Origin of the sequence: Archangium violaceum, assembly GCF_016887565.1 — a bacterium.
GTDB lineage: Bacteria > Myxococcota > Myxococcia > Myxococcales > Myxococcaceae > Archangium > Archangium violaceum_B.
In genome coordinates, this window is the sequence record NZ_CP069396.1 from 397,962 (window position 1) to 510,917 (window position 112,956).

Annotated in this window: 99 protein-coding genes and 2 pseudogenes (2 of these 101 running past the window's edge); 58 read left to right on the forward strand and 43 right to left on the reverse strand. The window is 69.5% G+C overall.

Annotated elements, in window-relative coordinates:
* The 3 genes from JRI60_RS01715 to JRI60_RS01725 all read left to right on the forward strand — a co-directional run.
* Window positions 1–254, forward strand: partial view of a cytochrome P450 gene (locus tag JRI60_RS01715; RefSeq protein ID WP_204224055.1) — the final stretch only. It extends 1,051 nt beyond the left edge of the window; 254 of the gene's 1,305 nt are visible here — the last part of the coding sequence; its start codon lies beyond the left edge, outside the window; its stop codon occupies window positions 252–254.
* 178 nt (window positions 255–432) lie between these two features.
* Entirely contained in the window at window positions 433–1,056 is a 624-nt protein-coding gene (locus tag JRI60_RS01720) for a DUF3304 domain-containing protein (protein WP_204224056.1), read from the forward strand.
* The gene (locus JRI60_RS01725) at window positions 1,046–2,932 is read left to right on the forward strand and encodes a T6SS phospholipase effector Tle1-like catalytic domain-containing protein (RefSeq protein WP_204224057.1); all 1,887 of its coding nucleotides are present in this window, start codon (window positions 1,046–1,048) and stop codon (window positions 2,930–2,932) included. The genes JRI60_RS01720 and JRI60_RS01725 overlap by 11 nt, the downstream gene beginning before the upstream one ends.
* Before the next feature lie 46 nt (window positions 2,933–2,978).
* Here the strand turns inward: JRI60_RS01725 and fdhD are convergent, their stop codons facing one another.
* From fdhD to JRI60_RS01740, 3 genes are all read right to left on the reverse strand, one after another.
* Window positions 2,979–3,863 carry a formate dehydrogenase accessory sulfurtransferase FdhD gene (gene fdhD / locus JRI60_RS01730; RefSeq protein WP_204224058.1) on the reverse strand — a complete coding sequence of 295 codons (885 nt, stop codon included), beginning with the start codon at window positions 3,861–3,863 and terminating at the stop codon, window positions 2,979–2,981.
* A gap of 64 nt (window positions 3,864–3,927) precedes the next feature.
* Window positions 3,928–4,437 carry a molybdopterin-guanine dinucleotide biosynthesis protein B gene (mobB, locus tag JRI60_RS01735; RefSeq protein WP_239470289.1) on the reverse strand — a complete coding sequence of 170 codons (510 nt, stop codon included), beginning with the start codon at window positions 4,435–4,437 and terminating at the stop codon, window positions 3,928–3,930.
* Window positions 4,437–5,678, reverse strand: a complete 1,242-nt coding sequence (locus tag JRI60_RS01740) for a molybdopterin molybdotransferase MoeA (RefSeq protein ID WP_204224060.1) — start codon at window positions 5,676–5,678, stop codon at window positions 4,437–4,439. Before JRI60_RS01740 ends, mobB begins: the two co-directional genes overlap by 1 nt.
* An 80-nt stretch (window positions 5,679–5,758) precedes the next feature.
* Here JRI60_RS01740 and mobA point away from each other — a divergent pair, with 80 nt between their 5' ends.
* From mobA to JRI60_RS01765, 5 genes are all read left to right on the forward strand, one after another.
* On the forward strand, window positions 5,759–6,385 hold the full coding sequence (gene mobA / locus JRI60_RS01745; protein ID WP_204224061.1) for a molybdenum cofactor guanylyltransferase: 627 nt from the start codon (window positions 5,759–5,761) through the stop codon (window positions 6,383–6,385).
* Between the two features lie 91 nt (window positions 6,386–6,476).
* The gene (locus JRI60_RS01750) at window positions 6,477–8,873 is read left to right on the forward strand and encodes a hypothetical protein (protein ID WP_204224062.1); all 2,397 of its coding nucleotides are present in this window, start codon (window positions 6,477–6,479) and stop codon (window positions 8,871–8,873) included.
* Between the two features lie 4 nt (window positions 8,874–8,877).
* On the forward strand, window positions 8,878–11,973 hold the full coding sequence (locus JRI60_RS01755; RefSeq protein WP_204224063.1) for a CHAT domain-containing protein: 3,096 nt from the start codon (window positions 8,878–8,880) through the stop codon (window positions 11,971–11,973).
* 242 nt (window positions 11,974–12,215) lie between these two features.
* Window positions 12,216–12,785 (forward strand): hypothetical protein, encoded by a 570-nt coding sequence (locus JRI60_RS01760; RefSeq protein WP_204224064.1) that lies wholly within the window; start codon window positions 12,216–12,218, stop codon window positions 12,783–12,785.
* Between the two features lie 123 nt (window positions 12,786–12,908).
* A complete protein-coding gene (locus JRI60_RS01765) occupies window positions 12,909–13,691 on the forward strand; it encodes an SDR family NAD(P)-dependent oxidoreductase (RefSeq protein WP_204224065.1) in 783 nt (260 codons plus the stop codon).
* Between the two features lie 100 nt (window positions 13,692–13,791).
* On the opposite strand, the gene JRI60_RS01770 is transcribed toward JRI60_RS01765, so the two are convergent.
* Window positions 13,792–14,859 (reverse strand): hypothetical protein, encoded by a 1,068-nt coding sequence (locus JRI60_RS01770; RefSeq protein WP_204224066.1) that lies wholly within the window; start codon window positions 14,857–14,859, stop codon window positions 13,792–13,794.
* Between the two features lie 98 nt (window positions 14,860–14,957).
* Window positions 14,958–16,067: an esterase/lipase family protein gene (locus JRI60_RS01775; protein ID WP_204224067.1), complete on the reverse strand. Its 1,110-nt coding sequence runs from the start codon at window positions 16,065–16,067 to the stop codon at window positions 14,958–14,960.
* A gap of 471 nt (window positions 16,068–16,538) precedes the next feature.
* Here JRI60_RS01775 and JRI60_RS01780 point away from each other — a divergent pair, with 471 nt between their 5' ends.
* Entirely contained in the window at window positions 16,539–17,054 is a 516-nt protein-coding gene (locus JRI60_RS01780; RefSeq protein ID WP_204224068.1) for a hypothetical protein, read from the forward strand.
* A gap of 1 nt (window position 17,055) precedes the next feature.
* Here the strand turns inward: JRI60_RS01780 and JRI60_RS01785 are convergent, their stop codons facing one another.
* Window positions 17,056–17,901: an ankyrin repeat domain-containing protein gene (locus tag JRI60_RS01785; RefSeq protein WP_204224069.1), complete on the reverse strand. Its 846-nt coding sequence runs from the start codon at window positions 17,899–17,901 to the stop codon at window positions 17,056–17,058.
* A 71-nt stretch (window positions 17,902–17,972) separates the two neighbouring features.
* Window positions 17,973–18,653, reverse strand: coding sequence for a hypothetical protein (locus tag JRI60_RS01790; RefSeq protein WP_239470290.1), 681 nt, complete (start codon window positions 18,651–18,653; stop codon window positions 17,973–17,975).
* 179 nt (window positions 18,654–18,832) lie between these two features.
* Between JRI60_RS01790 and JRI60_RS01795 the strand changes: the two genes are divergently transcribed.
* Complete coding sequence (locus tag JRI60_RS01795) at window positions 18,833–19,315, forward strand: hypothetical protein (RefSeq protein WP_204224071.1); 483 nt, start codon at window positions 18,833–18,835, stop codon at window positions 19,313–19,315.
* Window positions 19,305–19,706, forward strand: a complete 402-nt coding sequence (locus JRI60_RS01800; protein ID WP_204224072.1) for a hypothetical protein — start codon at window positions 19,305–19,307, stop codon at window positions 19,704–19,706. Before JRI60_RS01795 ends, JRI60_RS01800 begins: the two co-directional genes overlap by 11 nt.
* Before the next feature lie 51 nt (window positions 19,707–19,757).
* Here JRI60_RS01800 and JRI60_RS01805 read toward each other — a convergent pair whose 3' ends face one another.
* Window positions 19,758–21,647 (reverse strand): serine/threonine-protein kinase, encoded by a 1,890-nt coding sequence (locus JRI60_RS01805; protein WP_204224073.1) that lies wholly within the window; start codon window positions 21,645–21,647, stop codon window positions 19,758–19,760.
* A gap of 212 nt (window positions 21,648–21,859) precedes the next feature.
* Between JRI60_RS01805 and JRI60_RS01810 the strand changes: the two genes are divergently transcribed.
* Window positions 21,860–22,642: an SDR family NAD(P)-dependent oxidoreductase gene (locus JRI60_RS01810; RefSeq protein WP_204224074.1), complete on the forward strand. Its 783-nt coding sequence runs from the start codon at window positions 21,860–21,862 to the stop codon at window positions 22,640–22,642.
* A 70-nt stretch (window positions 22,643–22,712) separates the two neighbouring features.
* Here JRI60_RS01810 and JRI60_RS01815 read toward each other — a convergent pair whose 3' ends face one another.
* From JRI60_RS01815 to JRI60_RS01825, 3 genes are read right to left on the reverse strand one after another with little or no spacing between them, the layout of a single operon-like run.
* Entirely contained in the window at window positions 22,713–24,326 is a 1,614-nt protein-coding gene (locus JRI60_RS01815; protein WP_204224075.1) for an FAD-binding oxidoreductase, read from the reverse strand.
* Window positions 24,323–28,015, reverse strand: coding sequence for a serine/threonine-protein kinase PknK (locus JRI60_RS01820; protein WP_204224076.1), 3,693 nt, complete (start codon window positions 28,013–28,015; stop codon window positions 24,323–24,325). Before JRI60_RS01820 ends, JRI60_RS01815 begins: the two co-directional genes overlap by 4 nt.
* Window positions 28,016–28,072: 57 nt before the next feature.
* Window positions 28,073–31,246, reverse strand: coding sequence for an NAD(P)-binding protein (locus JRI60_RS01825; RefSeq protein ID WP_204224077.1), 3,174 nt, complete (start codon window positions 31,244–31,246; stop codon window positions 28,073–28,075).
* A 333-nt stretch (window positions 31,247–31,579) separates the two neighbouring features.
* Here JRI60_RS01825 and JRI60_RS01830 point away from each other — a divergent pair, with 333 nt between their 5' ends.
* From JRI60_RS01830 to JRI60_RS01845, 4 genes are all read left to right on the forward strand, one after another.
* Window positions 31,580–33,337 carry a sigma-54-dependent transcriptional regulator gene (locus JRI60_RS01830; RefSeq protein ID WP_204224078.1) on the forward strand — a complete coding sequence of 586 codons (1,758 nt, stop codon included), beginning with the start codon at window positions 31,580–31,582 and terminating at the stop codon, window positions 33,335–33,337.
* 423 nt (window positions 33,338–33,760) lie between these two features.
* Window positions 33,761–34,978 (forward strand): hypothetical protein, encoded by a 1,218-nt coding sequence (locus JRI60_RS01835; protein ID WP_204224079.1) that lies wholly within the window; start codon window positions 33,761–33,763, stop codon window positions 34,976–34,978.
* A gap of 60 nt (window positions 34,979–35,038) precedes the next feature.
* Complete coding sequence (locus tag JRI60_RS01840) at window positions 35,039–35,344, forward strand: hypothetical protein (protein WP_204224080.1); 306 nt, start codon at window positions 35,039–35,041, stop codon at window positions 35,342–35,344.
* A gap of 27 nt (window positions 35,345–35,371) precedes the next feature.
* The gene (locus JRI60_RS01845) at window positions 35,372–36,838 is read left to right on the forward strand and encodes a hypothetical protein (protein ID WP_204224081.1); all 1,467 of its coding nucleotides are present in this window, start codon (window positions 35,372–35,374) and stop codon (window positions 36,836–36,838) included.
* A gap of 17 nt (window positions 36,839–36,855) precedes the next feature.
* Here JRI60_RS01845 and nrfD read toward each other — a convergent pair whose 3' ends face one another.
* The 8 genes from nrfD to JRI60_RS01885 form a co-directional block, all read right to left on the reverse strand.
* On the reverse strand, window positions 36,856–38,085 hold the full coding sequence (gene nrfD, locus JRI60_RS01850; RefSeq protein ID WP_204224082.1) for an NrfD/PsrC family molybdoenzyme membrane anchor subunit: 1,230 nt from the start codon (window positions 38,083–38,085) through the stop codon (window positions 36,856–36,858).
* A complete protein-coding gene (locus JRI60_RS01855; RefSeq protein ID WP_204224083.1) occupies window positions 38,082–38,879 on the reverse strand; it encodes a 4Fe-4S dicluster domain-containing protein in 798 nt (265 codons plus the stop codon). Before JRI60_RS01855 ends, nrfD begins: the two co-directional genes overlap by 4 nt.
* Before the next feature lie 6 nt (window positions 38,880–38,885).
* Window positions 38,886–42,149, reverse strand: coding sequence for a formate dehydrogenase (gene fdh, locus JRI60_RS01860; protein ID WP_204224084.1), 3,264 nt, complete (start codon window positions 42,147–42,149; stop codon window positions 38,886–38,888).
* A gap of 201 nt (window positions 42,150–42,350) precedes the next feature.
* Entirely contained in the window at window positions 42,351–42,545 is a 195-nt protein-coding gene (locus JRI60_RS01865) for a hypothetical protein (protein WP_204224085.1), read from the reverse strand.
* A gap of 133 nt (window positions 42,546–42,678) precedes the next feature.
* On the reverse strand, window positions 42,679–43,209 hold the full coding sequence (locus tag JRI60_RS01870) for a hypothetical protein (protein ID WP_204224086.1): 531 nt from the start codon (window positions 43,207–43,209) through the stop codon (window positions 42,679–42,681).
* Window positions 43,210–43,255: 46 nt separating this feature from the next.
* Window positions 43,256–44,236, reverse strand: a complete 981-nt coding sequence (locus JRI60_RS01875; RefSeq protein ID WP_239470291.1) for a HEAT repeat domain-containing protein — start codon at window positions 44,234–44,236, stop codon at window positions 43,256–43,258.
* 40 nt (window positions 44,237–44,276) lie between these two features.
* A complete protein-coding gene (locus JRI60_RS01880) occupies window positions 44,277–45,485 on the reverse strand; it encodes a hypothetical protein (protein WP_204224088.1) in 1,209 nt (402 codons plus the stop codon).
* A gap of 188 nt (window positions 45,486–45,673) precedes the next feature.
* Window positions 45,674–47,107: a phytoene desaturase family protein gene (locus tag JRI60_RS01885; protein WP_204224089.1), complete on the reverse strand. Its 1,434-nt coding sequence runs from the start codon at window positions 47,105–47,107 to the stop codon at window positions 45,674–45,676.
* Window positions 47,108–47,350: 243 nt separating this feature from the next.
* Here JRI60_RS01885 and JRI60_RS01890 point away from each other — a divergent pair, with 243 nt between their 5' ends.
* Together JRI60_RS01890 and JRI60_RS01895 are read left to right on the forward strand one after the other, a co-directional pair.
* Window positions 47,351–48,334 (forward strand): SDR family NAD(P)-dependent oxidoreductase, encoded by a 984-nt coding sequence (locus JRI60_RS01890; RefSeq protein WP_204224090.1) that lies wholly within the window; start codon window positions 47,351–47,353, stop codon window positions 48,332–48,334.
* The gene (locus JRI60_RS01895; RefSeq protein WP_239470292.1) at window positions 48,244–48,876 is read left to right on the forward strand and encodes a Uma2 family endonuclease; all 633 of its coding nucleotides are present in this window, start codon (window positions 48,244–48,246) and stop codon (window positions 48,874–48,876) included. Before JRI60_RS01890 ends, JRI60_RS01895 begins: the two co-directional genes overlap by 91 nt.
* Window positions 48,877–48,882: 6 nt before the next feature.
* Here JRI60_RS01895 and JRI60_RS01900 read toward each other — a convergent pair whose 3' ends face one another.
* The gene (locus tag JRI60_RS01900; RefSeq protein ID WP_204224091.1) at window positions 48,883–49,509 is read right to left on the reverse strand and encodes a YigZ family protein; all 627 of its coding nucleotides are present in this window, start codon (window positions 49,507–49,509) and stop codon (window positions 48,883–48,885) included.
* 24 nt (window positions 49,510–49,533) lie between these two features.
* Window positions 49,534–50,013: a hypothetical protein gene (locus JRI60_RS01905; RefSeq protein ID WP_204224092.1), complete on the reverse strand. Its 480-nt coding sequence runs from the start codon at window positions 50,011–50,013 to the stop codon at window positions 49,534–49,536.
* A 440-nt stretch (window positions 50,014–50,453) separates the two neighbouring features.
* On the opposite strand from JRI60_RS01905, the gene gor reads away from it, so the two are divergent.
* From gor to JRI60_RS01930, 5 genes are all read left to right on the forward strand, one after another.
* Window positions 50,454–51,860: a glutathione-disulfide reductase gene (gor, locus tag JRI60_RS01910; protein ID WP_204224093.1), complete on the forward strand. Its 1,407-nt coding sequence runs from the start codon at window positions 50,454–50,456 to the stop codon at window positions 51,858–51,860.
* A gap of 100 nt (window positions 51,861–51,960) precedes the next feature.
* Window positions 51,961–52,167 carry a hypothetical protein gene (locus tag JRI60_RS01915; protein WP_204224094.1) on the forward strand — a complete coding sequence of 69 codons (207 nt, stop codon included), beginning with the start codon at window positions 51,961–51,963 and terminating at the stop codon, window positions 52,165–52,167.
* A 324-nt stretch (window positions 52,168–52,491) separates the two neighbouring features.
* Window positions 52,492–52,719 (forward strand): hypothetical protein, encoded by a 228-nt coding sequence (locus JRI60_RS01920; RefSeq protein WP_204224095.1) that lies wholly within the window; start codon window positions 52,492–52,494, stop codon window positions 52,717–52,719.
* A 108-nt stretch (window positions 52,720–52,827) separates the two neighbouring features.
* Window positions 52,828–53,139: a PadR family transcriptional regulator gene (locus tag JRI60_RS01925; protein ID WP_204224096.1), complete on the forward strand. Its 312-nt coding sequence runs from the start codon at window positions 52,828–52,830 to the stop codon at window positions 53,137–53,139.
* The gene (locus JRI60_RS01930) at window positions 53,139–53,666 is read left to right on the forward strand and encodes a hypothetical protein (protein ID WP_204224097.1); all 528 of its coding nucleotides are present in this window, start codon (window positions 53,139–53,141) and stop codon (window positions 53,664–53,666) included. The genes JRI60_RS01925 and JRI60_RS01930 overlap by 1 nt, the downstream gene beginning before the upstream one ends.
* A 14-nt stretch (window positions 53,667–53,680) precedes the next feature.
* On the opposite strand, the gene JRI60_RS01935 is transcribed toward JRI60_RS01930, so the two are convergent.
* The 3 genes from JRI60_RS01935 to JRI60_RS01945 are packed head-to-tail and all read right to left on the reverse strand — an operon-like array spanning window position 53,681 to window position 56,200.
* A complete protein-coding gene (locus tag JRI60_RS01935; protein WP_204224098.1) occupies window positions 53,681–54,616 on the reverse strand; it encodes a proline dehydrogenase family protein in 936 nt (311 codons plus the stop codon).
* Window positions 54,617–54,627: 11 nt separating this feature from the next.
* Window positions 54,628–55,488 (reverse strand): alpha/beta fold hydrolase, encoded by an 861-nt coding sequence (locus tag JRI60_RS01940; protein ID WP_204224099.1) that lies wholly within the window; start codon window positions 55,486–55,488, stop codon window positions 54,628–54,630.
* A complete protein-coding gene (locus tag JRI60_RS01945) occupies window positions 55,481–56,200 on the reverse strand; it encodes a lysophospholipid acyltransferase family protein (RefSeq protein WP_204224100.1) in 720 nt (239 codons plus the stop codon). Before JRI60_RS01945 ends, JRI60_RS01940 begins: the two co-directional genes overlap by 8 nt.
* Window positions 56,201–56,421: 221 nt before the next feature.
* Here JRI60_RS01945 and JRI60_RS01950 point away from each other — a divergent pair, with 221 nt between their 5' ends.
* From JRI60_RS01950 to JRI60_RS02005, 12 genes are all read left to right on the forward strand, one after another.
* A complete protein-coding gene (locus JRI60_RS01950) occupies window positions 56,422–56,901 on the forward strand; it encodes a hemerythrin domain-containing protein (protein ID WP_204224101.1) in 480 nt (159 codons plus the stop codon).
* A gap of 210 nt (window positions 56,902–57,111) precedes the next feature.
* Window positions 57,112–57,657 (forward strand): cell wall protein, encoded by a 546-nt coding sequence (locus JRI60_RS01955; RefSeq protein ID WP_204224102.1) that lies wholly within the window; start codon window positions 57,112–57,114, stop codon window positions 57,655–57,657.
* Between the two features lie 93 nt (window positions 57,658–57,750).
* Complete coding sequence (locus tag JRI60_RS01960) at window positions 57,751–58,617, forward strand: tryptophan 2,3-dioxygenase (protein ID WP_204228692.1); 867 nt, start codon at window positions 57,751–57,753, stop codon at window positions 58,615–58,617.
* 66 nt (window positions 58,618–58,683) lie between these two features.
* The gene (locus JRI60_RS01965) at window positions 58,684–58,863 is read left to right on the forward strand and encodes a hypothetical protein (RefSeq protein ID WP_204224103.1); all 180 of its coding nucleotides are present in this window, start codon (window positions 58,684–58,686) and stop codon (window positions 58,861–58,863) included.
* Window positions 58,864–58,925: 62 nt separating this feature from the next.
* A complete protein-coding gene (locus JRI60_RS01970; protein WP_204224104.1) occupies window positions 58,926–59,678 on the forward strand; it encodes a hypothetical protein in 753 nt (250 codons plus the stop codon).
* Window positions 59,679–59,733: 55 nt separating this feature from the next.
* Complete coding sequence (locus JRI60_RS01975; RefSeq protein ID WP_239470293.1) at window positions 59,734–60,285, forward strand: Uma2 family endonuclease; 552 nt, start codon at window positions 59,734–59,736, stop codon at window positions 60,283–60,285.
* Between the two features lie 21 nt (window positions 60,286–60,306).
* Window positions 60,307–61,425 (forward strand): hypothetical protein, encoded by a 1,119-nt coding sequence (locus tag JRI60_RS01980; RefSeq protein ID WP_204224105.1) that lies wholly within the window; start codon window positions 60,307–60,309, stop codon window positions 61,423–61,425.
* Between the two features lie 155 nt (window positions 61,426–61,580).
* Entirely contained in the window at window positions 61,581–64,451 is a 2,871-nt protein-coding gene (locus JRI60_RS01985) for a GAF domain-containing protein (protein WP_204224106.1), read from the forward strand.
* 237 nt (window positions 64,452–64,688) lie between these two features.
* On the forward strand, window positions 64,689–66,203 hold the full coding sequence (locus tag JRI60_RS01990; RefSeq protein ID WP_204228694.1) for an adenylate/guanylate cyclase domain-containing protein: 1,515 nt from the start codon (window positions 64,689–64,691) through the stop codon (window positions 66,201–66,203).
* A gap of 20 nt (window positions 66,204–66,223) precedes the next feature.
* Window positions 66,224–66,610 carry a type II secretion system protein GspG gene (locus JRI60_RS01995; protein WP_204224107.1) on the forward strand — a complete coding sequence of 129 codons (387 nt, stop codon included), beginning with the start codon at window positions 66,224–66,226 and terminating at the stop codon, window positions 66,608–66,610.
* Window positions 66,611–66,839: 229 nt separating this feature from the next.
* A complete protein-coding gene (locus JRI60_RS02000; RefSeq protein ID WP_204224108.1) occupies window positions 66,840–68,198 on the forward strand; it encodes a universal stress protein in 1,359 nt (452 codons plus the stop codon).
* Between the two features lie 325 nt (window positions 68,199–68,523).
* Window positions 68,524–69,072, forward strand: coding sequence for a Fis family transcriptional regulator (locus JRI60_RS02005; protein ID WP_239470294.1), 549 nt, complete (start codon window positions 68,524–68,526; stop codon window positions 69,070–69,072).
* A gap of 167 nt (window positions 69,073–69,239) precedes the next feature.
* On the opposite strand, the gene JRI60_RS02010 is transcribed toward JRI60_RS02005, so the two are convergent.
* The gene (locus JRI60_RS02010; RefSeq protein WP_204224110.1) at window positions 69,240–69,779 is read right to left on the reverse strand and encodes a hypothetical protein; all 540 of its coding nucleotides are present in this window, start codon (window positions 69,777–69,779) and stop codon (window positions 69,240–69,242) included.
* 148 nt (window positions 69,780–69,927) lie between these two features.
* On the opposite strand from JRI60_RS02010, the gene JRI60_RS02015 reads away from it, so the two are divergent.
* Window positions 69,928–70,476 carry an O-acetyl-ADP-ribose deacetylase gene (locus JRI60_RS02015; RefSeq protein ID WP_204224111.1) on the forward strand — a complete coding sequence of 183 codons (549 nt, stop codon included), beginning with the start codon at window positions 69,928–69,930 and terminating at the stop codon, window positions 70,474–70,476.
* 273 nt (window positions 70,477–70,749) lie between these two features.
* Here JRI60_RS02015 and JRI60_RS02020 read toward each other — a convergent pair whose 3' ends face one another.
* Window positions 70,750–71,403 carry an SCO family protein gene (locus JRI60_RS02020; RefSeq protein WP_204224112.1) on the reverse strand — a complete coding sequence of 218 codons (654 nt, stop codon included), beginning with the start codon at window positions 71,401–71,403 and terminating at the stop codon, window positions 70,750–70,752.
* Between the two features lie 317 nt (window positions 71,404–71,720).
* Between JRI60_RS02020 and JRI60_RS02025 the strand changes: the two genes are divergently transcribed.
* The 3 genes and pseudogenes from JRI60_RS02025 to JRI60_RS55040 form a co-directional block, all read left to right on the forward strand.
* Complete coding sequence (locus JRI60_RS02025) at window positions 71,721–74,573, forward strand: PAS domain-containing protein (protein WP_239470295.1); 2,853 nt, start codon at window positions 71,721–71,723, stop codon at window positions 74,571–74,573.
* Between the two features lie 490 nt (window positions 74,574–75,063).
* Window positions 75,064–75,798: pseudogene (locus JRI60_RS55035) on the forward strand (C39 family peptidase); the annotation flags it as partial.
* Window positions 75,799–75,879: 81 nt separating this feature from the next.
* Window positions 75,880–76,461 (forward strand): annotated as a pseudogene (locus JRI60_RS55040) (glycoside hydrolase family 19 protein); the annotation flags it as partial.
* A gap of 101 nt (window positions 76,462–76,562) precedes the next feature.
* Here JRI60_RS55040 and JRI60_RS02035 read toward each other — a convergent pair.
* Window positions 76,563–77,354: a hypothetical protein gene (locus tag JRI60_RS02035; RefSeq protein ID WP_204224114.1), complete on the reverse strand. Its 792-nt coding sequence runs from the start codon at window positions 77,352–77,354 to the stop codon at window positions 76,563–76,565.
* 147 nt (window positions 77,355–77,501) lie between these two features.
* On the opposite strand from JRI60_RS02035, the gene JRI60_RS02040 reads away from it, so the two are divergent.
* The 4 genes from JRI60_RS02040 to JRI60_RS02055 all read left to right on the forward strand — a co-directional run bounded on the left by JRI60_RS02040 (window position 77,502) and on the right by JRI60_RS02055 (window position 80,359).
* Window positions 77,502–77,927, forward strand: a complete 426-nt coding sequence (locus tag JRI60_RS02040; RefSeq protein ID WP_204224115.1) for a nuclear transport factor 2 family protein — start codon at window positions 77,502–77,504, stop codon at window positions 77,925–77,927.
* A gap of 155 nt (window positions 77,928–78,082) precedes the next feature.
* The gene (locus JRI60_RS02045) at window positions 78,083–78,916 is read left to right on the forward strand and encodes a hypothetical protein (RefSeq protein WP_204224116.1); all 834 of its coding nucleotides are present in this window, start codon (window positions 78,083–78,085) and stop codon (window positions 78,914–78,916) included.
* A 46-nt stretch (window positions 78,917–78,962) separates the two neighbouring features.
* A complete protein-coding gene (locus JRI60_RS02050) occupies window positions 78,963–79,547 on the forward strand; it encodes a YceI family protein (RefSeq protein WP_204224117.1) in 585 nt (194 codons plus the stop codon).
* Window positions 79,544–80,359 carry a ubiquinol-cytochrome c reductase iron-sulfur subunit gene (locus JRI60_RS02055; protein ID WP_204224118.1) on the forward strand — a complete coding sequence of 272 codons (816 nt, stop codon included), beginning with the start codon at window positions 79,544–79,546 and terminating at the stop codon, window positions 80,357–80,359. Before JRI60_RS02050 ends, JRI60_RS02055 begins: the two co-directional genes overlap by 4 nt.
* Before the next feature lie 89 nt (window positions 80,360–80,448).
* On the opposite strand, the gene JRI60_RS02060 is transcribed toward JRI60_RS02055, so the two are convergent.
* Window positions 80,449–81,675: a CBS domain-containing protein gene (locus JRI60_RS02060; RefSeq protein ID WP_204224119.1), complete on the reverse strand. Its 1,227-nt coding sequence runs from the start codon at window positions 81,673–81,675 to the stop codon at window positions 80,449–80,451.
* A 232-nt stretch (window positions 81,676–81,907) separates the two neighbouring features.
* Here JRI60_RS02060 and JRI60_RS02065 point away from each other — a divergent pair, with 232 nt between their 5' ends.
* On the forward strand, window positions 81,908–83,257 hold the full coding sequence (locus tag JRI60_RS02065) for a cytochrome P450 (RefSeq protein ID WP_204224120.1): 1,350 nt from the start codon (window positions 81,908–81,910) through the stop codon (window positions 83,255–83,257).
* Window position 83,258: 1 nt separating this feature from the next.
* Here the strand turns inward: JRI60_RS02065 and JRI60_RS02070 are convergent, their stop codons facing one another.
* From JRI60_RS02070 to JRI60_RS02080, 3 genes are all read right to left on the reverse strand, one after another.
* Window positions 83,259–84,374, reverse strand: coding sequence for an ArsA family ATPase (locus JRI60_RS02070; protein WP_204224121.1), 1,116 nt, complete (start codon window positions 84,372–84,374; stop codon window positions 83,259–83,261).
* Window positions 84,371–85,282 (reverse strand): arsenic transporter, encoded by a 912-nt coding sequence (locus tag JRI60_RS02075; RefSeq protein WP_239470297.1) that lies wholly within the window; start codon window positions 85,280–85,282, stop codon window positions 84,371–84,373. The genes JRI60_RS02070 and JRI60_RS02075 overlap by 4 nt, the downstream gene beginning before the upstream one ends.
* 169 nt (window positions 85,283–85,451) lie before the next feature.
* Complete coding sequence (locus JRI60_RS02080; protein WP_204224123.1) at window positions 85,452–86,135, reverse strand: hypothetical protein; 684 nt, start codon at window positions 86,133–86,135, stop codon at window positions 85,452–85,454.
* 169 nt (window positions 86,136–86,304) lie between these two features.
* Here JRI60_RS02080 and JRI60_RS54295 point away from each other — a divergent pair, with 169 nt between their 5' ends.
* Window positions 86,305–87,807: an MEDS domain-containing protein gene (locus tag JRI60_RS54295; protein ID WP_204224124.1), complete on the forward strand. Its 1,503-nt coding sequence runs from the start codon at window positions 86,305–86,307 to the stop codon at window positions 87,805–87,807.
* A 90-nt stretch (window positions 87,808–87,897) separates the two neighbouring features.
* On the opposite strand, the gene JRI60_RS02090 is transcribed toward JRI60_RS54295, so the two are convergent.
* From JRI60_RS02090 to JRI60_RS02105, 4 genes are all read right to left on the reverse strand, one after another.
* Complete coding sequence (locus tag JRI60_RS02090) at window positions 87,898–88,104, reverse strand: hypothetical protein (RefSeq protein WP_204224125.1); 207 nt, start codon at window positions 88,102–88,104, stop codon at window positions 87,898–87,900.
* Between the two features lie 62 nt (window positions 88,105–88,166).
* The gene (locus JRI60_RS02095) at window positions 88,167–88,790 is read right to left on the reverse strand and encodes a class II aldolase/adducin family protein (RefSeq protein ID WP_204228696.1); all 624 of its coding nucleotides are present in this window, start codon (window positions 88,788–88,790) and stop codon (window positions 88,167–88,169) included.
* 32 nt (window positions 88,791–88,822) lie between these two features.
* Complete coding sequence (mtnA, locus tag JRI60_RS02100; protein ID WP_204224126.1) at window positions 88,823–89,938, reverse strand: S-methyl-5-thioribose-1-phosphate isomerase; 1,116 nt, start codon at window positions 89,936–89,938, stop codon at window positions 88,823–88,825.
* Window positions 89,939–90,048: 110 nt separating this feature from the next.
* On the reverse strand, window positions 90,049–90,942 hold the full coding sequence (locus JRI60_RS02105; RefSeq protein WP_204224127.1) for an S-methyl-5'-thioadenosine phosphorylase: 894 nt from the start codon (window positions 90,940–90,942) through the stop codon (window positions 90,049–90,051).
* Between the two features lie 216 nt (window positions 90,943–91,158).
* On the opposite strand from JRI60_RS02105, the gene JRI60_RS02110 reads away from it, so the two are divergent.
* Window positions 91,159–91,332, forward strand: coding sequence for a hypothetical protein (locus JRI60_RS02110; RefSeq protein ID WP_204224128.1), 174 nt, complete (start codon window positions 91,159–91,161; stop codon window positions 91,330–91,332).
* A gap of 10 nt (window positions 91,333–91,342) precedes the next feature.
* Here the strand turns inward: JRI60_RS02110 and JRI60_RS02115 are convergent, their stop codons facing one another.
* Window positions 91,343–91,846 carry a hypothetical protein gene (locus JRI60_RS02115; protein ID WP_204224129.1) on the reverse strand — a complete coding sequence of 168 codons (504 nt, stop codon included), beginning with the start codon at window positions 91,844–91,846 and terminating at the stop codon, window positions 91,343–91,345.
* Window positions 91,847–91,955: 109 nt separating this feature from the next.
* Here JRI60_RS02115 and JRI60_RS02120 point away from each other — a divergent pair, with 109 nt between their 5' ends.
* From JRI60_RS02120 to JRI60_RS02135, 4 genes are all read left to right on the forward strand, one after another.
* Window positions 91,956–92,864 carry a hypothetical protein gene (locus tag JRI60_RS02120; RefSeq protein ID WP_204224130.1) on the forward strand — a complete coding sequence of 303 codons (909 nt, stop codon included), beginning with the start codon at window positions 91,956–91,958 and terminating at the stop codon, window positions 92,862–92,864.
* A complete protein-coding gene (locus tag JRI60_RS02125) occupies window positions 92,861–93,823 on the forward strand; it encodes a zinc ribbon domain-containing protein (protein WP_204224131.1) in 963 nt (320 codons plus the stop codon). The genes JRI60_RS02120 and JRI60_RS02125 overlap by 4 nt, the downstream gene beginning before the upstream one ends.
* 81 nt (window positions 93,824–93,904) lie before the next feature.
* Window positions 93,905–95,851 (forward strand): hypothetical protein, encoded by a 1,947-nt coding sequence (locus JRI60_RS02130; RefSeq protein WP_204224132.1) that lies wholly within the window; start codon window positions 93,905–93,907, stop codon window positions 95,849–95,851.
* A gap of 12 nt (window positions 95,852–95,863) precedes the next feature.
* Complete coding sequence (locus JRI60_RS02135; RefSeq protein ID WP_204224133.1) at window positions 95,864–96,739, forward strand: hypothetical protein; 876 nt, start codon at window positions 95,864–95,866, stop codon at window positions 96,737–96,739.
* A gap of 3 nt (window positions 96,740–96,742) precedes the next feature.
* On the opposite strand, the gene JRI60_RS02140 is transcribed toward JRI60_RS02135, so the two are convergent.
* The 3 genes from JRI60_RS02140 to JRI60_RS02150 form a co-directional block, all read right to left on the reverse strand.
* A complete protein-coding gene (locus tag JRI60_RS02140; RefSeq protein ID WP_204224134.1) occupies window positions 96,743–97,213 on the reverse strand; it encodes a hypothetical protein in 471 nt (156 codons plus the stop codon).
* A 462-nt stretch (window positions 97,214–97,675) separates the two neighbouring features.
* Window positions 97,676–98,422, reverse strand: coding sequence for a hypothetical protein (locus JRI60_RS02145; RefSeq protein WP_204224135.1), 747 nt, complete (start codon window positions 98,420–98,422; stop codon window positions 97,676–97,678).
* 101 nt (window positions 98,423–98,523) lie between these two features.
* On the reverse strand, window positions 98,524–99,657 hold the full coding sequence (locus tag JRI60_RS02150; protein WP_239470298.1) for a quercetin 2,3-dioxygenase: 1,134 nt from the start codon (window positions 99,655–99,657) through the stop codon (window positions 98,524–98,526).
* A gap of 115 nt (window positions 99,658–99,772) precedes the next feature.
* On the opposite strand from JRI60_RS02150, the gene JRI60_RS02155 reads away from it, so the two are divergent.
* Window positions 99,773–100,657, forward strand: coding sequence for a LysR substrate-binding domain-containing protein (locus tag JRI60_RS02155; RefSeq protein WP_204224136.1), 885 nt, complete (start codon window positions 99,773–99,775; stop codon window positions 100,655–100,657).
* A 5-nt stretch (window positions 100,658–100,662) separates the two neighbouring features.
* Here JRI60_RS02155 and JRI60_RS02160 read toward each other — a convergent pair whose 3' ends face one another.
* Window positions 100,663–101,376 carry a TetR/AcrR family transcriptional regulator gene (locus JRI60_RS02160; protein WP_204224137.1) on the reverse strand — a complete coding sequence of 238 codons (714 nt, stop codon included), beginning with the start codon at window positions 101,374–101,376 and terminating at the stop codon, window positions 100,663–100,665.
* A gap of 84 nt (window positions 101,377–101,460) precedes the next feature.
* On the opposite strand from JRI60_RS02160, the gene JRI60_RS02165 reads away from it, so the two are divergent.
* The 5 genes from JRI60_RS02165 (at window position 101,461) to JRI60_RS02185 (ending at window position 106,883) form a co-directional block, all read left to right on the forward strand.
* On the forward strand, window positions 101,461–102,165 hold the full coding sequence (locus tag JRI60_RS02165; protein WP_204224138.1) for a Coq4 family protein: 705 nt from the start codon (window positions 101,461–101,463) through the stop codon (window positions 102,163–102,165).
* Between the two features lie 11 nt (window positions 102,166–102,176).
* Entirely contained in the window at window positions 102,177–103,556 is a 1,380-nt protein-coding gene (locus JRI60_RS02170; RefSeq protein ID WP_204224139.1) for a cytochrome P450, read from the forward strand.
* A gap of 59 nt (window positions 103,557–103,615) precedes the next feature.
* Window positions 103,616–104,737 carry an aminotransferase class I/II-fold pyridoxal phosphate-dependent enzyme gene (locus tag JRI60_RS02175; RefSeq protein ID WP_204224140.1) on the forward strand — a complete coding sequence of 374 codons (1,122 nt, stop codon included), beginning with the start codon at window positions 103,616–103,618 and terminating at the stop codon, window positions 104,735–104,737.
* 112 nt (window positions 104,738–104,849) lie between these two features.
* Window positions 104,850–105,797 carry an NYN domain-containing protein gene (locus JRI60_RS02180; RefSeq protein WP_204224141.1) on the forward strand — a complete coding sequence of 316 codons (948 nt, stop codon included), beginning with the start codon at window positions 104,850–104,852 and terminating at the stop codon, window positions 105,795–105,797.
* Between the two features lie 87 nt (window positions 105,798–105,884).
* Entirely contained in the window at window positions 105,885–106,883 is a 999-nt protein-coding gene (locus tag JRI60_RS02185; RefSeq protein ID WP_204224142.1) for a hypothetical protein, read from the forward strand.
* A gap of 184 nt (window positions 106,884–107,067) precedes the next feature.
* Here JRI60_RS02185 and JRI60_RS02190 read toward each other — a convergent pair whose 3' ends face one another.
* Complete coding sequence (locus tag JRI60_RS02190; RefSeq protein ID WP_204224143.1) at window positions 107,068–109,107, reverse strand: WD40/YVTN/BNR-like repeat-containing protein; 2,040 nt, start codon at window positions 109,105–109,107, stop codon at window positions 107,068–107,070.
* Between the two features lie 292 nt (window positions 109,108–109,399).
* Here JRI60_RS02190 and JRI60_RS02195 point away from each other — a divergent pair, with 292 nt between their 5' ends.
* Window positions 109,400–111,268, forward strand: coding sequence for a Hint domain-containing protein (locus JRI60_RS02195; RefSeq protein ID WP_239470299.1), 1,869 nt, complete (start codon window positions 109,400–109,402; stop codon window positions 111,266–111,268).
* Between the two features lie 70 nt (window positions 111,269–111,338).
* On the opposite strand, the gene JRI60_RS52900 is transcribed toward JRI60_RS02195, so the two are convergent.
* Together JRI60_RS52900 and JRI60_RS02205 are read right to left on the reverse strand one after the other, a co-directional pair.
* A complete protein-coding gene (locus JRI60_RS52900) occupies window positions 111,339–112,010 on the reverse strand; it encodes an imm11 family protein (RefSeq protein ID WP_239470300.1) in 672 nt (223 codons plus the stop codon).
* 31 nt (window positions 112,011–112,041) lie between these two features.
* Window positions 112,042–112,557, reverse strand: a complete 516-nt coding sequence (locus JRI60_RS02205; protein ID WP_204224144.1) for a nuclear transport factor 2 family protein — start codon at window positions 112,555–112,557, stop codon at window positions 112,042–112,044.
* A gap of 296 nt (window positions 112,558–112,853) precedes the next feature.
* Between JRI60_RS02205 and JRI60_RS02210 the strand changes: the two genes are divergently transcribed.
* On the forward strand, window positions 112,854–112,956 hold the beginning of the coding sequence (locus tag JRI60_RS02210) for a hypothetical protein (protein ID WP_204224145.1). 284 nt of this gene lie beyond the right edge of the window; only the first 103 of its 387 coding nucleotides appear in the window; its start codon is at window positions 112,854–112,856; its stop codon lies off the right edge, out of view.

Genomic DNA, 112,956 nt, shown 5'->3' on the forward strand with positions numbered 1-112,956 from the left:
CGCGAGAGGAGCACAAGCAGCCATACGCGATGGTGGAGTTCGGAGGCGGGTACCGCACGTGCATCGGTAAGGAGCTGGCGCTGTTCGAGGCGAAGGTGGTGCTGTCGTACCTGCTGAGGATGTTCTCGTTCGAGCTGGTACCGGGGCAGCGGATCGAGGCGGGGAACTCCGGGGCGATGACGAGTCCGAAGAACGGAGTGAAGGTCATCGTGAAGAGAACGGGCCGCCGGGTGCCGATGGAGAAGGCCGCGTAACCACCCACCCTCTCCCTTCGGGAGAGGGACGGGGTGAGGGTAAAGAGTCCCCCGGGTTGACTCCGTGTATGCCCCCTCTCCCTCTGGGAGAGGGCTGGGGTGAGGGTCTACCCATCCCTGTGAACGGGTTCACACGCCATCCAGAGCCCGAGTGCTAGTGAAAAGCCGTGGACAGGGGATGCGCGAGCGCAAGGGAGGGTTCATGAGGAGCGAGTTCGCGGGCTGTCAGCAAGCCCGGTGGGTACCGCGCGCGGCGCATTTGGGGTTGCTGGTGGGAGGGCTGCTGCTGGTTCTGCCCGGCTGTAAGCAACCCAAGGAACCCAACGCCGGAGCGAAGCCGGGCGGAGCGCCTGAGCAGACCAACGAAACACCTCGACTGGACAAGAGGGTCTCGTTGACGCTCATCGGCTTCAACTACACGGATTTGTACATCGACAGCTTCTCTGTGAACGGACAGGGCGGGGGAAACATCTATGTCAGCTCCCCGACTTCCGGCGGCGGAGGAAGCGTGTGCTGTGTAGGCTTCTCGCCGAACAGCAAGCTGCCACTGCAAGTGAAGGTCAGGTGGACGCGGGATCGGCGGCGCTGGTGCGAGAAGGAGGTGCTGATCACGGGCCCCGTGCCGGCCTCACCCGAATACCTCGCGGTGCATTTCTTTCCCGACGGACGTATCGAGGGCGAAATCACAGAGGAGTACCCAGAGGTGAAGCTTCAACTGCGAAACGTGGATGATGGTAGGCGCAAGGCCTCGGGGAACACCGTGGCGGATGAGCAGACGGCGAGGTGCCAGGATGGCTACTAAAAAGCTGGTGGCTCGGAAGCACCCAGCCCTGAAGCAGTCTCAGGACGCGCTGCGCCGCTCGGCGGAGCTCGCGGACGTGACGACCCAAGGGACCGCGCCTGTGCCCATCGTTTCGGGTGAGAGAGCCAGTGTCCCCTCCAACGCCACGCGCTCCACGGGCCCGCAGGATCTCTGGCTCACCTTCTTCTTTGACGGTACCGGCAACAACCTGGACGCAGATCAGGGAAACAACGAGCACAGCAACGTGGCGCGGTTGTACCTGGCTCATCAACGAGAAGACCCGTCGAACGGAATATTCCGTATCTACATCCCCGGCATTGGCACGCTCTTCAAGGAGATCGGTGACCCCGGTGGGGGGATCATCGGTCCCGGCTTCGGCGGACGGGGCGAGGCGCGTCTGCAGTGGGCGATGAAACGGCTGGAGACGCACGTCAAGAAGGCGGACAGCAAGGTTCGCGTTCATGTGGCGCTGTTCGGCTTCTCGCGCGGGGCCACGTTGGCACGCGCTTTCGCCCTGCGGATCGCCGCGCGCTGCAAGAAGAAGGACTGGATCTATCACTTCATGCCGGGAGGCCAGCCCATCAGCGTGTACTTCATGGGGCTGTTCGACACCGTGGCCTCGGTCGGCATGGCGATGAGCGCGAACAATGGTGGGGCAATCGGTGCACTCAGTGCGCGGACCGCGATGGGGCTTCGTTACGATCTCACCCATCCGAATTCGCCCTGGCGCATCGCGGGAGGCGAGGAGCCAGGGGCGGATCCCGCATCGGGTTCGCGCCATGGCCATGAGGCCTGGGCGAAGGACCTGCGCATCCACCCGATCGTGGAGCAGTGTGTCCACCTGGTGGCTGCTCATGAGATCCGCAACTCCTTCCCGCTCGACAGTGTCCTGGATGGATTCTTCTACCCGGACAACTGCTTCGAGATCGTCCTTCCCGGAGTCCACTCGGATGTGGGCGGAGGCTACCGTCAGGGTGAAGGAGCGCGAAGCTCGATGCTGAGCCTCATCCCGCTGCGGATGATGCATGACACGGCCAGCATGGCGGGAGTCCCCCTGATCCAGAGATTCAGCACGGAGCAACAACTGAAAGACTTCGGGCTGGACGCGGGCGGCTCGAAGCGCTTCGGGACGCTCCTGGCTCGTTTCAATCACTACATGAAGGCGGTGGACTGCGCGAGCGATGCTGGGTTGGGGCGCAAGGTCCTGGCCCACATGAAGCTCTACTATCGATGGCGGTTCTACAAGATCGCTCGTGACCTGAAGGCGCGTCTGGCTGGGCGCCCCACGCAAGACGAGAGCCGTCTACACGCTTCCGAACCACGCTGGGCCGCGGAGAAGAAGAAACAGGCTGCCCGAATGGAGGCGCTGAAGAACGAGGAGATGAAGCAACGGGCAGCGGCGGGAATGTTCATGGGTCCCGGCATGGGTCCGGCGATGCTTCTCAAAAGCCAGGCCGACAGCATGGCGGAGTTCCTCAAGCTCGCGGAGCAGAAGAAGGACGAGTATCTCGTGGTCAAATCCATCCACGACACCATCCCGAGCTCGGATGGATCGTTGGCGAAGAATCTGAGCCTCTACGATGACCAGCTCATGGCGGATGCTTGCATGCTCAAGCTCCTGTCCAAGGTCAGGAAGCTTCGCCCGCATTACCGGGCGCTGCTCGAGGCTTTCGAGGACGAGTTCGACCACGGCAAAGGGTTGCGCGACGAGATGATCATCGGATTCTTCGATGACCATGTTCATGACTCGCTGGCCGGATTCGCCGGTGACGCGACGCTGCCTTCCGACCCTCGCGTCATCTACCGGGGAGGGGACAGCAAGATGCGTTACGCCGTGAATCAGTCCGCGAAGACCTCGGTCTCCGAGCTCGCCTGAGCGGCCCAGGTCTGGGCAAGGTCGCTAGCGTCCTTCTCCGTCAAACTCACTCCGCGCGGATGCGCTCGGGATGACTGTACACATTGAAGCGCCCCTCCCGGACGAAGGTGGCCAGCGTGATACCCGCCCGCTCCGCCAGGTCGATGGCGAGCGAACTGGCCGCGGAGACGCTGGCCACCACGGGGCACCGGGCCATGGCGGCCTTCTGGACGATCTCGAAGCTGACGCGGCCGCTGACCACGAGCACGATGGGCCGGGCCTCGGAAGGCCGCGAGGCCCGCGCGGAGCGCAGCCCGTGCTCGAGCACCATCGCCCCCACGACCTTGTCCACGGCGTTGTGGCGGCCCACGTCCTCGAAGGCCGCGAGCACATTCCCCTCCACATCGAGCGCCGCCGCGGCATGGACTCCGCCGGTGCGGGCGAAGTTGGGCTGAACGGTGCGCAGGTGCTCGGTGGCGCGGGCGAGCACCGAGGCGGGAATCTCCGGACCCGGAGGCACGGGGCTGCACGCGGCCATCAAGTCATCCACGCTGCGCCGGCCGCACACGCCACACGCCGAGGTGGTGAGCGTGCCGCGCCTGGAGGTGCCCACCTTCTCCAGGTCGATGACCAGTCCGGGCGCCGGCGTCACCTCGACGATGTTGCCGTAGCCTTCCTCGCCGGGCCTGCCGCAGTGGGCGAGGCCCCCGAGATCCTCGGCGGAGTGGATGAGGCCCTCGGCGAAGAGGAAGCCCGCCACGAGGAACCTGTCCGCGCCCGGGGTGCGCATGGTGACGGCCACGGTGTCTCCGCTGATGCGGATGTCCAGCGGCTCCTCGATGGCCACGGTGTCCGGCTCGGCGGGCGCGAGTGGGGTGTCCGGAGTGTGGCGCAGTACGGGACGCCGGGTGACTCCGGCGGGGAGCGGGGAGCGGCGTTTGTCCTCGGTCATTGCACAGGCCCTGGGACCCTCACCCCGTCCCTCTCCCGGAGGGAGAGGGGAGGTGGGCACGGGTTCAATTCGTTGCTCGCAGGCTCCCGTCTCGGAGGCACTGCTGGATGAAGGCCGCGATGTCTCGCACCGCTTCCGGGGAGAATCGTCGCGTCCCCTCCGGCACGGGGGCATCGCCCACCACGGCGAGCACGTCCTGTCGCTCCGCCGCCAGCAGCGGTCCGAGCCCCTCGCGCCACACCTCGAGCTTGGGCAGCGGCCCCTGCTTCCACCCCTCCACCAGCACCAGGTCCACCAGGTCGGCGAAGCGGGCCAGCAGGGACAGCACGGGCTCGGCGGGCTCGGGGAGGGTGAGCTGCACTCCCGCGGGGGTGGCGAAGGCGACGAACGCGGCTCCGGAGGCGGCGTGGCGCTCGGTGTCACTGCCCTCGGGGTGGAGCGGGTGCGGGTGGGACGAGTGTTTCACCACGCCCACGCGCAGGCCCCGTTGACGCAGCTCGGGCACCAGCCTCGCGAGGAGCGTCGTCTTCCCCGAGCCGGACCAGCCGACGATGGCGAGCGCGGGCGGATGCATCACGGCTCCACGGGGAGGTGGCGCGGGTGGTCGAAGCGCTCGAAGTCCACCGTGTCGCCCGAGGCGAAGTCGGCGCGGCCCGGAGGCAGGACGGCGTAGCCCTCGGCGCCGATGTTCTGGAGCATGTGCCCACCGCCCTGCTGGCGCAGCCGCGTCCACACCTGTCCGTCCTCGCGGAACTCCAGGCTGGCGCTGATGAGGTAGGTGAGCCCGGCCTGCTTGTCGCGCCCCTCGTCGAGACGGACGCGCAGGCGCTGGCGCTCCTCGGTGACGCCCTGGTGTCGCAGCAGCAGGGGCCGGGCGAGCTGATCGAAGGCCACGGTGGCGGCGCCGGGCGTGCCGGGGAGCACGACGACGGCGGTGGTGCCGAGCCTCGCCACGGCCACGGGCTTGCCGGGTTTCATGGCCACGCCATCCACCAGGAAGGTGGCGCCCAGCCCGGCGAGCACGCGCTTCACCCGGTCCTTGTCTCCCACCGAGGCGCCCCCGGTGGTGACGAGCACGTCGGCGCCGCCGGCCAGCCGCTCCAGGGCCGCGCGCAGCTCCTGGTCCTCATCCCGGGCGCGCTCGAGGGCGACGACGCGGGCCCCGGCCTCACGGGCCATGGCACCGACGAGGACGAGGTTGCTCTCGTACACCTGGTGGGGAAGGGCGGGTGAGCCAGGCGGAACGAGCTCGTCCCCGGTGGCGAGCACGGCGACGCGCGGCGGCGGGCGCACGAGGACGTGCGTGTCACCCAGCGAGGCGAGCAGACCGAGCACGGAGGCCTCGAGGCGCTGTCCGGCGCGCAGCAGGGGCGTGCCGGCGAGGAGGTCCTCCCCCACGGGGCGGATGTCCTTGCCGGGCGGGACGGCGACGCAGATGTCGACGAGGCCCTCACCCGACACGACGGTGGCCTCCTGTCGGACGACGGCATTGGCGCCCTCGGGGAGCGGGGCGCCGGTGAAGATGCGCGAGGCCTCGCCGGGCCGCACGGGGCGCGAGGGCAGGTGGCCGGCGTAGATGGCGTCGACGACGCGCAGGCGCGCGGGACGGTCGCGGTTGGCGCCGGAGGTCTCCTCGGCGCGGACGGCGTAGCCATCCATGGCGGAGACGGGGCAGCCGGGGAGCGAGCGCGAGGCGACGACGTCCCGGGCGAGGAAGCGGCCGAGGGCCTCCAGGAGGGGCACGGGCTCGGGGGGCGCGGGGCGGAGCGCGTCGAGGGCGGCCTTCCGGGCGGTGGGGAGGGGAGTGAGGGACATGGGTCGTCGGGAGTCGGGGCAGAAGGTAGCCTTCTCCGGCGGGTGGCGCACGGGGAGACCCGGGGCCGGGGAGTCATGGCGTGAGCGATAGGGAACGAAGCGGGGCGGAGTACGCGGACGTGACGCTGGCGGTGATCGCTGGTGGACGGGGCGAGCGGTTGGGCGGGGTGGCCAAGGGCCTGCTGGAGGTGGAGGGACGGCCGGTGCTGGCGAGGCTGTTGGACCTGGGGCGGCTGTTCGAGGGCGTGCTGCTGGTGGCGAACGACCCGGGGCCCTACGCGCGCTTCGGGGTGCGGACGGTGGAGGACGTGGTGCGAGGGCGGGGCGCGCCGGGGGGGGTGCACGCGGCGCTGGTGGGCGCGAGGACGGAGTGGGTGCTGGCGGTGGCGTGCGACATGCCCTTCGTGGCGGAGGCCGCGGTGCGGGTGCTGCTGGGCGAGCGGGGCCCCGAGGTGGACGCGGTGTGCTTCACGGTGGAGGGCCGGGTGGAGCCGTTGCTGGCGGTGTACCGGCGCGAGCTGGCGGGCCCGTGGGGCGAGGCCCTGCGCGCGGAGGAACCCTCCCTGCGCAACCTGCTCTCCCGCTGCCGGGCGAGGCTGCTCCCCGAGGCCGCACTGCGAGTCGTGGACGCGGGCGCACGCTCCGTGGTGAGCGTCAATACGCCGGAGGACCTCGCTCGCTACCTGGCCCGGCTCCCTCCTACCTAGGCCATGCCTTGCCGGGACGCGTCAGGCACGGGACACTGACGGTGAATCGACGTGCCGTCCAGTACGGGTTGTCCAGCGGGTGGAGCTGCAAATGGGTGAAGGTTCAAAGGTGCGCGCGCCGCGAGGTCTCGGAGTCTTCTTCGCCGCAGTGGTGCTGCTGTTCTCGGTGGAGACCTGGGCGCAGGGGGCGGGCAAGGGCGGGTCTCTCGTCTTCCGCGGGCTCGACGAGCAGCCGCTCCGGTTGCAGCTCGACTCCGCTCAGCTCGACCACAAGCTGTTCATCGACGAGACGGGCAACGTCCAGGTCGACAAGGCCCAGCTGCTCGTCTCCGACTTCAAGGACGAGTCGGGGGTGACGGCCTACCCCGTGCAGGTCATGACGGCGGATGGGAGCAAGGAGCTCGACGAGTTCTCCCTCGCGCCGATGAAGTCCCAGGCCGTCCGGCTCGTGACGGACATCGTCACTCCGGGCACCTACACGGCCACGCTCTCGCTCGTCTACGGCGGAGCCCCTCATGCCACCACGCAGATAGTGGTGACCCGCCCGCGCCCGGCGCTCAACGTCGAGCTCGACGAGGTGGTGGCGCGCGGTGACGCCGATGTCCGCGAGTACCGGAGCTCGGCCGTGGTCGACCTCGTCCTGCGCGAGAAGGACGGCCGGCCCGTCAAGCTCTACCCCCCGACGCTCGCGAAGCTGACCCTCAAGAGCGGCTCGGCTCCCGTCGTGTTCCAGACCTCGGCCCGGGTGGAGCTCGCGGGCGCCGGGGACACGCACGGCGATGCGCCCTCGCTGCTGCTCGACCGGAGGCAGACGAAGCCGCTGCGGCTCATGCTCTCCGAGCTGCGCGGGGCGGGCCAGTACGAGGGCACCCTGCGCATCGCCTCGGCGGATGCGCCGCCCGTGGAGAAGACCTTCACGCTCTACCTGCGCGAGCCCTTCTGGGTCGCGCTCGCGCTCATCGCGTTCGGCGTCATCGTGTCCTTCTTCGTCCGCGTGTACCTGACGAAGGAGCGCCCGCGGCTGGTGCTCCAGCACCGGGTGCTGGGTCTGGCCCAGGCCCTGGAGGCGATGAAGGCGTCCGCCGATGCCCAGGGTCGCGAGCTGGCCCAGGCCCTCCAGCAGCTCGTCACCCTGGCCTCCCAGGGGCTCTCGGCCTTCACGGTGAACATCACCGCCGAGCAGGTGGAGCTGCTCGAGCGCAAGGTGTCCTGTGCCCGTGACTGGCTGCGGCTGCGGCGCTCCGTCGACGAGATGCACCCGGAGAGCCTGCGGAGCGGGCCCCTGGCGAAGCTCGCGGACGTGGAGCGGCTGCTGCGCCACCCGGGCACCACCGGGGCCCAGCTGGAGACCGCCGAGGCCACGCTGTCGAACCTCCCCGGGGAGATGGAGGCGGCGATGCGCCAGCACCTCACCGAGCGGCTCGAGTCCTTCAACAAGGAGCTGAGCGCGACGATGGCGACGAGGGACCCCTTCGCCGCCACGACCAAGAAGCTGGAGCAGCGGGTGAAGCCGTTGCTGGAGCAGGCGAGCGCCCAGGTGACGAAGGACCTGCGCGCGGCCTTCGCGGCGTTCGACGAGGCGCGAGCGGCCCTGGCCTCGCTCCTGGCGGACGAGCTGAGCGCGTCGCTGGCGGGGCCGGCTCCGACCTTCCTCACCGCGCCCGAGTGGAGCGAGCTCAAGGCGCAGGTGGAGGTCTTCCTGGCGCCGCTGCGGCAGTTGCTGGCGCCCTCGGCGGAGGCGGCGGTGACGGCCTACGAGAACGGCCTGTCCTTCTACCTGCGCACGGTGGGGCGGGCGCTGTACGACGCGGCGGGCAAGCAGCTCCAGGCCCTGGGCGAGGGGCAGACGCAGCAGAAGGAGCGGGTGGAGCGCGCACGGACGGGCGCCGAGAGCTGCCTGCGGCTGCTCGGGGAGCGGAAGCTCTCCGAGTCCCTGCGCGTGCTGGGCGAGGCCCGGAAGGACTTCGCGTCCGCGAACGTCCCGTCCACGGGCATGCGGATGGGAGGCACCCAGACCTCGACGTCGGCACCGGCCCAGGCGCAGCCGCCTCAAGGCCCGAGCCCGATTCCCGAGTGGCTGGTGGACAACGTGGCGCTGCGCCTGCCGCGGCTCGAGGGACGCGCCCCGGCCGAGGGTCTGGCCATGCTGGAGAAGTGGCTCCGCTTCGCGGACGGAGTCATCCTGGTCATCATGTTGGGGGTGGCCTCCGTCGCGGGCCTCAAGTTGCTCTGGCAGGACAATCCGACGTGGGGCGGTATGAATGACCGGCTCCTCGCCCTGCTGTGGGGCTTCGGCTTCCACCAGGTCTCCTACTTCGCCGGGCTCGGCGGACTGCTCGAGCGCATCCTCAAGGCCACGCCCACGGCGGCGCTCACCTCGGGTCAGGCGGCAGCGCCCGCCCAGGAGCCTGCGCCTGCCCCCGCGCCCGCGCCTGCTCCTGCTCCCGTGCCGCCTCCGCTGCCTGGGGGACAGACTCCGGTGAAGTGAAGCCATGGGCGCCACCCGGTACCACCGTAGCGACCTGCGCATCGTCTTCCGGCCACGCGAGGACGGTGGGTTCGTGGCCCGGGTTCGGGTGGGGCGCGAGCTCCGGGAGTACGGCTTCGAGCCACGGACCGCCGCACTCTGGGGCAGGGGGCTCCCCTCGGCCCTCGAGCTCTCCCTGGCGCTCGGGCTCGACGAGGCGCTCGAGTCGCTCGTGGCCGCAGATTCCGAGGCGCGCCTCTTGGACGAGACGGGGACGTCGCGGTTCCTGCCGCGGGTGGTCCTCGACATCCAGGATGCGCGCCTGGCCTCCATCGACTGGGAGACCCCGCTACGGGAGTGGATGCCGGACGTCCAGGTCGTCCGGGCCTCGCCGGTGCGTCCCCGGGCCGAGCGCATCCCGCTCACGCTGCCGCTGCGAATCGTCGAGGTTGGTGGAGGCCCCAGACGCGCGCCCCGGACCCAGCGTCCCGGCATCGTCCGAGAGCTGGTGTCCCAGGTGTTCCGCGCGACCACCGGATGGGAGCGGGCCGTGGAGGTGGGGCGGTGCGAGACACCGGAGTCGCTCGCCAGCTTCCGCGAGGACTCGGGCTGGCGCACCGCGGAGGTGCTGCACTTCCAGGGGCAGCCTCGCATCGCGAGGGAACTGACGAGCGTCTTGAGCACGGCCTCGCCCGACGAGCCCGGGACGCTGGGCTGGCTGCTGCGGCTCACCGACTCGTGGCAGACGCGGCTGGTGGTCATCGAGGACGACAGCTGGCCCGGCGTGCTGCTCCGCCGCCTCGCCCAGGCCCTGGTGGAGCGTGGGGGGCCGGCGGTGCTGCTCGCGCTGAGAGCCTCGGGCGACTGGCGCCAGCGGCTCTACGAGGGGCTCGTCCACGACATGCCGCTCGACGCCATCCGGCAGGAGCCTGGCCTGTCCCTCTTCGTGGGAGCGGGGCGGGAGGAACTGCTCCGGGTCTCCTCCATCGCGGAGTCGTTGACCAGGCCCGAGGTGGCGGAGGATCTCGTTCGGGAGCTGGAGGCGCGCAACCGCATCGAGCCCCGAGCCCTGCCCGGGCTGCGCAGGATGCTCGAACGCATGAAGGGCCAGCTGGACGGGTGGGTGTTCGACCAGCACGAGCGCGAGGGGGTGCTTCCGCTGTCCCAGGAGCTGGCGTCCCTTCGTGGCCGTCTCAAGGTGCCCAGGCTTTCCACGCCCGGGAGTTGGAGCCTGGAGAGCTTCCTGGGGCCCGAAACGAGTCCCGAGTCACCGCGGCACGTCAACGCTCTCCTCCACGAGGAGGGCGCCGATGGCCGGCCACGGCTCCTCGCTCCGGGCCCCACGCGGCTGACACCGGGGGAGGTGGTCCACCTGGGCGTGCAGCTCGGCCCGCGCGACGAGCTCGTCCGGAACATCGGCACGAGCGCGCTGCTGGAGGAGGCGCTGCACTGGACGGTGGGCGCCGAGGGCCTGTTCTTGGAGGTGGGGGTGACCGGGATGGACTTCGATGTCCTGGGAGACCCGGTCCAGGAGCTGTGGTTGCCGAGGACGGGCGCGAGTGACGCCGTCTTCTTCGCCCTCACTCCGCGCGCGGACACGCGCATCGAGGGCGTGGCGCGGCTGCGCCTGTGCCTCTACCAGAAGGGCAACCTCGTGCAGTCGTTCCGGCTCGCGGCGCTCGTGCGGCGGCCGGGCGAGGAGGAGCCGGACAGGAACGAGCGCGCCCGGCGGCTGGCGTGCGCGCTCGATGTCGACGTGGCGCAGGTGCTCCAGGCGGGGGACGTCGGTTACCTGACGCGGCTGGAGTACGGCGCGGGCGGAGCGCTGTGGTCGCTGCCGGCGCTACCGCCCCGCGCGCTGAGCTTCACCGTCAACCAGAGCGCCGGCCAGGAGGTGGTCACCGTCAAGGGCCAGGACCTCTTCGAGGTGCGGGTCGGCGGCAACCTGGCGGACGTGGTGCGCCGGTTGCGCGACGCGCTCACCTCCGCCTCGACGGACGCGGCCGGCAACTACCGCTTCATTCATCAGGAGCGGCCCAACCAGGGAGACCCCGCGCACTTCGACACGGTGATGCGGGAGCTGGCCCGGCACGGTTGGGACCTCTTCACGCAACTCGTCCCCACGAACAAGGCGCGCGCGCGGGTGGGCTCGGCGCTCGAGGCCGACTTCCAGGTCATCCACGCGGCGCACGTGCACCTGGAGAATGTCATCCCCTGGGCGCTCGTCTACGACCGGTACTACGACGCCGACAACCAGGGTGATGCGCATGCCACCTGCCTGGCCGCGCTCCCGGGGGCCGATGGCGCGCCCGGGGCCCGGGAGTGCGGGGAGCACCCGTCGTGCCCGCTCCACCCGAGCCGCGTGGCCGAGGGCTATTCGGAAGACACCGTGGTCTGCCCGCGCCACTTCTGGGGCTTCCGGCACATCGTGGAGGTGCCGCCCGAGCAGGTGCGGGGGTTGGAGGAGATTCCACCCGAGCCGGCCTCCGCGGTTGCCTGCTCTCGGCCCGTCCAGCTCGTCCTGGGGCAGCACGGGGGCCTCCTCCTGGCGAGCACCCACGCCGAGGAGCTCGAGGTGGCCCTTCGCGCCACGCCTCTGCCCGCGGTCATCGCGCGCGCGGCGGACCGCGACAGCCTGTTGAAGACCCTCAAGGTGGAGCCCCCACCGGACATCGTCTACCTCTACTGCCACGCGCGCGCCCAGGGGCAGCCGGGGGACGACGCACGCGCGCCGAAGGAGCCCCATCTGGAGCTCGGTCCCCAGGGGAAGCTGGGGTGGATCACCGCTTCCCAGGTGGTGGGACCGGAGTGGCCGCACAGGCCGCTCGTCTTCCTGAACGGATGTGGCACGGCCGCCTTCGACGCGACGCAGCCGGCGCAGCTCATCCTCAACCTGATGGCGCGCGGAGCCGGAGGGGTCATCGGGACGGAGGTGACCATCTGGGAGGCGCTCGCCGCCGAGGTGGCCCTGCGGTTCTTCAAGGCGTTCCTCGGCCAGCGTCCGGCCGGCGAGGCGCTCCTCGTCGCGCGCCGCGCGCTCCTGGGAAAGTACAACCCGCTGGGGCTCGTCTACACGCTCTACGGGCACGCGGAGTTGAAGCTGCGCCCAGGAACATCCTGAGGGAGCCTGCTTCGGAGCCACATCTTCTGGATGACCCTTTCGATGTGGCCCCCGTCGAGTCGGAGTCAGGGGGCCGAGAGGGAACGCCCGGGCCTCCGCTCGGGCTGCGAGGCAACGTCCCGGACGTGGTGGAAAAAGGGGGCTCCTCGCGGTGACCGGAGGTGGTTACCGGCGGTGGCGAGGTGCACCCTTGCTGGTAGAGGCCGCTGACAGGCGTGGCGGTCCTGCACAGGGGGTGCATCGTGCCGACGAAGAGCTCACATGTGACGATCGACCATGACGAGATCCGCGAATGGGCGGAGGCGCGCTGTGGACGGCCATCGATGGTGACGGGGACGGGAAGCGAGGACCATGCGGGCATCCTGCGGATCGACTTCCCGGGCTACGGGGGGCGGGGCACGCTGGAGCCCATCTCCTGGGAGGAGTTCTTCGCGAAGTTCGAGGAGAGCAACCTGGCGCTCGTGTACTCGGCGCACGCGCACGGCCACCGGAGCAACTTCAACAAGCTCATCGCGCGCGAGTCGGTGGACCTGGAAACGGGCGAGAAGGTGGGGCTGTCACGCCATCGCCGGAAGCAAGCCGAGCAGGCGGGAGCGAAGCGGACCCCGGCGAAGAAGGCGGGAACGAAGGCCGCCACGCCGCGCCGGACGACCCGGAGCACCCCTGCGATGCTCGGTGAGCGCCGGGCACCTCGGAGCGCGGCGGCGCGCACGGTGCTCGAGACCAAGGGGCGGAGCTCGCAGCGGGGTGGCGCGAGGCAGGACCCCGCCAGGCGCGGCCCGAGCCGGGGTACCCGCTCGCCGAGCCGGTAGCCCACGCGTTCCACCCCGGGTGCAATCGCCCGGCGGAACATTTCGAGGGCAAGAAAACTCGGCAACTCGGGTAAGGTGGAACCACACCAGTCCCCGCTGGTGGCGGAGGGTCATACAGCCTCGATGACTCGATTGAAGGACAAGGTGGCCCTCGTGACGGGGGCGGCATCGGGTATTGGTCGTGCCACGGCGCTGCTGTTCGGCCGCGAGGGCGCGCGGGTGGTGGTCACCGACATCGCTCCCACGGGCGAGCTGGTGGCGCAGGAGATCCGCGCCGCTGGTGGCCAGGCCATCTTCTCCGTGCATGACGTCACGGACGAGGTCACCTGGCAGATGGTGATGGCGCGCACGCTCGACATCTACGGCCGGCTGGACGTGCTGGTGAACAACGCCGGCATCGCCATCTCCCGCTCGGTGGCGGAGATGAGCATGGCCGAGTGGCGCGAGCAGATGGCGGTGAACCTGGACAGCACCTTCCTGGGCACCAAGTACGCGGTGCGCACCATGCGCCTGGGCCAGCGCGGCGGCTCCATCATCAACGTCGCCTCGGTGTCGGGGCTCGTGGGCAGCCCGGGCACCAGCGCGTACTCGGCCAGCAAGGGCGGGGTGCGCATGCTGAGCAAGGCGGTGGCCATGGAGTGCGCGCCGGATGGCATCCGCGTCAACTCCGTCTTCCCCGGCGGCGTGCGCACGCCCATCTGGCAGAACGCGGACTGGTGGGACGGCTTCGTCCAGCAGGTGGGCAACGAGGACGAGGCCTGGAAGAAGCTCGAGGCCGCCTCGCCCCTGGGCCGCATGGGCGAGCCCGAGGACATCGCCGAGGCCATCCTCTATCTGGCCTCGGACGCCTCGCGCTACGTCACCGGCGCCGAGCTCGTCGTGGACGGCGGTTACACCGCGCGCTGAGCCACGCCTCGTACCACCCCTGCCCGCCGGGCGCACTTCGCGCGAACTGGTCTGACAGTCAGACCAGTTGGTGAAAAGCGGGCCCGGAGGGTCTCCCCTCTCAGTTGCGGCCCCACACCCGGGGGCGGGTGTAGCGGAAGAAGCCGCTCTCCTCCTCGTGGGCGATGGTCTCCGCCTCGGTGGAGAAGTAGCGCGTGCGCAGTTCCTGGAGCTTCGACTCCAGCTCGGGGCCCGAGTACTGCTGCGCCAGCAGCTCGCGCTCGGACATGTACTGCGAGCCCACCTCCCAGCGGGCGTCGCGCTGCTGGTCGAGCGAGTCCCAGCGCTTCAGCGCCTCCTCGTCCAGGCCCATCTCCTTGCGGATGGAGCGCAGGTTCTGCGCGCGTTGCTCGGGCGGCATCGCCCCGAGGTCCTTCTGCACCGAGCCCAGGTCCAGGAAGTGGTTCATCAGCTCCTGCTGGTGCGCCTGCGTGTACGCCTGCGTGCCCTCGCCGTACGCCTTGGCGAGGCTCTCCTTGTATTTCGCCATCCGGTCCTGGACGGTGGCGTCGGGCAGCGCGTCGATGGTGGTCAGCGCGTCGGCCACGGCCTGGTTGCGCAGCTCGGCGGCCCAGATCTTCTCCGCCACCTCCTTGCCGAAGAGCTGGTTGCGCTCCTCCCAGACAGCCGCGCGGCGCTCGGCGGCCGGCTTGTCCTGCAGCTCGGAGCGGTGCTCCTTCATCCACTTCTCGTAGTCGAGCCGTTGGCGCAGCCGCTGGGCCAGCTCGTCATACAGCTCGGGGAAGGCCTGCTTCAGGACGGCCAGCAGGTCCGCCTCCCAGCCGGTGGGGTTGAGCTGCTGGAAGTAGCGCATGAGCTGCTCGAGCATCCGCATCTGCGTGTGCGGGTCGCGGATGTGGGCGCCGTAGCGCGAGCGCAGGTAGGAGGCCATGTCCCCACCCGGCTGCCCGAATCCGTCCGGGCCCTCCTGTGCGTCACCCTTCGTCGCGGGTGTGCCCCGGCTCCTGGCCGCGAGGGCCTGGGCGTCAGGGCCCGTTGCCGCCTGGGCTCGCGCCGGGTCCGTCTCCGGCGACGGGCCTTCCGCGGAACCCGGCTTGAAGACGAGCAGGGCGGAGCCGGCGAGGAGCAACACGAAGGCCAGCAGCAGGGGAGCCTTGCGACGGTTCATGGGCGACGTCATCTGGGGAGGGGGCGGAGGCGGGGACAAGGCTACCCCCGGAAGACCCTCGCGCGCACGGGGGGGTCCTCCGGGGGGTGGGGCGTGCGTCAGTCGTAGGCTGCGATGTAGTCGAAGATGGCGGCGTAGAACTCCGGCTCGTCGAAGGTGTCCGGGCCCACGCCCACCACGTCGAGGTGGTCCTGGTTGATGACGCTCGAGGTGGAGGTCATCTGCGCGGAGGTGGGCGCGTTGATGCTGCCCAGGTAGGCGACGTTGGCGTCGTTGGTGACGGAGTCGAAGCCGAAGGTGGACTCGCTGTACTTCAGCCGGTAGCCCATCTGCTGCGAGTTGATGCCCACCAGGCCGTCGTCATCGGCCTCGTTGGCGTAGCCGTCGCCCTTGCCCGCGGCGCCGTCGTTGTCGCAGTCGTCCACGCAGTAGCCGTCGCCGTCGATGTCGTAGAAGAACTCGCTCACCAGGTAGAGCGCGGGGTTCACGCTGCTGCCGTTCTGCGCGGTGATGAGGGACACGTAGCGGGAGGCGTAGCGCGAGTCGATGGGGTTGTTGACGTTGAAGGCCCTGGCGCCGGTCGTCGCCCCGTCGGTGGCGCTGTAGTCGTTGTAGACGAGCTGCTTGGCGGCGGCGTAGCCGTCGTTGCCGGATCCGTAGACGATGTCACCGTAGATCTCCGCCAGGGCGGCGATGACGCTGGTGACGCCGGGCTTGAGGTCCAGGATGTACTTGGCCACGGGCGAGCCGCGGTGGGGCGAGGACACGCTGACGAGCACGGACACCACGGTGTAGCCCTTGCGGGTGTAGAGCACCTTGGCCGCCTTGCGCGCGTCCAGGCCGCCCTGCGAGTGGCCGATGAGGTTCACGCGCGTGGCGCCCGAGCTGGCCATGTAGCCCTCGATGTCGTTGGCCAGGTCCAGGCCACGCGCCTCGGACGTCTGGAAGGGCTGCACCTGGCCCACGAACGTCTTCTGGCCGCCGTCGATGTCCTCGTTGCAGGGCGTCTCGAAGAGGCTGCAGGTGTCGCCGACGAACATGCCGTAGTCGTCGCCCCAGTAGTCATAGCCGAGGATGTTGTCGAAGCCGGCCATGCCGTGGGCGAACACCACGGGATAGGTGGTCTTCGCCGCGCCGGCGTGGGCGGCGGGAGCCAGACCGAGGGCGCCAGCGCAGAGCGCCAGCACGAGCGGGTGCAGCTTCTTCATGGAAACTCCTGTGTCCCTGCCGGGTGGCCCCGGTCAGGGCGTGGGGGGGAAGGCAGTGCGGCGGGCGTATCGGGATGCTCGGGAGCCTCGGGTGAGCCCCGGGCGCATGCTTACCTGAGCAAGGCCCGCGCCAGACTCCATGCGTTGGAAATCCCAGGACGACGCGTTGCGTCACGTCCGCGAAAGTGGAGCATTGATGCACCAGTCAATCTCGCGCTGTGAGGGGCTGAGAAGGCTGGGAACCGTCGAAAGGACAGTGAATCCCAGGGTTTATGGGCACATGTCGCGAACTGTCCTGAAAGAGGACAGTGGGTGTTCCCTGCGTGGACAGTGACCCGGGGGGAGGGAGGGGCGCGAGTCCCCGGGAGCGCGGGGCGGGAGTGGGGGAGGCGGATGAGATGATCCTGCCGTCGGGGCGCGAGCCCCTGTACTGTGAGGGAGCGGGTTCCGGAGGGGAACGTGGCGATCAGGATGAGACTCGACACGATGGCGGGGGAGACGTTCCTCCGCCTGGATGGGGCGGCGCGGCAGGAGGATGCTCCTCGGCTGGCGCTGGTGACGCGCGGGGAGGAGCTCACGCGGCTGCTGGAGGGGGCGATGGCGTTCTCCTTCTCGCACGAGGTGCCGGAGCGTCCCGAGGAGGACGAGGTGGTGGAGCGCTTCCTGCGCGACTGCGCGGAGTACGGCGACGTGCCCGGGCTGCCCGAGCCGCTGCGCGAGGAGATGGCGGAGCACTTCGGCAAGCTGCTGGAGTCGTTGTGGGGGCTGGACTGGCTGGTGTTCGGTGATGCGCGCGAGACGACGCTCCCGGGCGAGCTGCCGATGAGGGGCCGGGCGGTGACGCTGTGCCTGGCGCGCTACGACAGCCCCTCGGTGGAGATGGACGCGCGGCTGCGCCGGTACATGGCGAGCTTCAAGGAGGCGGTGGCGCGCATCCAGGGGCGCTCGGGCCCGAGCGAGGGGGGCGCGGGCGGATTGCTGCACTGACTCAGTTGCGGTCGCCACCCGGGGGCCGCGGGAAGGGCATCTCCGGTGCGAGCGGCCGGTCCTCGCCCACGGAGCCGAAGAGCTGGAGCAGGCCCGGCTTGCCATGCATGCGCGCCAGGGACAGGGCGGAGCTGGCGCGCGCGTTCTGACGGAGCGGATCCGCCCCCGCGCGCAGCAGCAGGTGGATGCAGTCCTCATCTCCCCGCCGGGCCGCCAGCATCAACGGCGTGGTGCCCTCGGTGGTCTCCGGATCCACCTGGGCCCCGGCCGTGAGCAGCAGCTGCACCAGCAGCGCGTGTCTCCGGTCCGCCGCGTAGTGCAGCGGGTGCCAGCCGAAGTCGTCCCGGTCCTCGAAGGGCAGGAAGGTGGAGCTGCGCGCCTCCAGGTTGGCGCCCCGGCGCAGCAGCTCCTCGGCCAGCGCGGAGTGACCCGCGAGCACGGCGCAGGTGAGGGGCGTCTTGCCGTCCGTACCGCCGTACTCGAGCGCCGCGCCCGCCTCGTCCAGCAGGTAGCCCACCAGCTCGGTGCGACCCGTGCCCGCCGCGTGCCGCAGCGCCTCACCGCGCTCGTCCTCTCCCGTCAGGGGCACGAGGAGGCGCGCCGCCTCGAGGTGGCCCCGCTCGGCCGCCAGCATCAGCGCGGTGGTGCCCCGGGTGTCCCTCACCGAGGCGCTCGCGCCGCGCACCAGCAGCAGGCGGACCAGGGGTGCATCGCCCCGCCAGGCGGCCCACATCAGCGCCGTCATGCCCTGGGCGTCTCCCCGGGCGATGGCCCGGGGATTCTCCTCCAGCAGGGCCTCCACCGCGGCGATGTCTCCGCGGCGGACGGCGTCGAACAGGTCGGCCATGAAGTATCCTCCCAGGTGGGGTGACCCGTGGTGTCGGGTGGGAGTCTACGCCGGCCGGAGGGAGGCTACACTCAGCGGGACTGGAGGTGCTTCACGTAGAGGGCCTCGAGCGACTGGAAGTAGCCGCGCTCCTCCCACATGGCGGCGGCGAGCCGCTCGGCGAGCGAGGCCACTTCCTGGTCCTCGTCCTGCTTGGGCGTGCGGGGGGCGCCGTTCCAGTTCTCGAGGGCCTTGGAGAGCTCGTCGACGAGCAGCCGGCTGCCGTCGAAGAGGCGGCGCAGGGCCTGGTTGACGGGGCGCGCGTCCAGCTCCTTGCAGGCGGCGTCGATGGCGGAGTGCACGCGGCGCGCGGTGTCCTCGGTGGCGAGGTTGAGCGCGTCGAGGTCGCCCCGCTCGAGCGCGTGCTGCAGCAGGTAGCCGTGGTGCAGGGAGAGCGAGGCCATGTCCACGCAGTCCTTCACCCAGAGGGCGGTGGCCAGGCGCCGGTAGGCCTTGCGCCAGGCGAGCCGGAGCGAGAAGAGGGCCGCCTTGCTGGCGAACTGCTGGAGGCGGCTGCCCTGACGGGGGTAGAGGCCGGCGAGCACCGTCACCGTGCGATCCGGTGCGGACAGCGCGCGCTCGCGGAGGATGGCGCGCACCATCTGCTCGCGCACGCGGCGCAGCGCGTACTCGTCGAGGAAGGGAACGGGGATGAGCGGGGTGAGGCCGGAGACCACGGCGTGCAGGGCCACGCGCTGCACGCGCGGGGGCACGGCCGACGGAGAGGAAGGTGAAGCCTGGGAGGACATAGGTTGTCGGCGGGGAGTTAGCACGGACGGGTGGGGAGCGGTGAGGCTCGCTTGCCCTCCGAGAAAAGGAGGTGTCACGCCTCGGGCATTTGCCCTCTGACCACCCTACAATCCGGGACCGCGAACCCACCTCCGAGGGATGAATGCTCACCCGCTTGTTCGGACTTCTCGTGCTGTTGGGTGCCACCAGCGCAGCCCCCGCACCGTTGACACCGTCTCCAGCGACACAGGTACAACGGCTCTACGTGGCCCAGGCTGTCACTGGGCCGCTGGGGATTTCCCAGCTCGTGTTGCAGATGCCGGACACGGTCCGGTCACAGATGCTGGCGGCACTTGCCCGGGGGAACATCCAGGGCGCCATTGCCCTCTATCAACTGGATACCGGCCGGCAGGCCATTCCTCAGTGGTTGCGGCTCTTCGAGCTTGCCTTCTCCGCCGAGAACCGCAGGCCAGGGCCGTGCATCGAGGTGGCCCGGCGCATCTCCATGGCGTTCCAGCAACTCGGTGGCGAACCCTCGTTCATCCGGTTCACGTCACAAGGCTCGAGATACATTGCCTTCGAGATGTGTGCGGGTGAGCCACGCAGCACGGTCCAACTCACAGCCTGGACGACCTATGACCCGTGAGCCGGAAACCAGCGTCAAGGTCGTCCCGTTGCCCGAGGAGTGGCGTGGCCGGTTCGTGTCCCTCATCGATGTCCTGCTGCGCATCCGCTCCGAGCATGCACGCGGCAGACCCCTGGGCTTCTTCTTCGGGGGAATGGAGACGACCCAGGCGGTGGCCGCATTCGAGACCGGTTACCGGGCGTGCTGCCGGTACCAGGGCATGGAGGACGCCTGGTACGAGGCGTTCAGTCACTGGCTGTTCAAGAAGGAGCTCTCCTCGGAGGGTTGGCACACGAGGTACCTCGCCGAATGTGGAGGGAACCACCCGAAGGCCATCCATAGGTACCTGGACACCGTGGCCGAGTTCGCCGCCCAGAACCCCGCTCCCCCTGAGGTCAAGGTCGTGGGCTGAATCCCGTCCGGGTGGTGTGCCACGTTTCGGGCGGCCTCCCTCCCGAGAGGTCTACGGGGTGCCCGGGGCCGCCAGCGCGCGGCTCACGGTGAGGTACTGCCGGTGCAGCTCCAGGGACAGCGGATCCAGGATGAGGGCGCGCTCGTAGGCGTCGCGGGCCTGGGCGAGCAGCCCCACCTCCTGGTGCGCGCGGGCGGTGGCGAGGTGCACGCGCAGGGGCCCCTGCGCGTAGGGGCGGTGGGCGAGGAAGTCGCGCCGCAGCTCCTCCAACTGGGTGAGGGTGAGCCCCGCGGAGAGACAGCGCACCACGCCGTGGAAGTTGCCCCGCTCGGCGTCGTAGATGGCGCGGCGCCGGGGCTCTCCGAGCGTCTCGGCGGCCTTCTGGATGCGCTCGAGCACCGTGTCCACCCGGGCGCGCAGGGTGGCGGAGATGGTGCGCTCGCGCAGCCGCCCCAGTGCATGCAGGGCCCGGCGCGCGCGCAACCGCACCTCCTCGCAGCCCGTGTCCGGCGGCAACGCGAGGAAGACGTAGAGGTCCTCGGTGCTGCGAGCGTGGTAGGGGGCGAGCATCCGCTCCGCCTCGGCGTCCGCGGCCGGGTCGGTGGGCGGGCGCAGGGTGCTCAGCGGCTGCCCCACCAGCAGGTGAGCCACCGCCGCCTTGAAGGTGACGGACGGCTCCACGAACTGCACGCCGAAACCCGGAGCCATGCCCCAGGCGCGAGCCTCCTCGGTTAGCACGTGCCGCACCACCTCGGCGGTGCAGGTCATCTCCCCTTCCGGGTGCTCCAGGCCCACCGTGAGCCGCGAGAGCAGCGCGGGCAGGGGCTGCCCGGTGCACAGGAACATGCCGCCGCGCGTGAGCTCCGTGCAGGTGAGCTGCTCGGGGGTGACGCCGGGCCCCCGCGTCACGAGCACGGGGAGGGCGAGGGCCGGATGCAACCCGAAGGGCCCCAGGGGTGGAGGCGTCCGGGCCGGGCCCGCCGGGGAGCGCGCCATGTCGAGCGCCACCTGGAGCGCGCCGCGCATCGTGGAGGCGTTCTGGAAGCGCTCCTCGGGACTCTTGGCGAGCGCGCGCAGGACGACGCTGGAGAGGGCGGGCGGGACGTCGGGGCGGAGCGAGGTGGGCGAGGGCGGCTGCCGGGACTGGTGGGCGAGCAGCAGCGCGGTGAGGGACTTCTCGACGAAGGGCAGGCGCCCGGTGAGGAGCTGGTAGGCGATGACGCCCAGGGCGTAGAGGTCGGCGCGCCCGTCCACGGACTCGCCCCGCGACTGCTCCGGCGCCATGTAGTCCACCGAGCCGATGAGGCCGCCCTCGCCGGTGTCCGGGCCGCGTTGCTCGTCGTCGAGCAGCTTGGCGATGCCGAAGTCGAGCACCTTGACGAAGGCGGGCCCATGGCCGCGTTGGAGGAGGAAGAGGTTCTCGGGCTTGAGGTCGCGGTGGACGATGCCGCGCGCGTGCGTGGCGTGGAGCGCGTCACACACCTGGCAGAGCAGGGCGACGGCGACGGGGGCGGGCACGGGCCCGCGGGCGAGCAGCACGGAGAGGGGCTCGCCCTCCAGGTACTCCATGACGAGGTAGGGCCGGGGCGGCGCGGGCTGGATGTCGATGATGTTGACGATGTTCTCGTGGCCGATGAGGTTGACGGCGCGCGCCTCCATGTGGAAGCGGCGCAGCACCTGGGGCGAGTTGGCCAGCCGGCCGTGGAGCACCTTGATGGCCACGCGGCTGCCGATGTGCACGTGCTGGCCGAGGTACACGCTGCCCATGCCGCCCTGGCCCAGCTTGCGCGTCAGCTGGAAGCTGCCCAGACACGTGCCCAGCAGCGGATCCACGTCTGGCTCGCGGGGGCGGGTGGATGGCTCGAGCGTCTCGCGCGTATCCGCGAGCTCACCACGGCCTGCTTCACCAGGCTTGAGGCTGAAGGCACTCGATGCGGACATGAAAGGCCCAATGGGGGAGCTCCCCCCGGGAGCTCCCGACCCACGCTGGAGTTGAGCAGTGGAGGCATTTTGTCATGAACCGCTCGCGCGTGCTCGGGGGAGCGGGCCCTTTCGCGGGGTGGGGTTGTGCTCGCTACCGGACAGTCCGCGGAGGAATGGGAGAGACGCCGGGTATGTTCGCGGCCCACACACGAGGAACAGGGGGACAGGAGATGAAGGGAATCGCGGGCAAGGTGGCAGTGGTGACGGGGGGGAGTTCGGGGATTGGGCTGGCGACGGCGCGGGAGCTGGGGAAGGCGGGGGCGAAGGTGGCGCTGGTGGCGAGGACGCGGGAGCGGGGGGAGGCGGCGGAGCGGGCGCTGAGGGAGGAGGGGGTGGAGGCGCTCTACGTGCAGGCGGACATGGGGAAGGGCGAGGACGTGAGGAGGATGGTGGAGACGGTGGTGGGGAAGTGGGACCGGCTGGACCTGGCGGTGAACAACGCGGCGCTGGGGGACATGCAGCTGGTGCCGCTGACGGAGCTGAGCGAGGAGGAGTTCGACCGGGTGTTGGGGGTGGACCTGAGGGGTGTGTGGCTGTGCATGAAGTACGAGATACCGGCGATGGTGAAGGCGGGGGGAGGGGCGATCGTGAACGTGTCGTCGGTGAACGGGCTGTCGGGGACGCCGATGGGGTCGGCCTACGTGGCGGCGAAGCACGGGATGCACGGGCTGAGCAAGACGGCGGCGCTGGAGTTCGCGAAGGAGGGGGTGCGGGTGAACGTGGTGTGCCCCGGGGCGCACCGCACGCCGATGCTGGAGGGGGTGTTCGAGAGGATTTCTCCGGGGGCGCCGGAGAGGGCGGAAACGCAGTACTACCTGCCGAGGATTCCGATGGGGCGGATTGGAAGGCCGGAGGAGGCGGGCAAGGCGATCGCGTGGCTGTTGTCGGAGGACGCGTCGTACGTGAATGGCTGCGTGATGACGGTGGATGGAGGAATGATGGCGGGCCTGTGAGCGACACTCCCTCCCCCTCCTTCTTCCCCTCCCTCTCCCTCTGGGAGAGGGTCGGGGTGAGGGTCTACCGTCAGGGCCCCACGAGGACACCGGGGTTGAGAATCCCCTGAGGATCCAGCGCCCCCTTCACGGCCTTCAGTGCGAGCGCGAAGGGCTCTGGGCGCTCGCGGTCGTACCAGGGGCGGTGCAACCGTCCCACGGCGTGGTGATGCGTGATGGTGCCCCCGTGAGCCATCACCGCGTCGCTGGCGGCCTGCTTCAGCGCCATCCACTGCGCCAGCTCACCGCCGGGCTTCGCCGGGCCGATGAACGTGTAATAGGGCGCGGGCCCATCCGGGTAGACGTGGGTGAAGCGGCAACTCACCGAGCCACCGCCGCAGATGCGCTCCAGGGCACCGCGCATGGACTCCAGGATGGAACCGTGGAGCTCGTCGAACCGGTCCCACGTGCACGCGGTCTCGAAGGTGTCGGCGATGACGCCGAGGCTCACCATGACGTTCTGCAGATACGGCGCTTCGATGAAGGCCGAGCGCCAGCTGTCGGCCGCGCCACCGGCACGCGCCTGGGAACCCATCTCCTCGGAGCGATAGCGGGCGCCCTCGCGGCACTCGCCCCCGTGCGAGGCGGTGATGGCGAGGGCGCGCTCCATCTTCGCCTGCTGCGGATGGTCGGCGGACTCGAAGGCGAGCACGAGCACACAGGAGCCATCACCCGTCACGCCATTGAGGAAGGACTCCTGTGCGTCGAGGAGGCGGCAGTTGGAGGGATGCAGTCCGGACTGGGAGAGCTCACGAACGGCGCGGGCGCCGGAGGTGAAGTCGGGGAAGTGGACGCTGGCGTTGGCGCGGAAGCGGGGGCGGGCCTGGACGCGCACCCAGGCCTCGGTGATGACACCGAGCGTGCCCTCGGAGCCGAGCACGAGCCTGTCCGGAGCGGGGCCGGCGCCGGAGGCGGGAAGACGGCGCGTCTCGTAGAGGCCGCGCGGGGTGAGCATGCGGGTGGACTGCACCAGGTCGTCGATGTGCGTGTAGAGCGTGGCGAAGTGGCCCCCGGCGCGCGTGGCGATCCACCCGCCGAGGGTGGAGAACTCGAAGGACTGGGGGAAGTGGCGCAGGGTGAAGCCATGGGAAGCGAGCTGCGCCTCGAGCACGGGACCGGTGGCGCCGGCCTGGATGCGAGCGGCGCGCGAGACGGGATCCACCTCGACGACGCGGTCCATTCCACGCATGTCGAGGGACACGGCGCCGCGGAAGCCGTCACCGATGGCGGCCTCGACGCCTCGCACGACGCTGGTGCCTCCGCCGAAGGGGATGAGGGCCACGCGGTGGTTGCCGCACCAGTCCATGACGGCGCGCACGTCCTCCTCGGTGCGGGGGCGGGCGACGAAGTCGGGAGCGGAGGAGAAGTCCCCGTGGAATCCGCGCACGAGGTCCCCATAGCCCTTGCCATAGGTATGCGCGGCGCGGTCGGTGTCCTCGACCGAGCAGAGCGCGGCCAGCGCCTCTGGCGGAGCGACACGGGGACGCGGGAGGCGCAGGGCGTCGAGCGCGGCGGGCTCACGGGGCTCCAGCGGGGGCCCACCGAGGAGCGCGGAGACCTGCTCCCCGAGGGCACGGCGTGCCTCGGCCTCGGGGAACTTGTCCGCGTAGCCCCAGCCCCAGATGCTCGTCGCGCGAGTGCTCATGGGCGTGAGCGTACTCCGAGGCCGAGGCCCTCGACCTCCTGGAGGTGCCAGGTGCAGCCCATGAGGGAGAACAGCTCCGAGGCCCGCAGCAGGTGGGCCTCCCGTTCCGGTGTTCCCGGCTCGCCGGCCCGGGCCAGCTCGATGCGCGCGAGCGCTTCGTCATAGGGCATCCCGAGCTCATGCGCGCTCGCGATGCTCTCCCGCCAGGAGGACCTCGCCCGCTCTGCGCGACCGGAGAGCCAGTGCATGAGCCCCGAGCAGCGCAGGGCGGCGGGGCGCACGAAGGGAAACATTCGGGCACACTGCTCCAATCGTGCGACCGACTCGCGCGCCTGCTGCGCGAGCGTGGCTTCCACCCCGGAGGTGCCTCGTTGGGAGTCCTCCCAGGCCGCGAGCAGGACGAGGGCGGCGCCCTCGTAGCCCTTGCCCTCCGTGAAGGCCGTGGGCTGTGCACCCTGGGTGAGCCGCATCACCTCCTCGGCCATCCGACGGGCGGGCTCGAGCTCACCGCGGTACAGGTGGGCGGTGGCCAGCAGTCCGTGGCAGATGATGTCGGAAGCCCGGTCCGCCTGGCGAGCCAGCAGGGTGCGCGCTTCCTGGAGCCGCGTCACCGCCTCCTCGAGTCGTCCCAGGGGGATGAGGCTCCGCGCGAGGGAGTACTCTCCCCAGGCCTCGTACTGCATGTTGGACCACTTGCGGCCCGAGTCGCGGATCTCCTCGAAGCGTGGCAGCGAGGCCTCGAAGTGTCCCGTGTAGTAGTCCGTGTGCGCGCGCAGGGTACGGGCGATCTGCAGGTCTCCCTGGCTGCCGAGACGTGCCAGCAGTTGGATGGCTTCGTCCGCCCGCTGCGCGGCATGGCTCCACCTGGCGAACGTCAGCTCGTAGGAGGCCTCGTACCAGAGCGCCGTGGCGATGCCCGCGAGCTCTCCGGCGGAGCTGCCTCCCTCCCGGGCGAGGCGGAAGTAGCGCCGGGCGAGCGGATGCATCCGGGCCAGCCCCGCCATGTAGCCGAGCTGGGCGTACTGTCGCCGCACCTCTCCGCGACGCCCCGCCCGTTCCGCCAGGTTCACCGCGCGGATGGCCGAGGCCGACATGGCGAGCATGTCCTGGGTGAAGTAGTAGCACTCGCACAGCCGGCTGGTGGCGAGTGCCGCCGTCCGCAGAGGCTCCTGCTCCAACTCCTCCGCTTGCACCGCGGGCTCGGGGAGCAGCATGTGCGCGAGCTGCCGGGTCATCTGCCCGAGCAGCAGTCCTCCCCAGGCGGGCTTCATCCGGGGCAGCGGTTGTCCCAGCACCTCCAGGGCCCGGTGCAGGTGCTCCCGGGCGCGAGCCAGGTCTCCCAGCCCGAAGAACGCCTCGCCGAGCAGGTACTCCCACGAGGCGCGGCGGTGTCCCCGGGCCGGTGCCTCCGCGTGCCGGGCCTCCATCGCGAGGGCTTTTTCGAGGTAGCCGGCCGCCTCGGTGTTGGCGCCGATGCGCAGGGCCTGGCGCGCGGCTTCCTCCAGGTAGTGGAGGGCCTTCTCCTCGGCCTGTGCGGTGGCCCAGTGGTGGGCGAGCGCACCGTAGTGTCGTGGGAAGAGCCCGGTGCCGGAGTACCGGGACTCGATAGCCCGGGCCGCCTCCTCGTGCAGCCGCCGCCGCGACTCCGGCGGGGTGCTCTCGTAGGCCATCTCCCGCAGCTTGTCGTGAGCGAAGCGCAGCCGTCCCTCGCCCGCCTCCTCCAGCACGTTCCTCACGCGTAGCGCCTCGAGCGCCTCCAACTGGCCCGCGTCGTCCATGGTGCGCTCGGGCAGGAGCAGCACGCCGTCGAATTCGCGTCCCAGCACGGCCGCGCGCTCCAGCAGCTCGCGGGCGTCGGGCCGGAGGCCGGAGAGCCACCGGCCCAGCAGCTCTCGCAGCGAGCCGGGGAGCGGCAGGGCCTGCTCCAGCCGATCCAACGCCACGCCCCGCTCCGCCACCTGCCACACGCCCGCCGCGTCGCGCCCGAGCAGCCCCTCGTCCACTGCGGTGCGCAGGTACTCGGCGACGAAGAACGGGTTGCCCTCGGACTGGCGGGCCAGGTACTCCACGAAGGCACGCGGCGGCGTGCGCAGCGCCAGCATGCCGCACACCATCGTCGCCACGGCCTCCGCGTCGAGCCGCTCCAGCCGCGTGGAGGTGAGCCCCGGTGCCAGGAGCAACCGGCGCAGCCCCTCGTTCTCCTCCTCGGTGCGCCAGGTGCCCAGCACGAGCATTGGCAACCGTTCCAGCTCTCCCCGTTGCAGGTGCTCCAGCACGCTCAACGAGAGCTCGTCGGCCCAGTGCAGGTCATCGAGCACCAGCAGCATCGGCTGCTCCGCCACGAAGGCCGAGAGCACCTGGGTGAGGGCGCCCAGCAGGCGCTGCCGGGCTTCCTGGGCGGGGAGGGCCGCTGGCTCGGCCAGGGTCCCCGGTGGGGACAGGCTCGCGAGGGAAGGCTCGTACAACGCGAGCAGTGGACCGTGCTCGCCCAGGAGCGACCCCGTCACCTGGGCGCCGCCAGCGCGGCAGTGGTCCGCCACCGCCTGCAACAGCGGCCGGAAGGGTTGCAGCGGGGCCGCCACCTCCAGGGGGAGACATTCTCCGGTGATGACGCGGAAGTCGCGGCGGTTGGCCGCCGTGGCCAGCTCCATGGCCAGACGCGTCTTCCCGGCCCCGCTCTCGGCCCCGAGCAGCACGCACCGTCCCCGGCCCCACCGGGCATCGTCCAAGGCGCGCTCAGCCTCTTCCAGCAGCGCCCGCCGGCCGACGAACTCCGGACGGTAGAGGTAGGCGCGCTGCGGAGGGTAGGTTCCGTCCTCCACGCGGGCCCCGAGCGAGGCCAGCCCCGAGGACACGTCACTGGCGTACCCGATGCGCTCGCGGGATTGCTTCGCCAACAGCCGCATCAGCAACTCCTCGAGGGCGGGAGGCACTCCCCGCACCCACCGCGAGGGGGGCGGGGGCGGCTCGGACAGGTGCTGCCGCAGCACGTCCCAGCCCTCGCCGGAGAAGACGGGCCGTCCCGTCACCATCTCGTACAGGATGCAGCCGAGCGCGTAGAGGTCGGCTCGGGCATCCACGAGCTCGCCGCTGATCTGCTCCGGCGCCATGTAGCCGGAGGATCCCTCCATGGCGCCGCCGACGTCGAGCGACTCGCGGCTCCGGGCGCCACCGAAGGCGGACACGAGGCCGAAATCCATGAGGACGGGTTGGCCATCGGGGCGGACGACGATGTTGTCGGGCTTGAGGTCGCGGTGGACGATGCCCTCGCCGTGGAGGAAGCCGAGCGCGGCGCAGATGCGGCGGACCAGCCCGAGTGCCTCGGTGAGTCGTCCAGCGGCTGGGGCGGAGGAGTCCGGGGCCTCGCGCCACCAGGCTGCGAGCAGCTCCCGCAGGGTGGAGCCCTCGAGGAACTCCATGGCGTACCAGGGGAGGCCATCGTCCACGCCCTCGGCGAGGACCTGGACGATGCCGGGGTGACGCAGGCGGCCCAGGGCGTGGAGCTCCCGGCGGAGGCCGCGCATCAGCGCGGCGTCCGGGAGCCGGACCGTCTTGAGCGCCACGAGCTGGCCGGTGCCGGAGTGCCGGGCGCGGTACACCACGCCCATGCCACCAGCGCCGAGCTGTTCGAGAAGAAGATAAGGACCGATGGAACCGAGCTGCTGGGGGAGCGCCGCCGCAGGTTGCATGCGGGGCGGAGCATGGCAGAACCCGCGGGGCCACCTCAAATCAACCGCCGGGAGACGTCATGCATCGGCGCTCCAACTCCAGATGACGCGGCCGTCCTTCAGGTCGAAGTCCAGGTCGAGCACGGTGGCCATGAGCGGCTCGGCCTCGGGTGGAGTGCCCAGCTCCTGGGCCAGGTCGTGGGAGTGGTGTGACTGGAAGCGGAGGGTGAAGTCCCTCGGGAGGAGCCCTCCGGACTCGAAGTGGGAGAAGACGAAGGGGGCTTCCACGATGGCCTGGTAGCAGGCGTTGGAGGTCTGCTCGGCATCCCGGAACTGCTTGAGGAAGAGCAGGGCCTGTGGCTTGCGGAGGGCGGCCGCCAGGTTCTCCACGCGGACGAGTGGCACCAGCTTCTCGACGATCTCCGAGAAGGCGTCCGTGTCGTTGTCGAAGCGGTCGTTGCCCGTGGGACGCTCCAGGGGCTTGTCGCCATGACGGCGGATGCTGAGCACCTCGCGCATGTCGGCGCGCTGTCCCAGCTGGCTCACCACCTGGGTCTGCACGGAGAAGTTCGCTGGCTGTCCCCAGTCCTCGGGCATGGAGACGCGGCCCATTTGCTTGGCGAAGCCGTAGATCTCCCGTCCCACGGCCATGGCCACGCCCGTGTCCACGAAGAGGTGGGGAGCGAACAGCAGCAGCCGGTCCGCCTGGAACTCGCCGTCCACCATCTTCCCGCCGACGACGGGAATGGTGATGCCGATCTCCCGCTCCTTCATGGAGCCCCAGCGGTTGAACTCCGGGTCCAGGGACACCGACTCGTCGATGCGGGCGCACTGCAGGACGGCGAAGCCGCCCAGTGGCCGGTACTCAGCCACGTCCTGCAAGTCATTGAAGTAGACGTCGCACAGCTGCTTGAGCTTGTCGTAGTCGCACTCCAGGAAGAAGGAGTGCAGGCGCGTGCGGCCCTGGCGGAAGGGGCCGCGCCAGGTGGCGAGCCCGCCGCGCTCCACATAGGTGGGAAGACGCCGACGGGGGAGAGGGGCGGGTTGCCGCAAGACCGTGCGAAGCTCCGGGAGACGCAGCTTCCGCTGGAGAGCATTCGCGGCCTGCTGACCGGCCATGACGGCCGCCTCCACGCACCCGGTGTTGAGGGGGGTGCGCACCCAGTCCCCGGCGAGCAGGAGGTTGTCGTAGCCGGACTCGTCCGCGCCGAGCCGGTTCGCGGTGCTGCCCGGCGGTGTCAGCACGTAGCGGTCCGAAGGGTGCGTGCTGGCCCGGTGGTACTCGGCCATCACATCCGGGGGCATGGGGGGGGCAGGCGGCTCCTCACCGTCAGTGGAGGTGTCAGGCTTCGTGGCTTCCCTCAGGACGATGGTCGGATTCGCATTCTCCGGCCAGACGGTGGGCCGGAACTTCGCGAGCCAGTCTCGGGCGGTGGTTTTGACTTCTCCCTTCGGACGGAGTGACGATACGTGGCTCAGGGAGCTCACGGGCTTGTCCACCGGACCGTCCTCGCTCCTCACCTCCTCCAGCGGGCCGCACAGGTAGACGAGTGAACGGGGCCTGTGCGCGGGGTCCCACTTCTCCGTCGCGAGCACCTGGCTGCTGTCGGCCCAGGTGTCGAAGGGAGCCGGGCAGCAGGCCAGCACTCCACCCTTGCGCTTCCAGCGGGCATCGTCCTCCAGCGACCGGGAGAACCAGAACTGTGAGGTCTGGGTCGCGGTGGTGGTGGCGGAGGTGACCATCTGGCGCAGGCGCGGGCTGTGCTCGAGCAGCTCGGTGCAGAGCGGCGTGAGCGCCCCCACGGAGATGGACAGCACGGCCACGTCGAAGTCCCTGCCCAGCTCGAGCGTCCTGCTCTCGGCATGCTTCTTCCACTGCCTCCATTCGCCCTGGGGTGCCTCGAAGTCGTATCCGGCCTTCTTCAGTTCGTCCGCGTCCTGGAGCTGCTCGTAGAGGGGGGCAGCCGGCCAGCACGGCAGCCCGTCCACGTCGATGAGCGGGTTGTACTCCGTGCCCGCGAGTGCCACCTGCCGGGTGACGTCGATGGCGGCGACGCGCTGGCGGTCCTCGGACAGGCGGAGCGAGTCCACGGAGTGGAAGAACTCGAAGCGAACGCCGCGCTTCTCGAGGGCGAGGTACAGGGGGGCGATGACGACCTCGCCCATGCCCGCCTTCATCTTGAAGTAGAGGTGCTCCGTGTAGTCGAGCATCCGCAGCAGGCCCTGGAGCGCGGCACCGGCCGCGAGCTTCCCCGGGCTGCTGAAGGTGAGGTTGTACCCGGCCTGGACGATGGGCGACTCACAGGCCTCGGGCCTCGCGCCGTGCTCGCGCAGCCACGCGCGGAAGTCCCAGGCATCGAGCGGGCTCAGGTCGGCATCCGGCTCCTGGAGCCCTTCGCGGGCCAGTCCGAAGGCGATGGTGATGCCCAGGTTGATGAGGATGGCATTGCGGCGCCCCTCGTCGTCCTGGGTGAAGCGGGGCCGGGCCTTCTCCCACTGCTCCTCGCGGGCGCGCTCGAGGGTCTCGGTGAGCGAGGTGCGCAGGGACACGGCCTTGTCCGGAGACTCGGCGCGGGCCCGTGTGAGCAGCGCGTAGGCCACCAGGGGAAGGCTTCCGTCACGTGGGAGGCCGTGGGTCAGCGGGTCGGGCCGCAGGATGTTGCTCACGTGCTTCTGGATGAGCCCCGCGCCGTCCTCGTCTGGCCCGGGCATTCCCAGGGAGGGTCCCATGCGCTCCAACAGCAACCGCGTCAGGCGCTCGGGGTCGCTCTCCTGCCGGGCCCCTGACAACAGGTCATTCCACTTGGAGTCGAGCCCTTTCAACCGCGAGGCGAAGTCCTGGCCGAGCGGCTTCTTGCGCGGCTTGAACTTCAGCGGCCAGATGCGCTGCTCGCCCTTCACGTCCTCCAGGAAGTGGATGTCGTCATGGGCCTCGAAGGCCTGCTCCACCGTCGCGAAGGGCGCTCCGGGGCGGCGCCCCAATTCCTTGTAACACTGCCCGAGCATGCCCAGGGCCTGCTCGTAGAAGCCCATGAAGACGTGGAAGCCGTGCTCCTCGCTGCGCAGGCCCTGCCCCTCGTCCCTGTTGCGCCCGCTGGCGCCCTTGCCGCCCAGGCGCCAGCCCTGCTGGTAGAGGGTGATTTCATACTGCTGCTTCCAGCCAGGCTGGCGGGTCAGCTCGAAGGCTGCGGCGAGCCCGGCCATACCACCACCCAGGATGGCGATCTTCTTCGGCTTCGAAGCCTGAGGCATGTCTGTCTTTCCCCTCCGTGAGGAGCCCGGGAGCGGGCCCTCGCGCCGTGGAGTGGCGCGCGGGTGCCTTCAGCAAGGGACACGCCATCCTGGACCTTCCCTCTTGGAGGATGAGACGGCGTCCCCAGGCTCGTGCCGGTTGGCGTATCATGGAGACGCGGCTGCGTCCTGGGAGTAAGCGCCCGAGTGGAGTGGGGCGTTTCACGGGGACGCGAGGACGGCTTCCCCCGAGGTAGCGGACGAGACGCGGCGTGCCAAGGCTCGTCATGAGGAGCGGGGAATGCCATCCTGGGAGTGCTCTCAACGGGAAGGGCGCGTCTGCGAGGGGGCCCCATGTCAGAGGAGTTGTCGTCTTTCTTCGCCGCGCTGCACACGGCGAAGCACTTCGAGGAGGCGGCCAGCGAGGTGCTGCGGGCGATGCTGCTCTCCGCCGAGCGCACTCTAGAGACGGGCCGTTTCGCGCGGCGCGGGCGGTTGCTGCGCGGGGTGGTGCATGTGCGGCCGGATGATGCCTACCGCCGGCTGGCGGTGCTGGAGATGGAGGCGGTGCGGGGACGGCCGAGGAGTGGGATGGGGCCGCCCCCCGTGGCGGGACAGGACGTGGCGCTGCTGGCGTCGGCGTCCGCCTGGCGAGCGGTGGCCGAGCAGGGCAAGGCGGTGGCCATCGACGTGAACCTGAAGACGCTCCAGCCGCTCGAGGGGGGCGGAGTGGGCAATGCCTCACGTCCCTCGAGCGCGGCCTTCAACCCGGAGAGCCAGCGGAAGCTGCTGGGCCGGCAGGCGACGCACGTGTGTGTGTTTCCCCTGCGTGTGCCCGGGGGGCGCATCGACGGGATGATCGCGCTCGAGGCGGACTGCATGGCGGCGCTCGGGCAGGAGTTCGTCTGGAAGGAGGCGGGGGGGCAGCTGCAACTGCTGGCGGACATGGCGGCGGCCTGGCTGACGGGACTGCCTCCCCGGCCCGTCACGGCGCCGCAGACGGACGATTTCCTCCCGGTCATCGGCGCGTCGATGGCGAGCCTGGTGCCGGTGCTGCGCATCTTCGCGCAGCAGGAGGAGACGATCCTCGTCAGTGGCCCGACGGGAGCGGGCAAGTCGAGGCTGGCGAGGTGGTGCCACGAGCGCTCGGGGCGCCGGCAGGGGCGCTTCGAGAGCCTGGACCTGACGACGGTGCCGGAAGACCTCCAGATGGCGGAGCTGTTCGGCTGGAGGAGGGGCGCGTTCACGGGGGCGGTGAAGGACAACCCGGGGAGCATCGCGCGGGCGGAGGGGGGGACGGTGTTCATCGATGAGATCGACAAGCTGTCGCTGAAGGCGCAGGCGGGATTGCTGCACGTGCTGGAGGAGCGGACCTACCGGGTGTTGGGGGAGGGCTCGGGAGACCAGCGGGCGAACGTGCGATTCATCATCGGGACGAACGCGAACCTGAGGGAGGCGGTGCGGAGGGGCGCGTTCCGGGAGGACCTGTACTACCGCATCAACGTGCTGCCCATCCGGGTGCCGCCACTCAACGACAGGCAGGACGAGATACCGCTGTGGGCGCGGTACATGGTGGGCAGGAGACACCAGGAGACGTTCCCCGGGGGAGAGGCGCGGCTGGAGGAGGGGGCGGAGCGGCTGCTGCTGGCGAGCGCGTGGCCGGGGAACCTGAGGCAGTTGGACAACATCATCCGCCGGGCCTACACGCTGGCGATGGTGGACCAGGGGGGAGCGGCGCGCGAGCTGGAGCTCCGGGAGAAGCACGTGCGGCAGGCGCTGGCGTACGAGGGGACGCCGGAGGAGTCGACGCTCGTTGATGCGCTGTGTCATGCGGCGAGGGTCTTCGTGCAGGAGGCGCGCAGGAGGCAGTCGCCACTGGACATCGATCTGGCGGAGAGCTTCCGGGGCTTCGTGCTGGGGATGGCGGCGAAGCAGGTGGGGAAGGAGGAGGCGTTCCGGCTGGTGGGGCGGGAGGCGCTGGTGAAGAGCCGCAACCATCAGAAAACACTGCGGCGGGAGCTGGAGAAGGTGGAGGCGCTGTGCCGGGAGGTGGCACACCCGGGCCCCGAGTTCCTGGAGCTGCTCTCCGCGGAGGGCGGCGACTCCAACTGAGGTGCGTACGGAGTGGACGCACGGCTGTAGTCGAGTGCACTGAATCAGGTCTTCCCGGCTTCTTCGGTGCTTGTCGCTGTGCTGGGAGCGAGGTTGCTCCGTGCGTGCGTGCGGCACGCGGGAACGTCTCCTCGTGACGCGCCGACACCAGATGAGGGCCTGTTGTTCTCCCGTGCTCAGAGTGGAGGTGCTCTTGGCACGACCTTCGCTTCTGTCTGTCGCGTCGGTGACGTCGAAGTGAAGCCGGGTTCCATCCTCACCAATGGGGAGCATGCACGTCGGTACGGCCTCGGCCCGTAGGGCTGAGGGGGGGCGTACTCGTCCGTGCGTGAAGAGGGCCAGGAGTGAGAGCACCGGGGGGAGCTCTCACTCCTGGCCCGACATGAGGAGGCGGCGCCAATCACTCTGATGAGGAGGATCATCTTGTCGAAACGGGGATGTCTGTCGCACTGGCTCGCTGCTCTGCTCTCGCTCGTCATCTGGTCCACCTCGAGCTTCGCCGCGGAAGGGGGCTCGCAACAGCAGGACGACGAGAGGCACTCGAACCTGGCTCAGCAAATACAGGTGTCACTGATTCAGGAAAATCTGAAGGCGCTCGAGGCGGACCTGCAGGTACTGCAGCGTGAAGCCGCGAAGACCCAGAACGTGCTCAATGCATTGAAGGAGGTAAAGATCGACGAGCCCCGCCTTCGCGGTGTTTTTCAGACGCTCAGCGATAACACGAACGCGCTGGCGCAGCAGGCGGACAAGGGGACCAGACTGGACCCCACCCAGGTTGCCAGGGTGAAGCAGGGCCTGCGCGAGCTGCGCCATCTCACGACCGACAATGTGCCCGCCTGGCCATCACCGCCTACGAGCAGCGAGAACGCTCGGTCCGTGCTGTTAGAGATCTACGTGGATGACGGCATCAAATACACGAGCAAGATTCCCTGGGAGCAGCTCTTCGCCCTCAGCTGGCTCGATGCCGATGCGACCGAGCGTGTCGTCTCGGACCAGGTGAAAGCCCTCCACCGTACGCTTCAGTCCGTTACGGCGGATACGATCCTGGAAGATAACAAGGGGTTGAGAGACGCGGCCAATACCGCCTGGTCGGCTGTGCGGGGTCGCATCGAATCGGCCCGAAGTGTACGCGAGACCCGGAAGGAAGATCTGCTCCAGACGCTGGACGAACTCGGCACCATTCAACAGCAGACGGACAAATGGCTGATCTACTCCATCATGGGGATGATCGTCATCCTCTTCCTCATCTTCTTGTCCGCCATCGTCTTCGCTCAGCAAGACATCCAGCGACTCATCTTCGGCGGGCGCTTGCTCGTGGAGTTGGTGGGGATGGCCTTCCTTCTCCTTACGATCATCATTCTAGGCACCGGCGCGAAGATCGACCGGGCCGTTCTGGGCGCGCTGCTGGGCACGGTCGGCGGTTACATCTTCGGACAGCAGATCAGGCGCTCCACCCGGGAGGAGGAAACGAGCCAGCGCGCAGCGCAGCCCGCGGACGTGGCGCAACCATTGAATGAAGTTGCTGAGTTTCTCAAGAAGGCTCAGGCCAACGGTGTCTCCACCGATGAGATGACGAAGCTGGTGAAAAAAGCGTCCATGGTCGTCGAGAAGGCTCAGTCCAATCTGGGGACGAGGACCTGACATCGATGACAGGGGATGGATGTCGGGGGATTTTCCGCTGCTACAGAGGGAACAATGAGCGTGAGAAACATTCGTTTGGAAATGACGAAGGGGTCGAACACTCTCGAATTGCAAGGGGAACTCTACGAGGCGCCCATCCGACCTGATGATGAACCCGTGCGCGCGGTGAAGCGGGTTCGGAGGGATGTCGCGGCTGGATATCGCGTGGATCCTGGGAGCTACTCTTTTCGCTTTGATGTGTCGACTGGCTCCGGGAAGTACACGCTGGAGGCATTCCAGGGTGACGCCGATGTTTCATTTGCCAGTGGTTCTTTTGATACGGCCGATGGACGCACACTCGTTCAGTTCAAATTCACGGTTATCTAGGGAGTCGTGATGAAAAGGCACGCGGCAATGCTGATGCTCGTCCTGCTGGCCTTCAGCGGTGTGAGCTGGGCCGGGCAGGATTCACAAGAAACGGGGGATGATGGCTCAGATAGTCAGACGATCAGGACTCCGCGCCTGCTTCTGCCACTCAAGCTCGAAGGGTCGACGGAGGGAACGGGCACGTTGCGTGCCGGGGTAGGATTCCTCGTTCCCACGGGAAAGGATAGCAGCCGAAGCTTGGGATTGGTGGCGGATTACCGGGTCCAAACCTCGAACGGGCTGGCGAAGCTCTTCGGGCTCACGGATGCCAGTGATGCAAAGGATAGTCGCCCCTGGACGCTTGGGTTCACGGGTACGCTGGTTCAATTCCCTGAACTGGTTCCGCCAACACGTACTGGGAAGAACAGTGCGCTGGGCGAGTCTCTGCGGAAGGCTGTTCGGCTTTGCGCGGGTCTCTGCACGGTCGTGCCTCAATCCGAACCGAACCAGAGCTTCTGCTCCGCCTATGAAAAGGCCGTGACTCCACGCGAAGACGAGTGGATCAAGGGCTGGAACTCGGATGCCAGCACTCTGCCTGCCAGCCGATTTTGTGAGTCCGAGAAAAAGGGCGTGAGTGACGCGGATCAGGATCTTTCCACTGGGAAGATCGATTCGGCGGGGTGGCGTGCGGCGCGCGGTAAAGCACTGCGCTCATGCTTGAGGAAGTGCACGGCAGACGCTTCGGATCCTTTCTGCGAACTTCCAAGGCAGCCAGTCGACGAGGCCTATTCCGATATCAGCTCCACGCTGCTGTGCCCGGCGGGAAAGAGTGAGTACCAGCGTTCGGAAAGGGAGCTTGGAAGAAGCCGGGCTTTTCCGCCGCTCATCGTCAACGCCGGGGCTCGCTTCGGCATCAATGACTTCAAATACCGGTCTGGCTCGTCCGACGACCCAAATGTCCTTCTCGAGGGCAAGAGTTCCCTCTGGGACTGGAGTGTGGGTGCATCGGCCATCGGCGTTGTTGCTGGTGAGAATCCTGCTCTGACGATCGAGGGATTGATGGTGTCCAGCTCCAAATGGACCCCGAGCTCCAAGGCGATTCGCTGGTGTTCACCGGCGGGGGTCATTCCTAGAGGAGACAACGCAACTGATCCCGCCGAGACTTGTCAAGAGGCGGTACTGGGTGCTCCTGTGAAGAGCCGTACCCTCAAGTTCGCGGGCTTCATTGGGCTCGCGGACAATTATGATGCACGGTGGCGTGCCGCTCTGGGTGGAGAGTTTGTCGTGCCCACACGCTCCGGTGCGACTGAGCTGTACAGTTCATCCCTACAAGGCCGATTCTTCTGGTCGTTTGCTTCTGACCCGAGTGGCCTCAAATACAAAGGCATTCTCCGCTTGTCTCCTGGGATCCGGTGGACGCGGAACAGGGATGATTCCGTGGATCTCGAAGCATTTGTTACGCTGGCATTGCTCGGCGAAAGGTTCCTCTTCACGGAAACATTTGACGAGCTGTAAGGGATGGATGGCGGATGTTATGGGGTCGGAGCCGTGGGGGGCTCTGGTCCCAGCTCCGACTCCAGGTGTCGCGCTGCTGGTATCTCTCTTCGTGGCAGCGCCGACGCCTCATGCAGCACCGGCAGCGGGAACTTGAACGGCTTCCCGTCCGACGCATGAGTATGCCCCGTCACCTCCGCGGCGCCCATTCCCTGGCGCTGCGGCTGGAACGTGGTCTGCGGGTCGCTCGCTGACACCTTTCCCGCGCGGAACACCGCGAAGCGCGTCAGCAGCGCCCCCGCCGAGCCCAGCAGTGCCCTCGCCACCTTCATCCACTTGCGCCGGCCCGGCCACACGCCCAACGCCAGTGACGCCGCGGTGCACACCTTGGCCGCCTTCCACAGTGTCCCCGAGGGTCCGTGTTTCAGCGGCCGAACGAGCACCTCCAGGCGCGAGGCCTCGTGCTGCACCGCGACTCCGGCCAGCAGCTCCCCCACCTTGCCCATCGCGCTGAACAGGTGGAGCACCTTCTCGTCGCGCTTCGGGTGCGGCAGCAGCTCCATGAGGCTCCCGGCGCCCGCCATCGCCGACGACATGAACAGCAATGGCAGCGACTTGCGCGTGGCCTGCCAGATGGGCACGGCCGTGTTCGCGATGAGCACCGCCGTGTACCCGGCGAGCGGCAGTCCCAGGAGGCCCGCCGCGATGGCCGCTCCTTCTCCCGCGCGCCCCAGCCAGCCGCGCCGGCCGGCGAACAGCAGGGACGCGGTGTTCATGGCCCCCGAGCCCACCAGCACCCACGAACCCACGCTCATCGGCGACGTGGGACGGAACACGCGCAGCATGTTCAAGAAGCGCGTCGGCCGTCCCAGGTCGTAGATGAGCAGCCCCGAGCTCACGATATCGCCCGCGGTGCCCACCCACCGGCACCTGCGCCCGAGGCCCTCCATCCGCTCCCCGCCAAAGACATCCGCCGCCGCGCCCAGCACGCTCGCCGCGCCCGCCACGCCTCCCACGTAGAAGTAGAGCGGGATGCTCCAGATCCACACGGGCTCCTTGATGGCCGGCTGCCCGTAGTAGCTCGGCGACTCCGCGTTCACTCCCGATTGCGAGGGCCGCGTCCGCAGCAGGCCTCGCGAGGGGTTGGCCTCGTCGATGCCCTTCACCCGCTGCTGTGCGCCTTCACCGGCCAGCACGCCCAGCCGCGAGTCGATGTTGCGCCCGTCCTGCCGCTTCTCCAGATCCTCGGGCCGGATGTCGTCACTCACCGCGCCACCTCGCGTCCCAGGAGCACCGCGCCAATGGCCATCACGGCCATGCCCAGCGCCCCCCACCCCATCGAGGCCCAGGCATCCTTCCCCTTCATCGTCGGCACCACCGGATCCGGCGGGAGGTTGTAGACCTCGGGCTTGTCCACGAGCAGGAAGAACGCATTCAACCCGCCGGTGCCCGGCTGGTTCTCCGCGTCCGCGCCGTACAGGTACGCCGCGTCCAATCCCTTCTCGTGCAACTGCTCCACGCGGCGGTGGGCCCGCTCGCGCAGCTCCTCCACATCCCCGAACTGGATGGAGGCGGTGGGGCACGCCTTGGCGCAGGCGGGCGTCATGTCCTCGCCGAGCCGGTCGTAGCAGAGGGTGCACTTCCACGCGCGCCCATCGTCCTCGCGCCGGTCGATGACGCCGAAGGGACACGCCGTCACGCAGTAGCCGCAGCCGTTGCACACGTCCGGCTGCACGTACACGGTGTCGAACTCGGTGCGGATGATGGCGCCCGTGGGGCACGCCTCCAGGCACCCCGCGCGCTGGCAGTGCTTGCACACGTCCGAGGCCATCAGCCACGAGAAGGCCATCCCCGCGGTGTTCTGCGTGGGGCTCGGCACGGGCCGCTCGACGAAGGCCACGTGCCGCCAGGTGGACGAGCCCAGGTGCCCCGAGTTGTCGTAGGACATGCCGGTGAACTGGAAGCCGTCATCCGGTAACTGGTTCCACTGCTTGCAGGCCACCTCGCAGGCCTTGCAGCCGATGCAGAGCGTGGTGTCGGTGAAGAAGCCCTTCTGTCCCATGGGGCGCTACTCCTTCTCCTGCGGAGGTTGGTCCGCGTGCGGGCCCACGCCCTCGAGGTCCCTCGGGACGTCCACCACGCCCGGCGGCAGGGGCCACTGCTCCCAGCCCATGGCCGCGCGCCGGTACCGGCTGCGCCTACCAGGGAGGATGTTGCAGGTGAGCGCCTTGGACTCCTGGATGGAGACGTTCGGATCCGCGGTGAAGCCCAGCAAGTCATTGGCGCTCTCGCCCCGCACGCGTCCCGTGTAGCCCCAGTGGTACGGCAGGCCGATCTGGTGCACCCGCTTCCCGTCCAGTTGCAGCGGGCGGATGCGCTCCGTCACCAGCACCCGGCACTCGATCTCCCCGCGCGCCGTGTACAGCGTGCACCAGCCGCCGTTTTCCAGCTCCACCTCGGAGGCCAGCTCCGGCGACACCTCGACGAACATCTCCGGCTGCAGCTCGCTCAGCCACGACAGCCAGCGCGACATGCCGCCCGCGGTGTGGTGCTCGGTGAGCCGGTACGTGGTGAGGACATACGGGTAGCGCGGGTCCGCCCAGGCCCGGTGCATGGGATTGTCCCGGCGCCGGTACTCGTAGCGCGCCGGGTTGCACTGCTGCGCGTAGAGGAAGTTGTGGACGGGTGACTCCAGCGGCTCGTAGTGCGTGGGCAGCGGGCCGTCCATCATCCCGCTCGGCGCGAACAGCCAGCCCTTCCCGTCCGCCTGCATGAGGAACGGATCCGTGCCCGCGAGCGTGTCCACGCCCTTTGTCTCCGGCAGCGGCCGGTACGAGGGGGGACGGTCCGCGATGAAGTCCGGCACGTCCTCGCCCGTCCATTTGCCCTGTTGGGCGTCCCACCAGACGTACTTCTTGCGCTCGCTCCAGGGGCGGCCCTCGGGGTCCGCCGAGGCGCGGTTGTAGAGGAGTCTCCGGTTGGCCGGCCATGCCCAACCCCACTCGGACGCCACCCAGGTCTGCTCCCGGCCGGGCTTCCTGCGCGCCGTCTGGTTCACCCCGTCCGCGTAGCTGCCCGAATAAATCCAGCAGCCGCACGCGGTGGCGCCGTCGTCCTTCAGCTCCGTGAAACCAGACACCGGCGCGCTGTCCGCCACGCGATAGCCGCTGATCTCCTTCAACACGGCCTCGGCGTCGGGCTCCTCGCGAGGGCCCTTCGTTGGGTAGTCCCAGGTGAGGGCCTGGATGGGCCGGTCCTTCTCCTCCTTCGAGTCCGCGTAGAGCTCCTTCAGCCGGCGCCCGAGGTGGAAGATGAAGTGCAGGTCACTGCGCGTCTCGCCGGGCGACTCGACGGCCTTGTAGTGCCACTGGAGCAGGCGCTGGGTGTTGGTGAAGGAGCCTTCCTTCTCCGTGTGCGCGGCGCAGGGGAAGAAGAAGACCTCGGTCTGGATGTCCCTGGGGTGCACGTCGCCGCGGACGACCTCGGGGGCGGTGCGCCAGAACTCGGCCGTCTCGGTGAGGGACAGGTCGCTCACCACGAGCCAGTCGAGCTTCTGGAGGGCCTTGCGCTGGAGGGCGCCGTTCATCGAGCCCACGACGGGGTTCTCGCCCAGGACGAAGTAGCCCTTCACCTTGCCGTCGGCCATGTCGGCCACGGTCGTCATGTGCGAGTGGTCGCCGGTGAGCTTGGGTATCCAGTGGAAGCCCCAGTCGTTCTTCTTCGTGGCGGCGTCGCCGTAGTACGCCTTGAGCAGGGAGACGACGTACTTGGGGAAGTTGCTCCACCAGCCGCTGGCGGACTCGTTGTTGTGGAGGTACTGGTCGAAGCGCCGCGCGTCCGGCGCGTGCGGCATGGGGATGTAGCCGGGCAGCAGGTTGTAGAGGGTGGGGATGTCGCTGGAGCCCTGGATGGAGGCGTGGCCGCGCAGGGCCATGATGCCGCCGCCGGGCCGGCCGATGTTGCCGAGGAGCAGCTGGATGATGGCGGCGGCGCGGATGTTCTGCACGCCCACCGAGTGCTGCGTCCATCCCACGGCGTAGCAGAAGGCGCTGGTGCGCTCGCGGCCCGAGTTGTCGCAGAGCGTCTTCGCCACCTGGAGGAAGAGCTCCTTGGGGACGCCGCAGATGCGCGAGACGACGTCCGGCGTGTAGCGCGCGTAGTGGCGTTTGAGCACCTGGAAGACGCAGCGCGGGTGCTGGAGCGTCTTGTCGTTGGGCACTTCGGTGATGTGCTTGCCGCGCACCTTGCCGTGGCCGCCGGCGCCCGGCTCGGCGAAGATTTCCTTGTGGCCCGCGGCGGGCACCACGCCGTCCATGTTCTCGTACTGCCAGGTGTGCGGGGAGTACGAGCCCTTGTCCGAGTCGTAGCCGCTGAAGAGGCCGTCGAGCTGCTCGGTGTCCTGGAAGTCCTCGCGGATGATGGCGGGGGCGTTGGTGTAGTGGACGACGTAGTCGTGGAAGTAGCGCTCGTTCTCCAGGATGTAGTGGATGAGGCCGCCGAGGAACGCGATGTCCGTGCCCGAGCGCAGGGGCACGTACGTGTCCGCCATGGCGCTGGTGCGGGTGAAGCGCGGATCCACGTGGATGAGGGTGGCGCCGCGCTCACGGGCCTCCATCACCCACTGGAAGCCCACGGGGTGACACTCGGCCATGTTGCTGCCCATGATGAGGATGCAGTCCGCGTTCGCCAGATCCTGCTGGAACGTGGTGGCACCGCCTCGGCCGAACGAGATGCCCAGACCGGGCACCGTGGAGGAGTGTCATATTCGAGCCTGGTTCTCCACCTGGACGATGCCGAGCCCGGCGGTGAAGAGCTTCTTGATGAGGTAGTTCTCCTCGTTGTCGAGCGTGGCGCCGCCGAGGTGGGCGATGCCGAGGGTGCGGTTGACGACCTCGTCCTTGTCGTTCTTGTGCTCCCAGGTGGCGTCGCGCGTCTGCTTCACGCGCTGGGCGACCATGTCCAGGGCCTTGTGGAGGGGGATGCGCTCCCACTGCATGGAGCCGGGGCGGCGGTAGAGGACGGAGTGGAGGCGGTGGCTGCCGGTGACGAGCTGGAAGGTGGCGGCGCCCTTGGGGCAGAGGCGGCCGCGGGAGATGGGCGAGTCCTCATCGCCCTCGATGTCGAGAATCCTGTCGTCCTGGACGTAGACCTTCTGGCCGCAGCCGACGGCGCAGTAGGGGCAGATGGAGGGGACGACCTTGTCGGCGTGGAGGGTGCGCGGCGCGAGGTGGCGGCTGCGCTCGCTCATGGCGGTGTCGCCCAGGGCGGTGGAGTCCTTCTCCTGGAGCTGACGGATGAGGGGCCAGCGGGAGAACAGGTCGAGGAGTCCCAAGGCAAGCCTCCGGAGGACGTGATTCCAAGACCAATGTGGGCACGCCGAAGGCGGGAGACGAGGGGGGAGAGGCGCCGCGCGGTGGCGAAAAACGCCCGCCTGTTCAAATCACCCCTCTCCCGCTGGGAGAGGGACGGGGTGAGGGTATGGGGAGTCCTCGGGTGGACAACGGCCCCACTCAAGGAGTTCCGAATCCGAGCCTCAAGCCTGTGCGCCCTCGAACGAGATGCGCAGCCCCTGATGGGTCACCGTGACGAGAGGACGGCCGAACCAGCCGCAGTGCTTGCAGACGCCGTTGGGCCCGTTCGCGGTGACACGGACCGGCAGGTCCGCCTCACATACGGGGCAGCCCTCGGGGATCATGAAATCGCGTGGCGTGCTCTGAACTTCGGTCATTGATTAGAGGTAACGCAGACCGAGCACCACGCAACGTCACACGGCGACGCATCCCATCAGGGTCGAGCTTGCCTGCCTGCCCTGGGAGGCCGTGCTTCGCCGGCCTCCCGAGCGTCAAACCGGCGGGCTCCGACTACTGGATGTAGCCGACGGTCTCGCCGCGGTCGAGGAACTCACCCTTGACGGTGTAGCCCGAGTACCACGAGGTGTTGTTGGTGCCGTTGTGGTCGTACTGCATGTGGGTGTGGGGGCCGGTGACGTTGCCCGTGCCGCCCTCGTCGCCGATCTGGCAGCGGTCGCAGGTCTTGTCGACCGAGGTGGGCTCCTTGAGGAAGTGCCACTGGCGGAACACGTAGCCGTTGGCGAAGGTGTGCTTCACCTCGTTCTGGTTGCCGCTGCCGTTGCCGTAGCACACGACGCCGGTGGTCCGGATGGTCACGTTCCAGGACATGGAGCCCACCACGCCCGTCTCGACGCCCCAGTAGCCGCAGGCGTTGCGGCTGGAGAGGTCCACCGCGCCGTGGAAGGAGCCGCTCGAGTAGTACGTGGTGGCCGTCACGTCGCCGGGGAAGGGCGCGCCCACGCGGTACGAGGCGGTCGCGGCCGCGGGGATGAACGCCAGGGAAGCCAGGACGGCCAGGGTCGTCTTCGTCGTCTTACGCATCGTTGTTCCTCTCGGGCCGGTTCACCGGCCCCCGGGGGGTTTCGTGCTACCGAGCCTGCTGCAACCGCTGCTTCGCCCTCTGGATCAGGCTCCAATCCTGAAGGTTCATCTCGAGAACTTGGATCCACGCATCGACCTCGGGTGCGAGGCTCGGGTCGACGCCGCGCAACCGCCGGAGCTCGGGCACCGCGCTGGAGAAGCCGAGCTGGGCGATGCTCTGGAGGATGGCCTTGCGCACTCCCGGATCCCTCTCGTCGCGGTACATGCCGAGCAGCGACTGGCGGGCGCTGGCCATCTGCGCCGCGGGCACGCCGCCGAGCGCGGTGGACGCCGCCGCGCGGACCTCGGCGGAGTCGCTGCCCAGCAGTTGCTCGAGCGTGCGCGCCGAGCTGGCGCTCACCTCGCCCGTCATGAGCTGGCCGAGGATGTGCGCGGTGACCTTGGGGTCCGTGGAGGCGGCCGCCGCGGCCACGGCGGTGTCCGCCGCCCGGGCATCGTGTCCGCCATAGACGTGCAGGTTGTCCTGGACGAGGTTGGTGGCGGCCTCCATGCGCACCTCGGGCGAGGAGTCGCGGACCAGTCGCTCGTACATGTCCCCGGTGCGCTCCAGCGCGCCGGTGCGCCGCAGCGCGCGGACCGTGGCGGCGCGGAGGGCCGGGTCCCTGTCCTCCAGGGCGCGCTTCGCGACGGCCTGCATCGCCTCGGGCTCCAGGCCCCGCTCGGTGCGCGCCACCAGGGCGGCCGCGAGGTGCTCGGCCATGGCCGGGTCGTACTCCCGCTCGAAGGCCGCCTGCAGCTCGGCGAGGGGCAGGTTGACGGCGGACTCGCGCAGCAGCGTGCGCAGGTACTGCTTGTAGGCCTCGGACTTCGAGTGGAGCCCGCGGCGGATGGAATCCATCAGGCCCTCGACCGAGCAGGTGCCGCGCTCGAGGGTGGGGGCCTCGCTCGAGGCGGCCGGCGGCTCCGCGAGCGCCAGGGCCGGGGAGAGGAGCCCGAGGGTGAGTGCCAGGGTGGAGAGCACGTTCATGGGGAGGAAGGGGCGTGTCATGGGGAGCTCGGGGCCTGGGTCACTCGTGGCGGTCGAGGCAGCCGTGGGGGTTGTCCGATGGCAGGGAGAGCCAGAGCCGGTCGAAGTCGAGGATGCCGCTCGCGTAGAGCCGCTCGAAGTCCTGGTAGTCGCCCTGGAAGCGCGGGTCCGTGATGGCCATCTCCGCCATGACGGGGAGCGCGTCCTTGCCCGCGGCGCGAGCGGCGAAGCGGAACAGGGCCCAGCGCACGCACAGGTCCTTCTCGTTCGCGAAGGCCTTGGCGTAGATGTCCAGCGCCTGCTTCTCGTCCTCGGCGAAGGACAGGTCGTGCGCCACCACCTGACGGACCTCCTCGCTGCCCTCGGTGGCCAGGAGCCTGGCCAGGTGCTCGGTGGACTTCTTGTCCAGCGGCACCCCGGACTGCATCTCCATCTCGAGCGCGAGGTAGCGGACGCGCTCATCCAGCGACTCGGTGCCGATGGTGAGGAGCTTGTCGAGGTAGGGTTTGGCGTTCCCGGTACGCACGAGGTCCGCCTCCATCACCCGGCCGATGGCGCGCGTGGTGACCCAGCCGGCCTCACCCGACGAGGCGTCCTTGGCGAAGGTGGCGAGCTTGTCGAGCGCCGCCGGCTCGAGCCTGGGCATTCGCTGCAGCTCGTCCAGGAAGCCCGCGCGCCGGTTGATGTCGATGCTCTCGTCGAGCCCCAGGGACGTGAGCTGCGCGGCGAGCTTGGGCAGGGCCTCGGAGCCCCGGATGCCCGCCATGAGCAGCTTGAACTCCGCGGGCGGGGCCTCGCGCGCCCAGCCGAGGACCTCACTGGCACGGCCCTCGTCGTTTCCGATGAGCTCGGCCAGACGCGCCTTGAGGTAATCGATGACGAGCGGATCCCTCGAGGCCAGCAGGGGCGCGGCCCAGGCCCGGAACGTCTCGAGGGTCACCTTGTCGTTGAACTGCTCCAGGTCCTGCCAGCAGGTGGTCTTGTTGAACTGGGGGGCCTTCTCCTCGGCCCGACCGCCCTGGCCGGTGTGCCCGGCGGCGTTCGCGGGACCCGAGCCCGTCGGCTGGGAGCCGGGCGTGGCGGCCTGACGCGCATCGGGTGTGCCGCTGTCCTCACCGGAGCCGCGGGCGAGCAGCGCCACGGCCGCGAGCAGGGCCACGACGCCGAGTGCGATCGCGATCTTCGGCGTGCGGCGGGACGAGGCACTGACCGGGGCGGACGCGGAGCGATGAATGGAGTCTGGGATCATGGGACGGGTTCCAATAAGAGGAGGGCCCGAATTCCCGTCCGTCCCAATAAAAGAGAAAAACCCCGACTCCACTGCCATCCCGGACCTAAAAAAGGCCGTGATTCCAATGGGTTGTGGGGAATGTTGATTGGGTTGGAATTTTCCAGGGGATGAAAATCCCCAGGAAAAAGGGCTGCTGGCGCGGCCCGTCAGCCCTTGCGCCACACCTCGCTGGCGAGCAGCGCACGCGCGGCGAGGAAGCCACACAGCCCGTGAACACCGGGCCCGGGAGGCGTGGAGGACGAGCACAGGTAGAGGCGCGGGTCGGGCGTGGCGTACGGGACGAGACGAGCCATGGGCCGGGCGAACAGCTGCATTCCCTCCATGGCGCCGCCGGAGATGTCGCCGCCGATGAAGTTGGCGTTGTAGGCCTCGTACTGCGCGGGCGAGCGCGTGTGCCGGGCGAGGATGCGCTCGCGGAAGCCGGGGGCGTAGCGCTCCATCTGGGCCTCGATGCGCCCGGTCATGTCCTCGGTGCAGCCATTGGGCACGTGGCAGTAGGCCCAGCCGGTGTGCTGGCCCGAGGGCGCGCGGCTGCCATCGAACAGCGTGTGTTGGGCCACGAGCACGTAGGGATGCTCGGGGGCCTCGCCGCGTGCGACGGCGGCCTCGCTGGCGGAGATCTCCTCCAACGTGCCGCCGAGGTGCACGGTGCCCGCGCGCGCGCATGCGGAAGCGCGCCAGGGAATGGGGCCGGAGAGGGCCCAGTCCACCTTGAAGACACCGGGCCCGTAGCGGAAGCGCTTGAGTCCCTCCACGTAGTGCGGGGGCAGCCGGTGTCCGGCGAGCCTCACGAGCTGCGCGGGCGTCACGTCGAGCAGCACGGCGCGGGCGCGAGGCAGCTCATCCACGTTGTGCACGCGGTGGCCGGTGACGACCTCGCCGCCGAGCGCGCGCAGGTAGCTGACGAGCGCGTCGACGAGCTTCTGGGTGCCGCCTTTGGGAAAGGGCCAACCGACGGCGTGGCCCGAGGCGAGCAGGAGGATGCCGAAGGCGGAGGTGAAGGGGCGCTCGAGGGCGGAGAAGGAGTGGGCGGCGGAGCCGGCGAAGAGGGCGCGAGCGAGGGGGCCGCGGAAGGCGTTCTGGGCGAGCGAGTGGGCGGGGCGGAGGGCGCGCAGGCCGAAGCGGGCGAGGCGCAGGGGGCGGCGGGGGAGGCGCAGCGGGTCGGCCATCTGGGCCATCACGTCGTCGAAGGCGCGCACCATGGGGCGCATCCATTTCACATACGTGTCGGCGTCGGGGCCGAGCCCCTGGGCGGTGGCCTCGAGCCCGCGCTCGAGGAGGGCGGCGGTGCCATTCTCCAGGGGGTGGGCGAGGGGGGCGTCGGGGTGGACCCACTCGAGACCATGGGCATCGAGCGGGAGCTGACGGAAGAAGGGGGAGGCGGCGGCGAGGGGGTGGATGGCGGAGCAGACGTCGTGGACGAAGCCGGGGAGGGTGAGCTCGGCCGAGCGCGCACCACCGCCGGGAGTGGGGGCTGCCTCGAGCACCCGCACCGAGCGGCCCGCGCGGGCCAGGGAGACGGCGGCCGCGAGCCCGTTGGGGCCCGCGCCCACGACGACCGCATCGAGCACCGAGCTCATGTCTTCTAACTTCACCCGACCTGATGGGTACGCGAGGAAAATGCCGCCGCGTTGAGTTCACGAGTGAACGTCCGGGGTCGGCCGGTGCCACGGCACCCGGGCGGGCGGGCGGGGGGACGGGAGGGCGGGATGCGCGGAGGGGGCGGGAATTCCCATTCTCCTCCGGCGGAGTGCCGGGTGGACGTGGAGCCGCCGAGCGGGCCCGAGGGCTGGCGGCGGAAACCGAGACACAGGGGAGAGGACATGGCTCGCCAGGACCTGAGGGGCAAGGTCGCCATCGTGACGGGGGCGTCGAGCGGGGTGGGGTGGCAGGCGGCGGTGCGGCTGGGAGAGGCGGGGGTGAAGCTGTGCGTCACCGCGCGCCGGGTGGAGGCGCTGGAGAAGCTGCGCCATCTGATGCAGGACAAGGGCGTGGAGTGCATCTCGGTGCCCGGGGACGTGACGGTGCAGGGGGACGTGGACCAGGTGGTGCGCGAGTGCCTGGCGCACTACGGCCGGGTGGACATCCTGGTGAATGACGCGGGGGTGCAGTCCTACGGCCTGTTCGATGAGCTGCCGTGGGAGCACATCACCCGCATCTTCGACATCAACTGTTTTGGCTTCATGCGCTTCGCGCGGGCGGTGCTGCCGCATTTCCGGCAACAGGGCAGTGGCCACATCCTCAACATCCAGTCGATGTTGTCGAAGGGCTCGGCGCCGTTGTTGTCGGCGTACTCCGCGAGCAAGCACGCCACGCTGGGGTGGGCGAAGAGCCTGGAGATGGAGCTGGTGGGCTCGGGCATCCAGGTGTCGAACGTGCTGGTGCCGTCGGTGGCGACGAACATGTTCGCGCACGCGCCGACGATGTTTGGATTGGCGCCCAAGCCGGTGCCGCCGACGTATGACCCGGACGTGGTGGCGCGGGCGGTGGTGCGATGCGCGAGGAACCCGGGGAAGACCTCGGTGCCGGTGTTCCTGCAGGGCCGGCTGATGCTGTGGCTGAACGGTATCGCCCCGGGGGTGGGCAAGTTCATCATGGGGCGGTGGGGCGCGCGGATGCAGATGCGCGACGAGCCCGTCGAGCGGCCCGAGGGCAATCTCTTCCATGCCATCCCGCAGGGAGTGGGCCCCTATGGCCCGGTGCCGCCCACGCCGAAGTGGAAGCGCTACTCGATGGCGGCGGGCCTCGCGGCGCTGGCGGGTGGTGTGGTGCTGGGAGTGGCCGGGTTGGCGCGCGCGGCACGCTGAACGAGGGGCGGCACTACCTGGGGGAGATCATCGACGACGAGCTGTGGGCGTCCCCACGGCCGTCGACATGGAACCTGTGGGCCGTCTCGGTGCTCCTGGCGAAGCTGGGGAACACCTTCTGCTTCGGGACGCGAGGACCGGGCGGCTGGTGGCTCGTGAGAGAGCCCGAGTGGCACTTCGGCCAGCAGGTGCTGGTGCCTGACCTGGCGGGCTGGCGCCGAGAGAGGGCACCCGGGTTGTTCGAACGGGATGAGCCCTTCTTCGAGCTGGCTCCCGATTGGATCTGTGAGGTGTTGTCTCCCTCCACGGTCGCGCTGGATCGGGGGCGCAAGCTGTCCCTCTATCATCAGGAGGGTGTGAGCCACGCGTGGTTGTTGGACCCGCGAGCTCACACGTTGGAGATCTACCGTCGAGGATCGCGGGGATGGCAGCTCGCGGCGCATCACGGAGGCAAGGGGATTCCACGAAGTCGAGGGGGGCGCTCTGGTACCATGTCGGGCGGTCATGGCAAGTGTACCCACTACGGGGAGCAGGGAAGGTGAGCCTCGTCACTCCTCGGGGTCGAGCACTTCGAGCAGTACCTGCCCGTTCGTCAGGTCGAGCAGCGCGGCCTGGAACGCCTCGAGCCGGGTGACGGGAATCGCGAGTTGATAGCCCACGGTGGCGGCGTACTCCTCCGAGAGGGTCTCTGCCTCGTGGGCCGCGAGCATCCGGCGGACACCGTCGACGCTCGCGTACTCGAGCTCGATGCGCAGGCGGGCTTTGCGCACGCGCTCGGTGGTGGGGAGGTTCTCGAGCGCCTGCTGGACGCAGCCGGTGTAGGCCCGCACCAGTCCGCCCTTGCCCAGGAGCGTCCCGCCGAAGTAGCGGGTGACGACGACCGCGACATCTCCCACGCCGCTGTGGAGCAGTGCCGTCAGCATGGGCCGGCCCGCGGTCCCATGCGGCTCACCGTCATCGCTCATCCCCGCCATTCCGGTCGAACCGGGGGGACCTACGACGTACGCCCAGCAGTTGTGGTTGGCATCGGCGAACTCCTCGCGGACGCGGGTGATGAACGCCTTGGCCTCCTCCACCGTCGGAGCCGGGGCAACCGTGGTGATGAAGCGGCTGCGCTGGAGCTCCTGCTCCACCCGATGGAGTCGTGCTGGGACGAGGTAGCGTTTGCCTTCCATTCTCGATGTTGCTCGTAGCTCCGATCACTCGAACTTGTCGACCACCGTGACGGGGGCCGTCTTGGGCAGGGTGATGGCGCTGGGGGTGGTGCCCGCCTCGGCGTAGATGCCTCCCGGGGCCGAGGAGCCGAGCACCAGGCACACGGGATGGACCTGTCCATCCGGCAGGCGGGCCTGGGTGTAGTGGGCCTGGACCTTGCCCATGTCGATCCACAGCACTCCCTCGACGAGCGTCCCCGCGGGCAATCCTCCCACGTCGCTCTCGAGCCGGCTCGTGAGAGGGCCCTGGCGGTAGACGCCGTAGTCATCGGGGCCACCCGGCTGCGAGGACTCGAGCGTCAGGGTGCCCCGCTGCCCGGGCTCCACGCTCAACTTCTTCATGAGCGCGACGGTCTCGGGCGCACAGGTCTGCCTGGGGCCGGGAGTCCGGTCCTTGTTGAGCACGGTGCACGCCGTCAGCGCGATGGCGCCCATGGTGAGGCAGAGCTTGGAGAGTGTCCGCATGGAGCCTTCCTTGAGAGTCGCCATGCAGTACACCCGCGCGGCTCGCGGGGGCCGGAGTCCTTCGTGCCGCAGTCGTGCAACGGACGAAGCGCTACGCCTCGATCAGGGGCCGGCGATGGAGCGAGCCCCCATTGGCCGCTCCTCCGGACGTTTGCGGCGTTCACGGCTTCAACCTGGTGGCCGTGACCCTCCCTCCCTCTCCCTTTCGGGCACGGTGGTCCCGTGTATGCCCCCTCTCCCCCTGGGAGAGGGCTGGGGTGAGGGTCTTTCCCCGCCCCGAGACCGTGCGACCAGGCGTGTCCCGGTGGCTCCAGAGCGTCGGCTTCTGACCGGATGGGCTCATGGGGCGCGCGGAACGTGCTTCACGCAGCGGCATCTCGGGTTAACCCTCACCCCAGCCCTCTCCCAGGGGGAGAGGGGGCATACACAGAGGAGACGCGATGCCCCAGTACGACTTCGATCTGTTCACCATCGGCGCGGGCTCGGGCGGTGTGGCGGCGAGCCGCCGCGCGGGCTCGTACGGTGCACGCGTCGCCATCTGCGAGGACAACCGCATCGGTGGCACGTGTGTGCATCGCGGGTGTGTGCCCAAGAAGCTGCTCGTCTACGGAGCCCACTTCCGTCATGACTTCGAGGACGCGGCGGGCTTTGGCTGGTCCCTCTCCGAGCCCGGTTTCGACTGGAAGAAGCTCCAGGCGGCCAAGGACAAGGAACTGGAGCGGCTCGATGGTGTGTACCGGCGGTTGCTCCGGGACTCGGGAGTGAAGCTCCTCGAGGGCCGGGGCCGGCTGGTGGACGAGCACACGGTCGAGGTGAATGGCCAGCGCTACACGGCGGAGCGCATCCTGGTGGCCACGGGCTCGCGTCCGTTGCTCCCCGAGGTCACGGGCATCGAGCACGCCATCACCTCGGACGGGGCGCTGGGCCTGCCGGAGCTGCCGCGCCGCATCGCCATCGTGGGCGGAGGCTACATCGGGGTGGAGTTCGCGGGCATCTTCAACGCGCTGGGCTCCAAGGTGGTGATGCTCATCCGGGGCGACATGGTGTTGCGCGGCTTCGATGACGACATCCGCGCGATGCTCACCCAGGAGATGCGCAAGAAGGGCATCGACCTGCGGCCGGAGACCTTCGTGCGTGACATCGAGAAACGCGCGGACGGCTCGTTGAGTCTGCTGACGCGGATGGGGGACACGCTCGAGGTGGACGCGGTGCTGTACGCCACGGGGCGCGTGCCCAATACCCAGGGGCTCGGCCTGGAGGAGGTGGGCGTGCGGCTGGACGCGCGCGGCGCGGTGGAGGTGGACGAGTGGTCTCGCACCAGCGTGGACAATGTCCATGCCGTGGGCGACGTGACGGACCGCATCAACCTCACGCCGGTGGCCATCGCCGAGGGGCGCGCCCTGGCCGAGACGCTCTTCCACGACAACCCCACGAAGATGGACCACACGGGGGTGGCCTCGGCGGTGTTCAGCCAGCCCCCCGTGGGCACCGTGGGGTTCACCGAGCTCGAGGCCCGTGAGCGCCACGGCAAGGTGGACGTGTACGTGTCCAACTTCCGGCCCATGAAGCACACGCTGAGCGGGCGCGACGAGCGCTCGATGATGAAGCTCATCGTCGAGCGCGACAGCGGGCGCGTCCTGGGCTTCCACATGGTGGGCGCCGACGCGCCCGAAATCATCCAGGGCCTGGCGGTGGCTCTCAAATGTGGCGTCACCAAGAAGCAGCTCGACTCGACGGTGGGCATCCACCCCACGGCGGCCGAGGAGTTCGTCACCATGCGCGACAAGCGTCCGGACCCCGAGGAGGACGCCGCCCGGGAGCTCGGCCACGACGCCCTCTCCCACTGAGCCGTCCTCGTCCCGCTCTTCTTCCTTTCTCCTTCAAGGATTCTTCGGTTGAATACACGACTGTCCGGCCTCGCCGGACTTCACTCCAGGAGAAAGAAACATGAGCAAGCAGGCCAAGGGTCTCTGGACGATGGCAGCGCTGGTGCTGGGTCTGGGTGTGGGCTTCTCGGCTGGGGCCAGTCCGGAGTCGAAGGAGCCGCCCTCCGACATCATCGTTGAGTGTGCGCGCGACTCCGACTGCGATGCCAAGTGTGATGGTCCGGGCAGCGGCGACTGCTCGTCGTTCAGGTGCTACTGCCTCCGCTAGTCCGTCTTCGGCCGGCGCTCCGGAAACAGCCGGAGCGCCGCGGTACGGACTCTCCACTCCCAGTCCGACAGGTTGCAACCGCGCCCCGGGAACGCTGGAATAGCCCGTCCCCCGAGGGAACTCCCGAATACGTCAGAGTGTCACGGTATCAACCGTCCATGCCGGCGCCGACGGCTCCGCGGAGGGTTCTCCGCCCGTGCGGCGTTCCGGTTCATGGTAGGGGGGCACGCCGTGGTGAAGAACAGCGCGAGTGCAAAGTTGCAATCCTCAAAGATTGAGGATAGGGTGTTCACAGTCAACCCTACGGCCCAGGGAGGTGTTTCGATGTTCGAGCACGCGCCAGTGTCCCTCCTGGATGAGAGGCGGATGGGGACGGAGTGGGTGGAGTGGTGGAATGGCCTGGACGACGGCATCGGCCGTGCGTCGCGCCAGCCTGTCCTCGCCGTGGAGCCGCCGCGCGACCCCGAGCCCCTGGAGCGCTCCTCGCTGGCGCCCCTGCGCTCCCGGTCCGGTACCTCCAGGCCCTCGGGCCCCGAGGCGCTCTGCGCCTGAATTCGTCTGTTCTCGCAGGTTGAGATTTTCAACGCTGTTGGAAAGAAGTAGGAGCAACCTTAAGATTCTAGGTTGCGTTCCTCGATTTTCCGATTACTCTGCCCTTTTATGGACACCCCGATCTCCGCTAGGACGGCCATCCTGATGTCGCTGATCGGCGACAAGGGGTTCGGGTTGGAGATTATCGAGCGGGTCCGGGAGAAGACGAACGGGAAGATCAGTCTGAACGAGGGGTCGGTGTATCCGGCGCTCAAGGCGCTCGAGCGGGAAGGGTTGCTGCGCAGCTTCGATGGAGAGCCCATGCCCGAGCGTGGTGGACGTCCGAGGCGGTACTACGAGCTGACAGGAGATGGGCGGCGAGTGGCCCGGGAGCAACGCATGGCCCTGCTCAACCTGCTGCAACCCGCGGAGGCATTCTGATGGATGTCCGAGACCTATACGAGCGCGAGCGCCGGGCGCGGATGCCGTTGCTGAGCGCGTTCGATATGCAGGGAGAGGTCGAGGACGGCCTCACCGACTCGCGCCGCACGGTGTTCCGTGCGGTCCCCTGCGAGCCCCAGCGTCCCGAGCCGGTCGCGCCTCCCATGCTCCTGGACCCGGAGCCCGTGACGGACCCCTTCAGCATGGCGTGGGTCGCGCGCGGGGTGCCGGCGGAGGAGTCGGCGCGCCAGGAGTCGCTCTTCCCGGCCGTCCGGCGCGCGGGGCGGTTCCTGAACCTGGTGAGCGTGGGCACCACCCGGCGCGTCTCCAACGAGGAGATTGGTGATGCGCTCGAGCGGCTCGACAAGGTGGCCGCCGCCGGAGCGCCGACGTGGGTGCTCTACCTGATGGCGAGCATGACGGCCCTCTGGGTCGCCACCCACTCGGTGCAGGAGCTGACCTTCCGGTTCGTCGGGAAGGTGCGCAAGCTGTTCTCCGGCAAGCGCCGTGAGGACGAGAAGCGGTAGGGCCTCCCGGGGTCCTACCCCTTCAACAGGTTCTTCATCACGAACCAGACGTTCGCCGGACGCTCCGCGAGCCGGCGCATGAAGTACGGGTACCAGTGCCTGCCATATGGCACGTAGACGCGCACCGGGTAGCCCTCTCCCACCAGCCGCTCCTGCAAGTCCCTCCGGATGCCATAGAGCATCTGGAACTCGAAGGCGCCGCGCGCCAGCCCCCGCTTCCGGGCGTAGGCCAGCGTCTCGTCGATCATCCGCTCATCGTGCGTGGCGATGCCGTGGTACAGCCCGCTGTCGAGCAGGATGCGCATGGCGCGCACGTAATTGTCATCCACGTCCTTCTTGTCCTGGTAGGCCACTTCGGGCCCCTCCAGGTAGGCGCCCTTGCACAGGCGGATGCGGATGCCCTCGGCGCACAGGGCTCGCGCGTCGGCCTCGGTCCGGTAGAGGTAGCTCTGCAGCACCGCGCCCACGTGCGGCTGGCCGAACTCGCGGTGCAGCGCGCGCACCACGTCCAGCGTGGCCTGGGTCACCTCGCTCTGCTCCATGTCCACGCGCACGAAGGTGCCGCGCCGCTTCGCATCCGCCACCACCTCGCGCGCGTTGCGCAGCGCCAGCTCCGGATCGAAGAGCAGCCCGCACTGCGTGAGCTTCAAGGACACGTTGCCGCGCACCCCCACCTGGTCGATGCGCGCCAGCAGCCGGAGGTACTCGCGCACCTCGTCGAGCGTCTCGTCCGGGTTGCGCACCGCCTCGTTGAGGTGGTCGAAGGAGACGGTCAGCCCTCGCGCGTTCAATTCCTTCACCGCGGCGACGGCTTCCTCCAGCGTCTCGCCCGCGATGAAACGGCGGGAGATGCGGCGCAGCGCCGGCACGCCGGTGGCGACGTCCTTCAATCCCTCGCGGCGCGAGAGGAACAGCAGGGCGGAGCGGGACAGTTGGGTGGCCTGGTCCATGGTGTGTGGAGTCACGAGTCGTGTCGGGCGAGGAAGTCGCCGACGAAGGCGTTGAAGGCATCCGTGTGGCTCATGTACGGCAGATGGCTGGCCTCGCGGATGACCTCCAGCCGCGAGCCGGGGATGCGCGAGGCCACGTCCCGCGCATACGAGAGGGGCACCAGCAAATCCCTGGCGCCGTGGAGGATGAGCGTGGGCACGCGCAGGCGCTCCAGGTCATCCAGGTAGTCCGCGGCGAGGATGTCCTCCAGCCGGCGTAGCAGCTCCAGGGGCGAGAGCCGGCGCGCCTCGCGGACGATCTCCGAGCGGCCCTCGGGAGGCAGGTGGCGTCCGCCCAGGATGCGCGCCACGGTGGGCGCGAAGACATAGGCGAAGGGTTTGGGCATGCGCACGAGCGTCGACAGCGCCAGGGCCCACCTGCGCACCCGGTGCACGCTGGCCACCGGGGAGACCAGCACCAGCGCCTTGAGCCGCTCGGGGTGGGCCAGTGCGTAGGCAATGGAGATGAGGCTGCCGAAGGACGAGCCCACCAGGGCGAAGCGCTCGGGCAGCCCCGCGTCCGGGTGCTCCAGCGAGGCCAGGTTCCATTGGAGCGGCGTATGGGTCAGGGGCGTCTGCAGCGTCGGGGTCCACAGGAGGAACCGGCGCTCGGGTGCCAGCGGGCGCATGGGAGCGAACGAGCGTCCCGAGGCTCCCAATCCAGGCAGACACAGCACGGTCCGGGCCGCGTCCAGGTTGCCTCCGGGAAAGGTGAAGAGGCGCACGGGGGCGCCGCGCACCATTCGCTGTTCATACGAGAGCTCATAACCCTGTTGAATCTCCTCCGGATCAGGGACGAGCCGGGGGATGGCGGGAAGGGTGGCTTCACGCATGGCACGCTCGGATGAGAAGGCGGAGCACCGTGCTGGCGACGCGGTCCCGGAAGTGTTTCAACCGGGACTCGGCAGCATCCGGAGGTGGCGGTCGCAGCGGGGCGCCGACGATGAAAGTCATCTTCACGGGCAGTGGCAGTGGGCCCAGGCCAATGCCCAGTGGAACCCGGTACTTCTCTCCGGGCGCGAGGGGAACGCACAACCGCTCGTCATCCGGACAGAGGAAGGTGTCGTCCACCCCGAAGCCGGCGAAGGGCACGATGGGCACACCGGCCAGGGCCGCCAGCCGCGCGAAGCCGAGCGTCCCCTCCCAGCGCAGCACGTAGTGGTGCCGGGGCTTCTTGAAGGTTTCCCACGCGCCCCCCGGATAGCAGACGACGAGGTTGCCCTCCTTCAATGAGGTGAGCGCGTTCTCCCGTGTGCCCTCCACCCCACCCAGCCAGGGCAGCACCGTGCGCACCAGCGGTATCTTGAAGAAGCCCCGCTCGGCCAGCCCCAGCGGGTAGCGGCCTGTTGCACGGTGTATGAGGTGGAAGAAGGCCGGTGTCTCGTAGCCCCACAGGCCATGGTTGCCCACGAGCAGCACCGGACCGTCGGAGGGCAGGTGCTCGGCACCCAACAGGCGGGCCCGGTGATAGAGCGCGGAGAGCGCCGCGCCCGTCTCGGCGAAGCGGAAGAAGGCTCGGCGCAATGGGTTGGGTGCGGCATCCACGGGCTCTGAAGATGGAGATGACCCTCGTGGATGACAGAGGACTTCCGCTCGTCTGCCTGCCAACCCCTCCCAGGTTCCAAGAATGTCGTTGGATGGGTTCCACCCGGCTCAACGCCTGTCAGGAAGGCGGGAGGGCGGTGGTTCCCAGGCGGCTTCCCGTGGCGGTGGTTGTCCACCCCCGGGGGGGTGGCGATGGTTGTGGGGCCATGGGGCCTTTCGAGATGTTGTCTGGGAAGCAGTGGGAGCTGCTGGAGTGCTTCGCGGCGCTGGAGTCGAGCGAGGGCGGGGTGCCGTCAGCGGAGCAGGTGGAGAGGATGCTGGAAGCGCTCTGGCTGCATGTCCGGCTGACGGAGCGTCATGTCCAGCCCCTGGTCGTCCGGGTCGAGGGCCACGCGCGCGCCCTCCAGGAGGCGGAGGTACTCCTGACGTTGCACGAGTTGATGGCCGAGCTGGAGTGTTTCCCCAGGGGCAGCCCGGAGTGGTTCGCCAGGCTCGGGGCCATGGAGGACGCGGCGCTCGCGCACGTGCGCTCCTTGGAGTTGCAGCTCTTTCCACGCCTGGCCGCGGCACTCGATGCCCATGAACAGGTTGACCTCATCCGGGCACTGGCGGCCACACGCGAGGCATTGTGGATGGAAATGCGACGCACCCGTCGTGCGTTCCGAGCGCCAGAGGACGCGGATTCCTGCTCAATCTCCTGAACATCCATTCAGTCGATGGCTGGATCACGGTCTTGAAAAGGCTCGACCGTGACTTTTAGAAACAACCTTATTTCTTTTTCATCGACAAATCGTGTATCTGTGGCGTTATGAGTGGGAAGCGGTTGTATCAAACAGCTTCCCACCAAGATGACCCCCCAGATGAGCCGTCTCCGGATTGAGATGGGCCCATCGCAGAGAGGATACGCGAGCATGTCGGTCGACAAGGCATTCCGGGAGATGGTTCGTAACGAGATCGAGTCGCAGCTCAAGCCGCTGCGCGAGCTGGTGTCGCGCCTGGAGGAGGGCACGGCGGATCTCGACAAGCTCCGCAGCGTGGCGGAGCAGCTGGCGCCCCTGGCCAGCGCGGTGGGCCCCCTCTTCGGAGTGGCTGGTGGCGGCGGCGGTGGTGGTGCTGCTGCTGCGCGTGGCGCGGGCCGTCGTGGCCCGGGTCGTCCCGCTCGGGCCGCGGCCCCGGCTCCCGTGGCGGCCTCGTCCGGTGGCAAGAAGCGCGGCCGGAAGCCGGCGACCGAGGGTGGCGCGCGGGATTGCGCCATCATTGGTTGTGGCAAGCCCAGCCGCACCAAGGGGTACTGCGCCGCTCACTACCAGAAGCTGCGCATGCTCGAGAAGACCAACCGTCGCCCGTCGGCCTGGGTGGACTACGCCGAGCCGAACAGCGTGGAGGATCTCAAGCTGCCGCGCGGTCGTGCCGCCGCCAAGGCGCTGGCCGAGTCCAATCAGAAGAACGCGGGCTGAAGCCCTCTCCGGCTGAGCCGGAAATGAGCCGGACCTTCCCTCTTCCTCCTACCGTGGAAGGTCCGGTTCTTGCGGGCTCGAAGCGGGCCCGTCATTCTTGGTTTCATGAACAAGCGCGAGCTGGAGCCCGGAATCTTCACCGACCTGGCCGGACGGACGACGTACGGAGAGTATCTGCAGTTGGACAGGCTGCTGTCCGCGCAGGTGCCCCGCTCGCAGCCGCCCCACCACGACGAGCTGCTCTTCATCATCCAGCATCAGACGAGCGAGCTGTGGATGAAGCTGCTCGTGCATGAGCTGACGGCCGTCATCCGTTACATCCAGTCGGACAATCTGGAGCCCTCGTTCAAGATCTTCTCTCGCGTGGGCCACATCCAACGCATGCTCTTCGAGCAGTGGAGCGTGTTGGAGACACTCACGCCCAACGAATATCTCGAGTTCCGCGGGGCGCTCGGGCAGGCCTCGGGCTTCCAGAGCCATCAATACCGCGCGCTGGAGTTCCTGCTGGGCCACAAGGACGCGAATGCGCTCGGGCCCTTCCGGCACCTGCCCGGAGTGCATGCGGAGCTGGAGCGCTTCCTGGAGTCTCCCAGCGTGTATGACGAGTTCCTGCGCCACCTGGCTCGTAAGGGTCTCGCGGTGCCGGCGGACCGCGTCGAGCGCGACTGGCGCCAGCCTTATGAGAAGAGCGAAGCGGTGATAGCGGTGTTCCGCCACATCTATGAGAACACCGAGCGTCATTGGGACGCCTACGAGATGTGCGAGAAGTTGGTGGACGTGGAGGAGCGTTTCCAGCTCTGGCGCTACCGCCACATGATGACGGTGATGCGAGTCATCGGCTTCAAGCCCGGGACGGGAGGCTCCTCGGGCGTGGGCTTCCTGCGCAAGGCGTTGGATTTGCGCTTCTTCCCCGAGCTCTGGGACGTGCGCACCGAGCTCGCTCCCCCGGTTGGCAGGTAGGACCCGGCTCGCGGCTGTCCACGGCGCGTCTCATTCCTAGCTTGAGCAGGAAAAGGAGGAGACACCATGGCCGAGCACGACAGGCCCAAGCACGAGCCACCGCTTCCCGAGGACGACGAGGGTCATCTCAAACGCCAGGCGGGAGACCGGCCGGTGCCCACGCCCGGCCACATCGGCAATCTCCCCGATGACGCTCCCGGCCCTGGCAAGCCCGTCGTCTTCCCTCCGCATTCAACGGAGGACTGAGTCATCCCTCACGAGGGGAGGGCGCGTTGGGGCTCCCTCCCCTCCCGTGCTAGAGCGGGAGCATGTTCGCGCTCACCCTCGCCGCCGTGCTCGCCGCCAGCCCCGCTCCCGTCGAGTCCTGGTCCAAGAAGGCCTGTCCTCCTCCAAAGCAGACGCCCGACTCCAACGTCGAGATGAAGTTCCTGGAGCAGAAGCGCGCCGAATGCCTGCGCAAGGCCATGAACAAGGCGCTCGACAAGGTCATCGTCCCCCTCAAGAAATCCAACCCCTCCGCCTTCAAGGACTGGATGTCCTTGCAGGCCGATTACAACCGCTGGATGGCCGACGCCTGCGCCGCCGTCGAGGAGTCCAACTGGGTGGACCTCTCCACCGGCGAGCGCTCCATGGGCACCGGCTATGGCTTCACCGAGAGCGGGTGTCTCCAGCAGCAGTTCGCCTGGCGTGGCTTCTACGCCGATGCCTGGACCCGCAAGGATTGGAATGCCATCCAGCAGGCCCTCCAGGGCTTCGCCGAGCCGGCCCGCAAGGGGCGTGAGTCCCTCCAGTCCTACCGCTCCAAGACGAAGGAGGCCGCCGCTCGCGCCCCCGCCCACGTCCAGGAGTCGGAGCTCCCCATGCGCCAGCTCACCCAGGAGGATTGGAAGTCCTACAACGAGCGTCTGGACCGCGCCGCCGCCGGCCCCGAGGCCCTCGCCAGGCGCCAGTGCGCCCTCGTCCCCAGCCCCACCCCGGACTGCGCCCAGCGCTTCGCCGACAGCCTCTCCGCCCAGATGGACTTCACCGACGCCCTCTCGAGTGCTGGGAGTGGGGAATAGCCGCCCGCCAGGGGCATGTCAGACCGCTCCCCCATCATGGCGCGCCATGACCGCCATGATGCTCGAAAGCTCCACCCCCATCGCCCACCTCGAGCCCTATCCCTCCCGCCGGCCGGGAGCCATCCCCAGGGCCACGCGCCCCGCCGTCAGCCCGCGCGCCGCCACGCTCCACGCGTACGCCGCCTCCCAGCTCGGCGCCGAGCTCATCGCCACCTACGGCGCCGGCCGCGGCGCCCCGGGCTCCTGGCTCCTGCTCTCCGGTCTCGAAATCCACCTCGGGCAGAGTGCCATCGCCCCGGACCTGCTCGGCTGGCGCCGCGAGCGCATCCCCCGCCTGCCCCGCGGCTCCTCCGGCATCGCCCTCCCCCCGGATTGGGTCTGTGAGGTGCTCTCCCACCCCGAGGAGCGCGCCCGGCTGTTGCCCCTCTACGCGCGCGAGGGCATCCAGCACGTGTGGCTCGTGGACCCGGAGGTGCGCACCCTGGAGGTGCTCGAGCTCGACGGCCGCCGCTACTCCCTGCGGGCCCTGCACTCGGGTGCAAGCACCGTTCGTGCCGAACCTTTCGGTGCGTTGGAGCTGCCGTTGCGCCTTCTGTGGGCGGAGTGAGTGGGTAAGCTGCGGCCCCTCATGGCCGCGGCTCCGTTCATCCTCGAGAAGGCCCAGGTACTCTGCTATCGCACCTTCGACATCGCGGAGGAGATCAACCTCGAGCACGCCCGCCGGGTCGTCTCCGCGGATGCCCGCCGACTGAAGCTCGGCCGCGAGAACAGCCAGTACCTCCAGCTGCCCAACCCGCCCCTGGCCTTCGAGCTGGGTCGGCGCGCGCTCGCCTTGCGCCACGGGCCCGTCACCGTGGATGTGACGGCGCGCCTGTTCGACCACGGCGCCGCCTCCATCATCCTGCGCGTCCCAGTGCCCTCGGGGACGACCTTCGAGTCGCTCACCGCGCTCGCCGACGAGCTGTATGACAGTGTGGCCCTGGAGGAGCTCGCCCTGGAGCTCATCGAGTCGGTGCGCAGGATGATTGCCCCCGCCGTGCAGGGGGCGCACCTGTGGGACCAGAACGAGAGCTACACCGTCCTCTTCGTGGAGCGGATTCAGGGCAACCCCTCGGCCGACGAGCTGATGGCCCAGGCGGACCTGGCTCGCGTGCTGCTGGGAGAGGTGGACTCCAGACCCCTGTCCTCCCGCGAGCGCGAGGCCGTCACCCAGTCCCGCTTCAGCTACACCGTGGACGACCTGGTCGTCGTCGACTGGAACAGCGCCTTCGTCTACGAGCCCTCGGGCTCCGGCGACATTCCGGACCTGCTGGAGGTCGCCAACGCCCAGCTGCTGGAGTTCCGCTACTACGACTACCTGCTGGATGCCCACATCGCCCGCACCCACGACGAGGTGCAGGCCCGACGCCATGGCTGGTGGGCCCTCTTCCGCAGTCCCTACCGGGCCCTGGCCCGCGAGACGCTCGCCACCCTGGTGGACCTCAACGAGTTCATCGAGCGCGTGGAGAACAGCCTCAAAATCATCGGCGACTTCTATCTGGCCAAGGTCTACGAGGCCGCCGTCAAGCGCATGCGCATCCCCTCGTGGCAGGGCTCGGTGACGCGCAAGCAGCTGCTGCTGGCCCAGACGTATGGCCTGCTCAAGGGCGAGGTGGACACCGACCGCAGCCACACCCTGGAGCTCACCGTCGTCCTCCTCATCGTGATGGAGATCCTCTTCGCCGTGCTCCGCGTCTTCGACCATTGAAAGCGTGAGCAGTCGGACAGACCGGACAGGCTGGATAAGTTCGTTCATCTTGAACCGGACGCTCCGTCCGGGGGGGCGGTGGGCGGGCGGTTCCCGGTCGTGGAAGAGTCCCTGTCCATGCTCGGCGAGAGTGGGGCCGGGCTGGGGGGTGGGGCATGCAGGTGCCCGGAAGCAGCTTCGTCGTCGCGGTGGAGCGCATGTCCCGCGCTCTGGAGCAGCTCGCGTCCTCGCCGTCGGCTTCGGCGGTGTTGCAGGAGGTGGTGCATTGCGCGGGGGCCTCCCTGGGCCTGGAGCGCGCGGCGGTCGCATGGTTGGACACGGACGGGTTGTTGCTGACGCAGGCCTCGGCCGGGCTGGTACCGGATGCGGTGGCGGCGTGCGGGCGCTACCTGTTGGATGGTCCTCATCTGGAGCGGACGCCGTGGCACTTCCACCGAGGGGAGCCGGGGCTGGAGCCGGTGCTCGCCGAGGCCCTGGTCCGCATGGGTGCCGTGTCGCTGCTGGCGCTGCCCGTGTTCACCTCGAGCGGTGGGTGCGTGGGCGTGTTGCTGGGGCCCTCGTCCGAGCCGCGCTCCTACTCTCCGGAGGAGGCGCGGCGCTTCTCCCTCTACGCGCAGCTGGCTGGGCTCGCCATCGAGCGGGGCAGGCTGGTGGCCTCCGGGCGCACCGCCGCGCTCCAGGCCCGCGCCGAGGCCGAGCAGGCCGAGCTGCTGCGCCTCACCAGCTTCCAGGCGGTGACGGAGGCCTTCGGCCGCGCCCTCACCCGTGAGGACGTGGGCCGGGCCGTGCTGGAGCTGGGCGTGCCCGCCGTGGGCGCGGTGGGCGGCACCGTGCACCAGGCCTCGGCGGATGGGCGCTCGGTGGAGCTGGTGGCCGCGGTGGGCGCCAGTCCGGAATCCTTCGCCACCTTGCGCACCCTGCCCCGGGCGATGCCCGAGATGCCCGGCTACGACGCGGCCGCCCGGGGCATCCCCGTGTGGCTGGAGTCCCCCGAGGAGGCCCGGGCCCGCTACCCCGCCTTCTCCGTGTACATGGCGACCCAGTCGTGTCAGGCCTTCGCCTTCCTGCCGCTCATGGTGGAGCAGCGCTGTCTGGGGTTGCTGGCCTTCGGTTTCGCCCAGGCGCGGCACTTCACCGAGCTGCAGCGCACCCTCATGCTCGGACTGGCCCGCCAGTGCGCGCAGGCCCTCGAGCGGGCCCGCCTCTATGAGAACGAGCGCTCCGCGCGCCTGCTCGCCGAGGCCGCCGGACAGCGGCTGCAATTGCTGGCGGACGCGGGCGTGCTGCTGTCCGGCTCCCTGGAGTGGGAGACGACCGTGTCCGGCGTCGCGCAGCTCGCGGTGGGCGCCTTCTCCGACTGGTGCGCCGTGGACTTCCTCGACGAGCACGGCGCCCTGCGGCGGCTCACCGTGCAGCACGCCCAGCCGGAGCGCTCCCTGCTCCATGACAAGCTCCTGGGCTTCACCCCGGATCGCTCCCGGCCCTCGGCCATCGCCGACGTGGTGCGCACCGGTCGCTCGCAGCTCGTCACCGGCGTGGTGCCCGCCTCGCAGGCTCCCGCCGAGGCCTCCGCCCCCGCGCGGCCGGACGCGGGCGGCTCGTTCATCATCGTCCCGCTGGTGGCCCGCCAGCGCACCCTGGGCGCCATGTCCTTCGTCCGGGGGCCGGCGCGCCCTCCCTTCACCGGGCCGGACCAGTCGCTCGCCGAGGACCTGGCCGCGCGCGCGGGGCTCGCCATCGACAACGCCCGTCTGCTGCGCAAGGCCCGCGCCGCCGAGGCCGAGTCCCGCCGCAACGCCGCCCGCCTGCGCATCCTCGTGGAGGTGGACCGGCTCCTGGCCGAGGCGGGGTTGGATCTGCCCGCGGTGCTGGATGTGATTGCTCGCAAGGTGTCCGAAGTGGTGGGTGATGGGTGCGTGCTCCAGCTCATGGCCGAGGACGGCGCCTTCCTGGAGCCCGTCACCATCCACCACCCGGACCCCGAGGCGCGCTGGCTGCTGGCCGGCACGGTGCACGCCCGCCGGCAGCGGCTGGGCGAGGGGCTTCATGGGGGCGCCGTCGCCAACGGGCGCGTGGTGCTGTTGCCTGACGTGGACGTGGAGGAGGCTCGCGCGTCCGGGGGGTTGCCCGAGTACGTGCCCTACCTGGACCGGTATGGTCCGCAGAGCCTCCTGGTGGTGCCCCTGGCGGTGAAGGGACGGGTGTTCGGCACCCTCGGCGTGGTGCGCGATGTCGCCGGAGGCCGGCCCTATGGCGAGGATGATCAGCTGCTGCTGCAGAGCCTCGCGGAACGGGCGGCGCTGGCCATCGAGGATGCCCGGCTGTACGGCGCCGCCACCGAGGCGGTGCGCCTGCGCGATGACTTCCTCTCCGTCGCGGGTCACGAGCTGAAGACGCCGCTGAGCGCCCTGCGGCTGCAGATCCAACTGCTGGCACGCATGGCTCGCGACGTGGCCACCACCCCGGGCCTGTCCGAGCGCGTGGAGAAGGCCGAGCGCACCAGCGAGCGGCTCGGCGCTCTCATCGACGAGCTCATGGACGCCGGCCGCATCACCTCGGGGAAGATGAAGCTGGAGCGCGAGGAGATGGATCTGGCCTCGCTCGCCCGCGACGCCGTGGGCCGCATGTCCGAGGCCCTCGCCCGTGTCGGCAGCGAGGTCCGGCTGGTGGCCGACTCCCAGGTGCTCGGACGGTGGGACCGTGTCCGCCTGGAGCAGGTGGTCGGCAATCTGTTGTCCAACGCGGCCAAGTATGGACGCGGCCAGCCCGTCGAGGTCCGCGTCGAGTCCGGCAACCAGGGCCGCGCCCGGCTCGTCGTCAAGGACTCCGGCATTGGCATCGCTCCCGAGGACCAGGCCCGGATCTTCGAACGCTTCGAGCGCGCCGCTACAGGCAAGCAGTTCCACGGGCTCGGTCTGGGGCTGTGGATTTCACGCGAAATCGTCGAGTCCCATGGGGGCCATATCCATGTGCGCAGTGCTCCCGGTGAGGGCTCCACCTTCACCGTGGAGCTTCCTCGCGAGTAGGACTCCGGGTCGCAGCCCCTGGGACGGATACCCTCACCCCGACCCTCTCCCAGAGGGAGAGGGAGGAGTGGGGTGGGGGTACATGGGTGGGATCAGGATTTCTTCCGCTTGCCCGGGGGACGGCCGGGAGAGCGTTCCTCCCCTGTGTTTCCATCCCCGGGGGTGGGGTACTCTTGGACCCCGACATCACCCTTCTCACTGGTGGAGAGCCCGTTGACCCGTCCGCTCCTGGACCCCATGGCGCCTCAACAGCGCGCCGATGGTAGCAACCGCTCCGCGGTTCGCGCGGACAGCCCTCTCTTCGGCGAGCTCCTGCTCAAGCTCGGCATCGTCACCCCCAATCAGATCGAAGAGGCCCTCGCCCTCCAGTCCCTCAACGGACAGCGGCTCGGCGAGGCCCTCATCTCCCTCGGCTACGTCACCCGCGAGCAGATCCAGGACGCCCTCGGCGAGGCCCTCGGTCTCCACCACCCCCCACAGGGCATCACCCCCATCCAGCCCCCCCTCGGCGAGGTGCTCGTCGGGCTCAAGTACCTCTCCGTCTCCCAGCTCGACGAGGCCCTCGCCCTCCAGCGCCGCACCGGCCGCAAGCTGGGCGAAATCCTCGTCGAGAACGGGTACTGCTCCTACAAACAGCTCTACGAGGGGCTCGCCCTCCAGGGCCGCGTCTCCGGCCGCCAGGAGGCCCCTCGCGCCCAACAGCAGGAGGGCCACCACCGCGTCGTCGTGGTGGATGACAGCCCCCTGGCCTGCGCCTTCGTGCAGGACGGGCTCGTGTCCCTCGGCTACGAGGTCATCTGCTTCCAGGACCCCTACGAGGCCCTGGAGCAGGTCGGCAAGGTGCAGCCCGCCATCGTCCTGAGCGACCTGGACATGCCCGGCATCGACGGCATGGAGCTGTGCCGCCGCCTCAAGGAAGGCCCCACCCGGGCCATGCCCGTCATCATCCTCACCGCCAACGACAACGACACCGAGCGCGTCCGCGGCCTGCGCGCCGGCGCCGATGACTACGTCAACAAGTCCGCCTCCATGGACGAGCTCGCCGCGCGCATCGAGAGCGTCATGCGCCGCACCGGCGAGACCGAGCGGATGCGCAAGCTCTTCGCCCGCTACACCTCCGACGCCGTCGTCGAGGAGATCCTCAAGAGCCCCGACTCCGTCGTGCTCACCGGCGAGAAGCGCGAGGTCACCATCCTCTTCGCCGACATCCGCAACTTCACCGGCCTCGCCGACAGTCTCCCTCCCGAGCAGACCGTCGGCGTGTTGAACCAGGTGCTGGGCGGCCTCTCCGACGCCGTGCTCACCTGCGGCGGCACCCTGGACAAGTTCCTCGGCGATGGGCTCATGGCCGTCTTCGGCGCCCCCGTGTTCCGCAACGACGACGCGCTGCGCGCCCTCCAGTCCGCCAAGATGATGATGGCCTTCATGGTCGAGCTGCGTCAGCGCGCCGAGGCCGAGTGGGCCACCACCCGCGAGGGCCGCCCCCTCACGCTCGAGCTGGGCATCGGCATCAACTCGGGCATGGCCGTGGCCGGCAACATCGGCGGCGCCATGCGCACCGAGTACACCTGCATCGGCGACTCCGTGAACGTGGCCGCGCGGCTGTGCGCCATCGCCGGGCCCGGGGAAATCCTCGTTGGCGAGCGCACCGTCGAGCTGCTCTCCGGCCATGAGGCGGGCTTCGAGGAGCTGCCACCCGTGCGACTCAAGGGCAAGCCACACCCCGTGCCCCTCTTCCGCGCCCTGTGGTAGTCCGGGGCCCGGAGGACTCCTTGAGTCAGCGCCGCCGCCCCCACTTCCTTCTCATCTTCCTGCCCTTCGCCTTCGTCGCCATCGGCCTCGTCGTGGTGCTCGGCATCCGCGGCAAGCACGACCCCGCCGCCGTCCAGGTCCACTCCGACTTCGACCGCATCCTCGCCGCCCTCGAGTCCTGGCGCGCCGAGCGCGGTTTCCTCCCCGAGGAGGGCGAGCTCTCGTTCCTCGTCCCCAAGTATCTCCCCGCCGAGCCCGTCGACCCCTGGGGTCATCCCTACGTCTTCTCCAGTGACGGCCAGCGGCCCTTCCTCCAGTCCCTCGGCCAGGATGGGCTGCGCGGTGGCAATGGGCCCAACCAGGACCATACGAATCATGATGGGCACTCGGCGCTGGCTCCTCGGTAGCTCGGGGAGCGGCGGGTAGACCCTCACCCCAGCCCTCTCCCAGGGGGAGAGGGGGCATTCACGGAGCCAACCTGGGGGGGCTTGGTACCCTCACCCTGTCCCTCTCCCGGAGGGAGAGGGGCGGAGCGAGGGGTCGCGCCCGGGTCTTCCGGGCCGCTTCTCAATGGCCATCCTCTCGTCGTGGGTTTTCCTTTTAGGGGACTTTCCCGCGCCCTCCGTGGAGGCCGTCATGCCGGTGGTCTGCGCAACCAACCTGTCGGAGCCCTCCTCTCGCGCCGCCAAGGCCGCCGCGGCCCTCGCCACCCGTCTGGGTGCGCCCCTGTGGCTCCTCGGCGTCTTCGACGGCGAGCACCCCGTCCCCGACGGTCCTGTCTCCCTGCGCGATGCCTCGCGGCGTCTGGAAGCGGAGGCCGCTCGTCTGCGGACTCCCGGTCTCCCGGTCGAGCTGCGTCTGCTGGAGGGCTCTCCAGGCAAGGTGCTCGTGGAGGACGAGCTCATCCGCGGCGCCCGGTTGCTCCTCCTGTCCGCCGAGGGCTGGGGGCCCGTCTCGTGGCGCCGGGCTCCCGTTCACGAGCGCATCGTCCAGTCCACCCGCGTGCCCGTGCTCGTGGTGCGCCGCGAGGGCGAGTCCCTCGCCGATTGGGCTCGCGGTGGACGCCGCCTGCAGGTGCTCGTCGGCGTGGATGGCTCGCCCTCCTCGGAGTGCGCCGTGGCGTGGTTGCACGAGCTGCGCCGCGTGGGCCCCTGTGACGTGGTGGCCACCTCCGTGTGCTCGCCCGTGGAGGAGCGCGAGCGTCTGGGCATCCACACCCCCGTGCACCTGGAGATGCTCGATCCGGTGGTGCGCCGCATCGAGGTGCTCGACCCGGAGGTGGAGCGCGTGCTGATGCGCGAGCTGATCGAACGCGTGGGCGAGCTGCCCGGTGAGGGGCGGTTGGAAGCTCACCTGGAGCCGGGCTTCGGTCGCCCCTCGGACCACCTGCTGCACGTGGCGCATGCGCGCGGCGTGGACCTCGTCGTGGTGGGCACCCACCAGCGCGGAGGTCTCGCCCGGTTGTGGCACGGCTCGGTCTCCGCGGGCGTGCTGCGCCACGCCGAGCAGTCCGTGGCGTGCGTGCCTCCCTTCCATCCGGTGTCCCGCAGGTCCGTGCCGCCACGCGCCGTGCTCGTTCCCGTGGACTTCTCCGAGGCCAGCTCCCGCGCCATCTCCCAGGCCCGCTCCCTGGTGCGCCCCGGCGGCCGCGTGCACCTGCTGCATGTGCACCGGCGCAAGTCCTCGGAGCGCGCGTGGGTGATGGACCACTATGGTGTGCTGCCCGAGCCTCCCCAGGAGCGCTCGGCCGTCCTGGAGCGGTTGCGGGCGATGGTGCCTCACGAGGACGGAGCCCAGGAGGTGCACTGGACGGTGGAGGGCGTCACCGGCGACGACGTGGCCCGCGCCATCTGCCAGGCCACCGAGCGCGAGGGCGTGGATCTGGTGTGCCTGGGCACGTCCCATGTACCGGGTCGCGCCAGCTACCTCAGCGACGCGGTGGCCCGGGCACTGGTGGCGCGCTGCCGCAGGCCCGTCATGGTCCTCCACGCGTGAGGGGGGCCCTCTCCCTTGGTTCCGACGCACCAAGTCATGCCGGAAACCCCGGCGACTCGGGACCCCAGGCCCCTCGGGGCGCCCTGCCCCCGGGCCCTCGGGGTCCTCCCCGTGTAACCTCCCTCACGGGTTGTGTGGGCTCCAACGGTTTTCTGCAACTCCGTGGAAATATTGGGAGCAGAGCGCATCCGGAGCCGATTTGGCGGCCCCCCGCGCGCTTGCAGGGTTCGACGGGAAACCCGATTTGCGTTAGGCTTTGTCAAAAGCAGTCAATGACGGGGGAGGTCTGCCTTTGACACCGCGAGGGTATCGCGAAGAAGAGCTCGTGACGAACCGGGCCTCGGTGCTGTTGAGCGGAGGCACCGAGGACGAGCGGCGCACCTGGGCCGCCGCCGCGGCTCGCCACTTTGCCCATGAGGGGCCCCTGGTCGAGGTCCGTCAGTCCTCACAGGTCGTCGAGGCCCTCCGCCAGCGCCGCGGCGTCGTCTTCATCCCCGATGTCGCCCGCCTCGATTTCGCCTCCCAGGGCCTCATCGTCCGCTGCCTCCAGACCCAGGAGGAGCGTCCTAAAATCGTCGTCGGGCTCTCCGGCGCCATCGAGCCCGCTCGCGGCAAGGGCTCCCTCCGCGAGGACCTCCTCTATCGGCTCCATCTCGCCCAGGTGGACCTCACCTCCGAGGGCATGCGCGAGGTGCTCGCCCAGCGCCGCGCCCAGCTCGTCGCCGAGGAGGCCGCTCGCAAGGCCGAGGCCGAACGCCTCGCCGCCGAGAAGACCGCTCAGCTCAAGGCCTCGGGTATCACCGTGAAGAGCTCCTCCCGCATGCGCAGCAAGGTGCTCCCTCGCGCCACCGCCCCCAAGGTCACGCGCAGGTGACGGGCTCCTGAGTTTTCCGGCCTCAGGTTTTACTGGGGGGACTCGGTTCTCGATGACCCTCACCCCAGCCCTCTCCCAGAGGGAGAGGGGGCTTTTCACCGGGGCAACCCGGGAACCGGTTACCCTCACCCCGTCCCTCTCCCGGAGGGAGAGGGGTTGGTGAGGACTCAGTGCCGGTGTTTCTGCCCTCGCTTCGCCTTGAAGCCCCCTTCCGGCGCCTTGGCCCTCTTGGGGGCGGGGGCCGCCGCCGTGGGCGTCGTCTTGCGCCCCGATGTCCGGCTCGTGGCCCGGCGCTTCGGCTTCTCCTCCTCCTCCAACTCCGCGACCTTCAACGGCTTCCGGGCGGGCCTCGCCTTCTTGATGCGCTCCTCCACCGCCCGCGCCTCCTCCAGCACCCGCTCCGCCGTGGCTCGCACCTGCTCCTCGGGCACCTGCTCCCGCTCCGGGCGTTTTCTCACCGGCCGGTCCGCGATGGGGCGGTACAGGTCGGGCTCCATCGCCGCCTGCTGCTCGACGTTTCGCGCCCCTCGGGCCGGCTCGCGCTTCACCCGCGCTCCCCGCCCCTGCTTCGGCCACAGCTCCTGCAGCTTGTCCACCTCGTCCGCCGCCGAGACCAGCGTGTCGATCACCACCCGCACCCCCTGGGTGCCCACCCTCGACACCGCATCCCTCAGCCGCCCCACCAGGCTCGTCGCAGTCGTCAGCATGTGTGTCCCTTCCCTCTGCGTCGTCTTTCCGGCCAAGGTATGCACGCCGGCTCCGGTTGGAAGCACCGCGTCATGACCTGGCATCTCGGGAAGGGTGTCAGCCTCCTCGACGCCCGCCCGTCCGCTCGGCCCCCTCTCGAAGGAGCGCATGGTGACTCACTCCCCCTCGGATGACCGGCTGGTGCTGATGCGTGGCGATCTCACGAAGGTGTCCGCCGATGCCCTGGTGAACGCGGCCAACTCCTCCCTGCTCGGCGGCGGAGGCGTGGATGGCGCCATCCACCGCGCCGCCGGCCCCGAGCTGCTCGCCGAGTGTCGGACCCTCAACGGGTGTCCCACCGGCGAGGCCCGCATCACCGGCGCCTATCGGCTGCCCGCTCGCCATGTCATCCACACCGTGGGCCCCGTCTGGCGCGGGGGCTCCCAGGGCGAGCGCGAGACGCTCGCGCGCTGCTACCGCCGCGTCCTCGAGCTCGTCGCGCGCCACGGCCTGCGCTCCGTGGCCTTCCCCTCCATCTCCACCGGCGCCTATGGCTTCCCCATCGCCGAGGCCGCGCCCATCGCCCTCCGGGAGATGCGCGCCGCCCTGGCGCGCCAGCCCCAGCTGGAGCGGGTGACGGTGGTGCTCTTCAGCGCCTCGGACCTCGAGGTGTACCAGCGGGCGCTCGCCGAGGCCGGCACGCCCGCGTCCTCCTAGCGGAGTATCCACAAAGTCTTTGGACAGAGTCCGAGGGCCCGTGGATGTCCCCTCTCCCTCTGGGAGAGGGCTAGGGTGAGGGTCTTCCCCCTGGAGCGCACGGACCCCATGGGCGTTCACAGAGGACGGCGAGGGGGGCGGTTGCGTGCCGCGATGCAAACAGGGGCGAGGAACACGAGGGTGACGACCCTCACCCCCCGCCCTCTCCCAGAGGGAGAGGGAGCATGCGCAACACGACTCTGTCCACGAACTTCGTGGACACTCCACTAGCGGCTACTGGCCGCCGTCGCGCACCAGCTGGCGCGCGTCGCGCAGCAGCTTCTCCACGGCGTCGTCGTGCTCGCTGTTGTAGAAGCCGCGAACCTCCCCCGTGCGGTCCACCAGCACGAAGTGCGAGCCGTGGAAGATGTTGGGGATGTCGTTCACGTCCTGCTCGTTGCGGCCCATGGCCATCTTGAAGCCGTTGACGACGGTGTCCTTGAGCGCGTTGTAGTCGCCGGTGAGGAAGCTCCAGCGCGCCGGGTCCGCGCCGTACCTCGCGCCGTACGCGGTGAGGCGCTCGGGCGTGTCGTACTGCGGGTCCACCGAGAAGGAGACGAGCGCCAGCTGCTCGCCGATGTCCGCCGTCTGCTTCTGGAAGCGCGCCATCTTCTGGGTGAAGACGGGGCAGATGGTGGGGCAGCGGGTGAAGATGAAGTTGGCCACGAAGGGGCGGCCCTTCAGTTGCTCCAACCCGAAGGGCTTGCCGTCCTGGCGGGTGAAGGTGAAGGCCGGGAGCTGGCCGTAGCGCTCCAGGGTCGTGGTGCGCTGGCGCAGCAGCGCCATCCCGAGCAGCAGCAGGCACACGGCGGCGGCCAGCGCCACCCAGAGGAAGCGGTTGGCGGAGGGCGTCGCGGGCGTGGAGGGGGTCGTGACGTCGGTGGACATGGCGGGTGGCCCGACTGCTAACGGATGGCTTCCCATCACACAAGGCCGGACGTCCCGGGGCCGCCTCCTTCCTCCCCCGGCGGGCTTCACGCTGCCCCGGGTGTCCGCTACTCCTACCTGGGGTTGTACCCGGGGACGAGAGAGGCGGGCTCCTCCGGTCGCCGTCCAACAGTCCGGCCCCCGCTCGCGAGCACGCGTCACCGTGCTCTGCTAAGCCAACTCTCGCGACCATGAAGGACATGCGCGAGCCGTCAATAACTCCGACCGGGGGGCCGGAGAGGCGGGCCCCGTCGGGCTTCGATCCGCTGCTCGACGGCGTGACCGATGGCATCCTCGTGGTGGACAGGGCGTGGCGCTTCCTCTGGCTCAACGCCGTGGGGGAACGGTTGCTGGGCCGCTCGCGCGAGCAGCTGCTGGGACAGGAGCTCTGGGCCGCGCTGCCCGAGGTGGGGGACACCGCCTTCGCCCCCGCGTGGCGCCGGGCCATGGACGCGGGCACGCTCGTGTCCCTGGAGGACTTCTTCCCGCCCGCGGGCGTGTGGCTGGAGTCGCGCGCCTTCCCCTCGGGCGAGGGCCTCGTCATCTTCACCCGGGACGTGTCGGAGCGGCGCCTGGCGGAGAACGAGCGGGTGCGGTTGCTATCGGCGGAGCAGACGTCGCGCGCCGCGGTGGAGGGCGAGCGCACGCGCTTCCAGGAGATGCTGATGCTGGCGCCCGCCGCCGTCAGCATCACCCGCGGCGCCGAGCACCGCTTCGTCTTCTCCAACCTGCTGCACCGCCGCTTCTACGGGGGCAGGGATCTGGTGGGCCAGTCGGCGCGCGAGGCCCTGCCCGAGCTGGAGGGCCAGGGCGTCTTCGAGGTGATGGACCGGGTGTACCTCTCCGGCAGCTCCTACGTGGGCAGGGGCCGGCCGGTGAAGGTGCCGCGCCCGGGCGCACCGCCGGAGGAGATGTTCTTCGACATCGCCTACCACCCGCAGCGCGACGCCGCCGGACGGGTGGAGGGCGTGGCCATCTTCGCCTACGACGTGACGGACCTGGTGCGCTCGCGCCGCACGGCGGAGACGCTGGCGCGAGACCTGGGCTACAGCGAGGAGCGCTTCCGTTCACTGGTGACGGCCACCTCGGACATCATCTGGGTGACGCCGACGTCGGGCGAGTTCATGGAGGACCAGCCCGGCTGGCGGGCCTTCACCGGACAGACGCGCGAGGAGCTGCTGGGCTGGGGCTGGTTGGACGCGGTGCATCCGGAGGACCGGGAGCGCACCGCGAGGACGTGGGAGTCCGCGCTCTCCACGCGCACGCCCTACCTGATGGAGCACCGGCTGCGGCACCGGGATGGGACGTACCGCTACGTGCTGGCGCGCGCGGTGCCGGTGCTGGAGAAGGACGGCACGGTGCGCGAGTGGGTGGGCGCTCACCGGGACATCACCCGCCAGCGCCAGGGCGAGGCGGAGCTGGAGCGCCTGCTCGCGCGCGAGCAGCGTCACGCCACGCAGCTGCAGGGGCTGGCCAGTGCCGCGCTCGTCATCAGCGAGGCGGACTCCGTCGAACAGGTGCTGCGGGCGGTGACGGAGCAGGCGCGCGAGGTGATTGGCGCGCACCAGGCCGTCACCAGCCTGACGGTGGAGGGGGGCTGGTCGCAGGCCATCCACGCCGTGTCGATGTCGGACAGGTACGGGGCGTGGCGCGACTGGAAGGAGTCGCCGGAGGGGACGGGCATCTACTCGTGGGTGTGCCGGCTGAACCTGCCCATGAGGTTGTCGCAGGCGGACCTGGAGTCGCACCCGGCCTGGAAGGACTTCGGCCGGCACAAGGCGAAGCACCCGCCGCTGCGCGGCTGGCTGGCGGCGCCCCTGGTGGGACGGGACGGGCGCAACCTGGGCCTCATCCAGCTGTCGGACCGGCACGAGGGGGACTTCAGCGCCGAGGACGAGGCCATCCTGGTGCAGCTGGCGCGCATGGCCTCGGTGGCGATTGAAAACACGCGGCTGATGGCGGAGACGCAGGCGGCCAACCGCGCGAAGGACGAGTTCCTCGCGGTGATGAGCCACGAGCTGCGCACGCCGCTGACGGCGGTGCTGGGCTGGACGCAGATGCTGCGCAACCGGCAGAGCGACGCGAAGGCGGTGGAGAAGGGGCTGGCCGTCATCGAGCGCAACGCGCGCACGCTGGCGCAACTGATTGAAGACGTGCTGGACGTGTCGCGCATCATCACCGGCAAGCTGACGTTGCACCGGCGGGGCGTGGAGCTGGTGGGGGTGGTGCAGGCGGCGGTGGAGGTGGTGAGGCCGCACGCGGAGCAGAAGGGGGTGTCGCTGTCGCTCGAGGTGGACGTGGGGGGCAACGGCACGGCGATGCTGGTGGGGGACCCGGGGAGGTTGCAGCAGGTGTGCTGGAACCTGCTGGTGAACGCGGTGAAGTTCACCCCGGCGGGAGGGCAGGTGCGGGTGCGGGTGGACCGGAGCGAGCGGGAGCTGTGGGTCCGGGTGACGGACACGGGGAAGGGGATTCGAGCGGACTCGTTGCCGCACCTCTTCGAGCGCTTCTGGCAGGCGGACGGCTCGGCCACGCGCGAGCACGGTGGACTGGGATTGGGGTTGGCGATCGTCCACCACCTGGTGGGGCTGCACGGGGGCGTCGTGCGGGCCGAGAGCGGGGGAGAGGGGAAGGGGTCCACCTTCACGGTGACGCTGCCGGTGCCGGCGGTGCTGCCCGAGGTGCAGACGGAGGTGCTGCCGGGCGCGGAGACGGCGCCGGCGGTGAAACTGGACGAGGTGAAGGTGCTGTTGGTGGAGGACGCGGCGGACGCACGCGAGCTGATTGCCCTCATGCTGCGCGAGCGGGGCGCGGAGGTGAGCACGGCGAGCAACGCGACCGAGGCGATGGAGCGGCTGACGGAAGCGCTGCCGGACGTGTTGGTGTCGGACATCGGCCTGCCGGGGGAGGACGGACACGCGCTGTTGAGGCGGGTGCGAGCCTGGGCCGAGGCGAGGGACCAGTGGGTGCCAGCGATCGCGCTCACGGCCTACGCGAGCGCCGAGGACGCGCGGAAGGCCTACCGCGCGGGCTTCCAGGTGCACCTGTCCAAACCGCTGGAGCGGGGAGTGCTCATCGAGGCGGTGGCGCGGCTCGCCGGACGGGACGACGTGGGCGCCAAGGCGGGGTGAGGCCGAGGGGCAGCATCTGGAGGAGCCCGCCGCATACGCGGAGTGCGTTCCCACCCCTGTTCCCAGTCACATCCACGTGCTCGACAAGGGGAAATCGTCGGTTTTTTTGGGGCCCCCAGGAAACCTTTCCTCTTGTGCTGCGAGAATGGGTTCAACGCTGTTTCCATATCCCTACCCCACGGAGCACCCCACCGTGAGCACCATCTCCGTCCGCAGTGGCGACACCCTCTCGAAGCTCGCCGCCAGGTACAACACCACCGTCGACAAGCTGGCCAAGGCCAACAACATCAAGGACCCCGACCTCATCAAGGTCGGGCAGAAGCTGACCGTCCCCGACGGCTTCGACAGTCCTGGCACCAAGACGCCCAGCTCCAACCCCTCCAAGAGCGGCGACAAGTTCGACCAGCCCGCCGCCGCCGGTGGCCGTGCCGCCGGCCCCGTCAAGGATGACGACGGCCGCTCCTTCCCCACCTCCGCCGACGGTACCCCCATGTACCGCCAGGGCGATACCCAGTGGGGCGGCCGCCGCCTCGGCACCGGCTCCTCCATCTCCGCCGCCGGCTGCGCCATGACCTCCACCGCCATGGCCATGAGCAAGATCTCCGGCAAGGTCATCAACCCCGGCGAGCTCGACGCGTACCTCGACAAGAACGGCGGCTACTCCGGCAACGGCCTCATCTGGGGCCAGGCCGCCAAGATGGCCGGCCTCGGCGCCACCAAGCCCGGCTGGAGCACGTCCAACATCAACAAGCAGATCGACGCCGGCCGCCCCGTCGTCATCGGCGTGGACTACAAGGCCGGCTCCAACGGCGGCGCCAACGGCACCGACCACTGGGTCACCGTCACCCACCGCAAGGGCGACACCTACTACGCCAACGATCCCGCCACCGGGAAGGAGATCGCCCTCAAGCTCCAGAACGGCAAGCTCGTGGGCGGCCCCAAGAACTACAAGAGCACCGGCGAGCTCGTCACCTTCACCGGTGGCAACCCGCGCCCGGGCACCGCTCCGGCTGGCAGCAGCGGCGGCCCCGTGGCCGGTCAGAACTCCTCGGGCGGCTCCGTGAAGGGCCTGTCCCTGCCCGCCGGGGACCTGGAGAAGGGCGCTCGTGGCAAGGACGTGGAGCTGCTCCAGAAGGCCCTGGTGAAGGCCGGCAACCTCACCCAGGCCGAGATGAACACCGGCCCCGGCATCTTCGGCCCCAAGACCGAGGCGGCCCTCAAGGAGTTCCAGGCCGCTCACGGCGTGCCCAACACCGGCTACTACGGGCCCAAGACGCGCGCCGCCTTCGAGAAGCTCGGCGCCAAGGTGGGCGGCTCCACCGGCCCCGGCCCCGTCACCGGCCCCTCCGAGCCCGGCACCAAGGGCGGCGTGTCGCTCGCGCAGCTGCGCAAGATCATGCCCAACCTCTCGCAGGCCAAGGCCGAGCAGTACCTGCCCCACCTCAACAAGGCCATGGCCGAGGCCGGCATCAACACCCCCAAGCGCCAGGCCGCCTTCCTCGCGCAGCTGGCCCACGAGAGCGGCGAGTTCCGCTACATGGAGGAGATCGCCTCCGGTGCCGCCTACGAGGGCCGCAAGGACCTGGGCAACACGGAGCCGGGTGACGGCAAGCGCTTCAAGGGCCGCGGCCCCATCCAGCTCACCGGCCGCGCCAACTACCGCGCCGCGGGCAAGGCCCTGGGCATCGACCTGGAGAACAACCCGACGCGCGCCGCCGACCCGGACGTGGGCTTCCGCACCGCCGCCTGGTTCTGGAACAGCCGCAACCTCAACACCTACGCGGACGCGGGCAACTTCCGTGAGGTCACCCGCCGCATCAACGGCGGCTACAACGGGCTGGCCAGCCGCGAGGCGTACTACAACCGCGCGCTCGACGTGCTGACCTGATCCACGCTTCCACCCCTTCGTTCCAAGTCCCCCTTCCTTCTCCAGGCGAGGGGGCACGAGGACCGCGGCCCACCCCCCTCGGCCGCGGTCCTTCGTCTTTATCAGGGGTCCTGGTCGTGGGGGAGGGTCAGGCAGAGCATGGTGGCCAGCGACACCAGGCTGGTGAGGAGGTAGGACAGGCCCAGGTCCTGGTAGTCATTGTCGAACCCGCGCCACGCGAGCAGCAGGCAGTACCCGCTCACCAGCAACTGCACCGCGTTGAAGAAGCGCTTCATCGGCCGGAGCGCGTACAACCCGGCCAGGGCCGAGAACACGGGCACCGCGAGCAGCATCAGCCCGAGCAACAGGCCATCCCAGGTGATCACGGGGATGCCGTCCATCTCCATGTGCTTGGCGGTGTGGTGGAAATCCACGTCATCCATGAGGTAGGGCCAGTGTATGGACAGCCAGGGGCCTACCTGCCCCAGCATGTTGAGCACGGCGAGCCCCAGCCCGATGCCCATGAAGCGGGGAATGCCGCGGGGCCGAGCACCCCGGGCCCGCTTCAGCATCTCGGGCGTCACCTCGAGCGCATACGGGTAGCCGAGCGCCAGGATCGTCTCCAGGGCCGCGACGCCCACCTGGCGGCCGTCGGTACCCGTCAGCTCGCACAGCCGCTCGTCCTCCAGGACATCGAGCATGAAGTCGGCGCGCACGCGTGGCGGCTCGCCCGGGGGGATTGGCGTCGAGAGCGCCTCGAGGAACGCGTCCACTTCGTCGGAGGTGGGGCCCGGTTGGCGCAGGGCCTCCAGCCGCTCGAGCAGCGGCACGGCGTCCACCTCGAACATCGGAGCGGAGGGATCCTGGGAATCCTCCTCCTCGGCGGGGCGTGGCGCTTCTCGGACGCGTTCCATGGGGAACCAGCTTAGTCGGACCCGGTCCGGGTCTTCATGGGGCATGGATGCCTTACAGGCGGGCAGACGACATTCGAGGCAGCGCCCGGAGGTCATGCGCACCCTCCGACTCGTAAGGACCCTCACGCGGATGGAGCGAGGACCCCCATGGCGATGGAGCGAGCGCAGCGTTTCGTGGATGCACTGGCCAGGCTGGAGGAGAGCGGCGAGCTGGAGTCCCTGTTGGAGCTCTTCGGTGACGACGCTCAGGTGAGCAACGTGGCCTCCCGCCGTACCTTCCACGGCAAGGAGGGGGCTCGCGAGTTCTGGCGCGAGTACAAGGGGATGTTACGTCGAGTGAAGTCCACCTTCCGGAACATGATCGAAGCGGGGGACCGCGTGGCGCTCGAGTGGGAGTCCAGCGGCACCGCGCACAACGGCGCGGCGGTGGACTACGAGGGCGTCTCCATCATCGAGTGGGATGGCGACCGCATCTCGCGCTTCTACGCCTATTTCGACCCACGCGTGCTGGGGCTGGAGCTGTCCCAGGGCAATGCCCCGCGCTCGGAGGCCCCGGCCACCGCGCCGGCCTGAGACTCGCTTTCTCCCCGAACGGGAAAAAGGACAGAGGGACCCGCGGACGCGCGAGGTCCCTCTTTACTTCGCCAGAGCATAATATCTCGACATGCGAGCGGGACCCGATTGTCGCATACTGGGCAGGCCGTGTTCTCCCAGTCCGAGGGCAATTGATGTTCCGCACTGTCGTCGTCGCCCTGTTCATCTCCCTCCTCGCCGTTCCCGCCCCGAGCGCTCACGCCGCCCCGGCGAAGACCGCCAGAGCCAAGACGTCGAAGAGCTCCAAGTCGGCCAAGACCAAGGCGAAGGCGTCCAAGAAGTCTTCCCGGAAGTCCGTCACGCCGGCGCCGGCCGAGTCCGGGGAAGAGGACGCGCCGATGCAGCCCGCGGCGAAGCAGGCCGAGCCCGCGCGGCCCGAGGCCGCTCCGCCCTCGCCAATGCAGCCCGCGGAGACGCGGCCCTCCGACGCGCCGGTGAAGCAGGAGGAGTCCGACATGGACTTCGATCTGCTCGAGTCCTCGACGACGTCGGCCGAGGCGCCGCGCGCGGTGGACCCCGCGCTGGAGAGGGCCATCGCCCAGCGCCGCACCATGCTCACCATCCACCAGGGCGTGGGCATCGCCATGGCGGCGACGCTGACGGCCACCATCGTGGTGGGGCAGCTCAACCTCAATGACCGCTACCGGGGTGGGGGAGGCACTGACCGGTACAAGGGCTTGCACACGGGGCTGGTGATCGGCTCCAGCACGCTCTTCGCCGGAACGGGCCTGCTCGGCCTGCTCGCCCCCACGCCCTTCAAGAAGGAACTGCGGCTGGACACCATCACCCTGCACAAGATCTTCATGTCCCTGGCCACCGCTGGAATGCTGACCCAGGTGGCGCTCGGTGTGGTGACCGCGCAACACGAAGGCAAGCTGTCGCAGGTGGGCCTGGTCACCGCGCATCAGGTGATCGGCTATGCGACGCTGGGCGCCGTGGGCGCAGGCATGTTGATGCTCACGTTCTGAATTTCCACGCGCAAAAACGAGTCGATAAGACCCGGAGAATCCCCCCATGAAACACTCGTTCCTGGCCCTGCTGTGCTCGCTGATGCTGTCCGCTCCCGCTCTCGCGCAGGAGGCGGCTACCGCGCGCACGTATTCGGTGAAGAAGGACGGTAGCAGCGTCACCTACCGCCTCAACCACAAGATGCACGAGGTGGTGGGCACCGCGCGCCCCACCGAGGGCAAGGCGCGCATCCTCCCCGATGGCACCCTGCAGGTGGCCGTGCGCGCCAACGTGGCGGACTTCGACTCGGGCAACTCCAACCGAGACTCGCACATGAAGGAGGTCACCGAGGCCACGAAGTACCCCACCGTCGAGTTCAAGGGCGTGGCCACGGGCGTGAAGGTGCCGACCTCGTTCCCGGCGAAGCAGGAGGTGACGCTCAAGGGACAGCTCACCTTCCACGGGGTGAAGCAGAGCATCGAGGTGCCCCTGCAGGTGCTGTTCAACACGGCCACGGACGTGTCGGCCGAGGGCAAGTTCCAGATCAGCCTGGAGTCCTACAAGGTGGAGCGCCCGTCGCTGCTGATGGTGAAGGTGGACGACGCGCTGGCGATGGAGACGAAGTTCCAGCTCAAGGAGGAGGGGAAGTGAGCACGAGCCGTCGTGGTTTCCTCCGGGGGCTGGTGGGAGCGGGCGCGGGCGCCGCGGCGGCGGGCCTGCCCGGGTGCGCGCCGGACATCTCCCCCGCGCCGGTGCTGGACGCGCAGAAGGAGTCGGATGGCACCGTGATTCTGCAAGTGGCGCGCTATCCGGACCTGACCAAGGAAGGCGGCGCCGTCACCCTGCGCGTGCCTGGCGAGCAGCCGCTGCTCGTCATGCACACGGCGGAGAAGGGGGCCAACGAGTACAAGGTGGTGTCCGCCATCTGTACGCACTCGGGGTGTCCGCTGGGCTTCCAGGATGGTGAGGCCATCTGCCCGTGCCACCTCTCGCGCTTCTCGACGGACGGCAAGGTGACGCAGGCACCCGCGAAGGCGCCGCTGACGAAGTACGAAGCGAGCTTCGACGGAGTCCTGCTGACGATCGACTTCGCGGCCGGCGAGGAGGGATTCCCCTCGGTGCAGAATGGGAAGATCTTCTTCCCCTTCTCGAGCTTCCCCGAGCTGCAGACGGCGGGGGGCCGGGTGCAGGGAGTGCCGGAGGGCTACGGCAAGCTCATCTTCGTCTTCGCGCTCGAGGGTGGCGCGTACGCGGCGGTGGACTCGCTCTGCACCCACCAGCAGTGCCCGGTGAGCTACGACGAGTCGGCGGGGGACTTGCTGTGCCCGTGCCACAACTCGCGCTTCACCAAGACGGGAGACGTGACGCGGGGGCCGGATCCGAGTGGAGCCATCACCATCGGTCCGCTCAAGAAGTTCACGGCCACGAGTGACGCCACGGGAGTCACCCTGACCATCTCGTAGCAAGAACCCCTCTCCCTTCGGGAGAGGGACGGGGTGAGGGTACCTGGACCCCCAGGTTCCCCACCGCCCCGTCCCAAGGGGAACCGTGCCTAGTACAACCGGCTCCAGAACGAGCGCCGTGCCGAAATCCGGTCGAGCGCCTCCTGGAGCTCCTCGTCGTAATCGGCGCGGGTGGCGATGTCGGCCATGGAGATGATGCCCACGAGCCGGTCGTCGCGCTCCACGACGGGGACGCGGCGGACCTGGCGGCGGCCCATCAGGGCGATGATGCTGTGGATGTCCTCGTCCGGAGTGACCGCCTCCACGTCATCCGTCATCACGTCCCGGGCGCGCATGTTGTCCGGGGGGCGGCCCTCGGCGAGGGTGCGGATGACGAGGTCGCGGTCGGTGAGGACGCCCTTGAGCCGCCCGCGATCATCCACCACGGGGACGATGCCGCAGTCCTCGTCCTTCATGACGCGGGCCACCTCGCGCAGGCTGCTGTCGAGGTGCACGCTCTTCACCCCGCGCGTCATGATCTCCCGAGCCATCAGCGGCTCGCGCTTCCAGCGGCCCTGGCGCCGCTCCGTGGGCGCCCCGGTGGGCCCGTGCGTCGTGACACGCGACTCGCGTGACGGCGTTGGCTGGCCCATGCCGATCAGCGACGAATACCCCTCGCCTCCGGCTTCACTGCCCTCGGTGGGATGGTCCTCCCACGACCGGTCCTGGCGCCGCCCCCGCCCGGAGATGCCGCGCTCGTCGGCGGGGGGTACACCGCGCGTGGCCTGCCCGCCGGACCCCGGCGAGCGGGCTTGCGAGGTGTGACCGCTCCGCTCGGCGCCGGTGCCGGTGCGGTTCCATTCACGGTACTCGCGGGGCGGCTGGTGCCCCTCCAGAGAGTGGTACAGGTCCTGATCGCCCATCAGCGGCCCCGGGCCCAGCCCGGCGGCATCACTGACCGAGCGATCATCCCGGCCGTAGTGCCCCGCGCCGGTGTCGCCCTGTGCCGGGCGCTCGTAGGGCCGATCCCTTCCGATGAGGCGGCGGCGCGAGCCCAGGTCGTAGCGCGTGTCGTCCTCGGGCGAGGGCCCGCCCTCCTCGGTGCGCGGCTGGGCCATGCGCAGCTGGGCGGCGCGGTGGAAGCGGCCCTGGCGCACCTCGGGGGGCTCGTCGCGCTCGGGGCTCCAGCCGGTGACGTCGGACTCGGAGCGCTCGCGGGAGCCCGGCGGGGACTCGGCGGCGCGGCGCTCGCGCTCCCGATCCTCGGTGTGGGTGCCATTGGGCGGCGAGGGGCGCGCCGGGACGTCCCGGCCATTGTCGGTGTGTCGCTGGGCCATGAGGTGAGACCTCCTCTGCGGATGTGGACGCCGAAGGCTTGGTACGCGGGTGGCTGCTTCCAATCGGCCCCGGGGGCGGAGCGCCCCTGCTGTCCGCCTCCGGGCATGCCCCACCCCTCCGAGTGCCCGACTTCCGACATCCCCAATGCCCCAATGTGGACGATGGCTCCCGAGCCCCCGCCCGGCCCGTGTCATGCCCTTATGAGAGAATGAGAAAAAAGGGGGAAGGGCCATGCCGACGACACAGCCGGACACGGTGGCGGAGGACCTCTCACATCTACCGCTGCCGCCGGGAGCCGAGGGGCTCCCACTCCTGGGGGAGACACTCGCCTTCCTGCGAGCCCCGGGGCCCTTCATCGACGAGCGGAGGCGGCGACACGGCGACATCTTCCGCTCGCACATCTTCGGCTCGCCCACGGTGTTCCTCTCGGGAGCGGAGGCCAGCCGGTGGGTGTTCGCGGGGGAGAACAAGTTCCTCCACGTGCGGTGGGGGTACGGCACGCGCCAGGTGCTCGGCCTGCAGGCCATTCCCCAGCTCACCGGCGAGGCGCACCAGGCCCGGCGCCGGCTGCTCGCGCCCCACTTCACCCAGGCCATGGTGCGCGACTTCGTGCCGCGCATGCAGAGCATCGCCACGCGGCACCTGGAGCGGTGGGTCGAGCACCCGGAGGTGACGGTGCTGTCCACGGCGAGCACGCTCGTGCTCGAGGTGGCCCTGGGCCTCATCCTCGGTGACACGCCGGTGGACCTGCGGCGCGTGGTGCCGCTGGTGGAGCGGTGGGTGAAGGGGCTGTTCTCGGCGGTGCCGTGGGATGTGCCCTTCACGGTGCATGGCCGCTCCATGGCGGCGCGGCGGGAATTGCGCGCCCTGCTGGAGCAGGTGGTGGTCGAGCGCGAGCACCTGGTCGAGCAGCCCCGGGACATCCTCGGCTCGCTGCTGTCGGTGCGGGACGACGAGGGCCAGCCGCTGTCGCGCGAGGCCGTGCTCGACGAGACGCTCGTGCAACTGCTCGCGGGCCATGACACGACGCTGCACTCGCTGACCAACCTGGTGTGGCTGCTGGCCGAGCACCCCGAGGTGCTCCAGCGTTGCCGCGAGGAGCAGCGGGGCGCCAGGGTGGACGAGCCCCTCACGCTCGAGGGCATGAAGGAGATGCCCTACCTGCACCAGGTCATCCACGAGGCGCTGCGCCACCTGCCGCCGGTGAGCGCCCTGCCGCGCGTCACCACGCGGGACGTGGCGTACGGCGGCTACCGCATTCCCCAGGGGTGGACGCTCATGCTCAGCGTCGGGGGGACGCACCGGGCCTCGCCCTGGACGGAGCCGGAGCGCTTCGACCCGGAGCGCATGGGCCCCGAGCGCGCCGAGCACCGCAAGCAGTCCAATGCCCTCATTCCCTTCGGCGGAGGGGCGCGGGTGTGCCTGGGGCAGCACTTCGCCATGACGGAGATGGCCGTCGTCCTGGCGCTGATGCTGCGTGGCTACCGCTGGGAGCTCGTCCCCGGGCAGGACCTGTCACTGGCGCCGCTGCCCTTCCCGCACCCGCGAGGCGGCCTCCGGGTGCGCTTCTCGCGGGCGTGACTCACGAAGTGGCGAGCGCGTCGCCCAGCCGCACCAGGCCGCCGAAGTCCTCCAGCTCGCCACCGGCCTCGGGCGCGGCCACCGCCACCGCGCCCGCGGGCAGCTTCTCCGCCAGCCGTTGGAGCAGTCCGCGGTGGGCCTCGGCACGGGCGCGCTCCTGCGCGGCCAGACCGATGAGCGCCTTCACCCCGTCACTCGCGGCGCCTCCCTCCTCCACGTGCCGCAGCAGCGCCTCGGGAGCCTCCAGCCCGTCCTCGCGTGCCCAGCTCCGGTTGAGCACGTAGCCGGCGAAGGGCAGCCCCTTCTCGCGCAGCATGTCCCGGAAGAAGGACGCCTCCTCCAGCGAGGCCGACTCCGGCGATGTCACCAGCAGGAAGGCCGCGTCCGGCGAGGACAGCCGCGAGCGCAGCCGATCCGCCCTCAGCCGGATGCCCGCGAACAGCCCGCTGAAGGCCCCCAGGAAGGTGCGCATCTCCTGGGTGAAGCCATCGCCGAAGATGGTGCCCAGCACGTTGCCCAGCAGCTGCGACGTCTTGCGCCACAGCCGCCCCCCGCGCCCCTTCTCCTCCGGGAGGAAGAGCGAGACGATGCGGTCATCCAGGAAGCGCGCCAGCCGCCCCGGGGCCTCCAGGAAGTCCAGCGCGTGGCGGCTCGGCGGCGTGTCCAGGACGACGAGCTCGTAGCGGCCCTCGTCCAGGAAGTTGTCCAGCGCCTCGGCCGCCGCGTACTCCTGCATGCCCGCCACCAGGTCCGACAGGAAGCGGTAGAGGCGGTTCTCGATGATGGTGCGCGCCGCCTCGGGTGTGGCCGACAACCGCCGCACGAAGCGCTCGAAGACGATGCGCGGATCCAACATCCACACGTCCAGCCGGCCCGGGCCGGGCTCGCCGCCCGCGAAGAGGCGCTCGGGGGGAATGGGGGTGGGCTCCGCGCCGCCCTCGGACAGGCCCATGGCCTCGGCGAGCCGCCGCGCCGGGTCGATGGTGAGCACCAGCACCTTGCGGCCCGCGCGCGCCGCGGCCACGCCCAGGGCCGCCGCCGTCGTCGTCTTCCCCACGCCACCGGCGCCACACAGCACGACGACGCGCTTCTCTCGCAGCAGGGACCGCAGGTTCATGGCCGGGCTCCGGCGCTCCCGGTGGAGCGCTCAGGGGGGACGACGCTACGGGTGAAGTGCGTGGCGAGCCGCTCCACCAGCTCCGTCCCCACCGCGGGCAGCTCGGGCACGGTGAAGAGGGGCGCGGCGAGGTTGCCCGCCAGCCGGGCCTCGGCGGCGCGCGCCCGGTCCAGCTGCGCCAGGGCGCGCTGGCCGCGGTGGGGCCCGTGCTCGTCCAGCAGCCGCTCCACGGCGGCGCGGCCATCCGGTGAGAAGGGATTGTCCGGCATGCGGTTGAGCACGCCCGCGGTGATGGGGATGCGGTGGCGCTGGATGGCGGTGGCCAGCTCCAGCGTCTCACTGACGGGCAGCGGCTCGGGCAGGGTGACGAGCAGCGCACCGGTGAGGGCGGGGTCCCTCAAGAGGCTCAACCCCTCGCGCACCGCGCGGCCCACGGGCCCACCGGGCATGACGGACAGCAGCGCGTCCGGCAGCGCCGCGAGCGCCAGCGCATGGCCGGTGGCCGGCAGGTCCAGGATGGTGAGCGTGTGCAGGGGGCTCCCATCCGGGCGGGTGCTGCGCAGCAGGTGCAGCATCTGGTAGAGGACGCCCATCTCCCGGAGCGCGGGCGCGGCCTCGAGGAAGCGGCGCAGGGCGCGGGTGCGCATGGCCGCGTCCGCCATGACGCGCAGGGGCAGCACGTCCTGCAGGAAGAGGCGCTGGCCCTCGATGGGGGACAGGCGGACGAAGGACAGGCCCCTGGACACCTCGGTGACGCGCGGGCCGGGCGCTCGTGCGCCCGCCAGCGTGGCGAGGGGGGAGGGGCCATTCTGCTCGTCGGAAGACACTTCCACCTCGGCCAGCAGCACCCGCCGGCCCGAGGCCACCGCCGCGCGCGCGAGCGCCGCCGCGATGGTTGTCTTTCCCACGCCCCCTTTTCCCGAGACGAGCAGCGCCCTCCGTTCCCACAATGCGTCCAGCAAGGCCGTCGCCCCTCCCAGTCGTGGTGTCTGCAGGCCCAGAGTCTTAACGTCCGGGCCCTCGCGCGACAAGGGCACTCCCCGGGCCAGGCTCACCGGGTGGGTACGTCTGAACGCGTCACTGCACGGGCCAGCGGGCGGCGATCTCCTCGCACGCCAACTGCACGTCACACATGCGGCGGGCGCGCGCCTTGGGAGGCAGGTACTCGCGCCCGGCGAACACGTCCACCACCCGCACCAGCCTCGGGTCGATGGGGCCCAGCGGGGCCAGGTGCTGCTCGACGAAGGCCTGCAGCAACGTGGCGATGTAGTGCCCGGAGCGCTCGTCCAGGGGGTGGTGTTTGGAGAAATACAGCTTCATCACCCCGACCTTGTTGTTGCCGTGACGGTCCAGCGTCTGGAGCACCACCTGGGGCGCGACGCGGATGCTCACACCGGCCATTTCGAGCGCGGGCGGTTCGTCTCCCACCTCGCTGGCCACCACACCGTGCAGGCCCAGGCGCGAGTGCAGCGAGCGGTAGCGCTCGATGGCCTCGATGCACAAGAGGGCACGGTGGGCTTCGAACTCCTCGGTGAAGACGGTGGTGGCGAGCCGGTGCTGGTGCTGGCGCAGGACGGCCTCGTCCTGGCCCCGGCAGAGAAAATCGGTGATGGCCTGTGCGGCCTCGGGGTAGTGCAGATAGCGTGGCTGGGGTGGGTGCTTCTGCGCGTGGATGAGGCGCTTGCGCAGGGCGGGAGTCGCCGTGAGGTAGCGCCCCAGCTTGTTGACGGAGACGTGAGGTGACCCCGTGAGTCCATCCATGAAGTGCCTCCCTGATGCGTCGTGATGTGAAGACATTAACGGAGGGGTCTGACATCTCCGGGCCCTGGAATCCGATGGAATACACCCGTTGGGGTTGGGGAGCGGATGGCACGGGCACCCTGGCGAGAGGGGACTGTCTGGCAGGCACCTTTCGGCTCTCGAGGGCGGTATGAAAGACACTCCCCCGGCAGCTTCCCCGCCCCCCAGGCGGCTGGAGGAGGCAGGCGCGGCGGTGGGCGAGACGGCCCGGCAGCTCACGCGGGTGGGGCTGGGTGACCACCTGTGCCTCATCTACGAGCGGTTCGAGGAGCAGGTGGCGGCGCTGGTGCCCTTCGTGCGAACGGGGCTCGAGCGGGGCGAGCAGTGCGTGTACCTGGTGGACGAGCACACGGCGGAGGAGGTGGCCGCGGTGCTGCGGGAGAGCGGAGTGGACGTGGAGGCGGAGGGGGAGCGGGGCGCGCTCGTCTTCCAGTCCACGCGCGAGGCGTACCTGCGCACGGGGCGGTTCGTGCCGGAGGAGATGCTGGCCTATCTGCGCGAGCTGGAGAGGCAGGCGTTGGAGGCGGGCTTCACGGGGCTGCGCATCATGGGGGAGATGACGTGGGCGCTGGGGGCGGAGCCGGAGGGCGAGCAGCTCATCCGTTACGAGACGCTGCTGACGGGGTTCTTTCCGAACAGCAAGGTGGTGGCCATCTGCCAGTACCACCGGAGCCGTTTCCCACCGGAGATCATCCGGGACGTGATGCGCACGCACCCGCTGGTCATCTACGGGAACGAGGTGCACGGGAACCTCTTCTACGAGAGGCCGGAGCTGATGCTGGGGAAGGAGACGGCGGCGCTGAGGGTGGAGTGGATGCTGGCGCAGCTGCGGCGGGTGAGGGCGGACGAGCGTGAGCTGGTGGAGCTGGGGATGAGGCTGGGCCAGCAGGCGGAGGAGAACGCGCGGCTATACGAGGAGGCGAGCGAGGCGGTGAGGATCCGGGACGATTTCCTCTCGGTGGCCTCGCATGAGCTGAAGACGCCGCTGACGCCGCTGCACCTGAGGCTGCAATCGTTGAAGCGGGAGATGGAGTCGGGGCCGGTGGCATGCCAGCACCGCGAGCGGGTGATTCGGGTGGTGGAGAGCGCGGAGGCGCAGTTGCGCAAGCTGGCGGCGCTGGTGGACGACCTGCTGGACGTCTCGAGGCTGACGGAGGGGAAGCTGCCGCTGACGTGGGAGGACGTGGAGCTGGGGGAGGTGGTGCGGGAGGTGATGGGGCGGTTCGCGCAGCAGGCGGCGAAGATGGACTGCGAGCTGGAACTGGTGGTGGAGGGGCCGGTGGTGGGGAGGTGGGATCGGCTGCGGTTGGATCAGGTGATGACGAACCTGCTGTCGAACGCGATGAAGTACGGAGCGGGGCACCCGGTGCGGGTGAGGGTGGAGGGGGATGAGGAGCGGGGGGTGCTGGTGGTGAAGGACGAGGGGATCGGGATAGCGCCGGAGCACCTCAAGCGCATCTTCGGCAAGTTCGAGAGGGCGGTGTCGGGGAGGAACTACGGAGGGTTGGGGCTGGGGCTCTACATCACGCAGCAGATCGTGCAGGCGTTGGGAGGGAGCATCCAGGTGGAGAGCGAGCCAGGGCGGGGATCCACGTTCCGGGTAGAGCTCCCGCTGCGGCCCCCCGAGTCATGAGCTCGCCGCCTACTACCCCTCTCCCTCTGGGAGAGGGACGGGGTGAGGGTATGAGACCCCGTGGAATGGATCCGCGAAGCACAGAGGATCTCAGGCGTCCGCTGCATCGTTGGAGTCTCCCTTGGGGCGCAGCGCCTCGTACAACTCGGTCATTCGCTGCAGTTGCTCGAGCCTCTCCGTGGGAGTGAGGCGGAGATTCTCCTCGAGCAGGGACACGTCCACGCCCGCATCAATGGCCGCATCCCAATCTGGTCCGTAGCTCGGGAAGGCCTGCCGTAGGAGTTCTCGCGGATCCATGCGGGAAGTCTAAGCCGGACCGCGGTCAAGCGCAGGTCCGGCGGTTCAGGACTGACCGCTCCTCAGCCCTTGGGCTCTGGCTGCTGTCCGTACGTCTTGAACTTCTCGAGCACCACGGCCATCTCCGTCGAATCCAGAATCACGGGCTCGCCGACCTGGAGCGCGCGCCAGTACATGGCCGCGAGCGTCTCCACCTCCACGGCCAGCTTGAAGGCGCCCGCCAGGTCCCTGCCCAGCGCGAGCATTCCGTGATTCGCCAGCAGGCACGCCTTGCGCCCCTCCAGCGCCGTCACGGCGTGGCGCGACAGCTCCTCGGTGCCGAACGTGGCGTACGGCGCGCAGCGGATGTCCACGCCTCCGGCCGCCGCCACCATGTAATGGAAGGACGGAATCCCCCGGTGCAGGCACGCGAGCGTCGTGCAGAACATCGAGTGCGCGTGCAGCACCGCGCCCACCTCGGGCCGCGCGGCGAGGATGTCCCAGTGGAAGCGCCACTCGGACGAGGGCTTGCGGCGCCCCTCGTGGCCGCCGTCGAAGCGCATCAGGACGATGTCCTCCGGCACCATCGAGTCGTAGTCCATCCCGGTCGGCGTCACGAGGAACCCGTCCTCGACGCGCTGGCTGAGATTGCCGCTCGTGCCCTGGTTCAGCCCCGACGTGTTCATCTTCCGCGCCGTGGCGATCATCGCCTGGCGCAGCTCCAGGTGCTTCGGAGTGCTCACGTGCCCGTCTCCCGCGCAGGCCGCCGCTCGGGGAAGAGCGACAGCAGTCCCTCGGTCGAGGCCGCGCACACCCCGCGCTCGGTGACGAGCGCCGTCACCAGCCTCGCCGGAGTCACATCGAAGCCGTAGTTGGCCACCGGGCTCGCCTCCGGCGTCACCCGCACCGTCACCACCTCGCCCGAGGGCAGCCGCCCGCTGATGTCCGTCAGCTCGCGGCCATCCCGCTGCTCGATGGGGATGTCACGCACCCCGTCCTCCAGCGTCCAGTCGATGGTGGGGGAGGGCAGCGCCACGTAGAAGGGCACGCCGTTGTCCCTGGCGGCGAGCGCCTTGAGGTACGTGCCGATCTTGTTCGCCACGTCACCCCGGGCGGTGGTGCGGTCCGTGCCCACGATGCACAGGTCCACCTCGCCGTGCTGCATGAGGTGGCCGCCGACGTTGTCCGCGATGACGGTGTGGGGCACGCCGTGCTGCCCGAGCTCCCACGCCGTCAGGCTCGCGCCCTGGTTGCGCGGGCGGGTTTCATCCACCCAGACGTGCACGGGAATGCCCTGCTCGTGCGCCAGGTAGAGGGGCGCGAGCGCCGTGCCCCAGTCCACCGTGGCCAGCCAGCCCGCGTTGCAGTGGGTGAGCACGTTCACCCGTCCCTGGCGGCCCTTGCGCTCCCAGGCCGAGCGGATGAGCCCCAGCCCGTGCTCGCCGATGGAGCGGTTGATGGCCACGTCCTCGTCGCAGAGGGCGGCCGCGCGCCGGTACGCGGCGGCGACCCGCTCGGACGGAGGCAGCGGACGCAGCGCGCGGCGCATCTCGTCGAGCGCCCAGCGCAGGTTCACCGCCGTGGGCCGGGTGGCCTGGAGCAGCGCGCAGGCCCGCTCCAGCGCTCCATCGGACGCGTCCGCGCGCAGGGCGAGGCACACGCCGTAGGCCGCGGTGGCCCCGATGAGCGGTGCCCCGCGCACCTGCATGGAGCGGATGGCATGGGCCGCCTCGTCGAGCGTCGTGAGCCGCAGCGTCGCGAAGGCGTGGGGCAGGCGCGTCTGGTCGATGATGCCGACCGAGTGGCCGTCGGTCTCGACCCAAAGGGTGCGCATCGGCTTTCCGTGGACCTTCATGCGTCTTCGTTTCCTCGCGAGTGGGGGTGCGGAGGGTGGAACACGGGGGAGCACGTACCCTCACCCCGACCCTCTCCCGGAGGGAGAGGGAGTGGACATACAGCCGCTTGCTAGGTGCCCTGGCGCTTCAGCACCCGGCCACCGACAGCGTCGAGCCGCTCGAGGACCTGGGGGTCCCTCACCTCGGGAGCGGTGATGAGGGCGTGGTCGAGCGCCGTCTGGCAGCCGTGTGCGCACGGGCCCTGGTGCTTGCCGAGCAGCGGCACCACGTTCCTCACCAGCCCGCGCGCCTTGCCCGCGTTGGCCATCAGCACGGAGATGACCTGGTCCACGGTGACGGCATCGTGGCCGGGATGCCAGCAGTCGAAGTCCGTCACCATGGCCACGGTCGCGTAGCAGATCTCCGCCTCACGGGAGAGCTTGGCCTCGGGCATGTTGGTCATGCCGATCACGCTGCACCCCCAGCTGCGGTAGAGCTGGCTCTCGGCGAGCGAGGAGAACTGGGGCCCCTCCATGACGAGGTAGGTGCCGCCGCGCTTCATGGGGATGTCGAGCCCCTGGCCGGCGCTCATCACCGCGTCCCCCAGGCGCGTGCACACGGGCCGGGCCATGGACACGTGGGCGACGCAGCCGGTGCCGAAGAAGCTCTTCTCGCGAGCGAAGGTGCGGTCGATGAACTGGTCCACCACCACGAAGGAGCCCGGGGGCAGGTCCTCGCGCAGGCTGCCCACGGCGGACAGGGAGAGCAGGTCGGTGACGCCCGAGCGCTTGAGCGCGTCGATGTTGGCGCGGAAGTTGATGTCCGAGGGAGCAATCCGGTGGCCCCGGCCGTGGCGGGGCAGGAACACCACGCGGGTGCCGTCGAGCGTGCCGAAGCACAGCTCGTCCGAGGGCTCGCCGAAGGGCGAGGACACCTTGCGCCAGGAGACGTCCTGGAGGCCGTCGATTTGATAGAGGCCGCTGCCTCCGAGGATGCCGATGACGGGGGGAGACGGGTGCGCCATGGGAGGGGCTCCGGGGGACGGGGGAGACAGGCCCCGAACTCTTCCCGCCATGCCCCGGAGAGGCAACAGCGAAGCCACGGCGCCCCGTGTGTCACACCGCGGACAGTGCACTCGTCCTCCAGGGTACCTGTCACCCGTGAGCGCTCGTGCCGACTGTCTCCCTGGCATCCCTGGCGCGGAGGCCCACCTGTGCGAACGGACATCGAAGAGTTGGCCATGGGCACATGGGAACCCGGGGACGACGACCTCCTCCCCTGGATGCCGGGAGACGGATTCCCGGATGGGAACGACCCGCTGCGCCAGGGCGCGGCTCTCTACGCGCTCGACGGCGGAGACGACGAGGCGCCTTCCCCCTTCTGGGAGGACCCGCCGCGCTCCGGTGGCCGCTGAGCGGGGCGGATCAGCTCGACGGCAGGGCGTAGTGGACGCGGATGCGCGTGGCGGCCTGGGTGAGCCCGGCCTCCTGGAAGCGCTCGGCGGCCCAGGAGACGGCGGGCGTCAGCGTGGCGGTGACGACGAAGGGCGTGGTCATCGCCGCGAAGTGGCGGATGACGCTCATCATCATCCGCACCGCGGGGGACTCGATGATGTACGCCGAGCCCAGCATCCAGTGGCGCAGCTGGAGCGCGTTGTCGCGCAGCCAGTCGGTGTAGCGCTGGCGCATCTGCGCCGTGGGCATGTGCACCTGACGCGCGTCGAAGATGCACAGGTGCGGCTCCTCGCGCCGCAGGTAGGCGCTCCGGGTCGACAGGTACGCCTCGAAGTCCTCCGTCGTGACGGTCCGGCCGATCCGCACCACCACCAGCGGCCACAGGCTCTCGTCGAGCAACACGCTGGAGGACTCGTTTCCGGGCGCCTGTGGCTGGGAAGCCAGGGACACCAGCATTTCTTCCCGGAAGGGCATGGGGTGGACTCGGCGCAAGGAAGTGGGGGGTGTAGCGCAACTCGGACTGAAAGTTGAGTGGAATGCACGACTCCGGCTGAGGGAAGGTGCTCGCGGGGAGAGGCCTGAGATGAACTTACGGTGCCAATCATGTGGAGCGGAGCTGGTGGTGGCGGAGGGGCTGCGCACGACGGTGTGTCCGTACTGCGCGGCGCCCTCGGTGGTGGAGCGGCCGCCGAGCCTGGACAGGCCCGCGCCCACCTTCGCGCTGGGGTTCGCGCTGACCCATCAGGTCGCGGGCGAGCGGGTGAAGCACTGGCTGCGCACGCGCAACCCTTGGTGCCATTCGGGGCTCAAACGAGCCTCGCTGCAGGACGTGCGAGGTGTGTACGTACCGGCGTACCTCTACAGCGCGCGGGCCGATTCCCACTACAGCGTCTCAATTGGTGAGAACTACACCGAGACGGAGACGTACACGACGACGGAGAACGGGAAGACCGTCACCAAGACGCGCACGGTGACGAAGACGGAGTGGCGCCCGCTGCGAGGCGAGCACGCCGAATACGTGCCGGACGTGCTGGTGACGGCCTCGCGCGGGCTGTCCAACCCGGAGCTGGAGCAGCTGGAGCCCTTCGACCTGAGGGTGCTGGCGCGCTACGAGCCGGCGCTGGTGGCGGGCTGGGTGGCGGAGGAGCCGTCACTCTCCCGTGACGAGTGCCTGCGGCAGGCGCGCGAGGAGGCGCTGGCGCGGGTGGCGCGGCGGCTGGAGTCCTTCATGCCGGGGGACTCGCACCGCGAGCTGCGGCACGACACGCGGTTGGAGGAGGAGTCGCTGGACGTGTGCCTGGTGCCCGTATGGGTGCTGGCGGCGCGCTACGCGCCGGACAAGCCGCCGCTGCGGGTGGTGGTGAACGGGCAGTCGGGCGAGGTGTTCGGCAAGGTGCCCATCTCCTGGGTGAAGGTGCTGCTGACGGTGCTGGGCGTGGTGGCGCTGGGGCTGCTCGTGTACGTGCTGCTGGGCCAGGGAGGCCGGTCATGACGGCCCGGGCGATGGCGGGGTGCGAGCGGTGCGGGAGCGCGCTGGAGGTGGGGGATTTGCGCTGCCCCATCTGCGGGCTGGCGGCGGCCCCCCGGGAGCGGGGCCTGCTGCCGGCGGGCGAGGTGGCGAAGGTGGTGCGGTGCGACAGTTGCGGGGCCTCGCTGGAGTACTCGGCGGAGGTGAAGGCGCCGCGGTGTGCCTTCTGCGCGTCGGTGATGCACGTGGAGACGACGGCGGACCCGCTGGAGCAGGCCGAGCACTTCCTGCCCTTCACGGTGGAGCCGGCGGCGGCGCGCGAGGCGCTGATGGGGTTCCTGTCGGAGAAGCGCTTCTTCCGGCCGGCGAACCTGGCGGAGGAGGCGGCGCTGCAATCCCTGCGGCCGATGTGGTGGCCGGCGTGGGCCTTCAGCGCGGGGGCGCGGGTGAGCTGGACGGCGGACTCGAACGTGGGGAGCGGACGCTCGGACTGGGCGCCGCACTCGGGACAGGTGGCGCTCACCTTCCAGGACATCCTCGTGTCGGCGTCGCGGGGCCTGACGGAGCGCGAGTGCGATCGGCTGGCCGGCCATTACGCGCTGGCGGGCGTGGAGCGCGAGCCGAGAGGGCCGGAGGACGCGCAGGTGGAGCGCTTCGACGTGACGCGCTCGGGGGCGAGGCGGCAGATATTGGCGGCGGTGGAGCAGGAGGCGCGCGAGCAGGTGGAGCGCTCGCACGTGCCGGGCAGCCGCCGCCGCAACGTGCACGTGGCGGTGGTGCTGTCGAGCCTGGAGACGAGGCGCTACGCGCTGCCGGCGTACGTGCTGGCGTACCGGTACCGCAAGAAGCTGTACCGGGTGGTGGTGCACGGGCAGGACACGAAGGTGGTGCTGGGAGACGCGCCGGTGTCGGTGCTGAAGGTGGTGCTGGTGGTGGCCGCGGTGCTGCTGGCGCTGCTCGTGGTGCTGCTGTTGCTGCGCTGAGCGGCCTTCCTGGCGGGCCGTGGCGTCACATTCGCGGCCCGCCCACTCCGTCAGGGTGGATTTTACCCCGAGGTCACCACCATGCCGGCCAAGAAGCCCTCCCTCTCCCTCCCCGCCGCCGTCCCGGCGGTCCTGACCCAGAAGCTGGAGAACCTCCGCTTCTCCTCCATTGCCTCCGTGCAGGAGGGAGTCCGCGCGGTGAAGCTCCAGCGGGCGGAACTGGCGCCCAGCATCGCCCGTCTCTATGCGGACTCGGAGCGCAAGGCCATGTTCTTCGCCGAGGGGGTGGCCGCCAACTGGCGCGATGACCGCGAGGCGGAGGAGGACGCCGAGCCGCTGATCGACTGGGCCCGGAGTGCCGGCTCGCAGCAGCGCCGGATGATGGTCCACGCCCTCAAGCAGCAGAACCGGGGCATCTTCGTCGTCCACCACGTCGGTGGAATGAGCCGGGAGGACGCCCGGGCCTTCATGAAGGACTACTTCGAGGCCGGTGGCAGCCTCGACGACGTGGCCGAGTGGCTCCAGCGCGCCGGCAACGTGCTGCGCAACGAGCGGCCCGCCGGGCAGCCCGGCACCGATGGCCTCTTCTCCAAGGCCTGGAACTGGGTCAAGGGCGCGGTCAAGACGGTGACGGACGCGGTCAAGGCCGCGGGGAAGTCCCTGGCGGATGCCATGGGGAAGGTCCTCTCGTGGACGGCCGCGAAGATCGCCGACTTCGTCGATGCCCTGCTGGATGCCGGCCGCAAGGTGGGGGAGATTCTCACCGAGGCGCTGGCGAAGGGCGCGGACGCGCTGAAGAAGTTCGTCCGGGCCGTGCTCGACGCGGGCCGGGCCGTCGCGGACGTGCTCGCCTGGGCGGCGACGAAGGCCGCGGCCACGCTGAAGGACGTGGTGGACGCCATCCTCCAGGCGGGGCGGGCGGTGGCGCAGCTCGTCGCCGAGGCGGCCAAGGCGGGCGAGGCGGCGATTCGCGCCACGGTGCGCGCGCTCGTGGAGCTGGGCCGGAAGGTGCGCGAGGTGCTCGCGGCCGCCGGTGCGTGGTCCACCGCGGCCCTGGAGCAGCTCTTCCGGGGGCTGAAGGCGGCCGGAAGCAAGCTGGCCGAGGTGGCCGGGGAGGTGGCCCGCTTCACCGGCACCGCCATCCGCCGCATGGTCGAGGGCCTCTACAAGGCCTATCTCCAGGCCCGGGACATCCTGGTGGCCTTCATGAAGGATCAGCTGAGCACGCTGCGCATGGTGCTGGAGGGGCTGCTCGCGGCGGGCCTCCAGCTGGGCAAGGCCATCACCTCCATCGTCCAGGACGTGGCCGAGCAGTTCCGCAAGGGCTTCTTCCAGGGGCTCATCGCGCTGGGCAAGAGCCCGTTCCTCATCATGAAGGAGGCGCTCGCGACGACGGGCGCGGTGGCGGCGCTCGCGTTCGCCACGCTGCTGGACGTGCTGGGAGGGCACCGGCCCCTGACGGACGAGGAGAAGAAGCAGGCCCGCCTGGCGTTCGGCTCGTCCATCGACCTGGAGCGCGTGAAGGTGGCCGTCGCGTCGATTCCCGCCGACCTGGTGAACCTGGTCAATGGAGAGCGGCCCTTCACGACGATGTACGTGCTCAACTTCGCCTCGTGGGCGGAGGTGGACATGAAGACGCTGATCCACGAGCTGACGCACACCTGGCAGGGCGTGGTGGCGGGGCCGGTGTACATGCTGGAGGCGCTGCACGCGCAGCTGCGGGGCGAGGGCTACGAGGTGACCAATGACATGCTCCGGGCTCGCGGCAACCAGCTGAGCCGCTTCAACCGGGAGCAGCAGGCGGTCATCGTCGAGGAGTACTGGTACGAGCAATGGGGCAAGGCCGCCTTCCCGAAGCTGAAGGGGCTGGGCCTGGACGTGGACCTGCTGCGGCCCTACGCCAAACAGGTCTTCAAGCCCCTCAAGGTCGTCAAGATGCCCCTGCCGCTCCCGAAGAAGCCCGTGCCGCCCATCCGTCGGCCCGTGGCCGCCGCCGCCCGCACGGCGCGTCCGCGGCACGAGCCGTGAGGCACGGCGTCCATGTTGGCCGTCGTGGCGCCTCCGTCCTTCCGGCGTCCGCTCATCGAGGCGCTCGGGGCCGTGGGGATCCGGTCCGTCTTCCACCGGCGCCCGGAGCCCGGCGGCGGGGCGGATCCCTACCACCTGGAGATGCTGGCGCGGAGGTGGGCGGGGCGTGTCGAGGGACTGTTGCTGATCGCGCCCGGGAACCGCTCGCCGCGCGCGGTGGTTCCCGGGCTGGTGGTGGGCGGGGTGCCCGTGGGGCTGCTCTTCGCCGGTGAGCCGCGAGCGCTGTCCCCGTGGCTGGAGGCGGTGGCGCGCCGGAGGCGAACCACGGAGGGGACGCGTGCCGTGCTGGCCGCCTGGGAGGAGCCGTACCTGCACCTGGGCCGGCGCTTCGCGCGGTGTCTGCGCGCCGCGCGTCCCGGCCGGGCCACGACGTGGTTCGCCGATCGACTCAACCGACAGGCGATGCTGGAGCGGCTCGCTGGAGGGCCGGCGCTGGCCACCTACTTCGGCCATGGCCACTCGGAGGGACTGGGCGGCTACCACGGTGTCTACCGGGAGCACGTCGAGGCGCACCGGTGCTGGTGGCCGTGCGGAGTGTTCGCGGCCTGGGCCTGTAACACGCTGGCGCGGGGGCGAGCGGGTGGCTCGTTCGGGGGCTTCCTGGTCGGGTCCGGCCGAGCCGTGGGATTCCTGGGCTCGACGGCGGCGGTGCTCACTCCGGACAACGCGGCGCTGTCGAAGCTGGCGGGCGAGTGCCTGGAGCGGATGGGGCCCACGAGCCTGGGCCGCTGGGTGTGCGCCATCGACGCGGCGCTCGAGCCCGAGTCCCCGGCGTGGCGGGCCTGGAGCACGTACCGGTTCCTGGGCAACCCGTTGCAGCCGCTGTGAGGACTACCTGTGCGCTGGGGTCCAGGAGATGCCGGGATAGGAGCCGGAGGGCCGCAGGCCGAAGTGCTGGCGGATGCGCACGGAGGGGAGGAGGAGCTCCGCGTCGGCGAAGCGGTCGGCGGCCCACTCGGCGGCGGCCCGGGCGTCGGGCACGAGCGTGTGGGCGATGGGGACGGGCTTGAGATGGAGGATGACGTTGAGGGACAGCCGGCTGCGCGTCGAGGAGCTCACGAAGGCCAGACCGAGCACCTTCTCGCGCAGCAGGGCCTGATTGGCGTGCATCCACTCGGCCTGTTGCCGGCACTGATCGAGCGGCACCGAGGCGGCGTTGACGTCGAGCAGGACCATGCAGGGCCCGGGCTGCCGCACATAGGCCTCCAACCGCAGGAGGTACTGCTCGAACTGTTCGGACGTGTGCGCGCCCACGAACCTCAACTTCAACAGCGGCCACAGGCTGTCGTCGAAGATGATCACGTTCGCCCCCCACTTTCTGTGGAATCCCGAGAAAAACGCTACAGAACGGGATTATGAGCCCATCGAGACGAAGGGGGCTGCGGGAGAGGGGGGAAGCGTTAGGCGGAGACCACTGAGGGGCGGGTGCCGTCAGGAATGAGGCAGCGAGAGTGTCGCCTCGGCCACCACCAACAACAACCCCTCTCCCTCCGGGAGAGGGACGGGGTGAGGGTACCGCGAGCCTCGGGTCGAACCCAGGCGGTGAGCCCTGGTGGAGTGTCCACGAAGTTCGTGGGAGATAGTCGTGTTGCGCATGCTCCCTCTCCCTTTGGGAGAGGGCGGGGGGTGAGGGTCGTCACCCTCGTGTTCCCAACTCCGGCTTGATGCGCTCCAGGGGAAGACCCTCACCCTAGCCCTCTCCCAGAGGGAGAGGGGACATCCACGGGCGCTCGGACCATGTCCAAGGACTTCGTGGACGCTCCACTAGAAGGTGCCCGTGCCCCGCAGCTGGCCGACGAAGTTGGCCTGATAGAGCTGGCTGGAGGGGAAGATGAAGCCTGTGCCGATGAACTGGATCTGCCCGGCGAGGCTGAGGCCGCCATTCTGGAGGTTCACCTGCATGAGGCCGTCCTGGATGAGGAACACGTTGGCGAGCAAGCCGCCCAGGAGGTTGAAGTTGTTGAGGAATGCGGCGGCGGCGATGTTGAAGTCGGGCTGGATGCTGAGCTGACCGAGGGCGGGATTGGCGGCGACGAAGGCGAAGTCGAGAGCGGCCTGGGTGCACCGGCCCTGGACGAGACCATAGAGGGCGGAGTTGGTGGCGAAGCGGATGGCGCCTGGCTCGGGGACGACGGAGGGGGCGCCGGAGATCAGGAACAGGTCATTGGCGTTGATGCCGTTGGTGGTGCCAACGAGGGAGATGGGGTTCACGAGGAACAGGAGCCCGGCACGTTGGAAGGGTCCGCTGGAGGTCTGGCCGGCGAGCACCACGTCGTAAACGGCGAAGCGCCTTCCGGAGAGAGGGTTGGGCCGGATGCCGCAAGCGGCGAAGTAGCGCTCGAGCTCCTGCCGTAGGATGGGCTCTTCGGGCAGGGGGCTGAACTGCGGAAGCTCCAGGGAGGGCGTATCGAGGAACGTTTGAGCGCGTGCGGTGAGGCCGAGCCCCAGCCCGGCCACCAGCAGGAGCCGCACCGCGTGGAGGAGGATTCGTCCGCTGTGTCTGGCCTTCATGTCCGCCACTCCTCTCCCTGTCATGAGAGAGGAGTGGCCTGACTGGAGATGTGACGTGACGCGCGTCCAGGCTCCCTCGGCCGGTCTCAGGGGGCGGGACCCTACTTCTTGGATGCCGGCGGCTGGACGAGCTTCAGGTCGAGCTCGTTCAGCTTCGAGAGGACCCGGTCGAACCTGAAGGGAGCGGGCGTTTGGGGATACACGTAGGCCGGGTAGGGGTCTCCGAGGGTGCGGAAGAAGGACTCGAAGAGACCCGGGGTGAGGAAGCCGACCATGCGCGTGTAGTGGCTGTTGAGCTGGTAGGCGTGAATGGTGCGGGCGGGGGCGTGGACGAAGTCACCCGGAGCCAACGTCACCGTGGCGTCGTTGACCCGCATGGTGATGGAGCCATCCAGACAGAAGAAGGTCTCCGTGTGCTTCTCATGGTAGTGCAGGGGAATCATGTCTCCGGCGGGGCCCTCGCTCACGACGACGATGAACTTGCCATCGCTGTTGCGCTGATCGCCGACGAGGGAGAAGACCTCACTGCCCGCGACCAGCCGCTGGCCTTCACCCGAGGCGAGGACGTAGGGAACCTTCTTGTCGGGGACCGTGCCATTGCTCACGCGCTGGGGAGTGCTCCTGCTCGGCGCCTTGCTCTCGAAACGGACATCGGCGCTGGCCTCCGCCTTCTTCAGCGACTCCCTGGGAATCTCGGGGTTGACCTCCGGAGGCTGCACATAACCCTCATAGGGTTGGCCGAGCGCCTTGTAGAGCGAGCCCATCTCCCTGCCGGTAGACCATGAGATGAGCCGGGTGCGGTGGCTGCGCATCTTGAAGGCATGGGGGGTGCCCTCCGGGATGCTCGCGAAGTCACCACGGATGAGGAGGTAGTGCCCTCCACCGAGCCAGAGCTCGACCTCTCCGTCGAGGACCAGGAGGGCCTCGTGCGTCCGGGCATGGGTGTGCAGCGGGAGATTCGCGTCCCGTCCACCCGTCAGGACAGCGGCCTCGAAGAGCTCCTGGGTGTCCACGCCTCGGGCGATCAGGCCCGCGACCAGCCCGCCCACGAGATACCGCTCGCCCTCACCGTTGCGGATGAAATAGGGCACGGCCTTGCCCGGCAGCTTGCCCTCGGGCACGACCTTCTGGATGTCGATGCCGGGAGCTGTCTGGGGTTGGGGAGTGTCCAGGGCGTGGGCGATCTGGCCCGTGCCGAGGACGAACATCAACAGAGCGGCCCATGGGTGTCTCATTGAATCCTGCCTGTGTATGCGGGGGTGGAATCGAAACGTGCGAGGCAAGGATGTTGGGGTTCGTTCGAGAACTCCAATAGATTGAAAGGTGACCTGTAATCAGCGGGAGTGATGAATGGAACTGCGCCATCTTCGCTACTTCGTCGCCGTGGCCGAGGAGCTGCACTTCGCCCGGGCCGCCAGCCGGCTGCGGATCGTTCAGCCCGCGCTGAGCATGCAGATCAAGGCACTGGAGGAGGAGCTGGGGACACGGCTGCTCGAACGGACGCGGCGCCATGTGGAGCTCACGGAGGCGGGCAGACTCTTCCTGGAGGAGGCACGCCGGACACTGGAGCAGGCGGAGCGTGCGGCGCGAGTCGCGGAACGAGCGGGCCGGGGAGAGCTGGGGCGCCTGGAGATCGGGTTCTCGGTCAACGTCGCCTACTCGGGGGTGCTGGCCAGGACGCTCAAGGCCTTCCGCCAGCGCGCGCCGGAGATCGAGCTGCTGCTGCATGAGTTACACCCGTTCGACCAGCTCGAGGCCCTGGTGGAAGGACGCATCCAGGTCGGCCTGCTCACGGCCCCGGCCCTGCCCGTTCCTCCAGAGTTGGTGACGGTGCGGGTGGCGACCTGGCCCTTGATGGTGGCGATGCCCGCTGGCCACCCGCTGGCCGCGCGCGCGCGTGTCCCGGCCGACCTGCTGGTGGAGGAATCCTTCATCGACTTCAGCGGGTCGAAGGACGAGCAGGGGCTCTCCGTTTTGCAGCGCATCTGGGGCTTCACCCCTCGGATCCGCTATCGCAGCACCAACATCATGGCGGTCATCAGCCTGGTGGCCGCGGGCCTTGGCGTGGCCCTGGTGCCCGAATCCATGGTGTCGCTCAACATCGGGGGCAACGTCGTCTACCGTCCGCTCACCGGCGTGACCGAGTCGATGGAGCTGTCCGTGGCGTACCGCCGTCACGAGAAGGCTCCGGCCGTGCGGACCTTCCTGGAGGTGGTCCGGAGCCTGTCGGGATGAGCCTCCTACCCGCGTTCCCGGCGGGAGCGCCGGGGCGGTGAGCGTCTCACGGGCCCGCGCCCACCCGCGGGCTCCTCGAGCAGGGCCGGGCCGAGCAACTCGAGGCACTCGGCGAGGACCTCGCCCGGGTCGCGCTTCCTCCCCGCGGAGAACGGCTGCTCCAGCGCGAGGCGTCCCGCGGTGGCCAGGACGGCACCGGCCAGGCGCGCCCGCTGCGAGTCCGGGAAGATACCCAGCCACTCGGCGACGACGTGCGCGAGCGCGACCTCCGCATCGGTGAGGATCTGCAGCCACACCGCGCGGAGGCTCTCCGTCTCGTTCAGCACGGGGAGGAGGTTCTCCCAGTTCATGGAGTGCTCCTCCGCGATGGACTGGTGGAGCGCCGCCACCATCGCCTCATGCAGGGGCCGGCCGCGGGGGGCGGCTCGCATGTCGGAGACGACGCGCGCGAGCGCCGCGTCGACGGCGGGGCGGATGGCGTCCTCCTTCCGGGGGAAGTACCGGTAGAAGGTCCGCTCGGAGAGGCCCGCGTGGGCCGCGAGCTCCTTGACGGTGAAGTCGCTCGTGCGCTCCCGCATGAACAAGCCGATGACGGCGCGCGAGGCCTCGAGCATCGCCTGGTCGCGCCCCTCGCGCGGGGCGAGGGTGAGGGGCGCGGGCTCCCGGTCCGCGCCCGGGGCCGGCCGTTCCTGGGGTTGGGCGCGCAATCGCTGGGGCATGGCGCGAAGTCTAGCCACGGGTGGCGGTTTCTGCCAGTTCCGTGGCATAAACTGCCAGGGGTCACCCACCCACGGAGAACCGAGATGAACTTCAGCTCACCCACCTCCCGCATCGAAGACGGCCTCTTCCTGCCCGAAGGCGCGTCGCTGTTCACACGTCTGCGTGTGGCGGTCCGGGCCCTGAAGGTTCTCGAGAAGCGCCCCGATGACAGCGTCGCGGCGCCGTTGCTCAACGCGAGCCTCGACGGCGACGTCTTCCAGCGGCTCTGCTCGGAGCTGGCGAAGAGCGAGGACGGCCGGGAGCTGCTCGCCTCACGCCCCAGCCTCCAGCGCGGCAACATCGACCTCGCGGCGCTCGGCCGGCTCCCGGAAGGGACGCTCGGGAACGCGTTCGCCCGCTACTTCTCGGACAACGGCATCCAGCCGTTCGAGAGCCCGTACGAGGTCCGCAACGACGTGGACTACCTCATCAAGTGGTACCGGGAGACGCACGACCTTCACCACGTGGTGACCGGCTACAAGACGGACGCGCTCGGCGAGATGGAGCTCCAGGCCTTCGTGGCCGGCAACCTTGGACTGCGCACGAGCGTCCTCATCCTCCTGTTCGCCGCGGTGCTCAAGCCGCATGGCCTCCCTCCTTTCTGGAAGTACCTGCGAAAGGTGCGCGCGGCGTACCGGCGGGGCCAGCGGTCCGAGAAGCTCGTCCGCGTGCGGTACGAGCGCTTCTGGGAGGCGCCGGTCGAGGCGGTGCGCCAGCAGCTCGGGATCCTCCCTTTGACCCAGGCCTGACTTCCACGACCATGAATACGGCACTCTCCATCGACGCGCCCCGTACCCTCAACGAATACGCCCCTTCCACCCTCGAGATGATCAAGGCGATCCGGCGAGAGGGTTTCCTCGGATGGCTGATGAGCGTCTGGCGCCAGCACGGGGACCTGGTCCGCATCCGGATGGGCGCGAAGTCGTTCCTCCTGGTGACCCACCCGGACCACGTGCGCCACGTCAACGTCACGCACCGCGAGAGCTACGACAAGGCCGAGAGCTACGACGTCCTCCGCGAGCTGCTGCTCGGCAATGGCATCGTCACCGCCACCGGGGTGGACTGGCGCCGGCAGCGCAAGCTCATGGCGCCGTTCTTCACCCCTCGCGGCGTGGAGAAGTTCTACCCCATCTTCCTCTCCGACACGCAGCGGCTCATCGAGCACTGGCGGTCCCACCACCAGGGCTCCGGCCGCCCCGTCGAGATGCTCGACGAGATGATGCAGGTCACCGCCGCCGTCATCCTCCACTCGGTCTTCAGCACCGACTCGGGCGAGACCCTGCTGCGCATCAAGAACTCGATCGAGACGATGATCTCCCACATCTCGGGCATGCAGATGCGCCCCGTGCAGGTGCCACAGTGGGTGCCCACCCCCGCGAACCTGCGGTTCCGCCGGGCCCAGAAGCTCGTGACGTCCTACATCCGCGAGCTCATCGCGCGGCGCCGGGCCATCCCCACCGAGCAGTGGCCGGATGACCTGCTGACGAAGCTGATGACGACCCGGGACGAGGAGACGGGGACGCTCATGGCGGAGCAGCTCCTCGTCGACAACGGCCTGACCATGTTCGCCGCCGGGCATGAGACCACGGCGCGGACGCTCTCGTTCTTGTGGTACGCGCTGTCCCAGAACCCGGAGGTGGAGCGGCGGCTGCACGCCGAGCTGGACTCGGTGCTGGGCGAAGCGCCTCCGACGCTCAACGACTTGAGGAAGCTCCCGTACACCCTCCAGGTCGTGAAGGAGGTCCTCCGGCTCTATCCGGCCGCGCCGATGTACGCCCGTGACGCCGTGGCCGAGGACGATCTCGATGGGGTCCGCATCCCGTCCGGCACGAGGATGATCGTCTTCGACTACGCCACCCACCGGCACCCGGCGTTCTGGGACGAGCCGGAGCGCTTCGATCCCGACCGCTGGTTGCCCGAGCGCGAGGCCGCGCGCCATGCTCACGCCTACCACCCCTTCGCTATCGGACCGCGCATCTGCCTGGGCAACAACTTCTCACTGCTCGAGACACACGTGATGACGGCCATGCTCGCACGCCGCTTCAAGCTGCGCCTGAAGCCCGGCCACGTGCCGCGGTTCGACATGTTCGGCACCCTCGGGTCGAGCAACGGCTTGCCGATGCTGATCGAGGCGCGCTGAGCCCCTCCCTCACCGCTCGAGGCTTTGCAATGCCCCTGGGCTCGCGGTAGCGAGGGGGCATGCGCATTCCGGATTTCAAGCTCGAGCGGTACTTCGCTCAATGGGAGTTCAAGGCGCCGTACCTGCTGTGCAGCTCGGACATCGAGGGCTGGCGGATGAGCGAGCTGCTCGCGCTGGCGGACGAGGACGGGCGCGAGCGGTGGGAGCGGCTGACGCTGGGCTACACGGAGACGCAGGGCCTGCCGGTGCTGCGCGAGGAGATAGCTCGGCTGTACCAGGGCGTGTCACCGGAGCAGGTGCTGACCTTCGCGGGAGCGGAGGAGGCCGTCTTCGTGCTGGTGAACGTGCTGCTGGGGCCCGGGGACCACGCGGTGGTGACGTGGCCGGGATACCAGTCGCTGCACGAGGTGGCGAGGGCGACGGGGGCGGAGGTGTCGCCGCTGAGGCTGCGCGAGGAGGACGGCTGGCGGGTGGATCTGGAGGCGGTGAAGCGCGAGCTGCGGCCGAACACGAAGCTGCTGGTGGTGAACTTCCCGCACAACCCGACGGGGGCGCTGCCGGACGCGGCCACGTGGAAGGCCCTGCTCGCGCTGACGGAGGAGCGCGGGGTGTACGTGCTGGCGGACGATGTGTACCGGATGCTCGAGTACGACGCCGGGGACCGGCAGCCCTCGGCGGTGGAGCTGTCGGGCCGGGGCTTGAGCCTGGGCGCGATGTCGAAGTCGTTCGCGCTGGCGGGCTTGCGGGTGGGGTGGCTGGTGGGGCGTGACACGGCGCTGCTGGAGCGGTGCGCGGCGTACAAGGACTACACGAGCATCTGCAACTCGGCGCCCAGCGAGGTGCTGTCCCTGGTGGCCCTGCGGGCGAAGGAGCGGGTGCTGGCGCGCAGCCGGGACATCCTCACGCGCAACCTCTCCGTGCTGGATGACTTCTTCGCCCGGAGGGCGGACACGTTCCGGTGGGTGCGCCCGAGGGCGGGGAGCGTGGCCTTCCCGAAGCTGCTGCGCGACATGCCGGTGGGCGAGTTCTGCCAGCGGCTGGTGGAGAAGGAGGGCGTGCTGCTGCTGCCGGGAGACGTGTATGACTTCCCGGGCAACCACTTCCGGTTGGGGCTGGGCCGCACGAACATGCCCGAGGCCCTCGCGAGACTGGAGCGCTTCTGCGACACGCTGTGGCGCTGAGGCGGGCGCCTCCCCTCTGTCCGACAGCATGAGCCCGCTTCAGGAAGTTGGTGGAGCCGGTGCGTGTTGGGAGTAGGGTTCACCCCGGGTAGTACCTTCCGACGAGACCTTCTTGGACGATAAGACCGACCATCGCATCGCGCTGTTCCTGGACTTCGAGAACCTGGTGACGAACACCGGGTTCTCCGCCGCCAACTTCGACCTGCAGCCCGCCATGGATCGGCTGTTGGAGCGGGGCAAGGTGGTGTTCCGCCGCGCCTACTGCGACTGGTCCCGCTTCAAGGAAGCCAAGGGCAACCTCCACGAGTTCGGCGTCGAGCTCATCGACGTGCCGCCCTCGACACGCTCGGGGAAGAACGGCGCGGACATGCGCCTGGTCATCGACGCGCTGGAATTGTGCTACGCGCGCGAGCACATCGACACCTTCGCCATCGCCTCGGGGGACAGCGACTTCTGCCCGCTCGCGTACAAGCTGCGTGAGAACGGCCGCCAGCTCATCGGGCTCGCGGTGAAGGAGGCCACCAGCCCCCTGTTCGTGAAGGCCTGCGACGAGTTCATCTACCTGCGGCCCCGTACCCGCGCGGAGAAGGACAAGGAGAAGCGCGCCCACGACCAGGACGAGGGCGGGCGAGGCCGCAAGCACGGCAAGGGGCATGGGGCCGGCGAGCGCCAGGGGAAGGAGCAGGCGCACGGCGGCAAGGGCAAGGCCGAGAGTTCGAAGACCGAGGTGCCGGACATCGCGCTGGAGGTGGTGCAGCGCCTGCTGTCGCGAGCCACCGGGCCGGTCAACCCGTCGCTCATCAAGGAGACCATCGTCCGCAAGGAGCCGGACTTCGACGAGCGCGAGCTCGGCTTCTCCACCTTCGCCAAGCTGCTGGCCGCCATGGAGCAGGACGGGTTGCTCAAGCGCGTGCAGCAGGGCCGGCAGTGGTACGTGGTGGGGCCGGACGCGGCGCCACCCGAGCCCCCCCAGGGCCGGGGCCGCAACCGGGGCGCCGCCGCTCCCGCGGAGGAGGAGGACGAGGAGGAGGTCTACCCCGACCCCGTCGACGACTTCTGAGTCGCACCCGGGCCTCGCCGCCTGGGTTTCACTCGGAGTCTCACCCGAGACGTATGATTGACGCTCATCCTCCCACCAGGAGCAGCGATGCCGCGTCAATCATTGCAAGGCCTCACATGGGCCGCCGTGCCCCTGCTGTGCGTGCTGTGCTCGGCCTGTGAGGCCCCCGTCTCGCAGGTGCCCCCGGCGCTGGAGACCGCGCTGGCCGTCAACGCGTCGGCGCTCTCCGTGTCCTCCTCCTACATCGACATCCGGCTGCGCACGGGCAGCGGTGTGTCCATCGGGCGGACCTGCGGCGCGGCGAACGAGGTCTCCCCCACCTGTGCCAGCGGCCAGGCCTCGGACTTCAACCATCATTGGATCTCCCCCTATGACGGGACGTTCACCTTCAGCACGCAGGGGGCTGGCACCAACTTCGACACGGTGCTGCAGGTCACCCGCTGGAGCGACAGCGTGCCGCTCGGGTGCGGGGACGACGCGTCCGGCACACTCCAGTCCTCGGTCACCTTGAACCTGGCCGCCAACCAGGAGCTCCGCATCACCGTGGATGGGAAGGGGTCGGCCTGTGGTCTCTTCCAGCTCGACATCACCGGCGTGCCGTCGACGTGCGGCCCCTGCAACACCCCGCCGAGCCCGTGTCACGAGCGCAATGGCACCTGCTCCGGCTCCACCTGCGTGTACGCGATGAAGCCCACGGGCTCGGCCTGCGATGACGGGAACGCGTGCACCGTGAGCGACACCTGCGGCGGCAGCGGCATCTGCCAGGGCACCCCCATGGCCTGCAACAGCCCTCCGGGGCAGTGCTACGCCTCTCCCGGCACCTGCAACAACGGCACCTGCAAATACGCTCCCAAGCCCGCTGGCAGCTGGTGCGAGGACGGCGACTCCTGCACCAGCTCCGATTCCTGTAGTGGAAGTGGTTGGTGCTACTCGGGCCAGCGCGTCTGCTGTGCCAATGGCGGGTGGCTCTGCAACGGTTTCTGCTGTGGCACGAACGAGTACTGCGACGGTCTCTCCTGCCGCGCCAACTGCGACGACACGTCCGGCCCCGTCATGCTCCGGCCCATGTGCCCCGTCATGTATTGAGCCGGGGACATGGCTGGTGGCCACCGGGTCCAGGTCAGCTGGAACAGGTTCTTTCAGGGGTGCTCTCGCCGCGAAGGACGGGGCACCTTCCGGGCGCGTTTCGGACGAACTGGTCTGACAGTCGGACCAGTTGCTCCCGAGCGCGCCCGGGACCTCCCTCCTTGAAGGACCTGCCCCACCTGTCCTAGCGGGCGTGGTGCAGGAGCTGGCCAGTGCCGCCCACGGCCCACGTGCCGGTGCGGGTGCCCCAGACGCCCACCAGCGTGTGGGCCGTGCCACTGCCCTGGCGCCGCCAGCGGGTGCCGTCGTAGTGGAGCAGGATGCCGCCCTCGCCTACCGCCCAGACATCGTCGCGGCCGCTGCCCCAGATGTCCTCGAGCTTCAGGCCCGCGGCGCTGGTGGTGTCCACCTCGAAGGTCGACCCGTTGTAGTGCACCAGCACGCCCTGGTCTCCCACCGCCCAGATGTCATCCGCGTTACTGCCCCAGATGGCACGCAGGGTGTGAGACGTGACCGAGGCGCCCGCGGGCGTCCATTCCGCGCCGTTGTAGAACTCGAGGTTTCCCGCGTCTCCGACAGCCCAGTAGTACTCGGGTGTCAGACCCCAGACGTCATGGAGGGTGAAGTCCCCCGCGCCGGCATCCACCCACTCCTTGCCGGTCCACAGGGCGCGCCTTCCTGCCTTGCCCACGAGCCAGATGTCCGAGGCTCCCGTCCCATGGATTCCCTGGGGCTCCAGCCCCGTCGGCAGCGCATGGCCGTTCCACTGCTTGCCATCCCATCGCCAGGCCTTGGCGCCAATGGCCCAGACGTCCTCGGGTCCCGCGGCCCAGGCGAGGTGCACCAGCTCCGGAGGCGGCGGGGCCTCCTTCCACGCCTCACCATCCCAGGCGAGTGCGGCGCCCGTGGAACCCCTGGCGCCGAACACCCAGACATGGTCCGCGTCCGTCCCGGTGATGGCACTCCAGCTCACCCCCGGAGCCAGGTTCCGCTCGAACAGGCTCCACCCGCGCGCATCGCGGTGCAGCATGGCGCCGCTGCTGGCGAACACCCAGACGTCGTGGGGCCCGGTGCCGCGTACCGCGAGCAGATCGGCCTGGGTCCCGGAGTCGACTCGGGACAGCGCCTGTCCGTTCCAGTGCAGGAGCGTGCCCGCGTTGCCCACCAACCACACGTCATCCGGGCCGCTCCCCCACACGCCGTTGAGGCGGACCGCGCGCGGCGAGGGCACGGCCACCCAGCCCGAGGCGACCGTCCAACGGGCGATGGCTCCCGTGGTGGCCACCGCCCAGCCCGCGGTGCCGCCCGGCGCCATCCACAGCGCGGAGTAGCGCTCGCCCGGCGAAGCGAGGCTCGGGAGGGAGGCCGCGCCCTTCCAGCCCGTGCCATCCCACCGGGCGGAGCCATTGCCACCGGCGAGGGCCCAGATCTCCGTCGAGGACTGGCCCCAGAGCGCGGAGAGATTCCAGCCCGAGGCGTTGTCCACGGCATTCCAGCCGGCGGCCGTCAGGCGCCAGACGCGCCCGTCCGTGGCCCCGGTGGTGGTGGGCGTCTGCGTCATCCACCCGTCCGTGGGGGAGAGGATGGCGAGGCCGGCGCGGGCCGTGGTGGGCGCGAGGGGCACGATGCTCCAGTTCTTGCCATCCCAATGCGTCATGTCCCCGGTGGCGCCGCCCGCCCAGATGTCCGAGGGGCCGGAGCCGGACAGGACGCTCAGGTCCTGGGAGAGGCCGGTGTGCAGCGCCATCCAACGTGAGCCATCCCAATGCAGCGCGTGGCCTCCGGCGCCGCCCGCCCAGAAGTCGTTGGCGGCCGAGCCCCAGGTGGACTTCACGGGCTCACCGTAGGGCGTGGGGTTGGCCCAGCACCACTCATCCGTGCTGCACACGGTGCCAGGGTTCAAGAGCACTCCGGCGTCCGAGCCGGCGTCGTGTCCCGAGCTTCCGGCATCGGAGCCCGCATCGTGTCCCGAGCTTCCGGCATCGGAGCCCGCGTCGTGTCCCGAGCTTCCGGCATCGGAGCCCGCGTCGCGTGGCGGCTCACCGCCCGCGTCGTTTCCCGAGCCTCCGGCGTCCAGGGGAGTGCTCGCGTCGGGCTCTCCCTCGTCTCCGCCGGAGGGGCACGCCACGAGCATCAACGAGGAGAAGAGCAGCGCTCCGCGGACAAGAAACAGGCAACGCGCGTGCAACGATTTGAAGAGGGCTGCGCGGGATTGATTGGGCATACGTCCCCCCGTGTTTCGTGTGAAGAATTACGGCGTGGCTGAAGTCAGGCAGAGACTCGCGGTGAAGAGAACTGTGTACTGGAGTCTCGCGGTTCTCACCAGGAGTTCGTGAAATACAGCCAAGTGGAATTTCGACACTCTCACGGCTCGGAGAACGCCTGACGCATTCCGGAAAACCTCGTTTCCTCATCGTTTCAAGAAACACGATTGCAATTCTAAAAAACTCATTTACAGTCACACCCCGCGTGCAGTCAGCCCGCACGTACGGTGTGACAACAAAGCAGGGGGAAAAATGCAGACCAGGACTCAGTCGAAGTGGAAGCAGGCGGCTCGGCTCGTGCCGCTCTCGGGCCTGATGTTGATGACGGCTGGTTGGACCAACCCGCTGTACGCGCCCGTCGGAGATGCCGAGCAGTCGGAGCGGCTGGTGCGCAAGTTCGACGAGGCCACCCGGCAGCCGGATGTCTATCAAATCGACCTGGATCTGTCGGATGACCAGGACTGGGCCTTCCTGCGCAGCCGGCTGAAGTCGGCGGGCAAGTCCGCGGAGAACTCCCCGGAGCTCTTCAGGCGCCTGGATTACATGCGCGAGCGCGCCCTGACCCGCAAGGACACCGCGGGCCTCGCCGCGACCGAGACCTGGTGCAATCACTTCCTCAAGTACAGCCAGCCCCCCGTCACGGCCAATGGCTTCACCACCTTCTTCCCGGTGGTGGAGGTGGCGTGCAAGGACGGCGCCGAGTACGTCTACGCCGACCTCGTCAACTACGACGTGAATGACGCGGAGACCGACACGCGGCAGCTCTCGTCGGCCTCGGGTGAGGACTACAGCGGCGGTCTGAACTTCAACTCCGTCTCCGCTCCGGCCACGGTGGCCACCGGCAAGGGCCGCGGGCTGCGCATGGAGTCGATGGTGATGGCCCTGGGCGCCACCCTGGACCAGACCTCCTATATCGTGGAGCGCGCGGCGGCCATCGACTCCCAGCCCTCGCTGACCCTGACCCACCCCCGCAAGGTGCTCGTGGGCGCCGCCCGGGCGGAGATCATCGCGTGCCAGCTGCGCGGCGGCGCGGATTGTGATTACGCGGTGGCGGGCTACTCGTCCGGCAGGCTGGTGCCCTATCCGTCCGCCCCGACGGGCGTGGCGGCCTCGCTGCCCACCTCTCCGGGCGTCCTGAACACGGCCGACTACTGGACCTTCAGCTCGCCCTACAACTACCAGAACCTCTACGTGCCCATCCGGGGCACCCTGAGCGGTGGTGCCAGCGGCGGCTTCAAGTGCGTCATCACCAGCGTCGACCGCGCGCGCATCCAGCTCATCGCCGCGGTGACGGGCCGCACCTGCCTCAACGAGACGCAGTTCCTCGGCTCCATCACCACGGGCGGCCTGACGAGCAACATCAACGTGCTGACGAACATGAACCGGCTGTTCAACCAGGCGGGTGCTGGCACCAGCCCGGCGAGCTGCGCCGCGGAGACGATCGTCAACGAGCTGACCCGCTACAGCATCCTGATTTCCGGCACGGTGAGCTGCAACTCGGTGACCAAGCGGTTCTTCATCCCCTACCCGACCCCGGCCACGGGCGGCGCCACCAACATCTACTTCTGGAACAGCTGCATGGCCGAGGGCACCAGCGTGAAGCTGGCCGACGGCCGCGTGGTGCCGGTGGAGGAGGTGAAGCAGGGTGACAAGGTCGTCGCCGATGCCAAGGGCTCGGTGCTGACGGTCACCGACGTGGCGCGCGGCAATGAGATCAAGCCGCTCTTCCGCCTGCGTGACGACGCCGGCCACGACGTGACGCTCACCGAGATGCACCCGGTCATCAAGTCCAACGGCGAGGTGGTGGCCACCAAGAACCTGAAGGTGAAGGACCAGGTGAAGACGGACAAGGGCGTGGCCACGCTGACGTCCATCACCCAGGTCGCCGCGGACCAGCAGCGGGTGTACAACCTGCGGCTGGGCACGGATCAGGAGCTGCTCGCGGTGGGCAAGAACGGCCGCACGCTGTTCGCCGGTGGCTTCCTGGTGGGTGACCTGAGCATGCAGGACGAGCTGCAGATGCCCAAGCAGGAGCAGCCGGTCGCCGTGCTGGAGCGTCTGCCCAAGGCCTGGCACAAGGACTACCAGAACCGCGTCAACGCCTCCAAGAAGGCCAGGTAGTCGCTGAGGCCCGCGAGGGTCCTGTCACCGTGTAGACCCGGGAGGAGGAGGCCATGGCCTCTTCCTCCCGCTACTTTGCGTCCTGGGGAGTTAGCGGATCCCAGACGTACTGCTCGGTGGGCGTCAGCCGCATGTTTGTGAATTCGTGCCGCGCCACGAAGCGCTCGAAGCGCTCGGAGACCACGAGGGAGCCATACAGGCCCCGGGGGCGGAAGATGTCTTCTCCCTGCCAGCTACAGGGCTCCAGGGAGAAGCCATGGATGGCCTCCTTGTGCATGTAGCGGCACTCCTCGCACGTGGGGGGCTCGTCGTAGCGGATGCGGCTGCGCGCCAGATCCACCGCCGCGCGGCCGAAGCAGGCCGTGACGGCCAGGTAGCGCGGGATGAGGGTGGGCTTGGGACCGCGCCGCTTGCGGTGCACCCGCACCACCTCCACCGGGTGGAAGCCATCGAGTCCTGTCAGTCCCTCGGCTCGGAACGCCTGGGCGAGCCGTTCGGAGACGAGGAGGTCATGCCCGCTGACCTTGATGAAGTCTCCGAGTTCCTCGCCGTGCAGCACCAGCCCGGCCCGGTGGGGAGGGAGCCACGGCCGCATCCCGATGGCGCCGTTGCACCGTGGGCAGCGGGCCGCCTCTCCGTGGTTGACGGGCTCAAACTCGTCCACCTCGACATCGTAGCGCGACCCGAGGAGGCCCTTTTCCAGGACGAAGAAGCGAGGGGTGGTCGGTGACTCAGAACCCATGGGGAAACTTCGCGCGCAGAGCCTGGAGGAGCTACCTGCCCTTGGGCTGTGCGCGCTGCTTCTCGTGGGACTCGATGCGCTTCTTGAACTCCTCCATCAGGTCGTTCGGGATGGGAATCGAGAGGTTGTACTGCGCGAGCTTCCACGTGCCCCCGTCCTTCATGAGCACGCCCGAGCCTCGCGCCGGTCCCATGTTGGGTGTCGAGAGCGCCTCGTCGAACCAGGCCACCGCCCCGTCCTTCGAGAAGCTCACGTGGCGTGACACCGTCGTGAAGCTCCACGCCTTGCCTCGCGCGAAGAAGGGTCTGGCCCACGCGCGGAACTCGTCCCGCGTCCAGCGCTCGGTCGCATCCGTTCCCAGGAAGACCGCGTCCGGCGTGAAGTGGCTGAAGTAGCGCGCTTCGTCCGCTTGCGCGGCCGCCTTGTGCCAGTCGTCCAGCACCGCGTTCACCGCGGTCGTGGGGTCGGTGCGAGTCCCCGCGTCCGGTGTTCCAGCATCGGGCGCGGCGGTGAGCAGGGTGAGGCAGAGCAGGGCGGTGGTGGACATGACGCCATGTGCGCGCGAGGGGCCGCTCGGGTCAAGGACTACGGCCGCGGGGCGCTCCCGGGTGAATAGGGCCCTGGAGTGAGCCGTCTACACCGGCCGTGTTCTCCAGGAGCCCGCACATCATGAAGGTTCTTCACGTGCTTCTCGCCGGGGTGTTGTTGATGGGGTCTGGCTGTATCTCCGTGTCACATCCGCGTCACGGACACCGGCCTCCGCGTCCGACGCGTCCGCCTCCGCCTCCTCCCTCTCATCCGCCAGAGCCGCCTCCTCCGGCACCGCATCCTCCTCCGGGCTCCATGAACTTCAGCGTCCCGCCGGATCGCGTTCCTCCCAAGGGTCTGTGCCGCATCTGGTACCGCGGGCTCCCGCCCGACCGGCAGCCCGCGTCCATGACCTGCG

Coding starts and splice junctions, on each gene's coding strand:
- JRI60_RS01720 (WP_204224056.1), top strand. CDS start 433: ATGCGCGAGCGCAAGGGAGGGTTCATGAGGAGCGAGTTCGCGGGCTGT.
- JRI60_RS01725 (WP_204224057.1), top strand. CDS start 1,046: ATGGCTACTAAAAAGCTGGTGGCTCGGAAGCACCCAGCCCTGAAGCAG.
- fdhD (WP_204224058.1), bottom strand. CDS start 3,863: ATGACCGAGGACAAACGCCGCTCCCCGCTCCCCGCCGGAGTCACCCGG.
- mobB (WP_239470289.1), bottom strand. CDS start 4,437: ATGCATCCGCCCGCGCTCGCCATCGTCGGCTGGTCCGGCTCGGGGAAG.
- JRI60_RS01740 (WP_204224060.1), bottom strand. CDS start 5,678: ATGTCCCTCACTCCCCTCCCCACCGCCCGGAAGGCCGCCCTCGACGCG.
- JRI60_RS01750 (WP_204224062.1), top strand. CDS start 6,477: ATGGGTGAAGGTTCAAAGGTGCGCGCGCCGCGAGGTCTCGGAGTCTTC.
- JRI60_RS01755 (WP_204224063.1), top strand. CDS start 8,878: ATGGGCGCCACCCGGTACCACCGTAGCGACCTGCGCATCGTCTTCCGG.
- JRI60_RS01765 (WP_204224065.1), top strand. CDS start 12,909: ATGACTCGATTGAAGGACAAGGTGGCCCTCGTGACGGGGGCGGCATCG.
- JRI60_RS01770 (WP_204224066.1), bottom strand. CDS start 14,859: ATGAACCGTCGCAAGGCTCCCCTGCTGCTGGCCTTCGTGTTGCTCCTC.
- JRI60_RS01775 (WP_204224067.1), bottom strand. CDS start 16,067: ATGAAGAAGCTGCACCCGCTCGTGCTGGCGCTCTGCGCTGGCGCCCTC.
- JRI60_RS01780 (WP_204224068.1), top strand. CDS start 16,539: ATGAGACTCGACACGATGGCGGGGGAGACGTTCCTCCGCCTGGATGGG.
- JRI60_RS01785 (WP_204224069.1), bottom strand. CDS start 17,901: ATGGCCGACCTGTTCGACGCCGTCCGCCGCGGAGACATCGCCGCGGTG.
- JRI60_RS01795 (WP_204224071.1), top strand. CDS start 18,833: ATGCTCACCCGCTTGTTCGGACTTCTCGTGCTGTTGGGTGCCACCAGC.
- JRI60_RS01800 (WP_204224072.1), top strand. CDS start 19,305: ATGACCCGTGAGCCGGAAACCAGCGTCAAGGTCGTCCCGTTGCCCGAG.
- JRI60_RS01805 (WP_204224073.1), bottom strand. CDS start 21,647: ATGTCCGCATCGAGTGCCTTCAGCCTCAAGCCTGGTGAAGCAGGCCGT.
- JRI60_RS01810 (WP_204224074.1), top strand. CDS start 21,860: ATGAAGGGAATCGCGGGCAAGGTGGCAGTGGTGACGGGGGGGAGTTCG.
- JRI60_RS01815 (WP_204224075.1), bottom strand. CDS start 24,326: ATGAGCACTCGCGCGACGAGCATCTGGGGCTGGGGCTACGCGGACAAG.
- JRI60_RS01820 (WP_204224076.1), bottom strand. CDS start 28,015: ATGCAACCTGCGGCGGCGCTCCCCCAGCAGCTCGGTTCCATCGGTCCT.
- JRI60_RS01825 (WP_204224077.1), bottom strand. CDS start 31,246: ATGCCTCAGGCTTCGAAGCCGAAGAAGATCGCCATCCTGGGTGGTGGT.
- JRI60_RS01830 (WP_204224078.1), top strand. CDS start 31,580: ATGTCAGAGGAGTTGTCGTCTTTCTTCGCCGCGCTGCACACGGCGAAG.
- JRI60_RS01845 (WP_204224081.1), top strand. CDS start 35,372: ATGCTGATGCTCGTCCTGCTGGCCTTCAGCGGTGTGAGCTGGGCCGGG.
- JRI60_RS01855 (WP_204224083.1), bottom strand. CDS start 38,879: ATGGGACAGAAGGGCTTCTTCACCGACACCACGCTCTGCATCGGCTGC.
- JRI60_RS01865 (WP_204224085.1), bottom strand. CDS start 42,545: ATGACCGAAGTTCAGAGCACGCCACGCGATTTCATGATCCCCGAGGGC.
- JRI60_RS01870 (WP_204224086.1), bottom strand. CDS start 43,209: ATGCGTAAGACGACGAAGACGACCCTGGCCGTCCTGGCTTCCCTGGCG.
- JRI60_RS01875 (WP_239470291.1), bottom strand. CDS start 44,236: ATGAACGTGCTCTCCACCCTGGCACTCACCCTCGGGCTCCTCTCCCCG.
- JRI60_RS01880 (WP_204224088.1), bottom strand. CDS start 45,485: ATGATCCCAGACTCCATTCATCGCTCCGCGTCCGCCCCGGTCAGTGCC.
- JRI60_RS01885 (WP_204224089.1), bottom strand. CDS start 47,107: ATGAGCTCGGTGCTCGATGCGGTCGTCGTGGGCGCGGGCCCCAACGGG.
- JRI60_RS01890 (WP_204224090.1), top strand. CDS start 47,351: ATGGCTCGCCAGGACCTGAGGGGCAAGGTCGCCATCGTGACGGGGGCG.
- JRI60_RS01900 (WP_204224091.1), bottom strand. CDS start 49,509: ATGGAAGGCAAACGCTACCTCGTCCCAGCACGACTCCATCGGGTGGAG.
- JRI60_RS01905 (WP_204224092.1), bottom strand. CDS start 50,013: ATGCGGACACTCTCCAAGCTCTGCCTCACCATGGGCGCCATCGCGCTG.
- gor (WP_204224093.1), top strand. CDS start 50,454: ATGCCCCAGTACGACTTCGATCTGTTCACCATCGGCGCGGGCTCGGGC.
- JRI60_RS01915 (WP_204224094.1), top strand. CDS start 51,961: ATGAGCAAGCAGGCCAAGGGTCTCTGGACGATGGCAGCGCTGGTGCTG.
- JRI60_RS01920 (WP_204224095.1), top strand. CDS start 52,492: ATGTTCGAGCACGCGCCAGTGTCCCTCCTGGATGAGAGGCGGATGGGG.
- JRI60_RS01925 (WP_204224096.1), top strand. CDS start 52,828: ATGGACACCCCGATCTCCGCTAGGACGGCCATCCTGATGTCGCTGATC.
- JRI60_RS01930 (WP_204224097.1), top strand. CDS start 53,139: ATGGATGTCCGAGACCTATACGAGCGCGAGCGCCGGGCGCGGATGCCG.
- JRI60_RS01935 (WP_204224098.1), bottom strand. CDS start 54,616: ATGGACCAGGCCACCCAACTGTCCCGCTCCGCCCTGCTGTTCCTCTCG.
- JRI60_RS01940 (WP_204224099.1), bottom strand. CDS start 55,488: ATGCGTGAAGCCACCCTTCCCGCCATCCCCCGGCTCGTCCCTGATCCG.
- JRI60_RS01950 (WP_204224101.1), top strand. CDS start 56,422: ATGTTGTCTGGGAAGCAGTGGGAGCTGCTGGAGTGCTTCGCGGCGCTG.
- JRI60_RS01955 (WP_204224102.1), top strand. CDS start 57,112: ATGTCGGTCGACAAGGCATTCCGGGAGATGGTTCGTAACGAGATCGAG.
- JRI60_RS01965 (WP_204224103.1), top strand. CDS start 58,684: ATGGCCGAGCACGACAGGCCCAAGCACGAGCCACCGCTTCCCGAGGAC.
- JRI60_RS01970 (WP_204224104.1), top strand. CDS start 58,926: ATGTTCGCGCTCACCCTCGCCGCCGTGCTCGCCGCCAGCCCCGCTCCC.
- JRI60_RS01975 (WP_239470293.1), top strand. CDS start 59,734: ATGATGCTCGAAAGCTCCACCCCCATCGCCCACCTCGAGCCCTATCCC.
- JRI60_RS01980 (WP_204224105.1), top strand. CDS start 60,307: ATGGCCGCGGCTCCGTTCATCCTCGAGAAGGCCCAGGTACTCTGCTAT.
- JRI60_RS01985 (WP_204224106.1), top strand. CDS start 61,581: ATGCAGGTGCCCGGAAGCAGCTTCGTCGTCGCGGTGGAGCGCATGTCC.
- JRI60_RS01990 (WP_204228694.1), top strand. CDS start 64,689: ATGGCGCCTCAACAGCGCGCCGATGGTAGCAACCGCTCCGCGGTTCGC.
- JRI60_RS02000 (WP_204224108.1), top strand. CDS start 66,840: ATGCCGGTGGTCTGCGCAACCAACCTGTCGGAGCCCTCCTCTCGCGCC.
- JRI60_RS02010 (WP_204224110.1), bottom strand. CDS start 69,779: ATGCTGACGACTGCGACGAGCCTGGTGGGGCGGCTGAGGGATGCGGTG.
- JRI60_RS02015 (WP_204224111.1), top strand. CDS start 69,928: ATGGTGACTCACTCCCCCTCGGATGACCGGCTGGTGCTGATGCGTGGC.
- JRI60_RS02020 (WP_204224112.1), bottom strand. CDS start 71,403: ATGTCCACCGACGTCACGACCCCCTCCACGCCCGCGACGCCCTCCGCC.
- JRI60_RS02035 (WP_204224114.1), bottom strand. CDS start 77,354: ATGGAACGCGTCCGAGAAGCGCCACGCCCCGCCGAGGAGGAGGATTCC.
- JRI60_RS02040 (WP_204224115.1), top strand. CDS start 77,502: ATGGCGATGGAGCGAGCGCAGCGTTTCGTGGATGCACTGGCCAGGCTG.
- JRI60_RS02045 (WP_204224116.1), top strand. CDS start 78,083: ATGTTCCGCACTGTCGTCGTCGCCCTGTTCATCTCCCTCCTCGCCGTT.
- JRI60_RS02050 (WP_204224117.1), top strand. CDS start 78,963: ATGAAACACTCGTTCCTGGCCCTGCTGTGCTCGCTGATGCTGTCCGCT.
- JRI60_RS02060 (WP_204224119.1), bottom strand. CDS start 81,675: ATGGCCCAGCGACACACCGACAATGGCCGGGACGTCCCGGCGCGCCCC.
- JRI60_RS02065 (WP_204224120.1), top strand. CDS start 81,908: ATGCCGACGACACAGCCGGACACGGTGGCGGAGGACCTCTCACATCTA.
- JRI60_RS02070 (WP_204224121.1), bottom strand. CDS start 84,374: ATGAACCTGCGGTCCCTGCTGCGAGAGAAGCGCGTCGTCGTGCTGTGT.
- JRI60_RS02080 (WP_204224123.1), bottom strand. CDS start 86,135: ATGGATGGACTCACGGGGTCACCTCACGTCTCCGTCAACAAGCTGGGG.
- JRI60_RS54295 (WP_204224124.1), top strand. CDS start 86,305: ATGAAAGACACTCCCCCGGCAGCTTCCCCGCCCCCCAGGCGGCTGGAG.
- JRI60_RS02090 (WP_204224125.1), bottom strand. CDS start 88,104: ATGGATCCGCGAGAACTCCTACGGCAGGCCTTCCCGAGCTACGGACCA.
- JRI60_RS02095 (WP_204228696.1), bottom strand. CDS start 88,790: ATGATCGCCACGGCGCGGAAGATGAACACGTCGGGGCTGAACCAGGGC.
- mtnA (WP_204224126.1), bottom strand. CDS start 89,938: ATGAAGGTCCACGGAAAGCCGATGCGCACCCTTTGGGTCGAGACCGAC.
- JRI60_RS02105 (WP_204224127.1), bottom strand. CDS start 90,942: ATGGCGCACCCGTCTCCCCCCGTCATCGGCATCCTCGGAGGCAGCGGC.
- JRI60_RS02110 (WP_204224128.1), top strand. CDS start 91,159: ATGGGCACATGGGAACCCGGGGACGACGACCTCCTCCCCTGGATGCCG.
- JRI60_RS02115 (WP_204224129.1), bottom strand. CDS start 91,846: ATGCCCTTCCGGGAAGAAATGCTGGTGTCCCTGGCTTCCCAGCCACAG.
- JRI60_RS02120 (WP_204224130.1), top strand. CDS start 91,956: ATGAACTTACGGTGCCAATCATGTGGAGCGGAGCTGGTGGTGGCGGAG.
- JRI60_RS02125 (WP_204224131.1), top strand. CDS start 92,861: ATGACGGCCCGGGCGATGGCGGGGTGCGAGCGGTGCGGGAGCGCGCTG.
- JRI60_RS02130 (WP_204224132.1), top strand. CDS start 93,905: ATGCCGGCCAAGAAGCCCTCCCTCTCCCTCCCCGCCGCCGTCCCGGCG.
- JRI60_RS02135 (WP_204224133.1), top strand. CDS start 95,864: ATGTTGGCCGTCGTGGCGCCTCCGTCCTTCCGGCGTCCGCTCATCGAG.
- JRI60_RS02145 (WP_204224135.1), bottom strand. CDS start 98,422: ATGAAGGCCAGACACAGCGGACGAATCCTCCTCCACGCGGTGCGGCTC.
- JRI60_RS02150 (WP_239470298.1), bottom strand. CDS start 99,657: ATGAGACACCCATGGGCCGCTCTGTTGATGTTCGTCCTCGGCACGGGC.
- JRI60_RS02155 (WP_204224136.1), top strand. CDS start 99,773: ATGGAACTGCGCCATCTTCGCTACTTCGTCGCCGTGGCCGAGGAGCTG.
- JRI60_RS02160 (WP_204224137.1), bottom strand. CDS start 101,376: ATGCCCCAGCGATTGCGCGCCCAACCCCAGGAACGGCCGGCCCCGGGC.
- JRI60_RS02165 (WP_204224138.1), top strand. CDS start 101,461: ATGAACTTCAGCTCACCCACCTCCCGCATCGAAGACGGCCTCTTCCTG.
- JRI60_RS02170 (WP_204224139.1), top strand. CDS start 102,177: ATGAATACGGCACTCTCCATCGACGCGCCCCGTACCCTCAACGAATAC.
- JRI60_RS02175 (WP_204224140.1), top strand. CDS start 103,616: ATGCGCATTCCGGATTTCAAGCTCGAGCGGTACTTCGCTCAATGGGAG.
- JRI60_RS02185 (WP_204224142.1), top strand. CDS start 105,885: ATGCCGCGTCAATCATTGCAAGGCCTCACATGGGCCGCCGTGCCCCTG.
- JRI60_RS02190 (WP_204224143.1), bottom strand. CDS start 109,107: ATGCCCAATCAATCCCGCGCAGCCCTCTTCAAATCGTTGCACGCGCGT.
- JRI60_RS02195 (WP_239470299.1), top strand. CDS start 109,400: ATGCAGACCAGGACTCAGTCGAAGTGGAAGCAGGCGGCTCGGCTCGTG.
- JRI60_RS52900 (WP_239470300.1), bottom strand. CDS start 112,010: ATGGGTTCTGAGTCACCGACCACCCCTCGCTTCTTCGTCCTGGAAAAG.
- JRI60_RS02205 (WP_204224144.1), bottom strand. CDS start 112,557: ATGTCCACCACCGCCCTGCTCTGCCTCACCCTGCTCACCGCCGCGCCC.